Origin of the sequence: Mesorhizobium sp. M0040 (genome assembly GCF_040323505.1) — a bacterium.
Taxonomy (GTDB): Bacteria; Pseudomonadota; Alphaproteobacteria; order Rhizobiales; family Rhizobiaceae; genus Mesorhizobium.
In genome coordinates this window covers 115,343-227,712 of sequence record NZ_JAMYVA010000004.1, presented here as the reverse complement: position 1 = coordinate 227,712, position 112,370 = coordinate 115,343, and the positions used below count along the sequence as shown (strand labels likewise).

The following is a 112,370-nucleotide window of genomic DNA, read 5'->3' as shown; positions in this document are numbered from 1 at the left end:
GCCGATGCGCCGGTCGGCACCAGCTTCGCCGCCTATGCCCATCTCGATGATCCGCTGATCGAGATCAATCTGACGCCGAACCGGCCGGATGCGACCAGTGTCCATGGCATCGCCCGCGATCTGGCGGCGAGCGGGCTCGGCACGCTGAAGAGCGCGCCGATAGAGCCGATCCCCGGCAAGGGCGAGACGCCGGTCAAGGTGACGATCGAAGCGCCGGAGCTCTGTCCCGGCTTTGCGCTGCGCCTGGTGCGCGGCGTCAAGAACGGACCGTCGCCGAAATGGCTGCAGCAAAGGCTTCTCGCCATCGGCTTGAGGCCGATCAGCGCGCTCGTCGATATCACCAATTACGTCACCTTCGACCGCGGCCGGCCGCTGCATGTCTTCGACGCTGCGAAGGTCACCGGCAATCTCGCCGTGCGCCGGGCGCGTGATGGCGAAAAGGTGCTGTCGCTCGACGGCCGCGAATACACGCTGACGCCGGAGATCTGCGTCATCGCCGACCAGGACGGCATCGAATCGATTGCCGGCATCATGGGCGGCGAGCATTCCGGCTGCGACGAGAACACCACCGACGTGCTGATCGAGTCGGCGCTTTGGGACCCGATCACCACCGCCCGCACCGGCCGCACACTCGGCATCATCACCGACGCGCGCTATCGGTTTGAGCGCGGCGTCGACCCGGAAATGATGGTTCCCGGCTTGGAGCTGGCAACGAAGCTGGTGCTCGATTTCTGCGGCGGTACGCCGGCGCAAACCGAAGTCGTCGGCTATGCCGGCCATCAGCCGAAGATCGTCTCGTTCCCCCTGTCGGAAGTGAAGCGGCTGACCGGCATCGAAGTGCCGCGCGCGACAAGCCTCGACATTTTAGCCCGCCTCGGCTTCAAGCCGGAGGGCACGGGCGATGTCGTCAATGTGGCGGTCCCGTCCTGGCGGCCGGATGTCGACGGCAAGGCCGACCTGGTCGAGGAGGTCATGCGCATCCACGGCGTCGACAATATCGCGCCGCAGCCGCTTGGTTCGCACGATGCGGTCAACGCCAGGATCCTGACTGTGCTGCAGATCCGCACCCGCGCCGCCAAGCGGGCGCTTGCCGTGCGTGGCATGATGGAGGCCATCACCTGGTCGTTCGTTCCGGCAAAACACGCCGAATTGTTCGGCGGCGGCCAGCAGGCGCTGAAGCTTGCCAACCCGATCGCCGCCGATATGTCGGACATGCGGCCGTCGCTGCTGCCGGGGCTGATTGCGGCAGCACAGCGCAATGCCGACAGGGGCATCGGCGATGTCGCGCTGTTCGAAGTGTCGGGCACTTACGAGGGCGACGGCGCCGACCAGCAGCGGCGTGTTGCCGCCGGCGTGCGGCGCGGCACCGCCAAGCTCGAGGGCTCCGGCCGCCATTGGGCCGGCAATGCCGGCGCCGTCGGCGTCTTCGATGCCAAGGCCGATGCGATCGCAGCACTCGAAGCCTGCGGCGCGCCGGTCGAGCGGCTGCAGATCGAGGCTGACGGCCCGGCCTGGTATCATCCCGGCCGCTCCGGCACGATCAAGCTCGGGCCGAAGGTAATTCTTGGCACGTTTGGCGAGTTCCACCCGAAGACGCTGGAGGGGCTTGACGTCTCCGGCCCGCTTTGCGGCTTCGAAGTGTTCATCGATACCGTGCCCGAGCCGAAGGCCAAGCCGACGCGAACAAAGCCGAGGCTTGATCTGTCCGCCTTCCAGGCGGTCAAGCGCGATTTCGCCTTCGTCGTCGACAAGGCGGTCGAAGCCGGCACACTCGTTCGCGCCGCCCTTGCCGCCGACCGAAAGCTGATTTCCGGCGTCTCGGTGTTCGATGTTTTCGAGGGTGCAGCGCTCGGCGCGGCGAAAAAATCGATCGCCATTGAAGTGTCGATCCAGCCGGTCGAAAAGACGCTGACCGATGAGGATTTCGAGGCGCTGGCCAAGCGCATCGTCGAGAATGTCGGCAAGCAGACCGGCGGCGTGCTGCGCGGCTGAGCTTGCGGACATATGACGAATCGCCGTCCAAAGGGCGATGGACCATTTGCGCTATTCAGGGCTGTCCTTCGAGGAACAGCGTGCAGTCTTTCTCGATATCGTCTCAGCCGATCCGCTGGTCGGTGAGACGCTGTCGCGGGTACGGGTGCTAGGCCTGCCGGACTGGCTGGTCGTTTCCGGCGCGCTTTACAACAGCGTCTGGAATCATCTGACCGGGAAGCCCTCGGGGTACGGCATCCGCGATGTCGACCTGTTCTATTTCGATGAGAGCGATCTGTCCTATGAAGCCGAGGACACGGTCATCCGCCGGGCGGCGAAGCAGTTCGAAGGACTGACGCTGCCGGTTGAAGTGCGCAACCAGGCGCGGGTGCATCTGTGGTTTGAGGCGCGCTTTGGCGGTTCCTATCCCAGACTGTCGTCGTCCGCCGAGGCGCTGTCCTATTTCGCTTCGAAAACCCATGCGGTCGGCGTTAGATTCGGCACCGATGGGCAACTCGCGCTCGTGGCGCCGTTCGGGCTCGACGACATCTTCTCGTTTCGCGTTACCCCGAACCGTGCACTGGATAATCGGCAGACGCACGAGATGAAGGGCGCGCGTGCCAGGGAGAACTGGCCGGAGATCAGTGTCGTGCCTTGGTAGGAAATGTCGGCGCGAGGCACCCCCTCTGCCCTGCCGGGCATCTCCCCCTCAAGGGGGAAGATCGGATGTCGCCTCGGCTTTCGCCAATCACCGGCGCCGGAAGGGCGGGCAGGGCGCGGGAACAGCCAATCTCCCCCCTTGAGGGGGAGATGTCCGGCAGGACAGAGGGGGGGTATCTCGCGCCCACGTCTCGCAATTATTTTGCATGGCGCGGCGCACGAAAAAGGGGTGTGCCGAAACGCCCCGTTTCGATTACGCCGTCGCTTGCCGTTCACCCGTTGACCAGCGCCAGCAGCTCCTCGGTATAGCGCTTGCCGACCACCTTTTCCGGCGACAGGGCGTCGCCGATGGATGCCACCTCGGCCTGGCTCAGCACGATATCGGCTGCCGCCGTATTCTGCTCCAGATGGCGCATTTTTCGCGCACCAGGGATCGGGACAATGAAGTCGCCCTGATGCAGCACCCAGGCGAGCGCCAGCTGCGCCGGCGTCACGCCCTTCCCGGCGGCCATCTTTTCCAGCACGGCGACGACCGCCGCATTGGCCGCCATGGCGTCGGCCTGGAAGCGCGGCAACCCGCGGCGCCAGTCGTCGGCGCCGAGAACATCGGGCTTGGCGATCGTGCCGGTGAGCAGGCCGCGGCCGAGCGGGCTATAGGGGACAAAGCCGATGCCGAGCTCGCGGCAGACGGCAAACACTTCCCCCTCCGGATCGCGGCTCCACAGTGAATACTCGCTCTGCACGGCGGCGATCGGGTGCACGGCATGCGCCCGGCGGATGGTCGCCGCACTCGCCTCCGACAGGCCGAGCGCCCGCACCTTGCCCTCGCGCACCAGCTCGGCCATGGCGCCGACCGTATCCTCGATCGGCACGTTGGGGTCGACGCGGTGCTGGTAATAGAGATCGATCACCTCCGTATCCAACCGCTTCAATGACGCTTCGGCCACGGCCTTGACATGCTCCGGGCGGCTATCGACACCGGCCATGCGCTCCATGCCGCTGCCTTCTTCGAGGATATTGAAGCCGAATTTGGTTGCGATCGTCACCTTGTCACGCACCGGCTTCAGCGCCTTGCCGACCAGGATCTCGTTCTCGAAAGGGCCATAGACCTCGGCCGTGTCGAAGAAATTGACTCCGATCTCGACGGCATGGCGCAGCGTGGCAATCGCCTCCGCCTCCGGTTGGCCACCATAGGCAAAGCTCATCCCCATGCAGCCGAGGCCGACCGGGTAGACGTCAAGTTCATTGCCAAGCTTGCGGGTTTGCATCACGTGTCTCCTTGTTGTGATGGTTGTGATGAGGCAGAGATAGCGTCTTGCATTGAGTTCGATAATCGGCTCTCATCTGTACGGGCTGTTCCAAGAAATAGATCAATGAAGCGAACCCATCTTTCACAGCTCGCGGTACTGGCAATGGTCGCCCAATGCGGCAGTTTTCGCGGCGCCGCCAAGGAACTGGCAATCGCGCCGTCGGCGGTCAGCCACGCGGTGTCCAGCCTCGAAGCGCGCCTCGGCGTGCGCCTTCTGGCGCGCAGCACGCGCAGCGTCGCACCGACCGAGGAGGGCGCGCAACTGCTCGAGCGCCTCAGGCCGGCGCTGTCGGAAATCGACCTGGCGCTGGAATCGGCGATCGAGGCGCGCGACCGGCCGGCCGGCAATCTCCGGCTGACCGTGCCGCGCACCGCGGCCCACCTGGCGCTGACGCCGAGGCTCAGCGCCTTTGCGGCTGCCTATCCCGACATCGTGCTGGAGATCGTCATCGAGGACCGCTTCACCGACGTCGTCGAGGGCGGCTTCGATGCCGGTGTGCGACTGGGCGAGAGCCTGCAGCGCGACATGATCGCGGTGCGCATCGGACCAGACCTTCGCGGCGCCGTGGTCGGCGCGCCAGCCTACTTCGAGACCATGCCAAAACCGCAGCATCCGCGCGATCTCGCCGCTCACCGCTGCATCCGCTTCCGCTTCTCCAGCGGCATTCTCTACCGCTGGGAATTCGAGCAAAACGGCGAGGAGATCGAGATACCGGTGCAAGGGCCGCTGATCCTCGACGAGGACCATCTGATTGCCAACGCCGCAGTCGACGGCGCCGGGCTCGCCTTCGTGTTCGAGGATTATGTCCGCGACGCGCTCGCCGCCGGCAAGCTCGTTCGCGTGCTGGAGGACTGGTGCCCGCGCTTCGACGGCTTCTTCGTCTATTACCCCAGCCGCCGCCAGATGCGGCCGGCGCTCAGGGCCGTTGTCGATTTTTTCAAGGTCGGCGAATAAGCCAACCCTCCCCACAAGGGAGAGGTGGAAGAAAGCCGACCTGGCATTCGTTCACCGACCATGTCAGCACTGCCCAAAAACCAGACGGCCGGCTACGGCTGGACGGCGATCATCCTTCACTGGCTGATCGCGGCGCTCTTTATTGGCCAGTTCGTGCTCGGCCTCGTCATGGTGCGGCTGTCCAGCCAGCGCACCGCCTTCGAGCTGATCCAGCTGCATAAATCCTTCGGCTTCCTGCTGCTTGGACTGGTCATCCTGCGCATCGCCTGGCGCCTTGGCAGACCGGCCCCGCCGCTGCCGCGCTCGGTCGGCCCGTTCGAGCGCCGGATGGCGCCGCTGGTCCATCTCGCGCTTTATGCGTTTCAGCTCGCTCTGCCGTTGTCCGGCTGGGCGCTGGTCTCGGTCTCGGTGCTGGAGATCCCGAGCGTGCCGTTCAATCTGTTCGTCATGCCCAATCTGCCGCTCGGTGAATCGGACACGGCAGAAAGCTTCTGGGCAGCGACGCACTGGTATCTCGCCTATGCGGGCATCGGACTTGTCGCTTTGCATCTCGCCGCAGCGCTGCGCCATCATTTCTGGCTGAGGGATACCGTGCTGACGCGCATGATCACGGCTTCGTCACATCACGACAGGGAATAGAGCGGACGGCTCATTCGTTGATGGGGCGAGGACGCAAGAAAGCGTTGCCTGCAAAGAGGGCCATTTCCATGTACGCGCGCATCTTCGGATTTGCGGCAGCCGCCGCTTGTTTTGCCATGCCTGTTTTCGCCGCCGTTGCCCTTGGCGAGGCGGCCGGCAGCTACACGATCAGCCCGGGGAGTTCCAGCATCCATTTCTCCATCGGCAAGCTCGGCGGCGGCGGGCTCGACGGTGCTTTCTCCCGCTTCAAGGGCAGTATCCTTATCGACAACAGCGATGTCGGCCGGTCCCAGGTCAATTTCACCATCTTCCCCGAAAGCGTCGGTACCGGCCAAAGCCGCATCGATGCCTTTCTCCGCTCGGACGCTGTTTTCGACGCGGCCAACAATCCGGAGATCCAGTTCCGTTCGACCAGCGTCAAACGCACCGGCGACACGTCAGCCCTTGTCACCGGCCGGCTGACGGCGCGCGGCAAGACTTTTCAGGAAAAATTCACGGCCGAGCTCGGCGGCCTCAGGGCGGGCGCGATAAAATTCCACGTCACCGGCAAGGTGCTGCGGTCGCGCTACGGCATGGATGTCGGCACGCCGATTTACTCCAACGTCGTCGATTTCGACATGACGCTGACCGGCAAGCGGGGATAGTCTTTGCAGGACCGAGCCACCTCTCCCCACTTCGTGGGGCGAGGAACCCAGGTTCCGCAAGGGCAGCGCCGGCATCCGGACAAGCCGCAGATGATCGCCCTGTTCGCCGCCATGCTCCCGCATTGGCTTTTCTCCTGAATTAGGGCAAACCTCCAGGCCTGCAATCGAGAGGAGAAATCTGATGTTCCGATGGGGAGTTTTGTCGACGGCCAAGATCGGCCGCGAGCAGCTTTTGCCGGCAATCGTCGAAGCGGAGAACGGCGTGCTGTCCGCGATTGCCAGCCGCGATCTGTCGAAAGCGCAGGCGCTGGGCGAACGCTTCGGTGCGCGCCACGCGTTCGGCTCCTATGAGGAGCTGCTCGCCTCCAGCGACATCGACGGCGTCTACATTCCGCTGCCGACCTCGCAGCATGTCGAATGGACAGCCAAGGCGATCGAGGCCGGCAAGCATGTTCTGGTCGAAAAGCCACTGGCGCTCGACGCCAAGGACATTCCGCCATTGATCAAGCTGCGCGATGCCAGGAAGGTGCTGGTCTGCGAAGCCTTCATGGTCGTCTACCATCCGCAATGGATCAAGGTGCGCGACCTCATCGCCAACGGCGCCATCGGCCGGCTGCGCCATGTCCAGGGCGCGTTCTCCTATTACAATGTCGACCCCAACAACATGCGCAACAAGCTCGATCTCGGCGGCGGTGCGCTGCCCGACATCGGCGTCTATCCGACGGTATCGACGCGCTTTTCGACCGGCAAGGAGCCGCTGCGCGTCCAGGCGACGATCGAGCGCGACAAGACATTCGGCACCGACATCTATTCCTCGATCCGCGCCGATTTCGGCGACTTCGAGCTGTCGTTTTACCTGTCGACGCAGATGGCGGCACGCCAGGTGATGGTCTTCCACGGCGAGAAGGGCTTCATCGAGGTGTTCTCACCGTTCAACGCCGGACTCTACGACCATCACCGCGTCGAACTGCACAACCAGAACCACAGCGAGGCGCAGGTTTTCCGCTTTCCCGGCACGCAACAGTACCGGCTGGAAGTCGAGGCCTTCGCGCGGGCTGCGCAGGGCGGCAAGGATCGTGTCTTCACCCTGGAAGAATCGGTGCTCAACCAGAAGCTCATCGATGCCATCTTCCGCGCCGGCGAGAAGGAAGGCTGGGAGGCAGTCTAGGCCGGCCGTGATCCCACAACGGGACCGGTTTTTGGACGAGATCATGGCCAAATAGATGCCCGACGAGGCGGATGTGATCATTGTCGGCGCCGGCCTTGCCGGCCTTGTCGCGGCGGCCGAACTGACTGCGGCCGGCAAGAAGGCCATCATTGTCGAGCAGGAGCCGGAGCAGTCGCTTGGCGGCCAGGCATTCTGGTCGCTCGGCGGCATCTTCCTTGTCGATTCGCCCGAACAACGGCGCATGCGCATCCGCGATTCGTATGAGCTGGCGCTCGAGGACTGGCTGGGCACCGCAGCCTTCGACCGCACGGAAGATCTCTGGCCGCGCCGCTGGGCCGAGTCCTATCTCGGCTTCGCCGCCGGCGAGAAGCGCTCCTGGCTCATGCAGCGCGGCCTGAAATTCTTTCCGGTGGTCGGCTGGGCCGAGCGCGGCGGCGGCAATGCCGTCGGCCGCGGCAATTCGGTGCCGCGCTTCCACATCACCTGGGGCACCGGCCCTGGCGTGCTCGAGCCGTTCGTGCAGCGCGTGCGCGAGGCCGAGAAACGCGGGCTGATCCGCTTCAAATTCCGTCACCGGGTTAACGAACTGACGCGGACGGGCGGCGTCGTCGACGGCGTGCGCGGCGACCTGTTGGCGGCGAGCGATGCCGAGCGCGGCCGCAAGAGCTCGCGCGAGATCACCGGCGATTTCGAGCTGAAGGCGCAGGCCGTCATCGTCGCCTCGGGCGGCATAGGCGCCAATCACCGGCTGGTCCGGGAGAATTGGCCGAAGCGGATGGGCGCGCCGCCGAAACGCATGATCACTGGCGTTCCCGATCATGTCGACGGCCGAATGCTGGCGATCGCCGAAGCCGCCGGCGGCCGGCTGATCAACCGCGACCGCATGTGGCACTATGTTGAGGGCGTCAGGAACTGGGCACCGATCTGGACCGATCATGCGATCCGCATCCTGCCCGGCCCGTCATCGCTGTGGCTCGACGCGCGCGGCAAGCGCCTGCCGGTGCCGCTCTATCCCGGCTTCGACACGTTGGCCACGCTCAGCCACATCATGAGCACCGGCTTCGATCATTCCTGGTTCATCCTGACCAAAAAGATCATCCGGAAGGAGTTCGCGCTGTCGGGCTCCGAGCAGAACCCCGATCTGACGGGGAAGAGCTGGCGCCAGGTGCTCGGCCGCGCCACCAGCGGCGTGCCCGCGCCGGTCAAGGCGTTCATGGAGAAGGGCGAGGATTTCATCGTCGAGCCTGATTTGCCGGCGCTGGTCGCCCGCATGAACGCAGTGGCCGGCTGCGAGCCGCTGCTCGAACTGGCGCAGGTTGAGCGCGAAATCCGCGCCCGCGACCGGCAGCTCGACAATCCGTTCTCCAAGGACATGCAGATTACTGCGTTGCGCGGCGCGCGAGCCTATCTCGGCGACCGGCTGATCCGCACCGCAAGACCGCACAAGCTGCTCGATCCCGCCAATGGTCCACTGATTGCCGTCAGGCTCAGCGTCCTGACCCGCAAGACGCTCGGTGGGCTGGAGACTGACCTCGACAGCCGCGTGCTGGGCGCCGGCGGCCAACCAGTCGAGGGGCTGTACGCGGCGGGCGAGGCCGCCGGTTTCGGCGGCGGCGGCATGCACGGCTATGCAGCGCTCGAAGGCACGTTTCTCGGCGGCTGCATCTTTTCCGGCCGCAGTGCCGGACGGGCGGCGGCATGCGCGGTGGGGTGAAACAAGGCCCGCCGGCGGCCGTTGCGCCAAGGTGGCGGGTCGCACCGAATGGCCAACTTCCCTTAGAGCATTTTGCAGCCAAATGGAATCATTTGGCGTCCGCATAAATGCGGCAAAACAGATAGTTAGAGCGGGTTACCGGTTCCAGGAGAACCGGAACCGGCTCTAGGCGAAGGGCTGCAAATTGACGTCTTGAAGCTTGGAACCGGCAAGCAAAGCCTCGAGCACCTGCTTCTTGAGAGACAGGCACTGCGAACGGGCAAGTTTGACGATGGCGGAAACCTCGCCTGCCTCGCAGGCAAGGACCAACTCCTTTTGCTGGGCGATGATCAACTGGGTGAAGTCGCGGGACTTGAAGCCGAGGTGGAGAACCCGCGCCGATTGGTCGAGTATCTGGTCCAGGAGATGCGCCAGTCGTAAATTTCCCGAGAGCTCCGCAAGGGCCAGACGAAAGGCACGGTCGGCCGCAAGGAAGGCGACGTGGCTGCGTAGCGTCTCCGGCTTCAGCACTTTTTGCGCTGCCAGCCTGACATCCTCGAGCCCGCGCTCGGTCATGTTCGATGCCGCCACCCTGAACACTTCCGGCTCGATCAAGCTGCGGACATCAAAGATCTCGTTGACATCCCGCAGGCTGAGCGTAGCTACGACGTAGCCCCGGCGCGGCTCGCTCCTGACCAGTCCTTCCTGCATCAGTCGGGCCAAGGCCGCGCGGATGGTCGCCTTTTTGATCTGGTATCGATCGCCGATCTGCTTCTCCGTCAGCGCTTCGCCGGGGCGCAGCACGCAGGCGATGATGTCGTTCCTCAGCTGCTCATATGCCTGTTCCCTGCGAAGGACGTCGGCGGCTGACAGTGCTGTCGCCTCAACCGTAGCCGGTCTTGCCGGTTCGGCGGTCAACTTCGTCGTTTTCATATTTTGTCCGTCTGGCTGTCCGATTGACGCTGGCCTCAGCATTCGCTAGCGTGAGCATCTCAGATTGATGGTCTGAGCATCTCAGGGAGGATAACTGATATGCCTTTACCCGCCAAGTCGCCTCTCTACGCCGCTGCCGATGATATCGTCAATGCCGCGAAGGGGCCAGATCCCCTCGAAGCGGTAAGGACGGTCCTGGGCGACTACACCAACCGCTTTCACGCCTCGGGAACACTCGCTCACGAAGAAGACGACGACGAGGTGCTTCTGCATGCGAGTCCGAACCTGACGATCTATCACATCACGCTGTCGCCGGGCCTCCAGTACCCGCCTCACAACCACCTGATGGATGCCTTGATCGGCATCTACAAGGGCAGCGAGACGAACTTCATCTATCCCGTTGCCGGCAGCGAACTCGATGTTCCCGAAAGGCAGGACATCGCCGCACCTGCCGTGGTGCACATGGCGTCAAATACCGTTCATGCGGTTGCGAATACGGGCGGTGCGCGATCGGGTGCGCTGCATGTCTACCTCGGCGATCTCACACGAACCCACCGGCAGCTGTGGAGTCCGGATAGCAACCAGGCCGAGCCGTTTGACAATGACCGCTATCTGGCCGGCGCTCGGCCCATTCAGCAGTCCGGGCACGAATGAGCAGAGGCGTCGCGGGCGGCGAAATTGGCCGTGATCAGCGGACCTGTCGGAATCGCGTCACACTTGTCACTCTCGCCAATCCGCTATCGCCCCTATTTTGGCTCACGACCCAACACGTCGCACCTGCGGCGACAAACCAGCAAGGGAGATGCACAATGACGGCACATCAGAATGGCACAGGCGAGCAGACGACGCGGCTCGCGATGAAGACACCACCGGTCGTTTCGCCTGACGCGTGGGAGGCTGCGCGCCAGCAGCTGCTCGTGAAAGAGAAGACCGTGACCCGGGCTCGCGACGCCTTGGCCGCCGAGCGTCGGCGGATGCCGTGGATGGCGGTGGAGAAGACCTATACGTTCGAGGGCCCCAACGGAAAGGTGAGCCTGCTCGACCTGTTCGAGGGCCGCCGTCAGCTGATCGTCTACCGCGCCTTCTTCGAGCCCGGCGTATTCGGCTGGCCCGACCACGCTTGCCGCGGCTGTTCGTTGGGGGCGGACCAGGTCGGCAACCTCGCCCATCTGAACGCCCGCGACACCACGCTTGCCTACGCCTCACGCGCACCGCAGGCCGACATTGCGCGGCTGAAGGCGCGGATGGACTGGAAGATGCCCTGGTACACCATCACCGACAGCTTCGATGCCGACTTCGGCGTTGACGAATGGCACGGCCATAACGTGTTCATCCGCGACGGCGACCGCGTCTTCCGCACCTACTTCATCAACAACCGCGGTGACGAGGCGATGGGGACCGTATGGAGCTATCTCGACCTGTCGCCGCTCGGCCGCCAGGAGGTCTGGGAGGATTCGCCCGAGGGCTATCCGCAGACGCCGACGTACAAGTGGTGGAACTGGCACGACAATTACGGCGCCGAAGCCGTCCCCGACAAAAAATGGGTCGAGATATCGGACGCCGGAGAGGCCGCGTTCCGGAATCGCACCGAATAGAACGTCTTTGGCGTCGCGGAAATGCGGCCAGGACAATTGGAGGAGCGGGATGCACGGTTGGACCGCCTCCCGCTCGCTATGCAGGACAACGGACATGAGCGAGATTCATGCAGGCGGATCCGGCGACGATGCGAGCCCGGCCGGCCATAGTGCAGCCGACTGGCTGTCCTTAGCGGCCGCGCCGACCTTCGCAACCATGGCGCTGCTGACGCTTCTCGGCGGCGCGCCGGACATGATGTGCTCGACCGGGCAAGAGGCGTCACCGCTGGGCGGCATGGTCCCGATGTACCTGCTGATGAGCGGCTTTCATTTAGGACCTTGGCTGAAGCAGGTTTCCGGCCGGCGACGCCGCCGCAAATAGAGCTGTACCGGCCGACAAAGGCCCGTTCTGGTCGGGAAGACATCCCTCACCAGATCCACTCGCCCCTTCCCAAAACCGCTATCGCATCGACAATCCGGGTAAAGCTCGAGCGGGCGCGGCCGGCCGTGTGCCTGGCGCGCAAATAGCCATGCACCAGCCCCGGCTCCTCGAGCCACCAGGCGCGCCCGCCCGCGGCAACGATGCGGTCGCGATAGGCTTCGCCGTCCGACGACAGCGGGTCGCATTCAGCGGTGATCACGACGGTGGGCGGCAGATTGGCGAACTCGGCGTCGGCGAGCGGCCACAGAGTGAGATCGCCGGTGCGATCCTCGCCACCGGTCCTGATGTCCCTGTAGAAAAGGAGGTCGCGCGCGGTAAGCATCGGCGCTTCCGCGTGGGTGACGTAGGAACCGGCGGAGCTGTCGCCGCCAAGGCCGGGATAGACCAGAATCTGGCCGATCGGCTTGCGCGCATGGCCGCGCGTTGCGTGACTGACAGCGGCGGCGAGATTGCCGCCGGCACTGTCGCCGCAGAGCAGGACAGGACGCTCGTAAGTCGCCGCCGCCCATTCGAAGGCGCTGATGGCATCGTCGAAGGCGGCCGGATGAAGGTGTTCCGGTGCCAGCCGGTAGTCGACCGAAACCACTTCGTAGCCGGTGCGGCTGCAAAGCTCGGCGCAGAGGTCGTCATGGCTGTCGAGCCCGCCGAGGATAAAACCGCCGCCATGGAAATAAAGCACCATCGCCGCCGTTTCCGGCGCCGGAGCGCGGTAGATGCGGATCGGAATGTGCCAGGGTGTGGCAATGGCGGTGGTTTCCGCCGTGACGCCTTGGGGATAGCCGGCAAAGAACTCGCGGCACATCCGGTTATAGATCTGGCGCTGCTCGGCGACGGTGTAGTCGATCGTATCGGGCGGATAATAGGAGTTAGTCCGCTCGATGAAGGCCCAGGTCTCGGCGTCGATGAGGGTTTTGTAGTCGGTCATGGGCGCTGAATGGATCGCAATGAATTCGCCTGAACACCCCCCTCTGGCCTGCCGGCCATCTCCCCCTCAAGTGGGGAGATCGGCAGCTTCGGCGAAACCGCCTTTTCTCCGGCGTCGACAATTGGCGAAAGCGATGATGACATCCAATCTCCCCCCTTGAGGGGGAGATGGCCGGCAGGCCAGAGGGGGGTGAGCGCCATCATTCCTGCAATACCACTACTTCCCCTTCCACACCGGATCGCGCTTCTCGGCAAAGGCGCGAAAGCCCTCGAGATTGTCCTCCGAGCCGTAGAGTGCGTCAACCGTCGACAGTTGCCGGCGCGTCACCCGGTTCATCGCGTCCTGGAAAGTCAGCGATTCTGCGACCCGGGCCGTCTCCTTGATCGCGGCGAAGACCAGCGGCGGGCCGCTGGCGAGCAGCCGCGCGATCTCCCAGACGCGGTCCTCCAGTCTTTCCTTGGGCAGCACCTCGTTGACCAGGCCCCATCGATGCGCCTCGGCGACATCCATCCAGCGGCCGGTGAGCAGAAGGTCCATGGCGACATGGTAGGGGATACGCTTCGGCAGCTTGATCGTCGCCGCATCGGCAAGCGTGCCGGCGCGGATTTCGGGCAGGGCGAAGGAGGAGTGGTCCGACGCATAGATCAGGTCGCAGGATAGCGCCAGTTCGAAGCCGCCGCCGACCGCCATGCCGTTGACGCAGGCGATCACCGGCTTGTTGAGGTCGCGCAGTTCCTGCAGCCCGCCGAAGCCGCCGACGCCGTAGTCGCCGTCGACCGCGTCGCCGCCGGCCGCGGCCTTCAGGTCCCAGCCGGCGCAGAAGAACTTGTCACCGGCGGTCTTGACGATGGCGACGCGCAAGTCGGGATCGTCGCGAAACGCCTTGAAAGTCTCGCCCATCAGCCGCGACGTCTTCAGGTCGATGGCATTGGCCTTGGGCCGGTCGAGCGTGACTTCGAGGACAGTGCCCTCGCGGCGGGTGGTGATGACGTCAGACATTTTTGTTCTCTCCAAGCACCAGCAGCGCATCGGCGATCCAGGCGCCCTTGCCTTCGGTGCAGACGATCAGCGGATTGATGTCGAGTTCCTCGATCTCGCCGGCGTTTTGCTGCACGAAAGCGGCAATGCCCGATATCGCATCGATTGCCGCTGCGACATCGGCCTTCGGCCGACCGCGATAGCCGTCGAGCAGCGGGAACAGTTTCAGCCCGCGCAAAGCGGCCTCGATATCGTCGCGGGTCGCCGGCAGCATCAGCGTGACGCTGTCGCGCAACAGCTCGACCAGCACGCCGCCGGTGCCGAGCGTCATCACGGCGCCGAACATCGGGTCGCGGGTGAAGCCGACGAGCAGCTCGGCGACGCCGTCGCGCACCATGCGCTCGACATAAAGGCCGGTGCCGAGCGGGCCGAGATCATGGGCGGCGGTGCTGACCGATTCGGCATCCCTCAAATTGAGCCGGACCGCGTCGAGCTCGGACTTGTGGATGACGCCAAGGGCCTTCAGCGCCACCGGGAAGCCGAGCGCCATCGAGGAAATGACAGCTTCGACCGCGTTGCCGGCGCGCTCGCCCTTCGGCACGGGGAGCCCGGCCTCGATGAGCCGCGCCTTCGCCTCGGCCTCGTCCGGCGTGACATGGTCGCCGGCCGGCGCGCCGGACGCCGAAGTGTCGATCGGCTGCGCCTGCGGCTCGCGCCAGGCCCAGCCGATGAAGGCCGCCGCCTGGGCGGCGTCCATGGCTTCGGAGATGCCGAATAGCGGCACCATGCCCCGCGCCATCAGGCCGGCAGTGTATTCCTCCGGCAGGTTCTCCGGCAGCGAGGAGACGATCGCGCCTTGCGCGCTGTTGGTCTTCAGGGCCGATTCGAAGGCGCGCAGCGTCGCCCACCAGTCGGTGTCCGAGCAGCGGTCGGGGCGCGGGAAATCGAGCACCAGCATGTTGAGGTCGAAGCCGCCCGACACCATCGCGGTGAAGGTGGCGGTCATCGCCGGCTCGTTGTTCCAGATGAAGGTGTGGTAGTCGAGCGGGTTGGCCACCGCGACCAGCGGCCCGAGCGTCGATTTGACATGCGCGCGGTGCTCGGGGGTGAGTGGCGGAAACGTCACCCAGCGGCCTTCGGCGCTGTCGGCCATCACCGACGCCTCGCCGCCCGAACAGCTCATCGACGACAGCCGGTAGCCGGGCAGGGGGCCGGTGACGTGCAGCAGCTTGAGCGCCTCGATGAAGGCCGGGATCGAATCGATGCGGGCGATGCCGAGCCGCTTCAGGAAGGCGCCGGACGCTGCGTCCGAGCCGGCCAGCGACGCGGTATGGGAAACGGTCGCCTGCCGCGCCTGCTCGGAGCGGCCGACCTTCATGGCGATGACAGGCTTCTTCAGCTCGCGTGCCCGTGCCGCCAGCCTTTCGAAGCCGGCTACCGAATCGAAGGCCTCGATATGCAGGCCGAGCGCGGTGACGCGGTCGTCCTCGATCAGGCCGAGCGCCATTTCGGAAAGCCCGGTCTGCGCCTGGTTGCCGGCGGTCATCAGAAAGGCGATCGGCAGGCCGCGCTTCTGCATCGTCATGTTGATGGCGATGTTCGACGACTGGGTGATGATGGCAACGCCGCGACCGCCTTCAGGCAGCCTGATGCCGCCATGCTGGTCGGGCCACAAAAGCGCGCCGTCGGCGTAATTGATCAGCCCATAGCAGTTCGGCCCGATGATCGGCATTTGGCCCGCCGCCGCGACCAGCTCGGCCTGCAGCCGCTCGCCGTCCTCGTCATAGGCCTCGGTTTCGAGGAAGCCGGCGGCGAAGCAGACCGCACCGCCGGCGCCGCGCTCGGCCAGTGCCTTGACCACTTCGATGGTCAAGTGCCGGTTGACGCCGACGAAAGCGGCATCCGGCGCGCCGGGCAATTCGGCCACCGAGCGATAGGCCTTGCGGCCGGCGACCTCGGCCTTGCTCGGATGCACCGGCCAGATCTCGCCGGCAAAGCCCATCTTGATCGATTGCGCGACGACGGCGGCAGCCTGCGCACCACCGAAGACGGCGATCGTTCGTGGGCGCAGAAGGCGCTCAAGTTTGTGCATAAACACCCCCCTCTGCCCTGCCGGGCATCTCCCCCTCAAGGGGGGAGATTGGCAGCTGGGCCGCCGGCCCGAGGCATGCAACGGTAATAACTGGCGAAATCAGGAATGGCGGCCGATCTCCCCCCTTGAGGGGGAGATGTCCGATAGGACAGAGGGGGGCGCGAAGGAATGCAGACATTGCGCTGTTCAGCCCCCGAACGGGCGCAGCAGCGCCCGCGAGATGATGTGGCGCTGGATTTCCGAAGTGCCTTCCCAGATGCGCTCGACGCGGGCGTCGCGCCAGATGCGCTCGAGCGGCAAATCGTCCATCAGCCCCATGCCGCCATGGATCTGGATCGCCTCATCGGCGACGAAGGCAAGCATCTCGGTGGCCTTCAGCTTGGCCATGGCCATGTCCTGATCGGTAACGGTGCCCTGATCGTACTTCCAGCCGGCTTCGAACACCATCAGGTCGGCGGCCTTCAGCTCGGTCGCCATGTCGGCGAGCTTGAACGACACGCCCTGGAACTTGCCGATCGGCTGGCCGAATTGCTGGCGCTGCGCGGCGTATTCGATGGCATGGCCAAGCGCCCGCTCGGCACGGCCAAGGCAGGTGGCGCCGACTTGCAGGCGCGTTGCGCCGAGCCATGAATTGGCGACATCGAAGCCTTTGTGGACCTCGCCCAGAACCTGGCTCGCCGGCAGCCGGCAATCGTCGAATTCGAGGATGGCATTGGTGTAGCCGCGATGCGAGACGTTGCGGTAGCCGTCGCGCACGGTGAAGCCCTTGGTGCCCTTGTCGACGAAAAAGGCGGTGATCTTCTTGCGTTTGCCACGCGAAGCCTCTTCCTCCCCCGAGGCCATGAAGACGATGGCGAAATCGGCGAGGTCCGCATGGCTGATGAAATGCTTGGTGCCGTTCAGCACCCAGTCGTCGCCGTCTTGCACGGCGCTTGCCTTCATGCCGCGCAGATCGGAGCCGGCGCCCGGCTCGGTCATTGCCAGGCAATCCCATTTCTCGCCGCGAATGCAGGGAAACAGATATTTTTCGCGCTGCTCCGGCGTGCCGGCGAGAAGGATGTTCGAAGGCCGCGCCACGCAGGTCCAATGCAGCGCGTAATTGGCGCGGCCGAGTTCCTTCTCATAGAGCAGCCAGGTCACCGTATCGAGCCCGGCGCCGCCGACATCGGCCGGCATGTTGGCGGCATAGAGGCCGGCTTCGATCGCCTTGGCCTTGATCTCCTCGATCAGCTCGCGGCGCAGCACGCCGGTGCGTTCAACCTCGCGCTCATGCGGGTAAAGCTCGTTCTCTACGAAGGCCCGCGTCGTCTCGACGATGAGCTTCTGCTCCTCCGAAAGACCAAAATCCATGGTCTCAGCCTTTCTTCTTTTTCTTCGGCTTTTCAGCCTTGGTCTTTTCGGCCGCCTTGGAGGCGGTGGGCTTCTTCGCCGCGAGCTTGGCCAGCTGCCTGGTGTAGTCCTTGTGCAGCGCGCCCGCGCCCCAGCCTTTGCCTTTGTTCTGCTTCGACAGTGCCTCCATGATGGCGACCAGATTGTCGTCGCGGATCTTTTCGAGATCGCGGATCGACAGACCGTGCGCCTGATCGTCCGACTGGGTCGCGATCAGCTCGACCAGCTCATCGTTGAACTCCGGCACGTCCATCAGCTTGGTCCACGGCCATTTCAGGCACGGGCCGAACTGCGCCAAGAAGTGGCGCATGCCGGCCTCGCCGCCGGCGACGCGATAGACCTGGAACATGCCCATCTGCGCCCAGCGCAGGCCGAAGCCGTAGCGCATGATGTCGTCGAGCTCCTCGACCGTGCAGATGCCGTCCTTGACCAGCCACAGCGCCTCGCGCCACGCCGCTTCGAGCAGCCGGTCGCCGACGAAGGCTTCGATCTCCTTGCGGATCACCACCGGCTTCATGCCGATCGAGGCATAGATCTCCTTGGCGACCTCGATCGCCTCGGGAAAGGTCTGTTCGCCGCCGACGATCTCGACCAGCGGCAGCAGATAGACGGGGTTGAACGGATGGCCGACGACCAGCCGCTCCGGATGCTTCTTCATCGCTACCTGCATGTCGGTCGGCTTGATGCCGGAAGTGGAGGAGCCGACAATTGCGTTGGCCGGCGCATAAAGGTCGATCTCGGCCAGCACGCGGTGCTTCAGGTCGAGCCGTTCCGGCACGCTTTCCTGGATTAAATCGGCGTCGGCGACCGCCTCGGCGATGGTCTTGGCGAAGGTAAGCTTGCCCTCCTTCGGCAGGCCGCCGGGCAGCATCTGCTTGTAGGCGCGTCGTGCTCCCTTCATCACCTCGCCGACCTTGCGTGATGCCTCGGGGTCGGGATCGAAGATCGACACGTCGATGCCGTTGAGCAGCAGCCGCGCCACCCAGCCGGCGCCGATGACGCCGCCGCCGATGGCGGCCGCTTTGTTGATGATGCTCATGCGGAAGCTCCGGTTCTGGTGCTGGCTGTTGCGGGGTCGGTGAGGGCGACGCGTTCGCCGGCACGGATCACGCATGCGTCATAGGCCTTGCGCGCGAACACTTCGAGCACGAAGGGCCGGAAGAAATCGATCGGCAATGTCTCGTAATCCGGGTCGAAGCTCGACTGATCCCAGCGTTCGCAAAACTCATCGCAATCGTCGAAGTAGATGTGCTCGGCGAAACGGTCGCGGGCGTGCGGATTGCCGCCGAGGTGGTGGGCGTAATAGAGGCGCTGGAAATCGCCGTGCTTTTCCACCACCCAGGTGCATTGCTCGCGCACAAAAGGCTTCAGGATCGACGCCGCATACTCGTCGTGGTTATAGGGCGCGTAGATGTCTCCGATATCGTGCAGCAAGGCGCAGGCAATCCAGTCGGTGTCGGCGCCGTCGCGCCAGGCCCGTGTTGCCGCTTGCAGTGAATGGCCGAGCCGGGTGATCTTGTAGCCCGAGAGGCCCGCATCAAGCTGGACGAGCGCGTCGAGCAGCCGCTCGCCGGTCTTTGCCGCGTAGTCGATCTCGTGCTCGGTGAGGAAGGCGTAATCCTCGCGGTCGCCGTCCTTCATGGCGGTGAATTTCACGGTCTTCATCGGCGGCTCCTCCCAACCGGCTACCGGCTTTTCAAAGCGGTGCGCGCTTCGTCAGGTTCAGCTTCTTGCGGACTTCGTCCGGGCCGATGACCCTGGCGCCCATATTCGACACGATGCTGACCGCCCGCTCGACCAGCTGCGCATTGGTCGCCAGCACACCCTTGTCGAGCCAGAGATTATCCTCCAGTCCGACGCGGACATTGCCGCCGGCCAGCACCGCGGCCGCGACATAGGCCATCTGGTTGCGGCCAATGGCAAAGGCCGACCAGTTCCAGGTCGACGGTACATTGTTGACCATGGCCATGAAGGTGTTGAGGTCGTCCGGCGCGCCCCACGGCACGCCCATGCACAATTGCACCAAGGCGTCCGGCTTCAGCACTTCTTCCTCGACCAATTGCTTGGCGAACCACAGATGCCCGGTGTCGAAGGCCTCGATCTCGGGCTTGACGCCGAGCGCCGTCATCATGCCGCCCATGGCACGCAGCATTCCGGGCGTATTGGTCATGACATAGTCGGCCTCGGCGAAATTCATGGTGCCGCAGTCGAGCGTGCAGATTTCCGGCAGGCACTGGCGGACGTGCTCCATGCGGTTGCTGGCACCGCCCATGTCGGTGGCTTTTTCGTTCAGCGGCAGCGGCTTCTCCGGCGGGCCGAATACCATGTCACCGCCCATGCCGGCGGTCAGGTTCAGCACCACGTCGACGTCTGCCGCGCGGATGCGCTCGGTTACTTCGCGATAGAGATGCACGTCGCGCCTAGGCTTGCCGGTCTCGGGATCGCGCACATGGCAGTGCACGATTGCGGCACCTGCCTTTGCCGCCTCGATGGCCGAATCGGCGATCTCTCTGGGCGAGCGCGGCACATGCGGGCTGCGATCCTGCGAACTGCCCGACCCGGTCACGGCACAGGTAATGAAAACCTCACGGTTCATCGCTAACGGCATCGGACTCTCTCCCAATAGAACGTAGGGCAAGAATGCCTGACTTGCCGGAAACTGTTTTGCGTTTTACGAAGATCGTGTGAACAAAAACGAAAAACCGACGATCTTTCGGGCCGAGCGTTTGCCGCTCAAGGTAACGCTGCTGGTATTCTCCGGCTCGTCGATCATGTGCGTCGCGTCGGCCGTCGATCCGTTGCGCGCCGCCAACCGCATTGCCGGTGAGACGCTGTTCGATTTCAGGCTGGTCTCGGTGACAGGCGAGGCGCCGGTCACCACATGCGGCCTGCCGGTGGCGGTCAGCGGCCGCTTCGATGCGGCTGACACAACCGATATGCTGGTCGTCGTCGCCGGCTTCGGCACGCAGAACTACGCCACATCGGCCCTGCTGTCCGGACTGCGCCGGGCGGCGCGCGCGGCACGCGCCTGCGGCGGCGTCGAGGCCGGCACCTGGCTGGTTGCCCGCGCGGGTCTGCTGGAGGGGCGCAGCGCCACCACCCACTGGGAGGACATGGAGGATTTCTCGTCGGCCTTTCCCGGCGTCGACGTGCGCCCCGACCGCTACGTCATCGATGGCCCGGTGTTCACCACCGGCGGCGCCTCGCCGACCTTCGACCTGATGCTGCATCTGATCCGCACGCGGCTCGGCATGGCCGTGGCGCTAGATGTCGCGAGCGTCTTCATCTACGACCAGGCGCGCGCCGCGACGGACGCGCAACCGCTGGTCTCGCTCGGTCGTCTCGACGGCTACGATCCCAGGCTGGCGCAAGCCATTCGGCTGATGGAAGCGCATGTCGACCAGCCGCTGACTATCGCCGCCGTGGCAAAGCGCGCCGGGGTGACGGCACGGACGCTGGAAAGCATCTTTCGCAAGTCGATCGGCGAAACGCCCGGCGCTTATTACCTCAGGCTGCGCCTCGGCGCCGCGCGCCGGCTGGTGGTCGACACGCGCATCGCCATGGCGGACATTGCCGGGCGAACGGGGTTTTCGTCCGCCGCGGCATTTTCCAGAGCGTTTTCAAGAGCGTTCGGCGAAGCGCCGGTCAGGCTGCGTCGGGGATAATGCATGTCGCCCAAAAGCTTGGCCACGGGCTTGACCCGAGCGTGCGTAGCGGTTTTGGGATAACGACATGCATAGGCAAAGGTAGATCAGGCAGCGTCCTGGCGGTCGCTGCTGCCGTCGATCTGCGAGCGCATCTGTCTCGCAAGATGGGTCTCGAAGCGGCTGGCGACCGCGCGATCCCATTCGTTTGCACTCAGCGCACCTTGTTTCGGGTGCGGCAGCGCCATCAGCCGGTCGATGATCGATCCAGCCTCGCCAGATGAGAGCAGGGCGTCGATTTCGCGTTCGTGCTGCATATCGTTTCGCCTCCTTCTTTCTGAATCCCGCCACGAACCACACTATAGGAGGTTCGTGACGGCTGTTTGAAGGCAAGAGCGAGGCGATTGATGGGCGATGCCGGGCAAAGTTTTGTCCGCCGCCGCCCATCTTGGGCACGATCGTTCCGGAGGTCACGCAGTGCTTCAGCCAAGCCGCATCGACAGTTCAACATCCTCGCCGAACGGCGTGGACATGTAGCCACTCCCGGTCGAGCGCACCCGCTCGAGGTATTCGGGGCAAAGATCTGCGTTGTCGGCAACGACGAAGGCGCCCGGTCTGAGGCGGCTTTCAACCAGACTCAAGATCTCGGGATAGAGCGCTTTGGCGCCGTCGAGCAGAAGCAGGTCGACGCTTTCGGGAAGATCGACGCTTAATGTTTGCAGCGCGTCTCCTTCGCGGATTTCCACCATGTCAATGAGACCGCCTGCTGTCAGATTACTCCTCGCGCGCGCGACCTTGGATGGCTCGAACTCGCTGGTGATCAGGCGGCCACGGCCATTGTCCCGCAAGGCTGCGGCAAGGTGCAGGGTCGAGATGCCGAACGAGGTTCCAAATTCAACGATCGTCCGTGCGCTGCTGCCTCGTGCCAGCATGTAGAGCAGCGTGCCGGTCTCTCGCGAAACGGGAAGCCAGAGATCCCTTAGCCGCCCATAGAAATCGAGGTATTCGGTCTTGCTTCGAACCAGCCGCATCCGCTCCTCGGCGGAGAGTTCCGCCACTGCAGGGCTTGTTGCCGCAGCGGCTTCCTCGAACAGGCGGTCCAGCAGGGGCGCGAGCGGCGTTGTCGTCAGTGTGGTCATATCGGTCTCCAGTCGGAATTGAATGCGTTCTTGTGCGACATTCAAAATACGACTAATCATTCGCATTCACTAATCGCATTGGCGCGGCTCTCAATGAGCGACAACCGAAGTCCGCGGATTTCCTCGCGAAAACAGCCGAAGCAGGCCCGCTCGGCGGAGCTCGTCGCTGCGATTTTGCAGGCTGCTGTTCAGGTTTTGGCGAGGGAAGGCGCGCAGCGCTTCACCACGGCGCGCGTGGCCGAGAAGGCCGGCGTCAGCGTCGGATCGCTGTATCAGTATTTTCCGAACAAGGCGGCGATCCTGTTCCGGCTCCAGAGCGACGAATGGCGGCAGACGACCAGTTTGCTGCGCGATATCCTCGAGGATATCAGGAAACCGCCGCTTGACCGGCTGCGCGACCTGGTCCACGCCTTCCTCCGCTCGGAGTGTGAGGAGGCTGCGGTGCGTGTGGCGCTCGACGACGCCGCCCCGCTTTACCGCGACGCGCCCGAGGCGCAGGCGGCGAGGGCGTCCGGAGACCGCACCATCCAGCTCTTCATGCAGGAGGCGTTGCCGAGCGCCGCGCAAGCGACTCGCGAATTGGCCGGCGACCTGGTCATGACGACGCTCAGCACGGTGGGGAAGCAGTTCTCGGAGACGCCTCGAACCCCCAAGGAGATTGAAGTCTACGCCAACGCCATGGCCGACATGTTTTGCGCCTACCTGAGAGGCCTCGATCACGGCTAAGGCGCGCCAGACCCGGTCAGCGAACAGGCCACGCGAGTTTCACACGGGGCAAAACCTTCGTCGGTTCAGCCCCGCGGAAAGCCGTCTTTAGCCGGCGGCCGCTGAACAATGCGGCCATGAAAACGGTACGCCTCAGACGTACCGGTTGACGATGTTTTCGAGCAATTCCTGGCGGCCGGATCTGGGCTGCGGCTCGATCTTCTCTTTGACGACGCGCTCGGCGATTTCCTCGAGCGTGCGCTTGCCGGCAAGCATCGCCTTGGCCTCGGCCGAATCCCAGCCGGCATAGCGCTCGGCGAGCGGGGCGGACAGCGCCTTGTCCTCGACCATTCGTGCCGCTGCCTTGAGGCCGCGAGCGCAGCAATCCATGCCGCCGATATGGCCGATCAGCAGATCCTGCGGATCGAGCGACTGGCGCCTGAGCTTGGCGTCGAAATTGGTGCCGCCGGTCTTGAAGCCGCCGGCCTGCAGCACCTGATAGTAGGCCAGTGCCATCTCCGGCACATTGTTCGGGAACTGGTCGGTATCCCAGCCCGACTGGTAGTCGTTGCGGTTCATGTCGATCGAACCGAAAATGCCGAGCGCATTGGCCAGCGCCAGTTCATGTTCGAACGAATGGCCGGCCAGGATGGCGTGGCCCTGCTCGATGTTGAGCTTGACCTCGTTCTCCAGTCCGAAACGCTTGAGGAAGCCGTAGACGGTGGCGACGTCGTAATCGTACTGGTGCTTGGTCGGCTCCTGCGGCTTCGGCTCGATCAGGATGGTGCCTTCGAAGCCGATCCTGTGCTTGTAATCGACGACCAGGTTGAGGAAACGGCCGGCCTGTTCCTGCTCGCGGGCAAGGTCGGTGTTGAGCAGCGTCTCATAGCCCTCGCGGCCGCCCCACAGCACGTAGTTCTCGCCGTTCAGACGCTTGGTGACGTCGATGCAGTGTTTCACCGTCGCCGCCGAATAGGCAAAGACGTCCGGATCGGGATTGGTGGCGGCGCCTGACATGAAGCGGCGGTTGGAGAACAGGTTGGCCGTGCCCCACAACAGCTTGACGCCGGTCTGCTTCATCTTTCCCGAGAAGTAATCGGCGATCTCGTCGAGCCGCGCCGCACTTTCGGAAAAGTCCCGGCCCTCCGGCCGCACGTCGGCATCGTGGAAGCAGAAATAAGGCGCACCCAGCAACGAAAACATCTCGAAGGCGACGTCGGCCTTGAGCTTGGCCAACTCCATCGTGTCGGTGCTGCCGGCCTTCGGAAACCACGGCCGGTCGAACGTCTGGCCGCCGAACGGATCGCCGCCCGGCCAGGCAAAGGAATGCCAATAAGCGACGGCAAAGCGCAGATGGTCTTCCAGCCGCTTGCCGGCGACAATCTCGTCGGGATTGTAGAACCGGTAGGCCAGCGGATTGGTCGAATCCGGTCCCTCGTATTTGATCTGTTGGATGTCGCCGAAAAAACCGCTGCTCATGTTCTTTTCCTCTCGCATGGTCCGGCCTGATTACCTCAGGCGTAATTGGTTTCGCGCTGACGCTGGTCGAAAAGGCTCATGTCAAAGCCACCCAACGAAGGAGACAGACCATGACCGACCTCAACACCATTGCCGAAAACTACATCGCCGCCTGGAACGAGAGCGACGCCGCGCGCAGAAAAGCCTTGCTCGAGGCAACCTTCACCGAGGACGTCGGCTATCGCGATCCGATCATGCGGGGCGACGGCCATGACGGCATCGCGGCGCTGATCGACGGCGTGCAGCAGCGCTTTGCCGGCTTCAGGTTCTCGCTGAAAGGCAAGCCGGACGGCTTCGCCGATACCATCCGCTTCTCCTGGAACCTCGGGCCGGACGGCACCGAATCCGTCATCGAAGGCACCGATATCGGCGTCATCGAAAATGGCCGGCTGAAAAGCGTCACCGGCTTTCTCGACAAGGTGCCGGCACAGTGAGGCCTTCTCGGCAGGCCACGGCGAGGGCGGGAAACCGCTCACGCCGTGGCGCTCCTGATCGCCGGGTAAAGCTGGCGGTAGCGCTGATAGGCATCTGCATAGGCACCGCCGAGGGCGGCGACCGGCTCGACCGTGGCGTCCGTCGCCGGCGCCGTGCACACGGCGCGCGGATCGGCGCCTGTCGCCGCGATCAGGCCAAGCCGGGCCGCTCCGAAGGCGGCGCCGAAATCGCCGTCGGCTGGAATATCGATGGGCAGGCCAAGCGCTGTGGCGATGGCCTTCAGCCAGTAGCGCGAACGCGAGCCGCCGCCGATCGCCGTCACCCGGGTCAGCGTCGTGCCGGCTTTGGCCAGGGCTTCGAGGCTGTCGCGGAAAGCGAAGGCGACGCCTTCGAGCACGGCCTGAGTCAGCGCCGCGCGGCCGGATTCGTGGGCAAGCCCGGTAAAGGCGCCCCGAATGACGGAATCATTGTGAGGCGTCCGCTCGCCTGACAGGTACGGCAGGAAGGAGACGCCGCTCGGCGCCTGCAGCGCTTCGCCGAGTTCGGCGGTCAACTCGCCGGCGCTTTTTCCAGCGATCCCCGACAGCCAGTTGAGCGAATCGGTTGCCGACAGGATGACGCCCATCTGGTGCCAGGTGCCGGGCAGTGCGTGGCAGAAGGTATGCACGGCGCTTTCCGGATTGGGCAGATAGGACGCGTTGGCGGCAAAAAGCACGCCCGACGTGCCGAGCGAGACGAACGCCTGGCCGGCGCCGACAGTGCCCATGCCGCAGGCCGAAGCCGCATTGTCGCCGGCACCGCCGGCGATCGGGATGCCCGCCTGCATGCCCCATTTCGCGGCCAGTTCGGCGCGCAAGGCACCGGCCTTGGCCGTGCCTTCGACCAACGACGGCATCTGCCTTTCGTCGAGCGACGTGACAGCGAGCAGTTCGGCGGACCAGGCTCGTTTGCCGACATCGAGCCACGACGTGCCAGCCGAATCCGACATTTCCGAAATGTGCTCGCCGGCGAGCCAGAGCCGCAAAAAGTCCTTCGGTAGCAGGACCTTTGCCACCTTGGCGAAAACATCCGGTTCGTTGTTCCTGACCCAGGCCAGCTTTGGCGCGGTGAAACCGGGAAAGACGATGTTGCCGGTCAGCTTGCGAAAGGGCGGGTCGGCGTCGAGTGCGGCCGCCTCGGCGTGGCTGCGCGTGTCGTTCCACAGGATGCAAGGGCGCAGCACCTGGTCGGCGGCATCGAGCAGGGTGGCGCCATGCATATGGCCGGAAAGGCCGATGCCTTTGACCGCCGCGAGTTCCTTCGCATGTATGGACCGCAGCTCGCCGACCGCCGCTTCGCAGGCGCGCATCCAGTCGGCCGGGTTCTGCTCGGACCAGCCGGGATGCGGGCGCGACACGTCGAGCGGCGCATGGCCGGAACCGACGATGCTCTGCCTTGCATCGATCAGCAGCGCCTTGACGCCCGAGGTGCCGAGATCGAGGCCGAGATACATGTTTCCTCCCATGTCCGTCATGCCTGGCGGCGACGGTCTTTCTTGCTTTCCCCGCCCAGTCCTGTGACACGGGCGGCGAAGATATCCCGGCAATCGTGCCGCCGGAAACGCACCCCGGTCAACACGCGAAGATTTTTTCGACGCTCGAAAAAATCTGGTCGGGGCAGTTTTTAAGGCAAGATGTGGCCTTGGTCAATTCGCCGCGAGAGCGGTTGCACGCCGTGAAAACAGTGCCGACAACGGGCTGTCCGGCCGTGCCAGCGCGCGTTCCGCCGCAAGCGCCCTCGCCAGCGCGCCATCACCGGAACGCAATGCCGCTTCGATCAGCGTCAGGTCGATGACGTCGCGTTGTGCGTGGCTGCCGCCGAAGCGATGGGCGATTGCCCGGATCGGCCGGATCAGACGTATCGTCCCGGCATAATTGCCCTCGCCGAATGCCTTGATGGCGAGCGTCAGGGGATGGCCGACATCCCTGGTGAAAGCAGCGTTGTCGTCCTTGCCGCGCATCGCCTCGCGCTGCGCCTCGAGCAAGCCGCGGGCCGGCGCTTCGAGGCCGGCGCCGACAAACGCCATCATCGCGTGGGCGTCATTGAAGGCATAATGGCCGGCGCTGGCCTTGGGCAACCAGTTGGCGGCGAGTGCCGTCCAGCGCTCGCCGACATCGACGCCGCCGAGATGCAGCCGCCACAGGATCGCCGAGGCATCGACCATGTTGAGCGCCAGCGTCGAGCGCTCGCCATAGATCGGCCCGTCGTAGAGCGCCAGCACCTCGTCGGTTTCGCCGAGATCATAATGGAACAGCGCCAGATGCCACCAATTATGCACCTGCAGGAAGCTTTCCCGCGTCCACGCTTCGGGATTGGCGCGCATCCACAGAATGCCGTCCTTCTGCCGGCTCTGCATCTCCATGACATGGGCCACCGCATGCTGGGCCCAGCCGTCGCGCGGCTCGATATCGACCGCCGTGCGGCCAAGTTTTTCGGCGCGCGCGTAGTCGCCCATCTCTTCCAGCCCGAAGGCTTGCATGCCGAGTATGGCATGGTAGCCCGGCATGCCGCTCTGCCAGGACGGCAGCGCGCGGCCGATGCGGTCGCGCAGCATGCGCGCATTGCCGGTGAAGAAGTCGATCTGGTGGCCGGTCTGCAGCGCCAGCGCATCGAGCGGAAACTCGATGGCGATATCCTCCAGCACGCGGGCGGCTTCGTGCCAGCGTCCCTCTGCAAGGTGGCCAAGGGCGGCGACATGCGCCTGCTCGCGCGTCGTCGCGGCAAGTGGCAGCGCTGCCTCGTGACATGCCTTGGCCACCGCCGTCGCTTCGCGCTCTGTGGCAAGGCCAAAGAGATAACCCTTGAACACATGCGCCATGACGAAGCCGGGATCTTCGGCGATTGCCCGGTCAACGGAACCGACCGGATCGCCGATGAAGCACTGCAATTCGCGAACAGCCCGGCTGTAGGACGAGAGCCCGGCCTCCGTCGCGCCAGACAGCGTCAGGCCGAATGCATCGCTCACCGCCATGGTCTGTCCTCAGTTGCCCGAGCGCATCGCCACTGTCGCGATCCCCGCGCTGACCAGCAGCGTGCCGCCGGTGCGGTTGAAGATGCGGATCGCCTTTGGGTTGCGCACCACGTTGCGCGCCCTTGCCGCGATCAGCGCATAACCGAAGGCATTGGCGAAGGCGAGCGCCAGGAAGGTCGTCTCGAAGATCAGCATCTGTGTCCAGAAATCCGCATGCCGGTCGAGGAACTGCGGCAGGAAGGCGACGAAAAAGGTGATGCTTTTCGGATTGAGCGCGGTAACCAGCCAGGCGTGCGCCGTCATTTTCGCCGATGACACCGCATCGGTGCGCGGTTCGGCCCGGAGCGCGCCGCCGGCGCGAAACAGCTTGATGCCGAGATAGATCAGATAGCCGGCGCCGATCACCTTCAGCACGGTAAACACGGTGGCCGACGCCGCCAGCAGCGCGCCGATGCCCAGCATCGACAATGTCATCGCGGTGAAGTCGCCGAGCGCCACGCCGACAGCCATCGGCAGCGCGGTGCGCCAGCCCTGGCCGAGCGCATAGGAAACCACCAGCAGGATGGTCGGGCCCGGAATGACCAGAAGGACTGCCGAGGCGGCGGCAAAGGCGGCCCAGTTTTCGAAGGACATTTTCTTCTCCTTGAGCTCAAAGAAGATGATAAATCCTTGGCCTCGCGCAGATGTAAAGAGGCAAGAATCGAAAAAGCCCCTCGTTAACGCCGGGCTGCCGGCCTTCACGCTTTTTCAACCATGATTGGCGAAAATGCGTGCTATCCGGCCGGACCGTGTTTCCCGCCGACAGCGTAGGGTTGGGTAAATGCGTGAGTTGCCGCAAGGTCTGTCGCTGCCGCACGATGGTGACGCAATCGAAACCGAAATACAGCTTTCCCGCCGCACGGCGCTGTCCGGCGCCGGCGCGCTGGCACTGCTCGGCATCGCCGGCTGCAGCCAGACGCTGGATCTGCCGTCGCTCCAGCTCGACGACGTCACCACCGGCTCGATCCGGCCCATCCGTCCGAGTATCAGCGTCGACAAGAACATCACCAGCCCCGACGTGATGTACGCTTCGCTCACCGACGGTGGCTTCAATGTGCCGGAAGTGCCCTATCTCAAGGTCAAGCCGGAGTTCCGCCGCCAGATCGTCGTCGATCCGACCGGCGAGCAACCCGGCACCATCGTCGTTCACTCGCAGGAACGGCTGCTCTATCTGGTGCAGCCCGGCGGCGATGCGATCCGTTACGGCGTCGGCATCGGCAAGGACGGGTTCCGCTGGTCCGGCCGCGCCAACATCCAGTACGGCAAGGAATGGCCGGTCTGGACCCCGCCGCCCGAGATGATCGCCCGCAGGCCGGAACTGGTGAAATGGCAAAGCGGACAGCCGGGCGGCCTCGACAATCCGCTCGGCGCGCGTGCCCTCTACATCTATCAGAACGGCAGCGACACCGGCTATCGCATCCACGGCTCGCCCGAATGGTGGAGCATCGGCCAGGCGATGTCGTCGGGCTGCGTGCGCCTGATCAACCAGGACATCATCGATCTCTACAGCCGCGTCTCCAAGAAGAATCCGGTCGTCGTCGTCTGACCGGAGGCCAAGGCTCGAGCGATTACTTTGCCGGCTAGCGCTGCACACCCATGTACTACAATTTTGTGCGAATTCATGCGACGCTTCGCCTTGCCCAGCCATGTCCGCTCGCGTGACTGACAAGTTTTGGGAGATCGCGACATCGTTGCGCTGATCGAGGCGAGCGAAGCGGAGAAGCCGACCATGCGTGGTCCCTTGCAAGAAGCAAGAAAGCAATTGATGCCGCTTGTCAGGATAGCCGAACTGGAAATCGATCCTAAGCAGATCGGCAGCTACAGGGCCCTGCTTGCAGAAGAGATTGAGGCTTCTGTACGCGTCGAGCCGGGCGTGCTTTTCCTTCATGCGGTGGCAGTAAAAGGCACGCCTGAAAAGGTGCGCGTGATCGAATGCTACGCCGATCAGGCGGCCTATGAGGCCCACCTGACCACGCCGCACTTTCTCAAATACAAGGCGCAGACGGCGAGTATGGTCAGGTCATTTCGGCTCGTCGAAACGGATCCTATCGCGCTGCAGGCGAAGAGTGGCTCGATTTCAAACTGACCCACTGCCTCTGCCGTTGCGCGATGCCGCAAGACAGGCGAATGTGCCTGCGATTTTCACCGCCCGGGAGACGTGAACAATGGCCGGAACTTTTGTCATCGCGCAAGGCGGCGGCCCGACCGCCGTCATCAACCAGACCGTGGTGGGTGCTGCGCTCGAAATCCGCAAGCGGCATCCCGGAGCCAAGGTCCTTGGTTCCATCCACGGCGTGCGCGGAATTCGTGACGGCAATTACGTCGATCTTTCCGCCATCCCCGAGGACCGCCTGCGGCTGATCGCGGCGACACCGAGCGCCGCGCTTGGTTCGACGCGCGACAAGCCGGATGCCGCCTATTGCGACCTCATCCTCAACGGCTTGAAGAAAGCCGGCGCCGATGCCTTCATCTATATCGGCGGCAACGACACCTCGGGCACGCAGCAGATCCTCACCGACGCCGCCGGCGGCAAGATCGCCTTCGTCCACGCGCCGAAAACCATCGACAACGATCTCGAGGAGAACGATCACACGCCCGGCTTCATGTCGGCGGCCGAGTTCGTCGCTGGAGCATTCCTTTCGGTCGATCTCGATTTCCGCGCTCTGCCGGGCATCTATGTCGGCATCGTCATGGGCCGGCATGCCGGTTTCCTGACGGCCGCGTCCGCGGCCTGGCAGCTCGATCAGGATAGCGGCCCGCATCTCGTCTACGTGCCGGAGCGGCCGTTCTCGGCGGCCGGTTTCATCGACGACGTGCGCGCCACGCTCGACCGCCACAAGCGCTGCATCGTTGCCGTCTCCGAAGGCGTCAGCACCGCCGACGGCAAAGCGCTGGTCGAAAGCCTGGTGCCGCCGGAAAGGCTGGAGCGCGACCAGCACGGCAACGTCAAGCTGTCGGGCAGCGACCTGCCGGCAGCCTTGGAGCGCGCGCTCGCCGAAGGATTGCCGGGCAAGCGGGCGCGCGTCGATGCGCTCGGCTATATGCCGCGCGGCTATGTTGGTGCCATCAGCGCGGTGGACGCGCAGGAGGCCTTCGATGCCGGTGCCTTCGCGGTCACGGTGGCCGACGAGGGGGGCGGTTCGGTGGCGCTGCAATATGACGGCAAGAAAACCGTGCTGAAGAAGGTGCCGCTGAAGAACGTCGCCGGCAAGACGCGCCATATGCCGGATGATTTCATGCTGCCGGATGTCAACCGGCTGTCCGATGCGGGGATGGCCTATCTGAAGCGGCTGGTCCCGCAAAAGTACAAGGTCGGCAAGCCGTTCGTCTGATGCCGGCCTTGATCTGATGGACAGCTGGTTCAGCAAAACCATCGTCAACGCCAATACGACGATGCTGACCGAGCCCTTCGTGCACGAATTCGTGCGCGCCAACATCTGGCATCTGCGCGGCCGCGATGTCGACCTGCTGGTCGACACCGGCATGGGGATCTGCCCGCTGGCGCCGCAGATCGACACGCCGTCCGGCAAGCCGCTGCTCGTCGTCGCCACGCATATCCATCTCGATCATGTCGGCTCGCTGCACGAGTTTCCGCTGCGGGCAGGGCCGCGCCACAGCGCCGCGCAGTTCGACAGCATGGATGAAGCGGTGACCTACGCCTACATGTTCCATGATCTGGAAGGCGCCGTCTCCAGGCTGCCGGCAAAGGGCTGGAAGGCGGCCGATTACAGGATTCAGCCGGCGCCTCTGGCCCGGACCCTGGACGAGGGCGACAGGATCGACCTCGGCGACCGCCAATTCCGCGTCCTGCATCTGCCCGGCCACTCTCCGGATTCGATCGCGCTGTTCGACGAGGCTGACGGCCTGTTCTTCGCCGGCGACGCCATCTACGACGCCATGCTGATCGACGACCTGCCGGATTCGGATCGTGCCGCCTATCGCCGCACGATGCAGCGCCTGCTCGAGCTGCCGATCCGGATCGGCCATGGCGGCCATGGACCGAGCTTCGATGGCAGGCGGATGCGCGAGATCGCCACCACCTATCTCAGCCGGACGGACCGGAAAGGCGAATAGGAGGCCTCGGCTGAGGCGGCGCAAATCTGAAGCGATTTGTCTTGGGCAGCTATTTTGTTCTTGCTTTGTGCCGGCAGCTATGCTACTAATATCGATATGGTGCTGATTCGCCCCAACGACCCGCCGCAAGGCGGGTTTTTGTTTTCGGGTTTCGGCGCCAGCCCGGCAAGGCGGCTGCCAGCCGGAAATTAAATCTTCGTAATATTATCTGGAAACCACGATCGGCGCCCTAGATGCGGGGCTGTCGATCCGGTCGGCCGCCGTGCCAGGCGAGACAGGCAAGGCCGACACGCCGATAGAGCGTTCCGGTGACGGAACGCTGCGGCGCCCGATCAATCTCTCGCCCGGACAACGGCCATGTCACCAATCCACACCCTTCGCAGACATCGCGTCGCCGCTTTGCTGGGCGCCGCGCTGATCGTCAGCCCCTTCGCCCTGCCCCTCGCTCCCAGGCTGAATGATGTTCTGGCGGCAACAGTGACCCCACCTGTCACCGGCATGACGGCGCCCAGCGGTTCGTTCGCTCCGGTCGTGGCGGCCGACAAACCGGCAGTGGTGACCATCACGACGGTCATGAAAGTACAACAGCCGGACACCATGAGCGACGCCTCTCCCTTTGGCGGAACCTCGCCTTTCGACGATTATTTCCGCCATTTCTTCGATGACCAGGGACAGCCCGCCCCCAAGACACCGCCGGAACAGGCGCCGCGCACCGAGGCCCTCGGCTCAGGCTTCATCGTCGGCGCCGACGGCACCATCGTCACCAACAATCACGTCGTCGACGGCGCCCAGTCGATCAAGGTGACGCTCGACGACGGCACCGAGCTTCCCGCCAAATTGATCGGTCATGACGCCAAGAACGATCTTGCCGTGCTCGTGGTCAAAGCCGGCAAGCCCTTGCCGACCGTCAAATGGGGCGATTCCGACAAGCTCATGCCGGGCGACCAGGTGCTCGCCTTCGGCAATCCTTTCGGCCTTGGCACCACGGTCACGGCCGGCATCGTCTCGGCGCGCGGCCGCGACCTGCATAGCGGGCCGTTTGACGACTTCATCCAGATCGACGCACCGATCAACCGGGGCAATTCCGGCGGCCCGCTGACGGATGTGAACGGCAATGTCGTCGCCATCAACACGGCGATCTTTTCGCCGAATGGCGGCAGCGTCGGCGTCGGCTTCGCCATTCCCTCGGACCAGGCGCAAAAGGTCGTCGCCAAACTGATGAAGGGCGGCTCCATCCAGTACGGCTATCTCGGCGTCCAGATCCAGCCGGTGACGCCTGACATGGCGAGCGCCATCGGCCTCGATCACCCAGCCGGCGTGCTGGTCGCGCAGGTCAGCGACGGATCGCCGGCCGCCAAGGCCGGCATCGAGACCGGCGACGTCATTACCAATTTCGCCGGCCGCGACATAAAGGATCCAAGGGATCTGTCGCGTGCCGTCGCCGACGTTGCGCCCGGCACGAGGGAAACCCTCGATGTCCGGCGCCAGGGGCAAAGCCTGCAGATCTCCGTCGAGGTCGGGCGCAACGAAGACGACATGGCAACGGGATCGGTGACCGGCGATCGGGGTCAGCCGTCGACGGAGCCGGGCCTTCGCGCACCGGCGCTCGGTCTTGGCCTGATGGACGTCACCCCGGATGTGCGCCAGGCAATGAACCTGGCAGGCAACCAGCACGGCGCGCTGGTCGAGCGCGTCGACCCGAACAAGGCGGCATCGGCTTCCGGCATCCAGCCCGGCGACATCATCGTCGGCGTCGACCAGCATCCGGTGAGGAGCGCCAGACAGGCTAACCAGGCGATTGTGCAGGCTGCCAAATCCGGCAAGAAATCGGTGCTGCTGCTTGTCGAGCGCGGCGACGCCCAGATGTTCGTCGCCGTCCCCTTCGCCAGTGGCTGAAGCGGGCGCCGCGCTGCCATGATCGATGTAGAGCATTGCCGCCAGGCCGGAGCCAAGATTTCGGTTGCCCGCGCTCGCGTCTTCGAGAAAACTGACAAAGGTCGGTTGGACCTTGCGCAAACGGATATTCTCGATGGTTACCCGAGGCTTCTCTTCCGGACGAAAGCCGCCGACGGATACGGATGCACGTATCCCGCCGGGGCAATATCTCGAGCAAGGTTTCCCGGTCCTGTCGGCCGGCCCGACGCCGCATGTCCGCACCGAGGATTGGTCGTTCACGCTTAAGCACGGGCCGCGGCCGATCAAGAAGTGGAACTGGGCCGAGTTCAACGCGCTGCCCTTGACCAAGATGACGCGCGACATCCATTGCGTCACCGCATGGACCAAGTTCGACACGGCGTGGCAGGGCGTGCTCGTCGACGACATCCTTGCCGACGCCGGCATCGAGCCGCCCACCGCCTTCACGCTGGCGCTGGGTTTCGACGGCTATTCCACCAACGTGCCGACGAAGGATCTCACCGGCGGCAAGGCGATGGTGGCGCTGCTTTATGAAGGCAAGCCGATCACGTCTGACCATGGCGGCCCGGCCCGGCTGCTCGTTCCGCATCTCTATTTCTGGAAATCGGCCAAATGGCTGAACGGGCTGCAGTTCACCGAGCGTGACGAGCCGGGTTTCTGGGAGTTGCGAGGCTATCATATCTATGGCGATCCGTGGCGCGAGCAGCGCTACACGAACGATCCATGAGCGACGCACCGGCGGCGCAGTCGCCCTGGCAGACGGTAACCATCACCCGGATCCAAAAGCGCACGCCGCGCGTCACCAGCTTTTTCCTGCAGCCGGCGCGGCCCTTCGCTTACCGTCCCGGCCAGCATGTCGACGTCAGGCTGACGGCGCCGGACGGCTATCAGGCGCGCCGCTCCTACTCCATCGCCTCGGCGCCGGAGACCGGCGTGACCATCGAACTGGCGATTGAAAAACTCGAGGACGGCGAGGTCTCGCCGTTCTTTCACGAGATCGCGGCGGTGGGCGACGAGGTCGAATTGCGCGGGCCGCTCGGCGGCCATTTCGTCTGGTCCGACGGCGATGGCGGACCGCTCCTGCTCGTCGGCGGTGGGTCGGGCGTGGTGCCGCTGATGTCGATGCTCCGTCACCGGGCGATGCGGGGATCGCTGGTCGCCGCCGCCCTGGTGTTTTCGGCGCGGGTCTGGGACGAGGTGATCTTTCGCGACGAGCTGATCGACCTCGCCGAGCGCCGGGATGGCTTCGACCTGGTGCTGACGCTGACGCGCGAGCCGGCCCGCCGTCCGGCAGATCATGCGCGGCGGGTCGACGCCGCGATGATGGTGCAAGCCATGACGAGGCTGCCGGCGCCGCCGAAGCTCGCCTTTGTCTGCGGCTCGAACGCATTCGTGACGGCCGCCGCCGCGGCACTGATCGATGCCGGGGTGCCTGAGGCACTCATCCGCACCGAACGCTACGGGGTCTGACCGGTTCTGCTTGCCCGGTTGCTGCCTTCGCCGGCCGGCATAAGCGGGCCGAAAACCGGCAGAACGGTGAGGCCGCGTTTGGCCGAAATGGTTAACGATTCGACAAAGAACCTCGGCCGCGACTTTTATCGGTTTAAAAAATCGAACCGAACGGTTCGTTTCTGTTGACAATGCGTGCAGGACGCTGTGAACGCTGCCTCCCCAAGTCACCTTGCAGGCAGACCGATACCATGGGCTATCTACTTGATATTTAGCAATAAAATTGTGGCGAAGGGAATCTCTGGCACAATTTCAAGGTGTAGATTCTTGGTCCACACCAAACAACTTCGTGATTGGAAACTGGCCATCGCCTTTCCCACATCGGGGCTGTCCGAACGACGCGAATTCCTCCCAAGACACGCCGCTGGACGGACGGAAAAACTGAGATACTGGAGTACTAAAATGAAAAAGATCGCTCTTGCCGCCGTCGCCGTTTTGGCCATCACCGGCAGCGCCTTCTCTGGCAGCGACAACTTTGGTTCCAAGGGTGCGAACCAGCCTGCCGCTTCGGTCGACAGCTCGTATACGGCTTCCATTCAGAAGCCGGCTCATGCTGACCAGCAGCCTGTCCAGGGCGCCGACCGAAACCTCTTCGGCAACAACTAACAGCCGATCCCAGCATCAGGGCGGCGGGGATATCCGCCGTCCGGGGATCTGAAAAATTCAGGAGTATTAAGATGAAAAAGATCGTTCTTGCTGCCGCCGCCGTTTTGGCCATCACCGGCAGCGCCTTCGCGGGCAGCGACAACTTTGGTTCCAACGGAGCCTACCAGCCCGCTGTCTCGGTCGACAGCTCCTACACGGCTTCCGTCAAGACGTCGGACCAGGCTGAAAAGCAGCCGGTTGTCCAGGGCACCGACCGTAACCTCTTCGGCAACAACTAACAGCCGATCCCACCATCAAGGCGGCGGCATGCCCGCCGCTTGATTTCGAAAATCCAGGAGTACCCAAAATGAAAAAGATTGTTCTTACTGCCGCCGCTCTCTTGATTGCCGCCGGCAGCGCTTATGCCCGCAACGACAATGTTGGCGGGACCGACATCAACAAGCAGTCGACCGTCAACGTCGACAAGACGCAGACGTATTCGGTACGTGACAGCAACTCGCCGATCTACAAGCTGCTGAATTCGTCTGGCGATGTGCCCAAGTCCGCGCCTCAGGGCGCCGACCGCAACCTCTTCGGCAACAACTAGGTTTTCCCGGGAAAAGCGTGTAGCGCTTTCCCTTGGGAATTGCGTCAAAACAAAGAGATAGAGCGGTTCGGCGTTCCGTGAAACGATGAACCGCTCTAACGGCCGAACTGGAATTCCAGACAAGAGCGGCGGGCCCTGCCCGCCGCTCTTGTTTTTTGCATGGCGGAAGAACGCCTGCTTCAAGCCGCCTTTGCTTCTGCTTCATGGAGCGCGAAAGAGCGCCCGTCCGCGTCGAAAATATGCAGGTCGCCGGCGTCCGCCGTCAGCCGCAGCGTCGCTCCGCGCTTGACCTCGACATTGCCCGGCAGCTTGGTCACCAGCGGCAGGTCGGCGCGGCCGATGTCGACATAGACGAGCTGGACCTCGCCGAGCTGCTCGACGTAATCGACCGTCCCTTCGAACAAATAGTCGGCGCCGGTGGCAATCATCAGATCCTCCGGCCGCACCCCGAAGCTCACCGCTGCGCCTTTCGCCGAGGCAGGCGTTGCGATCGGCACCGTTGCCTTGCGGCCGCCGACATGGCTGACGACCGTCGGGTTGCCGGTCTTGTCGATCGTCGCCGGCAGGATGTTCATCGCCGGCGAGCCGATGAACTGGGCGACGAACAGATTGCCGGGCCGCTTGTAGAGCTCCATCGGCGTGCCGACCTGTTCGATATGGCCTTCCTTCAGCACCACGATGCGGTCGGCCAGCGTCATGGCCTCGACCTGGTCGTGGGTGACGTAGATCATGGTTGTGGCCGGCATCGATTCCTTGAGCTTGGCGATCTCGATGCGGGTGGCGACGCGCAGCGCCGCGTCGAGGTTGGACAGCGGCTCGTCGAACAGAAAAACCTTGGGATTGCGCACGATGGCGCGACCGATGGCGACGCGCTGGCGCTGGCCGCCCGACATCGCCTTGGGCAGACGGTCGAGATATTTGGTCAGCTGCAGGATCTCGGCCGCCTGGCGCACCCGCTTGTCGATCTCGGCCTTGCTTTCCTTGCCGATCTTCATCGAGAAGGCCATGTTGTCGTAGACGGTCATGTGCGGATAGAGCGCATAGGACTGGAACACCATGGCGATGCCGCGCTTTGACGGCGGCACGTCGTTGACGATCTCGCCATCGATCTTGAGCTCGCCCGAGGTGATCTCCTCCAGCCCGGCGATGCAGCGCAGCAAGGTCGACTTGCCGCAACCAGAGGGGCCGACGAAGACGATGAATTCGCCCGACTTTATGTCGAGGTCGACGCCGTGCAGAATGTTGAGATTGCCATATGATTTCCTCACTTGCCTTAGCGTGACATCGGCCATGGTACCCTCCAGTTCTTCCTTGAATTCAGTCGATACGCCCGAACCAGGCGCCGTAGCCGCCGAGGCGGATAGTGCCGGCGCCAGTCTGTCCCGAAAACCCGTGTCCCGGCAAGGGCTGCAATGAGCGGCCGCCAAGATCGACTTCGGCAGGCTTTGCTCCGAGATTGAAGGCGCAGACGATCTGCTCGTTGCCTTCACGGCGGGTGAAGGCGACGGTGTCGCCCTCGCTTTCGATGAACTCGATATCACCCTTGGCCAGTGCCGGATGGGCGCGGCGGAAAGCCAGGAAGCGCCGGTAGTGCTCGAGCAGCGAGCCGTCGTCGCCTTGCTGCACATTGACGGCTTGCGCAAGGTGCTTGCTGGGCACCGGCAGCCAGGGCTTTGCCGTCGAGAAGCCGCCATTGCGGGCAGCGCCGTCCCAAACCATCGGCGTACGGCAGCCGTCGCGGCCCTTGAATTCAGGCCAGAAGCGGATGCCGTATGGGTCCTGCAGATCCTCGAAGCTGAGCTCGGCCTCGCTGAGCCCGAGCTCCTCGCCCTGATAGATACAGACCGAGCCGCGCAACGACATCAGCAGCGCCGAGATGACCTTGAGGTAGGCGGTCGGGTCGGGCTCGCCGGCTGCCCAGCGCGAGGCGGGACGCATCACGTCATGGTTGGAGAAGGCCCAGCACGACCAGCCGTCGCTGGCCACCTTGCCGAAGGTTTCCAGCACCGAGCGTACCTTTGCCGCGCTGATCTTCTCCGGCGCCAGGAAGTCGAAGGAGTAACACATATGCACGCGCTTGCCGCCGGCCGTATAGGCCGCCACCACTTCCAGCCCACGCTGCGAATCGCCGACCTCGCCAACCGCGGCCGTCGCCGGATATTCGTCGAGCAAGGCGCGGAAGCGTTCGAGGAAGCCGAGGTTTTCAGGCCGGCTCTTGTCGTAGAGATGGTCCTGGTAGTTGTAGGGGTTGACGGCCGGCGCCGTCTGGTCGTTTCGCTGCTCGGGCGGCAGCGGCGGATTGTCTTCCAGGCCTTGGCTGTGGAAATAGAAATTGATGGTATCGAGGCGGAAGCCGTCGACGCCGCGCTCCAGCCAGAAGCGGGTGACGTCGAGCAGCGCGTCCTGGACCGCGCGGCTGTGGAAATTGAGGTCGGGCTGCTCGGCCAGGAAATTATGCAGGTAATATTGCTGGCGGCTGGTGTCCCACTGCCAGGCCGAGCCGCCGAAGATCGACAGCCAGTTGTTGGGCGGCGTGCCGTCCGGCTTGGCATCCGCCCAGACATACCAGTCGGCTTTTGGATTGCTCCGGCTCGAGCGGCTCTCCTTGAACCAGGGATGGATGTCGGCGGTGTGCGAGAGCACCTCATCGATCATCACCTTGAGGCCAAGCCGATGCGCCTCTGCGGTCAGCGCGTCGAAGTCGGCCAGCGTGCCGAACATCGGATCGACATCGCAATAATCCGACACGTCGTAGCCAAAATCCTTCATCGGCGATTTGAAGAATGGCGAGATCCAGATGGCGTCGACACCGAGCGAGGCGATGTAGGCCAGCCGGCTGATCATGCCCCTGAGGTCGCCGATGCCGTCGCCGTTCGAATCCTGATAGCTGCGCGGGTAGATCTGGTAGATCACGGCACCTCGCCACCAGTCGCGATCTATAGCGAGATCTGGCTTCGGGGTGGCCTTCAAAGCGGATTGCATGATCTCAACCTCCTTTCACCGAGCCGGCAAGCAGCCCACGGACGAAATAGCGCTGCAGCGAGAAGAACACGATCAGCGGCACGATGATGGTGACGAAGGCCGATGTCGTCAGGATCTCCCAGTCGCCGCCGCGCGAGCCGAGCAACGCATTGAGCTTGGCGGTAAGCACGATCTGGTCGCCCTCGGTACCAAGGAAAACCATCGCCACCAGCAGATCGTTCCACACCCAGAGAAACTGGAAGATGGCGAACGAGGCCAGCACCGGGAACGACAGTGGCAGCACGATCTTGACGAAGATCTCGAAATCGCTGGCGCCGTCGATGCGCGCCGACTCCATGATCTCGCGTGGCAGGCCGGCGATATAGCTCCTCAGAAGATAGATGGCGAAAGGCAGGCCGAAGCCGGTATGGGCCAGCCAGATGCCGAGATAGGTCTTCGACGGCACGCCGAAGAAGCTGCCGACGCCGTTATAGAGCTTCAACAGCGGAATCAGCGACATCTGCAGCGGCACGACCAGGAGGCCGATGATGACGGCGATGAGCAGGGCCCGGCCAGGAAAGCGCATCCAGGCCAGCGCGTAGGCGGCGAACGCGGCGATCAGGATTGGAATGACGGTCGCCGGAATGGTGACGGTCAGCGAGTTCATGAAGGAGCGGCCGATGCCTTCCGAAAACAGCACCGTGTCGTAATTGTCGGTGGTGAATTTCGGCGGCGCCGACGAGGCGTAATAGACGCGCTGGCCGCGTTCGCTCTCGAAAGCCTTCGGCGAGGTCATGACGAAACTGCCGTCGGCATTGAGTTGCAGGGTGACGCCGTCGCCGAGATCGGCTGTCGAGCCGGCGGGATATTGCGTCGGCGCGGCCGACTTGACGCCAAAGGCGCTGATGTTGCGGGCCGGGCCGTCGCCGAAGATATTGCCTTGCAGGACGAACTTGCCCTCCTTCTCGACCTGCGCCGAGGCTGGCGGCAGCCGGCCGGCTTCCGTCTGGCTGGAACTGGTGAACGAGTTCCACCAGCCCGAAGCGATGATCTGATCCTTGTCGCGCAGTGACGAGACCAGAATGCCGAGCGTCGGGATCGTCCAGATCGCAACGAAGATGAAGACGGCGATGTGGACGCCGAAACGGCTGACAAAGGACTTTCCGGTCGACGCGGCCATCTCAATGCCCTTCCGTCTCTTTGTTCGCCTGGCGGATGTTCCAGACCATGATCGGAATGACCGCGATCATGATGATAATGGCGATGGTGGCGCCGCGGCCGAAATCGCCGCCGCCGCGGAACATCCAGTCGAACATCAGATTGGCCAGCACCTGGCTGTTCCACTGGCCGTTGGTCATGGTCAGCACGATGTCGAAAACCTTCAGCACCAGGATGGTGATGGTGGTCCAGACCACGGCGATGGTGCCCCAGATCTGCGGCACCATGATCTTCCAGAAGATCTGGAAAGGGTTGGCGCCGTCGATGACGGCGGCTTCCAGCGTCTCTTCCGGAATGCCGCGCAAGGCCGACGACAGGATGACCATGGCAAAGCCGGTCTGGATCCAGATCAGGATGACCATCAGGAAGAAGTTGTTCCAGAACGGCAGCGAGATCCAGACCTGCGGCTGGCCGCCGAAATACTGGATGATGGCGTTGAGCAGGCCGATCTGCGTCTGCCCGTCGCCGTGATATTCGTAGATGAATTTCCAGATGACGCTGGCGCCGACGAACGAGATCGCCAGCGGCAGGAAGATCAGGCTCTTGGCGATGGTGCCCCACCAGATCTTGTCGGTGAGCACGGCGATGATCAGCCCGAGGAAGGTGCAGGCGGCCGGCACCACCGCCAGCCAGATGATGTTGTTGAGGATCGAGTTGCGGAACTCGCGGTCGCCGAACGCCCATTGATAGTTGGCCAAGCCGACGAAATGGGCGCCGCCGCGATCAAGGAACGACAGCCTCAGTGTCTCCACCACCGGGTAGATCAGGTAGATGGTGAGGATGATCATCGCCGGGCCGACGAACAGCCAAGGCCGGATCACCCCCTGCCGGCGCAGATTGTTAATCGCCGCCTTGCCGGAAACGCCGCGCGCCGGAAAGATCGTGTCGAGTGCCTTGTTGGCGCCCCAGAAATAGGCGACGCAGCCGCCCACGCCGATGATGATGACGAATATCGCCGAAAAAATCTGAGCCGCCATGGGTCCCTCCCCCTGCGCACGGATCCGCCAGTCGAGAATGGCTTTGGCGACGGGATCATGCGCCGATTCAGTTGTCTGGAGCGCGACCAGCCGGAAAGCAGGTCACTGGGCGCGCGTCATGCCGGAATGCGTTGTGCTCACGACAATCGACGCGACGCCAAGCACCGGATAAGGTCCGGGCCGTTTGAGGCCCGGACCACATCACATTGGGAACTCAAGCCGGCCGCTTACTTGATCGCGTCCCAGCTTTTCTGGATGTCAGTGGCGACGTCCTGGGCGGACTTGCCGCCGACCAGGTCGATCATGCCGGTCCAGAACGCACCGGCGCCGATCTTGCCCGGCATCAGGTCGGACCCGTCGAAGCGGAAGGTCGAGGCGTTGGCCAGGATCTCGCCCTGCTTCTTCAGCGCGTCGCTAGCATAGGCGTCCTTGTTGACCGACTTGAACGGCGTCACGAAGCCGCCCTGTGCCATCCAGATCTCATGAGCGAGCGGCAGCTTCAGGAATTCGATGAACGCGCGGGCACTCTTGCTATCTTTGGTGATCATGGCCAGCGTGCCGGCGCCGAGCACCGGAGTGCCGAGCTCGGGCTTGGAGGCGTAGGGCGGGTAATAGAAGAAGTCGGCATCCTCGCCGATCTTGGTGCCTTGCGGGAAGAAGGTCGGGATGAACGATGCCTGGTGGTGCAGATAGCATTTCGGCGGCACCGAGAAGAGGCCCTTCGGGCTGTCACGGAAATCGGTCGCCGCAACCGCCTTGGCGCCGCCCTCGACCATCTTGTCGTCCGTCGCGATCTTGCCGAAAATGTCGATCGCGTTGACCACTGCCGGATCGTTGAACGGAATTTCGTTCTTAACCCATTTGTCGTAGGTCTCGGGCGTCTGGGTGCGCAGCATGATGTCTTCGACCCAGTCGGTCGCCGGCCAGCCGGTGGCGCCGCCCGAACCAAGCCCGATGCACCATGGCGTGCCGCCGTCGGCGATGATCTTCTTTTCGAGCTCGGCAAGCTCTTCCTGCGTCTTCGGCACCTTGTAGCCCGCTTCCTCGAAATTGTCCGGCGAGTACCAGACCAGCGACTTCACGTCGGCCTTATACGGAAAGGCGAAGAAGCCGGGTTTGCCGTCCTTGTCCTTGAACGTGCCGAGGTCGACCCAGGATTGGCCGGCGCCGTAATTGTCCTTGACCCAGTTGGCCGTGTCGTCGCCGAGCGGCGTCAAAAGCCCCTTCGATGCCAGATCCTGGATCAGGCCCGGCTGCGGCAGCACGGCAATGTTGGGCGGGCTGCCGGCCTGCGTGTCGATGACGATCTGCTGCTCGTAATTCTCCGACGAGGAGTACTTGATCTCGGCGCCGGTGGCTTCGGAGAAGTAATCGAGGACGGTGCGGATAAGCCCTTCGTCCTCGCCGCGCCACGGCCCGAAGATCGTCAGCGTCTCGCCCTTGAGGTCGACCTTCTTGAGCTCCTCGTAGTTGGCCCAGTTGAAACGGGGATCTTCGCCCGGCTTGAACTTCAGTTCGGCTTGCGCCGGCATGGCGAGCGCAAGCGTGGCAAACGCAGCGCCCAGCAGAAGCATTTTCTTCATCGGTATTCCCTCCCAGTGGTGACAAACACCGAACGAAACCTCCATTCCGTCCGCCGGCGCTGCAGGACTGTGACTCAGTCGGAAAGGAACTGCAACCTTTCGTAGAGTCTTCCAAAGCGCTTTGGTGATTTTGATCTCGCCACTGAATTGATCCGGAGTCAAGAGAAAGCCAAATTAATCGATTTAATTTCTGCGGTCGAGTGCCAGCGAAAGTGCGCTGCAGCACAGTTTTCTGGCGGTGCAGCAGCAAATTCGGCTTCAAACCGGTCCGAACCGTGCGTAAGGTCATTGCGCTCGGCGGCGCAGTTCGTAGCGGCCGGCTCGATTCAGATTAAAAGCGCTTTGAGGTTTGGAGGCCTCCGGTGAACCTCAAGCAGCTCTCCCATGTGCTGGCGCTTTCGCAGACTACGGTCAGCCGCGCATTGAACGGCTACCCGGAGGTCAACGAGGAAACGCGCCGGCGGGTGGTCGATGCCGCCAAGCGTCACGGCTATCGCCCCAATCCGAGCGCCCGCCGGCTGGCGACCGGCAAGACCGGCATGATCGGCTATGTGCTGCCGACGGGGACGACCGTCGACATCGACCCGCATTTCGTCGAGTTCCTGTCCGGCCTCGGCGACTATGCGCGTTCGCACGAGCTCGACCTGGTGCTGTCACCGGCCGATGCCGACGACCAGGAGACGACCTACCGCCGCATTGTCGCCAACCGGCAGGTCGACGCGGTCTATATCTCCTCGCCGAGGCCGGCCGACCGGCGGGTGGCGCTGGTCAATACGCTCGGCATTCCTTTCATCGTCCATGGCCGCAGCGAAGGCTTCGATTTCGAGTATCCGTTCACCGACATCGACAATGAGGGCGCCTTCCACGAGGCGGCGCGGCTACTCGTTCAGCTCGGTCATAGGCGTCTGGCGCTGATCAATGGCGACGATCGCGAGACCTTCGCCATCCATCGCGAGCGCGGCGTGCGTCGCGCGCTTGCGGCGAGCGGCCTGATACTTCGTGATCAGCATGTCTGTTCGCTCACCATGACCGAGGAGAACGGCTACCGCGCCGCCCGGCGCTTGCTGGAACAAAGCGACGCGCCGACGGCGATCGCCTGCTCCAGCCTGATCATGGCGCTCGGCGTGGTGCGCGCGGTGCGCGATCTCGGCCTGACCATTCCGGGCGACCTGTCGCTGATCGCTCATGACGACGTCTTCCCGTGGCTGAAGCCGGAAAATTTTTCGGTGCCCTTGTCGACGACGCGTTCGTCGATCCGCCTGGCCGGCGCGCGCATCGCCGAACGGCTGGCGGCGCGGATTTCCGGTCTGGAGGAGGGCGCTCGCGGCGAAGTCTGGCCGGTCGACCTGGTGGTCAGGGGATCGGTCGCCGGCGCGCCGGCCTAGAGGCAATCACTCTGAACGGCCGAGGTCGACTCTTGGCGGCTGTTGGCCAGCACCAGCGGGTGCGTCCTGGTCTCAGGCCGCGGATTTGAGGTGATCGATGAAGGCGCGCAGCTTCGGCAGGACTTGGCGCTTGCCGGGATGATAAAGGAAGACACCCGGCGTCGTCGTGGCGACGCCGTCGAGCACCGACTGGAGTTTTCCTTCGGCTATCGGACCTTCGGCGAGTGGTCGCGGCGTCTGCGCCAACCCCACGCCCCGCATCGCGGCCCCGACCAATGTCGAATAGTCGTGCGCGATCAGCGGGCCTGAGACGATTGCCTCGATTGCACCGTTGCCGTCGATGAACGACCAGGGCGCGATGCTGCCATTCGAGCGGCGCAAGCGTAGGCAGGCGTGGTGGCGCAAGTCGTCGACACGCTCGGGACGGCCTTGGCGCTCGAGATAGTCAGGGCTGCCGACGACCACGAACGAGAACGGCGCTGTCAGCCGCACCGCGACCATGTCGGCGGCGATGAGCTGGCCGAGGCGGATACCGGCATCGAACCCACCGGTCGCGAGATCGACCATCTGGTCGCTCACGGCGATCTCCAGTTCGATCTCAGGATAGGCTTGGCAGAACGACGCGAGCAGCGGCTCCAACATCAACGGCACGATAGCGCGGGGTACAGACAGGCGCAGCAGACCGGTCGGCCGCTGGCCGATATCGCGGGCAGCCTCGCCGGCCGCGACAAGCTCTTCGAATGCCGGGCCGGCACGGTCGAGGAACCGCTGGCCAGGCTCGGTTAAACCAACGCTCCGCGTCGTGCGGACGAACAACGCCGTGCCCAGACGGGCTTCCAGCGCGCGCACCGCTTGGCTCACGGCGGATGGCGTCACGCCGAGATCGGCGGCGGCACGGCGGAAGTTACGGCGCCTGGCGACGGCCAGGAACGCCTCGACGCCCTCCAGCGCACCATGTCGGACTGTGTAGTTCTGCTTCATAGGTTGTTGTGATTACACCGGATAGTCGAATTGCGGTAGCGGGCTTAAAGCCGCGTGAATCAACTGTTGAGAGAAGGCCAAATGTCCACGGAAATGGTATTCCAAACCCATCTTGTTCTCGGCTATGTCGCGTGGCTGCTTTGCTTCGGCGCGTACGGTTTGCCGTGGCTCAGGTCGATGGACCGGGTCGCGGCGCAACGCGCCATCGCCACGCTGCACAGCTTCCGCTTCTTCGGGCTCGTCTTCATGGTTCCAGGTGTCGTAAGCCCCAATCTGCCCACCGACTTCGCCGTATTCGCCGCCTACGGCGATTTCGCGACTGGCGTGCTGGCCATGCTGGCGCTGCTCACGGTGAGGATACGCCCGCTCTTCTGGCCGTTGGTCGTCGCCTTCAATGTCGCAGGGACGGTCGACCTCATCGTCGACTATTACCACGCCATTCAGATCGGCCTTCCTGCACGCGCAGGCGAACTGGGCGCCACCTACGCGATCCCGATCATCTACGTACCGCTGCTGATGATAACGCATGTCGCCGCATTCTATTTTCTGGCACGTCCTCGGCAAAACGCGACTTGAGCGGGCTATTCCTTCGCCGCTTCGGCCGCCTTGGTGTCCAGCAGGCCAAAGCCGAAATCATTGTCGCGCCCCTTGGGGCCGAGATCCTTTGCCGTGGCGGCAAGCGCTTTCTCGACCCAGTCGGCGGAGCGGTCGGGTGCGGCATGCAACAGGTTGGCGACGGCGCCGGTCACGATCGCTGCGGCGAAGGACGTCCCGGTCACCACGTCCGAGCCGGCGCCGCTCGGCGCCACCATCTCAACGCCGGGAGCGGAGATGAAGACGTAGGCGCCGCGATTGGCCTGCGGCATCAGCCCGTCCTTGGCATCGGTGGCCGTCACCGCGATCACGCCGTCGAAGGCGGCCGGATAACCATAGGGCGCCTTCGGTCCGTTATTGCCGGCGGCCGCAACCAGCACGATGTCGAGCGCGCGCGCATTGCGGCAGGCGATGCCGAGCAGGTCGTTCTTCGGACCGACGAAGCTCATATTGATGATGCGGACATCCTGCTCCGCCGCCCAGTCGAGCGCCGAAAGGATGGCGTCCATGGTCGATTTGCCGCCCTCGAAGGCGCGGGCATGATAGATCCTGGCGCCCGGCGCCATGCCTTTGAACGCGCCGTTACCGGCGATCAATCCGTCGACCGAAGTGCCGTGGTCGCGCGCCTTGATCGGCACGTCGGGCATGGCATCGAACTGCCCGGCGATGACGCCGGAGAGCGCCGGATTGCCGTCGTCGATGCCGGTGTCGATGACGCCGACGCGCACATTCTCGCCGCTGGCTTTGTCGGCATCGAGCGCGATGCGCTCGAACGCATAATTGACGATGCTGGCCGCCTGCTGCAGCGAGTAGACATGGTTGGCCTCACGCCGCAAAGTACGGCCGTCGGCGGCAAGTTGCGCCAGCACGACGCCGACCGGGCGGCCATCGGGAATGCCGAAGCGCACCAGCGTGTTGCCGAGCAGCCGCGACTGCCGCTGCGAGCGTATCTCGAGGCCGAACGAGGCCGCGATCTGCTGGACCGCGCCGGCATCGCCATTGACCGTGACCAGCACCTCGTCGGGCACGAAATCGCCGATCACGGCGCGCGGCGGCTCGGTTGCGACAAGATCGGTGGGTGCTACGACCGGACCGCCCGGCGCGGCAGCCTGTATTGCCGGCGCGACGGCGGGCGGGGTTGCAGTATTGCCAGGAGGTATAGGCGCCTCGGTGACTACGGCAGGATTGGGGAACAGGTCGACAATCAAGTCCGGAAGAGACACCGCGCCCGTTATTCCAGGAGCCAGCGCTTTGCCGCCATCCTTCACGGCGCCGCCATCCTTGGCGCAGTCGGCGTTGGCAGCATTTCCCCGGTTCAGGCAGTCGATCTCAGCCTGGGTGAGGTTCGAGTCATTGGTCTGCGCCATTGCGGACGCGGCGAAGATTGTCATCGCCGCCGTCAATCGAATGACCGCCTTAGCCGCCATCAGCCGGTTTCCTTCCCTCCAGCGCAGCTTCGGTGAAAGGCTGGGCGGCAATAAGGCCAAGCAGCTTCTGATAGTCGGCGGCGGTCTTGGCCGGAACGCCGAGGCGGAAGACGCCGTCGGCGGTCGGCCCGCCGGCGATCTTCAACTGGTTCTGGTCGAGAAAAGCGATGATGTCGGACAGCTTCGCATCCGGTTTGAACTTCACAAGGGCAAACGGCATTTTGGCCAGATCGTCCTCCGATCCGGCAATCTCGAAATCGCCACCTCTGTTGCCAGTCTGCACAAAAGACTGCACGACGACCAGAGCCAGCAGCACCGCGGCCGCGGCCCAGGCGACGCCGGCGGGCACCGCCATGAAGCGGCTCCAGGCTTGCGCCAGCCAGGACGATGCCGCAGGCGCGCGGGACGGGCCGGCCTCGGCGTCGAGCGCCTTGGCAAAGCGGCTGAGCGCATCGGCCGGCGGGCGGATTGCCTCGTTTGCGGCAGCGGTGCCGGAGAATTCGGCCTCGGCCTCGCCTAGTGCGGCCATCGCCGCCGGATCGCTCGCCAGCCATTCCTCGATGGCTTCGAGCTCGGTGCCCTCCAGCGAGCCGTTCAGATAAAACGGCAGCAGCATTTCCATTTCGTCGCGGCGTGACATTTTTTCAGCGGCGCTCATGGCCACCCCCTGTCGTAACCGGCGGCCTTGAGGGCTTCGCCGAGTTTCTTGCGGGCGTAGAACATCCTGGTCTTGACCGTTGCGACCGGGATGCCGAGTACCTCGCCGATCTCGCTCACCGATTGCCCGTGATAATAGGCAAGGTCGATCACCGTGCGGTGCTCTTCCGGCATGGCATCGATAAAGCGTCGCAAGGCGGCGGCCTTGTCTTCCTTCATCGTCACGACTTCCGGCGTGTCGGCGCCGTCGGCGACCTGGGCCGCGTCATCGTCGTCGATCCAGTCTTCCTTCTTCTTGCGCAGCAGGGACAGCGCCTTGAAGCGGGCAATGCCGAGCAGCCATGTCGAGACCTCCGAGCGCCCCTCGAAGGCCGGTGCCTGCCGCCAGAGTTCGAGGAACACCTCGTTCGCGATATCGTCGGCCATCAGTTCCGATCCCGTCTGGCGTGCCACGAAGCGGTAGACCCGCGCGTGGTGGCGCATGAACAGGAGCCGCTCGGCGGCACGGTCGCCTTTCGCGACCCGCTCGACAAGCGCGCGATCGGTCTCCGCGGCCGTCATCGCCGGTCGAGCCGCCTGGCTCCTGCCTGCTCTGTCGCTGATCGGCCCAAAAAGGTTCACCGCATCCGCCCGTATATTTGCGGAGGCTAACTGAAGAGCGGGAGCGTTGCCAGAGGGAGAAGAGGGCGCGCGCTCAACTCAGGAACGGCTCCGCCTTCATCGTCGCCGGCACCGGCACGCCGAGGCGCGCAAGCACCGTCGGCGCGAGCTGCAGCTGATCGAGCAGCGTATTGGCTTCCGGACCCTCGCCGGATCCGAAGTAGTAAAGTGCGAAATCCTGCATCTCATCGTCGTGGCCGCCATGATGGCCGCGATCGGTCTGGCCATGATCGGCGGTGACGATCACCTCGTAGCCGGCTTCCCGCCAGCGCGGCAGAAAGCCGGCGAGCATGGCGTCCATTGCATAGACGGCATGATCCATCTCGTGGCAGTCATGGCCGAAGCGGTGGCCCATCGAGTCCAGAGTACAGCTGTGCAGGATGCCGTAGTCGATGCCGTAGCGCCTGGTCAGCATGGTCAACGTCGCGAACAGGTCGACGTCGCTCGGCGTCATCTGGTTCCTGGCATTGTAGCCGGTCATGGTGTGGAACCGGCCATGGCTGATCGGCCTGCCCGGCTGGTCGAACTCCATGTCCTCGACCAGGTCGAACGGATAGGCCCGGAAGAATTCGGACCAGTAGGAGTGGGTGACCGCACCGGTCTTGCCGCCGGCCCTGCTGACCTCGGAAAAGATGTCCGGCTGTTCGACGCGAAACCGGTTCTCGTTCGACAGGATACCGTGCACCTGGGGCGGCACGCCGGTGTGGATCGAGGCATAGCAGGATGCCGAGGTCGACGGCAGCACGGAGCGCATTTTCCATACGCGGGCTTCGCCTGATTGCACCCAGCCTTCGAGATTGCCCATCAGCCGTCGCCAGTTCCGGTAAGGCACGCCGTCGAGGATGATGAGCAATAGTTTTGTGTTGAGCGCCAAGGGCGCCTCCATGCGGCTTAATCGGAAAAGTCAGGGCGGGCCTGCCGTTCAATCCACGCCCGGACAGGATCGTCGGGCGCAAAGGGCGGCCCGCTAGTTCCCCGCGCTGGCCATGCGCCGTCCCTTGATCGCTTTCTCTAGCCAGCCGATCTCCATTTCTGGCACCGACGATAGCAAAAGATCGGTGTAGGCATCGAAGGGTGGCGTCAGCACGGTGCTCTTGGCGCCGTAGCGCACCACTTCGCCGCGATACATCACGGCGATCGAATCGGCGATCGACTTGACCGTGGCCAGGTCGTGGGTGATGAACAGATAGGCGACGTTTTCCTCTTTCTGCAGCCCGAGGAGCAGCTCCAGTATGCCGTGGGCGACCAGCGGATCGAGCGCCGAGGTCACCTCGTCGCAGATGATCAGCTTCGGCTTGGCGGCGAGCGAACGGGCGATGCAGACGCGCTGCTTCTGGCCGCCCGAAAGCTCGGCCGGATAGCGGTCGACATAGCCTTTGCCCATTTCGATCTTGTCGAGCAGCTCGGCGACGCGTTTGTCGCGCTCGCGCCCGCGCATCCCAAAATAGAATTCCAGCGGCCGGCCGATGATGGTTCCGACCGTCTGGCGCGGGTTCATCGCCACGTCGGCCATCTGGTAGATCATCTGCAGTTGGCGAAGATCCTCCTTCGGCCGGTCGGCAAGCCGGTTGGCGAGCGGCCGTCCGTCGAAGGTGACGGTGCCTTGTTCGGGCGGCAAGAGGCCGGTGATGGCGCGCGCCAGTGTCGATTTGCCGGAGCCGGACTCGCCGACCACCGCCAGCGTCTGGCCGGGGAAAATATCGACCGAGACGTTCTTCAGCACCTTGATGTGACTGCGGCCATAGGCGGCGGTGATGTTCTTGACCGACAGGAACGGGCTCGTGCCAGGCTGCTGCTCCTGGTGTTCGATCTGATGCACCGAAACCAGCGCGTTGGTGTATTCCTGGCGCGGCTCCTTGATGATCTGGCGGGTGCCGCCCCATTCGACTAGCCGGCCGTGGCGCAGCACCATGATCTCGTCCGAGACCTGGGCGACGACGGCAAGGTCGTGAGTGATGTAGAGCGCCGCGACATGCGTGTCGCGGATGGCATCCTTGATCGCCGCCAAGACGTCGATCTGCGTCGTCACGTCGAGCGCCGTGGTCGGCTCGTCGAAGACGATCAGGTCGGGCTCCGAGCACAGCGCCATTGCCGTCATCACGCGCTGCAGCTGACCGCCCGAGACCTGGTGGGGGAAGCGCTCGCCGATGCTTTCGGGGTTCGGCAGGCTGAGCTTCTTGAACAGCGCCACGGCGCGCTTTTCGGCTTCGGCCCGCGTCGCCGTGCCGTGCAGGAGTGCTGCCTCGACCACCTGGTCCATCAGCCTGTGCGCCGGATTGAAGGCGGCTGCCGCCGATTGCGCGACATAGCAGACCTCGCGGCCGCGCAATTTGCGAAACCCTTCGTTGCCGCCCTTCAAGATGTCGCGGCCATTGAGGATGACCTCGCCGCCGGTGATGCGCACGCCGCCGCGGCCGTAGCCCATCGACGACAGGCCGATGGTCGATTTGCCGGCGCCGGACTCGCCGATCAATCCGAGCACCTTGCCCTTTTCGAGCGTCAGCGAGACATCGTGCACCAGCACGATGTTCTTCGGCGCCTCACCCGGCGGATATACCGTGGCCTCGATGCGCAGATTGCGGATGTCGAGCAGCACGCCGGACTTCGGTTGCCCGGGCTTCGGTTGCCCGGGCTTCGGTTGCTTGTCAGCCATTACCCGCGTCCTCCCTTCAGGCTTGTCGTGCGGTTGAGCACCCAGTCGGCGACGAGATTGACGGAAATCGCCAGCGCTGCGATCGCCGCCGCCGGAATGAGGGCGGCGCCTATGCCGAAGACGATGCCATCCTTGTTTTCCTTGACCATGCCGCCCCAATCGGCGTCCGGCGGCTGCACGCCAAGCCCGAGGAAGGACAGCGTCGACAGGAACAGTACGGCATAGATGAAGCGCAGGCCGAGTTCCGAAACCAGCGGCGACAGCGCATTGGGCAGGATTTCCCGGAAGATGATCCAGCCGCTGCCTTCGCCGCGCAGCTTGGCCGCCTCGACATAATCCATGACGTTGATGTCGACGGCGACCGCCCTCGACAGGCGGTAGACGCGGGTCGAGTCCAGAATGCCCATGACCAGGATCAGTGTCACGAGATTGGATGGCAGCACCGACAGCACGACAAGGGCCATGATCAGTGTCGGGATCGACATCAGGAGATCGACGAGACGCGACAGAAGCGTGTCGAACCAGCCGCCGAAAACCGCTGCCGAAAAGCCGAGGATGGCGCCGAGCGAGAAGGACAGCGCGGTCGCCAGCACCGCGATGAACAGGGTGATGCGGGCGCCGTAGATCATGCGCGACAACAGATCGCGGCCGAGATTGTCGGTGCCCAGCCAATGCGCCGCGGACATCGGTTCCCAAGGGACGTCGCTGACGATCTCGGCATTGCCATGCGGCGCGATCCACGGCGCAAAAATTGCTGCCAGCACGAACAGCGCCGTCAGCACGATGCCGACCAATGCCGGGATGGGGATGCGTTTGATGACGAGCATACCCGCCCCCCTCATTTCGGATGTCTGAGGCGCGGATTGGCGATGATCGCCGCTATGTCCGCGATGATGTTCAGGCTGATGTAGACGGCGGCGAAGATCAGCCCGACCGCCTGCACCACCGGCACGTCGCGCTTGGTGACGTGGTCGACGAGGTATTGGCCCATGCCTGGATAGACAAAGATAACTTCGACCACGACGACGCCGACGATCAGGTAAGCGAGATTGAGCATCACGACGTTGATGATCGGCGCAATGGCATTGGGGAAGGCATGCCTGCGGATGACCGCGAAGGCCGAAAGCCCCTTGAGTTCGGCGGTTTCGACATAGGCCGACTGCATGACATTGAGGATCGCGGCGCGCGTCATGCGCATCATATGGGCTAGCACCACCAGGGTCAGCGCCGCCGCCGGCAGTGCGATGGCCTGAATGCGTTCGCCGAAAGGCATCCCGTCATAGACAGTGGAAATGGCGGGAAACCATTGATGTTGCACCGCGAAGAAAAAAACGAGCACATAGCCGACGAAGAATTCCGGGAAGGACGTCGAGGCCAGCGCCAGTCCCGAGATCAGCTTGTCGACCCAGCCATTGCGGTAGCGCACCGCGATCAGGCCGAGGATGATCGCCAGCGGCACCGCGACGACCGCCGCCCAGAAGGCGAGGAACAGCGTGTTCCACAGCCTTCCCTTGATAGAGGTTGCGATATCCTGACCGCTCGACATCGCCGTGCCGAGATCACCGGTCAGAATGCCGCCGAGCCAGCGAAAATAACGGATGTAAGCGGGATCATTGAGGCCGAGCTGCTCGCGCAGATTGGCGAGCGACTCCGGTGTCGCCGACTGTCCGAGGATGGCTTGCGCGACGTCGCCGGGCAGGATCTGGGTGCCGGCGAAGATCAGGACCGAAACGGCCAACAGCAGCAGAATGCCCAGCGCAATGCGCTGGGCCACCAGTTTCACGATGGGTGAGGACATATCCGCAAGGCCGGGCTCAGGCTTCGAGCCAGCACTTCGCCAGAGCATATCCGTTCATCAACTCCTGATGCGGATCATCCACCCACCCGGCAACCTTGGCGCCCGTCGCGTCGATAAACTGATTGAACATCGGCAGGATCAGGCCGCCCTCGTCGCGCACCATCACAGCCATGTCGTGGTACATGGCCTTGCGCTTGGCCTCGTCGAGCTCGGCGCGAGCCGCCAGCACCATCTTGTCGAAATCCGGACGCTTGAACCGTGTGTCGTTCCAGTCGGCCGTCGACAGATAGGCAGTCGAGTACATCTGATCCTGCGTCGACCGGCCGCCCCAGTAGGAGGCGCAGAAGGGCTGCTTGTTCCAGACTTCCGACCAATAGCCGTCGCCCGGCTCGCGCTTGATCTCCAGCGTGATGCCGGCCTTGGCAGCACTCTGCTGGAACAGCTGTGCAGCATCGACGGCACCGGGGAAGGCGACGTCCGACGTCCGGAGCAGGACGGCACCGTCATGGCCCGACTTCTTATAGTGGAACTTGGCCTTGTCGGGATCGTATTTGCGCTGCTCGATCTCGGTGAATAGCGGGTACGATGCATTGATCGGGAAGTCGTTGCCGAGCGAGCCATAGCCACGCAGCACCTTGTTCAGCATCTCCTCGCGGTCGATAGCCAGCTTCAACGCCATCCGCAAATCGTTGTTGTCGAACGGCGCGGTGTTGCAGTGCATGATGAAGACGTAGTGGCCGGGTCCCGAATGGTTGCGGATGGTGACGCCGGGCACGCGCTTGATCAGATCGACGATCTTCGGCTCGACGCGGTTGATCATGTGGACCTGGCCGCCCTGCAGGGCGGCCGTACGCGCCGTGGCGTCGTTGATGACGATGATCTCTATCTGGTCGGCATGGCCCATCTTGTCGCCCTGCCAATAATTGGCGAAGCGCTCGCCGCCATGGCGCACGCCGGGCTCGTTGGTGGTGACCTTGTAAGGACCCGCCGAGATGCCGGCATCGGCCTTGTCCTTGCCGCCATTCGGCTGAATGATCAGGTGATAGTCGCTAAGCAGGTAGGGCAGGTCGGCATTCGGCTCCTTCAGCGTCAGCACCACTTCCTTGCCGCTGGCCTTGATGCTCTCGATGCCTTTCATGTAACCGAGCGCACCGGACTTTGACTTCTCGTCCGAATGGCGTTCGAGGGTGGCGGCCACGTCCTCTGCGGTCACCTTCTTGCCGTTGTGGAACTCGACGCCATCGCGGATCTTCAGCGTCCAGGTCTTGGCGTCGTCCGACGAGCCGATCTCTTCGGCGATGCGGTTCTCGAGCTTGCCTTCGGGAGACAGTTCGACGATCAGTTCGCCCCACATCTTGCCGAAGGCGAACGGCACCTGCGTCATAAACAGCGCCGGATCGAGGCTGTTGGTGGACTCGCCACCGACCAGGCCGGCCTTGAGCGTGCCGCCCTTGACCGGACCCGCCGCGCGGGAAGCGCTGGATAGCAGCGAATTGGCGATGGTTGCGGTGACGCCAAGCGCTGCTGCCCGGCCGAGAAAATCGCGACGGCTCAGCTTGCCGGACGCAACGCGCCGGCTCAGATATTCCAGTTCGTTTGACATGTTGAGTTCCTCACTCTGTTGGTCCGACCTTATGGTCGTTTTTCTCATTTCTATCGGGAGAATAATGACCGTAAGGGAAAGCGGTAAGCAAGACCGAATGCGACATGCCGTGGCGTAAATCGTGCGTCGCAATTGGACCAATCGCTATAAGCGCTCAAAGCAGTGCGCGCGGGATTTTCTCCTCGAAGTTGCGCTCGAAGACCAGTTTTTCGCCTTCGTAGGCTTCGATTCTGGCGCTAACCACGAAGCTTTGCGCGTCGGACCGCATTTCGGCGAAGGTTTCGGTGCGCACCGACCATCCATTTCGCGACAGCGTCTGGGTCCAATGCGTCTTGCCCGAGGCTGACAGCGGATTGTCGGGATGGATCGCCAATGTCTCTCTGGCGATGCTGCCATTGGCGAAGCCATGCTCCAGGTCGCGCACCTCACCGAAATCGTCAACGATGAAAAGCGTAATCATTCCGGTCTTTTCGTCGCGATCGACATGACGCTCGGAATTGGCGGGCCGAAGCGTCTCCGTTGCCCAGGGCGCAGCACCTTCGGGAGCGGGGAAGGTGACCTCGTCGCCTGTCGCCGGCGGGCGTACCGGCAGCGTCAATGTCGCGGCCGACAATTCGAGCCGGACCGGCTCCGGCGACGGCCAGATCATCGGCCAGTAGGCGTTCGAAACGGCAACGCGCAAGCGATGGCCGGCCGGCACGCGATAGGCGCATTGGTCGAGCACCACCCGGGCGCTGACGGTTTCGCCGGGCACCAGCGCTTCGGGAAATTCGTGCGAGTTGCGATGCGTCAGGTTGAGCACGCCGTAGGAAATCAGCTCCGATGCTCCGTCCGGGTGGACGTCGCACAGCCGAACCGCGATGTTCGCCTGGCGCCGGTCCGACGAGACCCTGACCACAACGTCGGGAGCACCGACAATGTCGACCGTTTCGGTCAGCACCGGCTGGTCGAAGCACACCGACAGCGCATCGTCGGGGCGCTGGTCACCCGGCAGTTCCGGGCCGAAGGTGAAGGGGAAATATTCGCCGCCGGCGAGGCCGCAGCTTTGCGGCGAAGCGACAATAGTGTGGTTGCCTTCAGCGATAAGCTCAACCTCTTGGGTCTTGATGTTGGGTGACGGCCATTCCGATTCAGCGACCCAGCGGCCCGGCCGCTCGGGGTGCCAGCGCGCCGGACGCACGCTGTCCATGACGTAGGCGCGGTAGGCGGGGTCGGCCTCGACGCCGGTGTCGATGTCCTTCAGCCAGCGGTCCCACCAGCGCAAGGCCTCCTGCAGGAAGCCGATGCGCGGTTCGGGCGCGGCGTAATGCGGGTATTTGTGGATCCACGGGCCGACGATGCCCTTGACCGGCGCCTCGATATTGACGGCGAGATGGGAAATCGTATTGCGATAGCCATCATGCCAGCCGCCGATCGACAGCACCGCGGCATGGATGGCGGAATAGTCCTCGCAGATCGAGCCGCGCTTCCAATAGGCATCGCGATGCTGGTGCTTCAGCCACAGCGGTGCCAGGAAGGGCTGGTTCTCCAGCCTGGTCAGCCACAGGTCGCGCCATCTGTTGTCGCCGGCCAGCAACGGATCCGGCGGCCTTGACGAATAGGACAGCATGGTCGAGGCCCAGCCGAAATTCTCGATCAGCAGGCAGCCGCCCTTGTAGTGGATGTCGTTGGCATAGCGGTCGACCGTCGAACAGAGACTGATGACCGCCTTCAGCGCTGCCGGCTGCTTGGCTGCTACCTGCAGGCCGTTGAAGCCGCCCCAGGAAATGCCCATCATGCCGACATTGCCGTTGCACCAGGGCTGCGCCGCCGCCCAGGCGATGACGTCGCAGGCGTCCTGCAGTTCCTGCTCGGAATATTCATCGTCCATCAGCCCTTCGGAATCGCCATTGCCGCGCATGTCGACGCGGATCGAGGCGTAGCCGTGGCCTGCGAAATAGGGATGCGTCAGCTGATCGCGATAGATCGTGCCGTCGCGCTTGCGGTAGGGCAGGTGCTCGAGGATCGCCGGCACCGGATCGTCGGCAGCATCGGCCGGCATCCACACCCGCGCCGACAGCCTGCAGCCGTCCGGCATGATGATCCCCATATCCGGAAATTCGACGATCTTTCGTGGGAATTCAGTGACGATTTTCATGCGGGGCATAACGCCCCGCAGCGAGGCGACTTTCAATCGCTATTCGCGACTGGAGCAGCAAATTATGCGACCTGTCAGAGAGGCCGCGCGGCTACCGCAACTCGTCCACCAACTCCGGGTGTTTTTCCAACAGCGTCATCAGCTGAATGGTTGGGCCACTCGGCTCGATCAGACCCCGTTCGTATTTGTCGAAAGCGTTCTCGCCGACCTTGAACAGGGATCCTGCCTCGCGCTGCGACAGTTTGAGCTTTGTGCGCACGCGACGGATGGTGGCCGGTGCCGGAACGCCGTCGATCTTTTCTTTGAGGATGCGGCGCGCTGCATCGACGACGGTCATGTCGTCTCCGACATGCACGCCCTCACTTCCCGAAGAGGGATAATAACCCGGCAGCTCGACGATCATGCTCTCGCCCTTGTAAGTCACAGTGAACGGACGCACCCCACGCGTCAGCGTTTCTCCTGTTTCGGGGGAGGTCATGCTATTCGTTCCATTATTTTCTTTCATCGCCATAGTCACTTTCCTTGAACGACATGACTGTGAATTCGGTCACGACGTCCGCCTGAAATTTCACGTAAAGAACCAGGTCGCGTGCTGGCACGTGCCAGACACGATGGTCGGCGAACGTCGTCATCGACGTTACAAACATCTTCCGCGTGATGCCGCCGATCACCTCGACAATACCGGCGCGATCAAAGCCCAGCCCAATGGCATCCCGCAGGGCGGACGTCTTGATTGCCAGCGTGTCGACAGAACCCAACTCGGCCTTGATTGCATCAAGATCGTAAGTGGGTCTGCGTTTCTCCATAACGCAATATGCCACCATAAAGGTGGCAATTCAAGCCATTGAACTTTGCGGCATTCAATTCAGCGGAATGTCGTTTTCGTCCTTGCCGGCCTGATAGGCGCCGGACAATTCGTCATAGCGCGCCGATATTGTGTGGATGCGCGCTTCCAGCCGGCCGCGCTCGGGGTCGGGCAGCGAGCGCACCAATTTGCGGATCGAAAAGCTCTTCCAATAGGCATTCTCGGCATTGTAGCCGCCGGGATCGAGCGTGAAGACCTCTTTCAGGATCTTCAAATCGTGCGGGATGTCGAAGCTGTCGCGCGAGTCCTCGTGGCTGAACAGATAGAAGAAATTGTCGAAGCCGGTCCAGGTGATCGCCGACAGGCAGAGCGAGCAAGGTTCGTGCGTGGCAAGAAAGATCGCGTCCTTGGTATCGACGCGCTCGGCCTTCGGCATTTCGTAGAAGCGCTTCAGGCAGTGCACCTCGCCATGCCAGAGCGGGTTTTCCGTCTCGTTATTGGTTTCGGCAAGCACCAGCGAACGGTCGTCCTTGCGCAGGATCGCCGCGCCGAACAACTTGTTGCCATGCGCGACGCCCTCGGCCGTCTTCGGCACGATGTCGTGCTCTATGACATCGAGCAGGCGGTCGATCAGCGAAATGTCGGTCATCACCGGCTCCCATCGGGAAGATGTATCTCGTAGGCGTGCGAGAAGTGGCACTCTTCGAGGTTGGAGCCGTCACCGCCACGGTCGACGACCACAAAATCTTGGACATCGCCGATCGGCGTCAGCACGCCGTGCCACAAATTGCGCGGATAGTTGACGCCTTGTCCGGGCGCGGTGATGAACGCATGCAGTTCGCCCGGGCCCTCCTCGCCATCATGGCAGACGACGACCAGGAACGGCCGTGGTGACAGCGGGATGAAGGCCTGGCTGCCGAACGGATGGCGCTCCACCATGGTCAGCTTCAACGGCAGCTCATAGGGCGTGCCACGCACCATGGAGATCAGCACGCGCGCATTCGGTCCTCGTGCTTCCGCGGTGGCGAGGTCGTGGTAGCGCTCGGCCTTGCCTCCATTGATCGAATAATGGTTGTCGCCGCCCATATCGATGACGTCGCCGAATTCGGCGAAATTTTCGCGGGTCAGCGGCCGCGCGACGATGCGGGTCATGGTAAAGGTCTCGCGACGCCGGCGCTGCCAAGCTTGGCGTGGCGGTTGACGTCCTTGTAGAGGAGGTAGCGGAATTTGCCTGGCCCGCCGGCATAACAAGCCTGCGGGCAGAAGGCGCGCAGCCACATATAGTCGCCGGCTTCGACTTCGACCCAGTCCTGGTTGAGACGGTAGACCGCCTTGCCCTCCAGCACATAGAGCCCGTGCTCCATGACATGCGTCTCGGCGAACGGAATGACCGCGCCCGGCTCGAGCGTGACGATGGTGACATGCATGTCGTGGCGCATGTCGGCCGGATCGACGAAGCGCGTGGTCGCCCATCGGCCTTCGGTACCCGGCATCGGCGTCGGCGCGATGTCCTGTTCGTTGACGAAGAACGCTTGCGGCGGCTCGATGCCGTCGACTGCATCATAAGTCTTGCGGATCCAGTGGAAGCGGACGGCGGCGCCGCTTTCATTGTGCACCGTCCACCCACTCGCCGGCGGCAGGAAGGCAAAGCCGCCCGGCCTTAAGCTATGTTTCTTGCCGGCAAGCGAAACGCTTAGCTCGCCTTCGACCACGAACAGCGCACCTTCGGCGGCGGCGTCAAGCTCAGGGTGGTCGCTGCCGCCGCCAGGCGCGAGCTCGACGATATATTGCGAAAACGTCTCGGCAAAACCCGACAGCGGCCGCGACAGCACCCAGACGCGCGTCCCATCCCAGAACGGCAAGGCGCTGGTGACGATGTCCTGCATCACGCCTTTGGGGATGACGGCATAGGCCTGTGTGAACACAGCGCGGCCGGTCAGCAATTCGCTCTGGCCGGGATGTCCGCCCTGCGGCGCATAATAGGTTCGCTCGGCCATTTTCATCATATCCATAAATTCAAGCCTGTTGCGGAAGCCAGGGCCTATCGCGGCAGCCAAAGCCTATTGCGGAAGCATGTCCTTGACGCGAAGCAGCGCGATGCGCTCGACCTGTCTGCAGGCGGTTTCGAATTCGACATCGTGGCTGTTGCCAATACGCGCCTCGAACTCGGCCAGGATCTTCCCCTTGGTCTTGCCTTTCACCGCAATAATGAAGGGGAAACCGAAACTGGTGACGTAGGCGGCATTGAGTTTTGCGAACAGCTCGCGCTCCTTGTCGGTCAGCGCGTCGAGGCCGGCCGAAGCCTGTTCCCTCGACGATTCCGCCGTCAGCCGCTTGGCCTGCGCCAGTTTTCCGGCAAGGTCGGGGTGGGCATTGAGCACGGAAAGCCGCTCGGCCTCGCTTGCCGCGCGAAAGACGCGGCAGAGCGCATTGTGCAGGCCGCCGGCACTGTCATGCGCCGGGCCGAGCTCCAGCTCATAAGCGCGCTCGGCAATCCACGGGGAATGCTCGAACACGCCGCCAAATGTATGGACGAAGGCCTCGACTTCCATTTTCGACGGGCGCAGCGCCGGCAACCGGAACGGATGCGTCTCCTGCCAATGTTTTGCGATGTCGATGCGCCGTGCCAGCCAGACCTTGTCGTGTGATTTGACGTAGTCGATGAAGCGCTTCAGTGCCGCGACCCGGCCCGGCCGGCCGACGAGGCGGCAGTGCAGGCCGATGTTCATCATGCGCGGCCGTCCTGCCTTGCCCTCGGCATAGAGCGTATCGAAACTATCCCTGAGATAGGCAAAGAACTGGTCGCCCGAGTTGAAGCCTTGCGGCGTGGCAAAGCGCATGTCGTTGGCGTCGAGCGTATAGGGGATGACCAGCTGCGGCTTCGCCGACCCGTCCGGTGCCACATGCTCGAACCAGTAGGGCAGTTCGTCGTCATAGGTGTCCGACACATAGTCGAAGCCGCCCTCTTCCGCCGCCAGCCGCACCGTGTTGATCGAGGTGCGCCCGGTGTACCAGCCGGTCGGCCGCGCGCCTGTGACCTCATAATGCAGCCGGATCGCCGCTTCCATGTCGCGGCGCTCGTCTTCTGGCGCATGGTCGCGGTAGTCGATCCATTTCAGCCCGTGCGAGGCGATCTCCCAGCCGGCCTCCTGCATCGCCGCAACCTGATCGGGCGAACGCGCCAGGGCCGTGGCGACGCCGTAGCAGGTGACCGGCACTTGCGCCGCGCTGAACAGGCGCAGCAATCGCCAGAAGCCGGAACGGGCGCCGTATTCGTAGATCGATTCCATGTTCCAGTGGCGCTGGCCGGGCCAGGGCGCGGCGCCGACGATCTCCGACAGGAAAGCCTCCGAAGCCTTGTCGCCGTGGAGGACGCAATTCTCGCCGCCCTCTTCGTAATTGACGACGAACTGCACCGCGACATGCGCCCCGCCGGGCCATTTCGGATCCGGCGGATTGGCTCCATAGCCCCGCATGTCTCGTTCGTAACGCATTCTCGCTCCTGCCGGAAATTGTGATCAGGATAGTCGAAAGGAGTGCCTGCGCATTCCCCCGAAATTTTTGAAAGTGTTTTTGTCGCGCTCCGCTCGACCGGGACTTATGCATCGCCTTTAATTGGCGCACAATTCATGAATAGTGTTCGACTGTGCAGGGAATGGAGCAGCCAGTGGCGGAAACGTCGAAAGCCGAAGGCGGGCGCCTGACGACCCACGTCCTCGACACTGCGGCCGGCAAACCGGCGGCCGGTCTGTCGATCGAGCTCTATCATCTTGACGGTCAGGCCCGGACGCATCTGAAAACGGTCGTCACCAATGATGACGGCCGTTGCGATGCTCCGCTGCTTGCCGGCGCGGAATTCCGTACCGGCGAATACGAGCTGGTCTTTGCGGCTGGCGATTATCTGCGCCTGCAAGGGACAAAACTGCCGGAACCGGCCTTCCTCGACCATGTGCCGATCCGCTTCGGTATGGCCGAGCCGGTGCACTATCATGTGCCGCTGCTCCTGTCCCCGTACGGCTATTCGACTTACCGGGGAAGCTGAGATGGCCGGGATCAAGACACGCAACGAAATCCGGTTCATCCTCAATGGCGAGGACGTCGCGCTCAGCACGGTTGCACCCGATCAGATCCTGCTCGATTGGCTGCGGCTCGACCGTTCGCTGCGCGGCACCAAGGAAGGTTGCGCCGAGGGCGACTGTGGCGCCTGCACGGTGCTGGTCGGCAGGCTCTCCGGTGGAACACTGGTCTATGAAAGCGTCAATGCCTGCATCCGCTTCCTTGGCTCGCTAGACGGCACGCATGTCGTGACCGTCGAGCATCTGTGCGGCGACGCAGGAAAACTGCATCCCGTGCAGCAGGCGATGGTCGATTTCCACGGCTCGCAATGCGGCTTCTGCACACCGGGTTTCGTCATGTCGCTTTATGCTCTGTGGATGCGGGCGCCGGAGCCGTCGGACGCCGCCATCGAAAAGGCGCTGCAAGGCAATCTCTGCCGCTGCACCGGCTACGAGGCGATCATGCGCGCCGCACGTGCCATCTCCAGCTACGGCAAGGCGACAAAGGATCCGTTGGCGGCGGAGCGCAAGGCAGTCACGACCAAGCTCGAAGCGATGAAGGACGGTTCGCGCATTGAGATCGGCTCCGGCAACAAGCGGCTGATCGTGCCGGCCAATGCCGACGATCTGGCCAGCGTACTGGTCAAGGAGCCGGGCGCCACTATCGTCGCGGGTTCGACCGATGTCGGCCTTTGGGTGACCAAGCACATGCGCGATATTGCGCCGGCGGTTTTCATCGGCAATCTCGATGGTCTGTGCGGGATTTCCGAGGACAAGGGCGTCGTCTCGATCGGCGCCGGTGTCACCTATAGCGAAGCCTTCTCGACGCTGGCGAAACGCATCCCGGCGCTCGGCCCGCTGTTCGACCGCATCGGCGGCGATCAGGTGCGCAACATGGGCACCATCGGCGGCAATATCGCCAACGGTTCGCCGATCGGCGACACGCCGCCGCCGCTGATCGCACTCGGTGCCCGCCTGACGCTGCGCCGCGGCGACAAGCGTCGAACGATCCCGCTCGAGGAGTTTTTCATAGCCTATGGCAAGCAGGACCGGCAGCCCGGCGAATTCGTCGAGGCCGTGCATGTTCCGGTGCCAGGTAGCGAGACGAAATTTGCCGTCTACAAGATCACCAAGCGCCGCGACGAAGACATCACAGCAGCGCTAGGCGCGTTTTTCCTGAAGCTCGCCGAGCATGGCACGGTGGCGGATGTGCGCATCGCCTATGGCGGCATGGCGGCAACGCCGAAGCGAGCCTTTGGCGTCGAAAAGGCATTGCTTGGCAAGCCCTGGACGGAAGCGACGGTCGAGGCGGCGATGGCCGCGTATGCCGACGATTTCACGCCGCTGACCGACATGCGGGCAAGCGCCGAATACCGGGCGCTGGCGGCGCGCAACCTGCTGCTGCGCTTCTTTGCCGAAACCACCGGCACCCGGGCGCCGATCCAGGTATCACGGCACGAGGCGGCATGATGAACAAGCACGCCACCCCCAACCTGAAGGCGCAAAAAATCGCCGGCGGCGTCGCCACCGACCAGCGCCATGATTCCGCGCACAAGCATGTCAGTGGCACGGCCGTCTATATCGACGACATGCCGGAACCGGCCGGCACGCTGCACGGCTACCTTGGGCTTTCGACGGCGACGCATGCCACCATCACCAGCATGGACCTGTCGGCGGTGCGCGCGGCACCCGGCGTCATCGACGTGCTGACGGCGAGCGACGTGCCAGGCGAGAACGACATTTCGCCGACCGGCCGTCACGACGAGCCGGTGCTGGCCGACGGCAAGGTGCAATTCTTTGGCCAGCCGATCTTCTGCGTCATTGCCGAAACCCGCGAGCAGGCGCGCCGTGCAACGAGGCTGGCCAAGGTCGAATACAAGGAATTGCCGTTCGTCGCCGATGTCGGTGAGCTCGATCCCCGGAAAGATAAGCTGGTCACGCCGCCGCTGACGCTGAAGCGCGGTGATGCAGCGGCTGCGATCAATGCGGCGCCGCGCCGGCTGAAGGGAAAAATGCGCATAGGCGGCCAGGAGCATTTCTATCTCGAAGGTCATATCGCCTTGGCCATCCCCGGCGAGGACCACGACGTCACCATCTATTCCTCGACCCAGCACCCGAGCGAAATCCAGCACATGGTCAGCCATGCGCTGGGTGTGCCGAGCCATGCGGTGACGGTGGAAATCCGCCGGATGGGCGGCGCTTTCGGCGGTAAGGAAACGCAAGGCAATCAGTTTGCGGCATTGGCCGCTATCGCCGCGAAGAAACATCATCGGGCCGTGAAAATCCGGCCCGACCGCGACGACGACATGATCGCCACCGGCAAACGCCACGATTTCCTCGTCGACTACGAGGTCGGCTTCGACGACCAGGGCAATATTCTGGGCGTAGATTTCATGTTCGCGGCGCGCTGCGGCTTCTCGGCCGACCTCTCCGGCCCGGTCACTGACCGCGCGCTGTTCCATTGCGACAACACCTATTTCTGGCCGGCGGTGCACGCGCAATCGGCGCCGCTCTACACCAACACGGTATCGAACACTGCCTTTCGCGGCTTCGGCGGCCCGCAAGGCATGGTCGGCGCCGAGCGCGTCATCGACGAAGTCGCGTTTGCCGTCGGCAAGGACCCGCTCGAAATCCGCAAGAAGAATTTCTACGGCACCAGCGACCGCAACATCACGCCCTATCACCAGACGGTCGAGGACAACATCATCCACCGCATCGTCGCCGAACTGGAGGCGAGTTCCGACTATGCGAGGCGCCGCCGCACCATCGATGCTTTCAATGCCAACAGCCGCTTCATCAAGCGCGGACTGGCGCTGACGCCGGTCAAGTTCGGCATCTCGTTCACCGCCACCCACTACAACCAGGCCGGCGCGCTGGTGCATGTCTATACCGATGGTTCGGTGCATCTGAACCACGGCGGCACCGAGATGGGGCAGGGCCTCTATGTCAAGGTGGCGCAGGTCGTGGCGGAAGAGTTCCAGATCGACCTCGATCAGGTCAAGATCACCGCGACGACGACCGGCAAGGTGCCGAATACCTCGGCCACCGCCGCGTCTTCCGGCTCCGACCTCAACGGCATGGCGGCGCAGAATGCCGCCCGCCAGATCAAGGACCGGTTGATCAATTTTGCCGTCGAGAGATACCAGGTGCCGCGGGACCAGGTGCTGTTCCTGCCCAATCGCGTGCGCATCGGCAACCAGGAGATCGCCTTCGCCGATCTCGTCAGGCAGGCCTATATGGCGCGCATCCAGCTTTCGGCGGCGGGTTTCTACAAGACGCCGAAAATCCATTGGGACCGCGACAAGGGCGAGGGCCATCCCTTCTACTATTTCGCCTATGGCGCCGCGTGCTCGGAAGTTTCGGTCGATACGCTGACCGGCGAATATGTCGTCGAGCGCACCGACATCCTGCACGAAACCGGCCGCTCGCTGAACCGCGCCATCGACCTCGGCCAGATCGAGGGCGGCTTCATCCAGGGCATGGGCTGGCTGACGACGGAGGAACTGTGGTGGGACGACAAGGGGCGGCTGCGTACCCATGCGCCATCGACCTACAAGATCCCGCTCGCGTCGGACCGGCCGAAGATTTTTAATGTGACTTTGGCCGACTGGGCGCAAGCAGGCGAGCCGACGGTGCACCGCTCGAAGGCGGTCGGCGAGCCGCCCTTTCCGCTCGCAATGTCGGTGCTGCATGCGCTGTCGGACGCAGTTGCGAGCGTTGCCAGCCACAAGATCTGCCCACGCCTCGACCCGCCGGCCACGCCGGAGCGTGTGCTGATGGCGATCGAACGGCTGAAGCGGGAAGCCAGGACCGGCGCTTGAATCCCGGAAAACGTGCAATTCAGGCCGAAAAACTCTATATTTCCCGATAGGGAACGCGAATGATGAACGCGAAAGTGCAGAGCCTGAAAGCCTTTCTTGCCGGCGCCGGCCGGGTCGCCTTCGTTGAGGTGGCCGGGACAAAAGGTTCGACGCCGCGCGAGACGGGTGCCTTCATGCTCGTCTCGGGATCGGCCACTTTCGGCACGATCGGCGGCGGCCAGCTCGAATACATGGCGACCGACAAAGCGCGGCAGATGCTTGGTCGATCTGCCGCAGGCCCTGGCGAGGTTGGCGCCGCCCCTCATCCGCCTGCCGGCACCTTCTCCCCGTATAGTGACGGGGAGAAGGGGGCTGGCCGCAACGCTGTCGCCACGCTCGACATCGCGCTCGGCCCGGAGATCGGGCAGTGCTGCGGCGGCAGAGTCGAGCTGCTGATCCGGCTGGTCGACCCCGCGCTTGAAGCCAAGCTGGTTGCGGCGGCGGAAGCCGAGGAAGCGCAGCGACCGCATGTCTACATCCTCGGCGGCGGCCATGTCGGCCAAGCGCTGGCCTCGGCGATGGCCTTGCTGCCGGTGCATATCGTCGTTGTCGAGACGCGAGCCGAGGCGCTCGAAGGCATGCCGGAAGCGGTCGAAACCAAGCTGACGCCGATGCCTGAGGCAATGGTGCGCGAAGCTCCGGCTGGATCCGCCTTCGTCGTCCTTACACATGACCATGCGCTGGACTTCCTGATCGTCGCCGAGGCGCTGAAACGCCGGGATGCCGCCTATGTCGGCATGATCGGCTCCAGAACCAAGAAGGCGACGTTCCGGAACTGGTTCCTGAAATCGGCGGACGGAAGCGAGGCGGAATTTGCCCGCCTCGTCTCGCCGATCGGCGGCGATGCGGTGAAAGACAAGCGTCCGCAAGTCATTGCAGCGCTCGCCGCGGCCGAAATCATAACGGCCTTGGCGAGGTATTATTTACCCGTCGACGGGCCAAAATATTCCCAATCATCGGGTGGTGGTCGGCCGACCGCATCGTCGCAGACTTTTTGATGCTATGAACGGAAGACTGTAGCAGTTGGCGCGTAAGGCCGAGAAAAACACGAGCAGCGCAAATTGATGAAACAGCTTGTCATAGCTCTTCTGGCTGCTTTTGCAGTTTTCTTGGCGTCTACAATAGGATCGCGAACGCCCGCTGCGCGACACGCCGGCGAGCAAACACTCCGCGCCACCTGGTTTGTGCATGTGTTTGCGGTTCTGCTTGCGGGCTTTATCGCGGTCGTTGTGGTTGCCGGACACAGCGAAACACCGAGCGAGCAACTTCCCTGGATTTTTGGTCTACTGGTTGGCTTTGGTCTGAGCCTGATCGGGTGGATTTGGTTCTTTTATGTTCGCGTAGTCTTTTGGAATGTCGAGGGCATAGGAATCCGGCAGCCATTCATGCCGCTTCGATTTATTCCGTGGGAAGACATCGAATGGGCTGGTCGCAAATGGACAGGAGATTTCCAGCTTCATTCCAAGAAAACCAGCATTGGCTACACCGCGTTCCAGGGCGGACACGATGAGCTAAATCGCCGGGTGAAGCTTGAGGTGCCGAAGTTCGACAGAAATTTCTGATCGAACCCCGGCGCGCCGAGCAAATAGCGCCGTCCAAAAAGAGCTATTCCTTCTCCTGCGTGTGCGCCTCAAGGAACCACAGCAATTTGTCGAGCGAGCGTGAATAGGCGGTGAAGATGTCGGCGGTGTCGGCGTCGCCCGCGCCAGCCGCTTCGTCGATCGCCGCGCGTGCCCACTTGGCGGTTGCGGCATAGCGGTCGATCAGCGCCGCCAGATGATCTCGGGTCTTGTGGATGTCGGTCGGATAGGCCTCCAGCATACTCGCCTTCGAGACCTCTTGCGATGTGCCGAGCGCCGTGCCGCCGAGCTGTACGGCGCGCTCCGCAATGGTGTCGACATGGCCGTCGATCTCCTCGCGGAACGTGTCGAGCATCTCATGGATGGCGATGAATTGCGGTCCCTTGACGTTCCAGTGCGCCTGCTTGGTGATCAAGGCCAGATCGATGGCGTCGGCGAGGCGGGCATTGAGAAGATCGATACACTCTTTCTTGGCATTGGATTGCAGGTCGTTGCGGGTGGCGATGGCATCCATGATCGGCTCCTGTGGCGGTTGCGTCCGCTTGGTTTGAAGAGGGCGAAGTTTGTGGAAGGTCAATCGAACATGCGCGCAGACGCCCTCATCGCCGCGCGGCACAGCATCCCAAAACGGCGATCTCCGACTTTCGTTCCGCTCGTCGTTTACGCCGGCCTTTTCAAGCCCAGATGGTCGCGCAGCGTGCTGCCTTCATAATCCGTACGGAACAGCCCGCGCCGCTGTAGCTCCGGCACGACTAGTGTGGCAAAGGCATCGAGTTGGCCGGGAAAATAGGATGGCATGACGTTGAAACCGTCTGCGGCGCCGCCCTCGAAGCGTGCCTCGAGCTCGTCGGCGATCTGGGCGGGCGTTCCGACGACGCGCCAATGGCCGCGCGCGCCGGCGAAATGACGGGGCAAGCTGGCGAATGGACAGCTTGTCGCGGCGTGATTGCTCGATGACGAGCGCCTGCCGGCTCTGCATGCCTTCGCTGGCCGGCAGCTCGGGCAGCGGTCCGTCGATGGGATAGCGCGCGAGATCGGATATGCTGAGATAGCTGGAAAGCAGCGCGACACCGACATCGTCCGGTATCAGCTCCTGCAGTTCATCATGTTTTGCCCGGGCTTCCGCTTCGCTTGCCGCGACGACCGGCGCGACGCCGGGCATGATCTTGACGTCCTCCGGCTCGCGCCCATGGGGCGCCAGCCGTCCCTTGAGGTCGTCGTAGAAGGCCTTTGCCTCCTCGAATGTTTGCGCCGCAGTGAACACCACATCGGCGGTCCGGGCGGCAAGATCGCGGCCCTCATCCGACGCTCCCGCCTGAACCATGACCGGTGCACCTTGTGGCGAGCGCGGCAGATCGAGCGGGTCGCGCACCGAAAAACTTCTGCCTTCGTGTCCACCCTGGCCTTGCCAAAGGCCAGCAACCACGGCAGCGAATTCGCGCGCGCGTTCGTAGCGGTCGGCATGTGGGCGCAGTCCGGTCGAGCCGAAATTGGCGGCCTCGATCTGGCTGGCCGAAGTGACAAGGTTCCAGCCGGCACGCCCGCCGCTCAGATGGTCGAGCGACAGGAAGGTTCGCGCCAGCCCGTAAGGCTCGTTATAGCTCGTCGACGCCGTTGAGACGAGGCCGATGCGCTCCGTCTGCACCGCGAGCGCCGCAAGCAGGCTGATCGGCTCGAAGCCGATCGAGCGCGACGTTTGGCTGGCGATGTTGACATTGGCCTCACGCACGCCGGCGGCGTCCTCGCAGAAGATCATGTCGAACTTTGCCGCTTCCGCCGTCCGCGCCAGCTGGATGCAATGATCGATGTCGATGCCGGCCGTGACATGCGCCTGCGGATGACGCCAGGCGGCGATGTGGTGGCCTGTCGCCCACAGGAAGGCGCCGAGCTTCATCTGGCCTCGACCGGCGCTCATTGCCGATCCTCCCCTGCAAGCCCGAGATGGGCGCGTAGTGTCGCCGCGCTGTAGCCGGACCGGACAAGGCCGCGGCGGCGAAGCTCCGGCAGCACGAGACCGACGAAATCGTCGAGCGCCGATGTGAACGGCATGGCGATGTTGAAGCCGTCGCAGGCTTTCGAGCGAAAGCACTCTTCGAGCCTGTCCGCAAACAGGTCCGGCGCGGCGGTTATTTCGGCGCTGCCGGTAACGTTCATCAGCACTTTCAGCGCCTCCGGCCTGCGCCCGAAGGCAAGCGCACGGCGCTTCAGATCGCCAGCCTTCGCCGGCTCGATCGATGGCTCATCGAGCAGGACGACATCGGCGGTGCGGGCGGCGATATACATGACGGGCTCGGACAGGCCGGACATGACCAGCACCGGCGTGTCCTGCGGCGACCGCGCCTCGTTGAGCGGCCCGCGCACGGAAAAATATTCGCCCTTGTGGTCGAGAAGGTGCATCTTCTCGGGATCGAAGAAGCGGCCGCCAACTTTGTCGAACAGCAGCGCGTCTGCGTCCCAGCCTTTCCACAAGCCTTGCACGATGCCGATGAATTCATCGGCGCGCAGGCGGAAATCGTCGCAGGAAAACCCTTCCGGCCGGCTGAAATTGGCGGCCTCGCGCGGGTCGGGCATCATGCTCGCGTTCCAGCCGATGCGGCCATGGCTGATGATATCGAGCGAGGCGAAACGGCGTGCGAGATTATAGGGCTGGTGGGCGACCGTCGACGCGGCAGCGACGAGGCCGATCCTGCTTGTCACCGTCGCCAGGGCCGCCACCAAGGTCGTTGCTTCGAAGCGCATTTGCCGGTTCAGCCCGCCTGCAACCGTCGCGGAATCGCCGAGCAACACCATATCCAGACCGGCCGCTTCGGCTTCTTGCACGAACCGCGTCAGCAGACTGAAGTCCGGGCCGGCGTCGGGCGGATGGGAAGGAGCGGCTTCCGGAGACAGTGAAACGGCGAGACACATTGTGGCGCCGTTGGCCATCGCTTTCCCTGTTGAGCGAGATTCCTTGAGAATTATCTCGCCGGCTGGACGGAAAGCAACCGGCCAGCCAGCGATCATTTGCCGGCCAGAATATCCCTGATCAGCCGCTGGCAGCGCTCGGCCATGAAATCGAGCAGCAGCCGCACCTTCGGATCCTGCAGCTTCTTGTGCGGGTAGACGGCGGCGAACTGCACCGGCGTCGGCGGCGTGTTGCTCAGGATCACCTTCAGCCGCTGGTCGCGGATAAACGGCTCGACCTCGAAGCGCGGCTTGTTGATGATACCGCGGCCGGACAGCGCCCAGCCGGTCAGCACGTCGCCATCATCGGTATCGTAGGGGCCGTGCACCTCGAACTTTTGCGGCCCATTCGGCGTCTGCAGCGTCCAGACATATTCGCGCGCGCCGGAATAGCGCAGCATCAGGCAATCGTGTTTCTTGCCGATCAACTCCTGCGGCTCGGTCGGCTCGCCGCGCACGTCCAGATATTGCGGAGCCGCTACCAGCACGCGTTCGCAGTCCATGATGCCGCGCATCCTGAGGCTGGAATCCTCGATGATGCCCAGCCGGAACGCAACGTCGATGCCTTCCTTCATGATATCGACATTGTGGTCGGATAACCGGAGCCGCACCTCGATATCGGGGTATCTGTCGTGGAAATCCGGGATGCCGGATGCCACCAGCCGCCGCCCGAGGCCGAGCGGCGCTGTCACCTTTATGGTGCCGCGCGGCTGCCCGGATAACGCGCTGACCGCCGCTTCCGCCTCGGTGACCGCCTCCAGCACCTGCTTGGCGCCGGAGTAGAACACCGTGCCGTGCTCGGTCGGCATCAACTGCCGCGTCGTGCGGTTGAACAGCCTGACACCGAGATGCTTCTCGAGCTCCTTGATGCGATTGGAAGCGACTGCCGGCGAAATGCGCATGTCGCGTCCAGCCGCCGACAAATTGCCGAGCTCGACGACGCGGACGAAAACGGCGATGTTGTCGAGATAGGCCATGCGGCTTTCGTGGCTCTCATGTGGCAGCGTGTAACGAGCCTAGTATTTTCCAAATTTTTTTGAAAGTCATCGTGCAGCTCGGCTCTTTCCGTTTGCGCTCCAGTCCGTAAAGTCAGTGGATCGGCAGGGACGATTTTTTCATGATGGATTTCGCGATATTCTGGGATTGGCTGAGTTTCGCCGTGCGCTGGCTGCACGTCGTCACCGGTATCGCCTGGATTGGATCGTCCTTTTATTTCGTCGCGCTCGATCTCGGGCTGCGCCAGCGTCCGGGCATGCCTGCCGGAGCCTTCGGCGAGGAATGGCAGGTGCATGGCGGCGGCTTTTACCATGTGCAGAAATATCTGGTGGCGCCGGCTGAGATGCCCGAGCATCTGACCTGGTTCAAGTGGGAATCCTACGCCACCTGGCTGTCGGGCTTCGCCATGCTGTGCGTCGTCTACTATGCCGGGGCGGACCTGTTCCTGATCGATCCGAATGTCCTTGCCATGTCGGTGCCTACAGGCATCTTGCTGTCGCTGGCGACGATCGGCGTCGGCTGGGTGGTCTACGATCTCTTGTGCCGTTCGCCGCTCGGCAACAGCGACACCGGCCTGATGCTGGTGCTGTATGGGGTGCTGGTATTCATGGCCTGGGGACTGACCCACCTGTTCACCGGCCGCGCCGCCTTCCTGCATCTCGGCGCCATTACCGCGACGATCATGTCGGCCAACGTTTTCATGGTCATCATCCCCAACCAGAAGATCGTCGTCGTCGACCTGATCGCCGGCCGTAAGCCTGATCCGAAATACGGCAAGATCGCCAAGCAGCGCTCGCTGCACAACAATTACCTGACGCTGCCGGTTTTGTTCCTGATGCTGTCGAACCATTATCCGCTGGCGTTCGGGACAGAGTTCAACTGGGTCATCGCCTCGCTGGCGTTCATCATCGGCGTGCTGATCCGGCACTATTTCAACACCAGGCATGCGCGCAAAGGCAATCCTACCTGGACCTGGCTGGCGGCCGCCGTCCTGTTCGTCGTCATCATCTGGCTGTCGACGGCACCGAAGCTGCTGACCGGCGAGGTCAAAACGTCCTCGGCGGCACAGGTCTACGTTGCCTCGGCGCATTTCCCTGCCGTGCGCGATACGGTGCTTGGCCGCTGTTCGATGTGCCACGCGGCGGAGCCGTCCTACGCGGGCATTTACCACGCACCGAAGGGCGTGATGCTCGACACCGATGCCGGCATCGCCGAGCACGCCGGCGAGATCTATCTGCAGGCCGGCCGCAGCCACGCCATGCCGCCCGCCAACGTCACCCAGATCACCGACAAGGAACGGGCGCTGCTGGTGGCGTGGTTCGAAGGCGCAAGGAAATGACCAGCACGCTCCTGCGCGGCCGCACGCTGTCGTTTTTGCGCTGGCCCGAAACCATCGACGACCATTCCGCCTGGCATTACGAGCAAGATGGCGGCCTGCTGATGCGCGACGGCAGGATCGTTGCCGCGGGCGCCTATGCCGAGGTCGAGAAAAAGGCGGGCGAGGGAACAAAAAAAATCGACCACAGGCCGCATCTGCTGCTGCCCGGGTTCATCGATGCGCACGCGCATTTTCCGCAGATGCAGGTCATCGCTTCCTTCGGCGCCGAGCTGCTCGACTGGCTGAACACCTACACTTTTCCGGAAGAGACCAAATTCCAGAACGCCCAGCATGGCCGCCGTATCGCCAGGCTGTTCCTGGATGAAGTATTGCGGCATGGCACCACGACAGTCGCGGCCTATTGCTCGGTACACAAGGAATCTGCCGAAGCGTTCTTTGCCGAGTCGCACGACCGCAACATGCTCAACATCGCCGGCAAGGTGATGATGGACCGCAACGCGCCGGACGGCGTGCTCGACACGCCGCAATCGGGCTATGACGACAGCAAGGCGTTGATCGATGAGTGGCACGGCAAGGGGCGCCAGCACTATGCCATCACGCCGCGCTTCGCCATCACCTCGTCGCCCGAGCAATTGGAGATGGCGGGCGCGCTCTGCCGCGAATATCCTGATCTGCACATGCAGACGCATCTGTCGGAAAACCACGCCGAGATCGCCTTCACGCAGCAATTGTACCCGCAGACGCGGGACTACACCGACATCTACGAACACTATGGGCTGCTCGGGCGCAGAAGCCTGTTCGGCCATTGCATCCACCTGTCGGAACGCGAGGCGGATGTGCTTTCGGATAGCGGCTCGGTGGCGGTGTTCTGCCCGACCTCCAACCTGTTTCTCGGCTCGGGCCTGTTCGATTATCAGCGCTATAGCCGCCGCGAGAAGCCGCTTCGCATCGCCGCCGCCACCGATGTCGGCGGTGGCACCAACTATTCGATGCTGCGCACCATGGACGAGGGCTACAAGGTGATCGCGCTGAACGGCGAGAAGCTCAATCCGTTCCAGTCCTTCTGGCAGCTGACCCGCGGCAATGCCGAGGCGCTGTCGCTTGCGGAAAAGATCGGCACCCTGGAGGAAGGCAGCGACGCCGATATCATCGTGCTCGACGCCCGCGCCACGCCGGCGATGCGGCTGCGGGTGGAGACGGCGGACACGCTCGCCGAGGAATTGTTTCTGCTGCAGACGCTCGGCGATGACCGCGCCGTGCGCGAGGTCTATGTCGCCGGCCGGGCGGCCAAGGCGGATATAGCGGTTTAGCCGTCGTATGCGGCCGGCTTGACCGGGCGGCAGCCATCCGCCAAAGCAACAGGCGAGATCGACAGGGGAACGACATGGCCGTTGCGGACGACATCGCTCTGATCAAGAAACAGGAAGCCACGCTTGTCTTTTCGGCCTTCGATGAAGCCGTCGCTTTCGAGATCGGCTCGGCGATCCGCGACCGGGCTCTCAAGAAAAACCTGCCGATCATCGTCGATATCAGAACTTTCGACCGGCCGCTGTTCTATGCGGCAATGCCCGGCTCGAACGCCTCCAATCCGGACTGGGCGCGGCGCAAGATCAACGTCGTGCGGCGGTTCCTGAAAAGCACCTACCGCATTGTGCTGGAGCAGCAGCGCCCCGACCGCAGCTTCAAGCCCGGCGAGGGGCTGGACGTTGCCGACTATGTGCTGGCCGGTGGCGGCTTTCCCATCACTGTCAAGGGCGCTGGCGTCATCGGCGTGATCGCCGTCTCCGGTCTACCGGAGCGCGAGGACCACGGAGTTGTCGTCCATACGCTGTGTAGCTACTTGGGCGTCGATAGCCAGGAGTTGGTCCTGCCGCCGGAAGCAACATCGTGACGTTGGCGCTGCCCCTCATCCGCCTGCCGGCACCTTCTCCCCGCGTAGTGACGGGGAGAAGGGCAACGCTCCAACGCTGGCGATCCCCTCTCCCCGTCTCTATACGGGGAGAGGGTAAGGGTGAGGGGCAGCGCAAACGCCGCAGAAGCTCGCACAGCGTCCGTGGTAGCTCAGTATGACCGCGCTCGATCCCAAGTCCTTTCTCATTTCGATCTTCAACGCCGCCGTTGCCGCCGCCGATCCCCAGAGGACGATCAAGGATCATTTGCCCGCAAGGCCGAAGGGACGGACGATCGTCATCGGTGCAGGAAAAGGCTCGGCGCAGATGGCGGCGGCTTTCGAGAAAGTGTGGGACCGGCCGATCGAAGGTTTGGTCGTCACCCGCTACGGCTATGGCGCGGCCTGCCGGCGCATCGAGATCATCGAGGCGGCGCATCCGGTGCCGGATGCCGCGGGGCTGGAGGCCTCGCGACGGCTGCTCGAAAAGGTCCAGGGACTGACTGCGGACGACCTCGTCGTGGCGCTCATTTCGGGCGGCGGCTCGGCGCTGCTGCCGTCACCTGCCGAAGGTCTGACGCTGGCCGATGAGGTCGCTGTCAACGAGGCGCTGCTCGCCTCCGGCGTGCCGATCGCCGCGATGAACACCATCCGCAAACATGTTTCCACGATCAAGGGCGGCAGGCTGGCGGCCGCTGCCTATCCAGCCAAGGTGGTGTCGCTGGTGGTCTCCGACATTCCGGGCGATAACCCGGCGCTGGTCGCTTCCGGCCCGACCGTTCCCGATTCCGGCAGCCGCGAAGATGCATTAGCGTCGATCGCCGCCTATGACATGAAACTACCGGCTTCAGTGATGGCGCACATCAATTCGCCGGCCGCCGATGCACCGCGCGTCGATGATCCGCGTTTTTCGCGCAACGAGGTACATCTGATCGCCTCGGCCGGCGTATCGCTGGAAGCGGCTGCGGCCGAAGCCAGGTACCAAGGTATCGAAGCGGTCATTCTCTCCGATTCCATCGAGGGCGAGGCGCGTGAGGTCGGCGGCGTCCACGCTGCAATCGCGCGCGAAGTGGCGACGCGCAACCGGCCATTCGCAAAACCGGTGCTGATCCTGTCGGGCGGCGAGACGACCGTGACCTTGCGCGCGAAAGGCAAAGGCGGCCGCAACTCGGAATTCCTGCTCGCCTTCGCCATTGGGGTCAGCGGCATGGCGGGCGTCCACGCACTGGCCGCCGACACCGACGGCATTGACGGTTCGGAAGACAATGCCGGCGCCTTCGCCGACGGCTCGACGGTGTCGCGGATGCATAAGGCGGGCGTCGATGCCAAGGCCATGCTTGCCGGCAACAACGCCTGGACGGCATTCAATGCCGTAGATGACCTTTTCGTACTCGGTCCGACCGGCACAAACGTCAACGATCTCCGGGCGATATTGATCAAATAGCTCAGGCGGCCATCAGCTTTTTCACCGCTCTCATATCCTGCAGGAACCGGTCGCGTTCTGCCTGCTTGTCCGCCGGCTCGCGAATGCGCAGGATGAAGGACGGGTGGATGGTGACGAAGACACGCAAGCCATCGTCGCGCTCCACGACGGCCCCGCGCATCTTCATGATCGGCACCACCTTGCCAAGCAGCGCCTGCGCCGCCGTTGCGCCGAGCGCCACCGCCAGATTGGGCTTGATCAGATCGATTTCCTTGTCGAGCCACCAGCGGCAAGCCTGCACCTCGCCGGCGTTCGGCTTGGAGTGGATGCGCCGCTTGCCGCGCGGCTCGAACTTGAAATGCTTGACCGCGTTGGTGACGTAGACTTTCAGCCGATCGACGCCGGCATCGTCCAGGATCGCGTCGAACACCTTGCCCGCCGGACCGACGAAGGGCTTGCCCGCCAGGTCCTCCTGGTCGCCCGGCTGTTCGCCGACGAAGATCACCTTGGCTTTATCAGGGCCCTCACCGAACACGGTCTGCGTGGCGTCGTGCCAGAGCGGACAGCGGCGGCAGATCTTGGCCGTTTCGCGCAGTTCAGGAATCGTCCTGGCGTCGATTTCTGTCGTTTCCGGAGACTTGCTTGCAGGCAAGCGTCTTGCCTGCACTTTGGCATGGTGCGGCGTCGGGGTTGTCTGCATCCTGGCGATCATGACTAAGGCGGCCTTGCTCGCTCGCTGCAATCAGACACGCAATGAGCAAAGCCCGCCGAAAGTTCCGTTGAAATTATTCCGCATGGGCCTTCACCGGCGGATGGCCGACGATGCGATGCCCTACACCTCGTGCAGATAGAGGTGATAATCCAGTTCGCTGACCGTGCGCGCCACGCGCAGATATTCCGATTGCTTGATCGCCACGAACGTCCGGTGCAGGTCTTCGCCCAATGCGCCCTTGAGGAAACTCGACGCCCTTGCCGCCTCGATCGCGGCGCGCCAGTCGACCGGCATCGTCGTGCGCGTGACGGCCGATTCGTAGCCATTGCCGGTGGTTTCGGGACCGGGATCGAGGCCTTCGTCGAGGCCCTTGACGACACCGGCCAGCACCGTTGCCGCCACTAGGTAAGGATTCGCGTCGACGCCCGATGGCCGGTGCTCGATGCGGCGGTTCTTGGCATCGCCGGCCGGCACACGCAGTGCCACCGAACGGTTGTTGACGCCCCAGGTCGGCGCCACCGGCGCATAGGATTGCGAGACGAAGCGCCGCCATGAATTGGCATGCGGCGCGAAGACCAGCATCGATTCCGCCATCGTCTGGATCAGTCCGCCGAGGCCGCGCAGCAGCGGCAGCGACCAGCTTTCGCCGCCGGTTTCGGCAAAGACATTCTTGCCGGCATCGTCCAGCAGCGAGACATGAAAATGCATGCCCGAGCCGGCATATTTCTCGATCGGCTTGGCCATGAAGCAAGCGGTGACACCATGACGGCGCGCCTGCGCCCGCACCAGTCGCTTGAGCATCACGAGATCGTCGGCCGCCCGCATCACATCCTTGCGGTAGTTGAGCGTCAGCTCGTACTGGCCGGGCGCATATTCCGAGATGACCGTCTCGGCCGGGATGCCTTGCACCTTGGCTGCGGCGTAGATGTCGGAAAACAGCGGCTCCATGCCGTGCAGATGGTCGACGGAATAGACCTCCGTCTTGGCCGAGCGGCGTCCGTCAAGCACCGCGTGCGCCGGCTGCACCTTGCCTTCGGCGTCGCGCTCGTTGGCGAGCAGGAAGAATTCGAGCTCGAAGGCGCCGGCCGGATGCAGGCCCTTGGCCGCGAGGATGTCTACCTGGCGGGCGAGTGCCAGCCGCGGGTCGGACGACATCGGCTGGCCATCGAGATGGTACATCGCCATCAGCACCTGGCCGCGCGGCGGCTGGGTGCCGAACAGCGGCACCAGTGTGCCGGGGATCGGCCACGCCCGCAGGTCGCCGTCGCCCGTCGTCCAGATCAGCCCGGTCTCGTGAACATCCTCGCCGGTGATGTCGAGGCCGAGGATCGAGATCGGCATGTGCCGGCCCCCCTCGAAGATGCTCATCAACTCATGCCGGCGCACGATCTTGCCGCGCCCGACGCCATTGGCGTCGGTCAGCACGATGTCGAACGCTTCGATCTCGGGATGAGCGTCGAGAAAGGCCTGCGCCTCGGCGGGCGTCGAGCCCGAAGGGGATGCCGTGACCAGGTTCAAACTTTGCTTGGGCGCTTGTTTCATGCCGCAAGCTTGTCTCACGCCGTAAGCTTTGCCGCAACCGCGCCGAAGGCAGTGATCAGCCGGTTCACCTGGGCGGCGCTGGTCGCAGGAGAGATCAGCATCATGTTGTGGAAGGGTGCGATCAGCACGCCGCGATTGACCAGCGCGACATGGATTGCCGCCTCGAGCTCCGGCACGTGCGCAGCTTCCGCTTCGCCGCCGTTCCTCAGCGGGCCCGGCGCGCAGATGAACTCGACACGGGCACCGACGCGAGCAACATGCCAGGGCAGACGATAGCGATCGATGACGGCGGTCAGCCCGGCGTCGAGCCGCCGCGCCAGATGGTCCATATGGCTGTAGTTCTCGTCGGTCATGACGTATTCGAGCGTGGCGCGCATCGCTGCGAATTGCAGCGGATTGGCCGACAGCGTTGTCCCCATGCCGGAGTAGCCGGGCTCTTTCCGGCTGATATAAGCGGCATAGCGGGCCGCAACGTCTTCGCTCATGCCCCAGACGCTCGCCGGTACGCCGCCGGCAATCGGCTTGCCCAGCACGAACAGGTCCGGCTCCAGCCCGTATTTGCTTGAATAGCCGCCGGGACCGGTCGAGATTGTATGCGTCTCGTCGATTAGAAGCAGCGTGCCGGTCGCACGGGTGAGACGCCGCAAACCATCATGAAAGCCGGCTTCGGGCAGCACCATGCAGGAATTGGTCAGCACCGGCTCGGCGATGACGCAGGCGACATCGTTGCCCCGGAGTGCCGCGTCGAGCGCCGGCAGATCGTTGAACTCGACGACATCAGTCGCCCGCGTCAGGTCGCGGAACTCGCCGGCCAGTCCCGGTCGATTCACCGCTTTCCCGGCGACCAGCCGCACCATCGTCTCGTCGACCGAGCCATGATAGCAGCCGTTGAAGACCAGTATCTTCTCCCGGCCGGTAACGGCGCGGGCAACCCGCAGCGCGAAGCGGTTGGCATCGGTCGCCGTCGTCGCGATCTGCCACGACAGCAAACCGAAGCGCTGCTGCAGCAACGGCCCGATGGCGAGCGCGTTCTCGGCAGGCAGCATGTAGGTCAGGCCGCGTCCGGCCTGCCTGCGGATGGCGCGTGCGACCGGCGGCGGCGAATGGCCGAACATCGAACCGGTGTCGCCAAGGCAGAAATCGTCGAGCCGGTTGCCGTCGATATCTCTGATGATGGCGCCCCTGGCCCTATCGACGAGGATCGGGAACGGCGTCGGCCAGTCGTTCATCCAATGCATCGGCACGCCGCCGAAGAAGCCGGGCAGGCCATTGCCGATTTTCGCCATCGATTTTGGCCGCGCCCGGCGGAAGACTTCTGCTTCGGTCGCGCGCAACTCGGCGATCCGGGCCGGGCCGATGCCGCCGATGGAAGTCTTTGAATGGTTCATGACGTTCATGGCGGCCCTCTCAGTCGCACTTTAGACAATCGGCATCCGCCACCGCAATTGGCCGGGCGGCTGCCCGGTGTTGGGTCAGCGGTCGTTTGAATGAAAACAGGCGCTTGACCGCGAGCCGCCTTCGGGCGCCAATGGTATTTCGGCTGGAGGGGATAAGATGTTGCGGGCGATCGTCTGCGCAGCAACGCTGCTGTCGTCGGTTGATGCGGCTCTGGCGTCCGGCGGCATCTGGTGTTCCGCCGAGGATGCAGCCGTCAAATTTCAGGTCGGTGCCGGGGTCACCAGAGGCATGGGCGGGCCGACCTTCAATTTTAGCGGCGAGCTCGAGATTCTGGGCAGGCCGGCTGGCGACAGTCTGCGCAAGACGGTGTTCGAGGATCAGAACCTCACGCAATATTGGCTCGACAACAAGGAATTGCGGCTGCTCGTCTACCACGAACGGCAGGTCGAAAACGCCTACGGCTATGTCGAACTGGCGATCCTGACCAAGGCCAGCGAGGAAGGCGTCTATGACGGTCGCTATTTGCTCTCAATCTATGATGTAACGGCCGATGCCGAAAAGGACGGCAAGCAGGCTGAATTGACCGGCAAAGTATCTTGCGGAGCCGAGTAAATAACAGGCTACGCCGAAATATCGATGACGCCGCAGTCGCCCGCAGCGCTGCCAAAGGCGACGCGGCGCTCTTCCCTGTCCCACATCATCGAAGTGACGGCGCCCTTGCCCGGCCGGCGCAACAGCACTTCCTTGGCGTCGGCGAAGCGCACCGCCATCACCATCCCGTCATCATAGCCGATAGCAACGACGTCCTGGCTCGGGTGGCAGGCGACCGTGGTCACCATGGAGCTGCCGCGCGTGCCGAGTTCCAGCGGCGCCTTGCCCATCGGCCCGTCTTTGCCGGAAAACGGCCAGACGATCGCCGCCGGCGCGCCGGAACTCGCCAGCCATTTGCCCTTGGCGCTCCACGACAGGCTTTTCACCTTGCCGGGGTAGCCGGACATGCGCATGTGCTTGCCGTCGGCGAGCTTCCAGCCATGCAGCGCGTTTTCCTGCATGGTGGTGACGACGAAGCCGCCGTCCGGCGAGAAGGTGATGCCGGTGTGGGCGCCGGCCCATTCGAGCTCGACCGGCTTGCCGTCGGCAGCCGGGAAGTGCAGCGTCGCGCCATTGTAGCGGGCAACGCCGAAGCGCATGCCCTTGGGCGAGAAGGCAAGCCCCTCGACTGAGCGCGGATGCGAGAATTCCCTGGTTTTGCCGTCGGCAAAGCGCACATAGGCAATCTTGCCCGAAGCATAGGCAACAGCGCCTTGCGGCCCGGCGGCGACGCTGGTTATCCATTTTTTGCCTGCGGTCGCCAATTCCGTTGTATTGCCGCCTGGGGTCACGGCAAAGATCCTGCCGTCCTCACCGCCGGTGATCAGTCGGTCGGTTGCCGCATCATGGAAGGCGGCGAGCATTCCGTCATTGGCCTGCACCGTCTTGTGGCCGTGGTCGAGCCGATGGATTGTGCCGTCGGCCAGCGCAAAATGCGGCACGTCGCCGAGAAACACGGCGGCGAGGCAGTGGCCTTCGAGATCGAGCGGGGCGACTGTCGGCATGAGAGATCATTCCGTTCGAGATTTCTGCTTGTCATCTAACCCCGCCGGGCTGTCGGCGAGGCTCCGCCTTCTCCCCTTGTGGGAGAAGGTGGATTGGCGCGCAGCGCCAAGACGGATGAGGGGTGCTGGACGGAGTGCCGTCCTTGCCAAGCTGGAACACCCCTCATCCGACCGAGCTTTCGCTCGGCCACCTTCTCCCACAAGGGGAGAAGGAGAGAAGGGGCAGCGCTAGCGCTATAAAGTCCGGAAATCAAGCGGCCTGGCAGGCCTCGAAGCTTGTCTTCAGTCGCTCGGCGTCGAGTTCGCGGCCGATGAACACCAGCCGGCTCTCGTGCTTCTCGTCGTCCTTCCAGGCGCGCTGGTGGTCGCCCTCGATGATCATGTGCACACCCTGGATGACATAGCGCTCGTCATCGCCTTTCAGCGCAAGGATCCCTTTCAGCCGCAGGATGTTCGGGCCTTCCATCTGGGTCACCTTCTCGATCCACGGGAAGAACTTTTTCGGGTCCATCTCGCCGCCGCGCAGCGACACCGACTGCACAGTCACGTCATGGATGTCGGAAGGGTGCGCATGATGATGCCCGTCATGATCGTGGTGATCATGGCCGTCGTGATCATGGTGATGGTGGTCATGATCATGATCATGATGGTCGTGATCGTCATGCGCCTCGAGGAAATGCGGATCGTTCTCCAGCGCCCGGGACAGGTCGAACGCACCGCGATCGAGCACCTCGGACAGCGCCACGCTGGCGCGTGTGGTGCGATGGATTCGTGCCGCCGGGTTGATGGCGCGGATCGTCGCCTCCACCTTGCTCAGCTCTTCGGGGGTGACCAGATCGGTCTTGTTGAGTACGACGACATCGGCAAAGGCGATCTGGTCCTCGGCCTCTCGGGAATCCTTCAGACGCAGCGGCAGGTGCTTGGCGTCGACCAGCGCCACCACCGCATCGAGCCTGGTCTTGGAACGCACGTCGTCGTCCATGAAGAAGGTCTGCGCCACCGGCACGGGATCGGCGAGGCCTGTGGTCTCGACGAGGATGGCGTCGAAGCGGCCAGGCCTGCGCATCAGGCCCTCGACGACGCGGATCAGGTCGCCGCGTACCGTGCAGCAGACGCAGCCATTGTTCATCTCGTAGATCTCCTCATCGGATTCCACGATCAGCTCGTTGTCAATGCCGATCTCGCCGAATTCATTGACGATGACGGCGTAGCGCTTGCCATGGTTTTCCGAAAGGATGCGGTTGAGCAGTGTCGTCTTGCCGGCGCCGAGATAGCCGGTGAGGACGGTTACGGGGATCTGCGTCTGTGCGTCGCTCATATTGTGCCTCGAATAGGGATTGTCGGCTCCATATAGGATGTGTGCTCGGCTTTTGCACGAGGCAAACCGGTGGGCCAAAGAGGGGCTGGTATTGCCGAACTTTCCTCACATTACCGAACTTTCATTGGCGCCGCCTGACAGCGGGCCCTAGATAGGCGGGGTCATTTACGGAGCTGTTCGCGTTGAAGAGGCGCCAGATGTCCGACAAGTCCTTGCCACTAAGCCGTCGGCAGGCGCTCGGTCTCGTTGCGGTTACCGCTGGCGGCATATTCCTGCCCGCCGGTGCAAGGGCCGGGCAGGTTTCGCCCTATGCCGAGCTTGCTTTGTTCGAAGCCGGTGCCGGCGTCTGCGCCATCACGCCCGAGGTCACCGAAGGGCCGTTCTATTTCGACCCGAAGCTCGAACGCGCCGATATCACCGAGGGCAAGAAGGGCATCGGCCTCAATGTGCGGCTGCAAATCGTCGACGCCGCCTGCCGGCCGCTTCCCGGCGCACGCGTCGATATCTGGCATTGCGATGCCCAGGGCACCTATTCCGGCTATCCCGGACAGGGCGACGGGCAGGATATCGACACGTCCGGCCAGAGCTTTCTCCGCGGCTGGCAGAGAACCGATGAAAGCGGCATCGCTTCTTTCGCCACCATCTATCCCGGCTGGTATCGCGGCCGCACCACCCACATCCATTTCAAGATCTTCCCTGACGACCGCTCGATGATGACCGGCCAGATGTTCTTCCCCGACAGCCGCAGCGAGCAGATATTCGCCACCGTCGCGCCCTATAAAGATCGCCCCGGCAAACGCGATACATCGAACGCGCGGGACGGCATTGCTCGGCAGGCCGGGTCGCTGTCGCAGGCAGCGCTGCGGGAAATGGCGGACGCCTATCAGGCGTTGATGGTGGTCGCGGTGAAAGCCGGTTGAGAACGCCTCGTCACGTCCCCATCCAGCCATTGCGGAAAGTCGTTTGTCATCTAACTGAAATAAACATCTGGCATTAGCCACGGCGAACACCGCGAAGCTTGCCGGCAAAGCTATTTTCCGAGCCGGAATGTTTTCGATCGTCATTGCCAATCGGCGGCCTGCTTCTATGCTGTCCGCTCCGGTTCGGCCGAGGAGGGATGAGCATGGCCAAGGCGGACAAGACTGCAACAATGAGCCGGCTGCATTCGGCGGCGCGGCTGGCGCGCACGGCGCTCGCCGCCCGGCTTCTGGCGCATGGTTTCTATGCCGGCCAGGACCAGATCATGCTGGCGCTCGACCGCGAGGACGGGCAGACGCCCGGCAACCTTGCCGGCCGCCTCGGCGTGCGTCCGCCGACCATCACCAAGACCATCAACCGGCTGCAGGCGCAGGGTTTTCTGGAAAAGCGGGCCTCGTCCGCCGATGCCCGCCAGGCGCATATTTTCCTCACCGATACCGGCCGCGAAATCATCCACGCCATCGAGAAATCGGTGAAGAAGACCGAAAAGCAGGCATTGAAGGGTCTCGACAAGAAGGATCAGAAAGCGCTGTTCAAGCTGCTTGCCCGTGTCGAGGCGAACCTTTCGAACGGCGAAATGGTGCTCCCCGATGACGAACTGGATATCGAGGACAAGATCCTTGAATAAGGTCACGCGTTCGCCGCTGACGGCCGTCGCGTCAGTGCCGACCAGCGTCCCGGTGTGACGCCGAACGCCTTCTTGAAATGCCGATTGAAATGGCTTTGATCACTGAAGCCGGCTGCGATCGCGATTTGCGCCAGCGGCTCGTCGGCTTCGATCATCCGACGGGCTCGTTGAAGCCGGCGCATCAACAGGAACCGGTGCGGGCTGGTGGAGAAGGTGGCGCGGAAATGCCGCGACAGGGCATAGCGGTCCAATCCGGTTATCGCCTCCAATTCGTCTGAACGTACAATCCGCGCGACATTTTCCTCCAGATAGTCGCGCGCCAGGCTGGCGGCGCGCCACGCAGTTTTCGCTACCGGTTTCGTCCGCTGACCGGCGTGCCGGGCCAAGCTTTGCATAAGCTGCGTCATGAAATCGACGACAAACAGCTCGTCCAGTTCCTGATTCAACGGCCCGAGCGCGGAAAGCAGCGTCGCCCGGAGATCGCGGTCTGTCACCACGGCATTCCCGACCAATGGCAGTGATCCGCCGCCGAGACAATCGAGCATCAGGGACGGCTCCAAATAGAGCATTCTGTATCGCAAGCCGTCTTCGGTGCCGGCACCGCCATCGTGCAGTTCGTCGGGATGAAGGATAATGATCTGGCCAGGCAGGCTCTGATGCGTTTGGCCGCGATAGCGGAAGCGCTGCACGCCATAAAGCGTCACCCCGATCGCATAGGTGTCGTGGCGATGGAGATCGAAGGCATTGCCGTGGAACCGGGCCTCGATGCGTTCCATCCCGGCAGCACCGGGTGCCGGTACGATGCAGTTCTCGGCTGCATCCACGCACAAACGTCCAAGACCCTGAAAGGCTTCCCGGTCCAGATCGTGCGCCATCGCTTCACTCGCAGCCTCGGATTGGCCCCCTTTTCGGATTGGAAACTGTCGCATGTTCGATACGAAATTTGCAATCGTGCTCAAGGATGATCTTCCCGTCTGGCAAAAGCTCAATGTCACCGCCTTTCTGACCAGCGGCATCGTCGCGCAATTTCCCGACATTATCGGCGACCCCTACCGTGATCGCGCCGGCAATATCTACAACCCGCTGTCGATCCAGCCGGTCATCGTGCTTTCGGCGGACGGCCAGACGCTCGGCGCGATCCAGCGGCGGGCGCTGGAGCGTGGTGTGACGGTTTCGCTCTATGTCGAGGAAATGTTTTCGACCGGGTATGATCTGGCCAACCGCGCCGTCTTTGCCGAATTTGCGCCGGAGGATGCCAAGGTGGTCGGCATCGCGCTTCGCGCCGAAAAGAAGCTCGTCGACAAGATCACCAAGGGCGCCCGCATGCACGCCTGAGTCGTCGGCCACTAGGTCGGCCACTGGGAAACAAACTGAGCCTGTCGGCGGCTGTCGTTGTGCCAGCCTGTTTTGGCTTGCCCGCAGGCGACAATTGCCGCATTGGTGAGGGACCGCCTTGCTTCCCGTCCGGCCTGAAATTGAATGCTCCCCCAAGACAAGACGAAAGCGCGACATCGCCGGCGGCGATCCTGTGCATGCTTTCCGTCTATGTGTTTTTCACCTTCCTCGACACCAGCAGCAAGTACCTTGTGCTGGCCGGCGTCTCGGCGCTGATCGTCGCCTGGACCCGCTTCGCGGTCCATGTGCTGATCGTCGGCGTCTTTTTGCGCGGATGGCGTGAGCCGCTGCGCTTTCGTCCCGCCAACCTGCCGGCGCATCTCACGCGCGGTCTGCTCCTGTTCGGATCGACGATATGCAACATTCTCGCGCTGCGGACGCTGCAGCTGGCGGAAACCACCTCGATCTACTTCTTCGGCCCAATGGTGATCACTGCGCTTGCCGGTCCGTTGCTCGGCGAATGGGCAGGCTGGCGGCGCTGGCTGGCGATCATGAGCGGCTTTGTCGGCGTCCTCATCATCACCCGGCCGGGCATCGGGGTTTTTGGCGTCGGCCATCTCTTTGCGCTCAGCTCGATGCTATCGAATAGTTTCTACGTCATCATGACGCGCCGCATGTCGGCCACGGAAACCTCGGAAAGCCTCATCCTGTTTTCGGCGCTGGCGCCGGCCGTTCTGCTGCTGCCGACACTGCCGTTTTCGCTTTCGCTGCCGCAGGATGGCTGGCACTGGTTCATATTGCTGATGCTGGGCGTCTTCGGCGCCATCGGCCATTGGCTTCTTGTGCAGGCCTATCGCCTTGCCACCACCACAGCCCTGGCCCCCTATCCCTATTCGCAGATGATCTGGATGATCATCTCCGGCCTGATCGTCTTCAACCAGTTTCCCGACCGCTGGACGCTGGCCGGTGCGACAGTCATCGTCGCCAGCGGCCTCTACATCGTCCACCGCGAGCACCGGCTTCGTGTGCGCAACCGCGCGACGCTGGACGCGGAGGCGGAAGCGCTGGCAAAAAAACTTTGATTTGCGCGGGATCGATGGCATAAGAGCCGGCCTTTAAACAGTTTAAATTGCTTCGGGAGCGCAGGGCGCTGGCACAGAAGATCAAGCTTTCCACCATCGCGGATGCGCTCGGCGTGTCCACGGCCACGGTCTCGCTGGCCTTGCGCGACAGCCCGCTGGTCGCCGGCGGCACCCGCGATCGCATCAAGGAACATGCCCGCGCCATCGGCTATATCTACAACCGCCGCGCCGCCAGCCTGCGCACCTCGCGCTCGGGCATTGTCGGCGTCGTCGTCCATGACATCATGAACCCGTTCTTTGCCGAGATATTGCGTTCGATCGAGAGCGAACTCGACCGCAGCCGGCAAACCTTCATCCTGTCGAACCACTACGACCAACTCGAGAAACAACGCACCTTCATCGACACGCTTCTGCAACTCGGCGCCGACGGCGTCATCATGTCGCCGGCCATCGGCACGCCGCCCGAAGACATAATCATGGCCGAGGAGAACGGTCTCCCGGCAGTGCTGATTGCACGCACCGTCGAAGGTGCCGACGTGCCGGTGTTTCGCGGCGACGATGCCTATGGCACCGGGCTTGCTACCAATCATCTGATCTCGCTTGGCCACAAGCGCATCGCAATGATCGGCGGTACCGACCAGACCTCGACCGGCCGCGACCGCTATCAGGGATATGTCAACGCCATGGAGGCGGCAGGGCTTGAGGTCAGGCCGTCCTGGCGCATCGCCGGCCCGCGCACCAAGCAGGCCGGCTTCGAGGCCGCCGGGCAGTTCCTGGCGCTGAAGGACAGGCCGACCGCGGCCTGCTGCTGGAACGACCTCGTCGCCATCGGCCTGATGAACGGCATTGCGCGCGCCGGGCTGGTGCCGGGCATCGACATCTCTGTTACCGGCTATGACGACCTCGAGGAGGCGGCGATCGCGACGCCGGCGCTAACCACCGTCTGGAACGGCCAGCGCGAGGTTGGCCGCCGCGCCGCCAGCGCGCTGCTCGACAAACTCAACGGACAGACGGTGCGGCCGTCGCAGGAACTGATCAAGCCGGAACTGCATGTGCGCCAGTCGACCGGCAAACCGGTGGAACGTGCATGACAAAAACCAAACAGCAAGCTGTCGCCATTCTGGTGCCGGGCCAGTTCAACGATCATGCGGTCGGCCGCATCGACGGGGTGTTCAGCCGCGTCCGGATCGAACGCGCCGATCCGTCGCTGGTCACCGACGAGATGCGTCATACGGTGCGCGGCATCGCCGCCTTTGGCGGCATAAGCTCCGCGTTGATGGACGCGCTGCCAAAGCTCGAGATCATCGCCAATTTCGGCGTCGGCTATGATTCGGTCGATGTCCGCCACGCCGCACAGCGCGGCATCATGGTCACCAACACACCGGATGTGCTGACCGAAGAGGTCGCCGATACGGCGCTCGGCCTGTTGATCAATACCATCCGCGAACTGCCGCGCGCCGAGGCCTGGCTACGCGACGGAAGCTGGCTGCGCAACGGCAACTATCCGCTGAGCCGGCTGACCTTGCGCGGGCGCCATGTCGGTATCTTTGGCATGGGCCGCATCGGCCTCGCCATTGCCCGCCGGCTCGACGCTTTTGGGCTGCCCATTGCCTATCACAACCGGCGCCGCGTCGAAGGCCTGTCCTATGACTATCACCCGACGCTGAAAGGTCTCGCCGAGGCGGTCGACACACTGATCTCGGTGGCGCCCGGCGGGGCTTCGACGGAAAAGACCGTCAATGCCGAAATTCTCTCGGCTCTTGGGCCGAACGGCGTCTTTGTCAACATCGGCCGGGGCAGCACGGTCGACGAACCAGCCCTTGCCGCCGCACTTGCCAGCGGCGGCATCGCCGCTGCCGGGCTAGACGTCTTTGCCGACGAGCCGAATGTGCCAGCGGCGTTGCTTGCCGCGCCCAACACCTCGCTTTTGCCACATGTCGGCTCGGCCTCGCAGCACACCCGCCGCGCCATGGCGGACCTGTGCGTCGAAAATCTGGTCTCGTGGTTTTCGCAGCGCAAGGCGCTGACGCCGGTGCCGGAGACGGCAAATGTCAAGGCAAGGCCGTAAGCGGGCTGCCATATCTATTAACTTCAGCTTAACCCTTCGGAATCATTCTGGTCCCTTCGCAGTGTATGTCCGCCTGACAGGACATGACAGCAAGATGAAGCGCGCCTCCCTGATCTCTTCGAACCGGCGCGCTTGAAATGCGCGGAGAACCAGGATGAAGACGCTTCCTGCATTGATGGCAGTCGCTGTGCTGTTCGGCAGCGCCCAGCTGTTTTACGCCGGTAGCGGTGAAAGCCGTGCAGCCAGTGAGTCACCGCCTTCATCCGGCAACTACAGGCTGGTAGCCCATGGCGACGAGGGGTCTTGTGCGGTCAGCCGCGGCGCCGAGATTTCGCAAGGCCTGTCGCTGTTGACGGTCGCAGCAAATTGCCGCCGGGTGTTGCCCGGCGTCGAGCAGGCGAAGTTCTGGCGAGAGCAGGATGACGGCACGGTCACCTTCAGCGCCAACGGCACCGATCCGATCGTCATGTTCTCAGTCGCCGACGGCGATGGTTACGAATCCTACGCGCCGGCGCTGCCGCTGCTGACGCTGGCGTCGGCCGGCAACTAGCGAGCGCGGCAGGACTATTCCGCGGCTGCGCGCGCACCCGATTTCGCCGCCTGATGCAGGCGCACCGCATCGCCGAATGCGCGAAATATCTTTACCGAGATACTGTCCGATTTGACCCAGTACTCGGGGTGCCACTGGACGCCGACGGCGAAAGCCCGTGCATCGCGTACCGAAACCGCCTCGACAGTGCCGTCGGCGGCGACCGCTTCGACCTGCAGCTTCGGGCCAAGCCGGTCGATGGCTTGGCGATGCACCGAATTGACCATGATGTCGCCGGCGCCGAAGACCCCGGCCAGGCAGCTGCCGGGTTTTATCGCCACGCTCTGGCGGATGGCGAAGCGTTCGTCCTGATTGTCGCTTGCCGGCGCACGATGGTCGAGCGAACCGGCGCGTTCCTGGATTTCAGTGGCCAGCGTGCCACCCAGCGCCACATTCATCTCCTGGATGCCGCGGCAGATGGCGAGCAGCGGTACTCCGCGCTCCACCGCCCGGCGGATCAGCGGCAGCGTGGTGGCGTCGCGGGCGGGGTCGTAGGGACCATTGGCTTCACTGGCGTCACCGCCATAGAGCGAGGGATGAACGTTCGATTTGGAACCGGTGACCATGACGCCGTCGACGGCGGAAAGCAGTTCGTCGAAGTCGAGCCGGTCGCCGAAGGACGGTACCAGCAGCGGGAACACGCCTGCACCCGAAAGCGCCGCTTCAAGATATTGCTGTGGCGCGGCATGCCAAGTGTAATTGTCGAACTGGCGGACGTCGGTCGATATGGCGACGAGCGGCTGGTGCATTGGTCCGGATCCCATCGGGTGCAACGAATTATCTGCCTGCAAAATAGGCGATCCGAAGGCGCATTTCCATGGCAAGTTTCGGCGTGTCGCGTAGGCCAGTTAATCGACCTTAGACTATAGTTGCAAGATCTGCCCCAACGCCGTGAATTTCCCCGAAATGCGTCGCTCAAACCGGGCTGCCGTGCTGGACTCGACTCCTTGCCTGTGTATTGTCGGCTCGAAGCCGATCCGGGCGCCGAAGTGTCCCGAATGTCGGTCAGTGGATCCAAAAGGGAGGAACTTCATGGATCGTCGTTCGTTCATCCGCAAGGCCGGCACCGCCGGCGTTGGCGCTGCGGCCGCTGCCGCGACACTTGCCGCGCCGGCCATCGCCCAGTCCAATCCGAAAGTGACCTGGCGGCTGGCGTCGTCCTTCCCGAAGTCGCTCGATACGATCTATGGCGGTGCCGAAGTGTTTTCCAAGATGCTGTCGGAGGCGACCGACGGCAACTTCCAGGTCCAGGTCTTCGCCGCCGGCGAACTCGTTCCCGGCCTGCAGGCCGCCGATGCCACCACTGCCGGCACGGTCGAGGCCTGCCACACGGTGGCATACTATTACTGGGGCAAGGACCCGACCTGGGCGCTGGGAGCGGCGGTTCCGTTTTCGCTCAACGCGCGCGGCATAAACGCCTGGCACTATCATGGCGGCGGCATCGATCTGTTCAACGAGTTCCTGGCGACGCAGGGTCTGTTTGGGCTGCCGGGCGGCAATACCGGCGTGCAGATGGGCGGCTGGTTCCGCAAGGAGATCAAAACGGTCGCCGACCTTTCCGGCCTCAAGATGCGTATCGGTGGTTTTGCCGGCAAAGTGGTGCAAAGGCTCGGCGTGGTTCCTCAGCAGATCGCCGGTGGCGACATTTATCCGGCGCTGGAAAAAGGCACGATCGATGCCGCCGAATGGGTCGGCCCCTATGACGACGAGAAGCTCGGCTTCTACAAGGTTGCGCCCTATTACTACTATCCCGGCTGGTGGGAAGGTGGACCGACCGTCCATCTGATGTTCAACAAGGCGAAATACGACGAACTTTCGCCGGCTTACAAGTCGCTGGTGCATACTGCCGCTCAAGCGGCCGACGCCAACATGCTGCAGAAATACGACTATCTCAATCCGGCGGCGGTTAAGCGGCTGGTTGCCGGCGGTGCCAAGTTGAGCCCGTTCAGCCAGGAGATCATGGCCGCCTGTTTCGAAAAGGCCAACGAAGTCTATGCCGAGATGGAAGCCTCGAATGCGCCGTTCAAGAAGATCTGGGATTCGATCAAGGCGTTCCGCAAGGAGCATTATCTCTGGGCGCAGGTGGCCGAGTACAACTATGACACCTTCATGATGGTCCAGCAGCGCAATGCCAAGCTCTGATCCTGTTGCTTCGCGGCGCCAGTGTTCCTTTCGGAACACTGGCGCCGTAGCGCATTCATTTGCGATCAGCCGGGCACCACCACGACCTTGACCTCGCCTGGCGCCGGCGGGTTGGCAATGATCGCCACCGCCTCGTCGAGGCTGACTTGTCGTGATATCAGCCGATCTACTTCGATCGTCCCCGAGGCGATAAGATTGGCGGCCCGGCGATGGGTAAAGGGGTTGAGGAAGGAACCCAGGACCTTCAACTCACGGAACAGCAGATCGAACGGTTCGAACGCCACTTTCATGCCTTGCGGCATCACGCCGACGACGACGACGGTGCCGCCCGCTTTGGCCAGCCGCATCGCCTGCTCAACAGTGTCTTTCACGCCGGCGCATTCGAACACCACGTCGACGCCGCCCGGCATCAAACCCGACCGGCCGACGATCGCATCGATGACATCGAAGGCGCTGGGATCGAGCGTCGCCGTTGCGCCAAATTGCTCGGCAAGAGCCCGCCGCGAGGCCTGACGGGTCGACAAGATAATGGTCGTCGCACCGGCGAGCTTTGCCAGTTGAACGGTGAGCAGGCCGATCACGCCGCCGCCGAGCACCGCGACCGACGAGCCTGGTTTGATCGCGGCAAGGTCCACGCCATGCAGGCAGCAGCCGAGCGGCTCGCAGAAAGCACCATGCGTAGGCTTCAGATCGCCTGGCAAGACGAAGGCCTGTTTCTGTGGCAGGACAAGATATTCGGCAAAGCCGCCATCGCGATGGATACCGATGGCGCGTAGATTGCCGCAGAGATTGACCCGGCCGGCCTGACAATGCTCGCATCGGCCACAGGCAATGTTGGGATCGCCGGTGACGCGGTCGCCGACGGAAAAGCCGGATACGGCAGGTCCGACCGCCTCGACGATGCCGGAGAATTCATGCCCGAGCGTCACCGGCGGCGTGCACGGGAATTCACCATGGAAAAGATGCCTGTCGGTGCCGCAGACGCCGCACGCCTCGATGCGCACCAGCAGATCGTTCGGCCCGGCGGTCGGTTTCTCGACCTCGCACACGGCGAGGCTGCCCACTCGCTCCAACCGAACCGCCTTCATGGCTGCCGGGCCCTCCTCAGTTGAAACTCGGTGGTTGCGACAGATCGATTGCCGGCGCCGCCGGTTTCGCGGGCGGCTTTTCGTCGAAGCTCGGCGGCTGCGACAAATCCGGTGTGGAAGGTGAGGCCGGGGCAGTGCCGCCGTTGGCCGGCGGCGTGCCAAGCGGCGACAAGCCGATGCCAGGCGTTTCCGGCACCTGGTAGTTGATGGTGCCAGGATCGACGACAGTGCCTTTGTAGTGCATCACCATCTGCGGGAAGGCGATGGTCAGGCCGATCATGATCACCTGGATGCAGACGAAGGGCACTGCGCCCCAATAGATCTGCCCTGTGGTGACCGGCGCGATCTGCTTGCCGGTGAGTCGGTCGAGATAGGGCACGCGCGCGGCGACCGAGCGCAGATAAAACAGCGCGAAGCCGAAGGGCGGATGCATGAAGGAGGTCTGCATGTTGACGCCCAAAAGCACGCCAAACCAGATCAGGTCGATGCCGAGTTTGTCAGCCGCTGGCGCCAAAAGCGGCACGATGATGAAGGCAAGCTCGAAAAAGTCGAGGAAGAAGGCGAGCACGAAGACGAGGATGTTGACGCCAATCAGGAAACCGACTTCACCGCCCGGCAGCGACGTCAACAGGTGCTCGACCCAGATGTGGCCATTGACGCCGTAGAAGGTCAGCGAGAACACCCGCGCGCCGATCAGGATGAACAGAACGAAGGACGACAGCCTGGTCGTCGAGGCCAGCGCCTGCTTGACCACGTCGAGCGACAGCCGCCCCTTCATCGCCGCCATTGCCAGCGCGCCGACGGCGCCCATGGCGCCGCCTTCCGTCGGCGTGGCGATGCCAAGGAAGATGGTGCCCAGCACCAGGAAGATCAGCGCCAGCGGCGGGATCAGCACGATGATCACCTGCTGTGCCAGTCTGGACATCAGGTTGATCTTCAGGCGCTGGTCGACGATCGCCACGACATAGATGAAGATGACGCCCATGGTGGCGCCGAGGATATCGGCGTTGCCGCCATGGTTCGGCGCAAGGTAGCGATACGCCGCATAGGAAACCACCACCGCCGCCAGCAGCGCCGCCAGCAGCGACAGCACGCCGTGGCCGAGCGTGCGGGCCTCCAGCGGCAGGGCCGGCATCGACTTCGGCCGGAAGATCGACATCAGCAGGATGTAGAGCATGTAGATGCCGGTCAAAATGAGCCCGGGGATCAGCGCTCCCTTATACATATCGCCGACCGAGCGGCCGAGCTGGTCGGCCAGGACGATCAGCACCAGTGACGGCGGGATGATCTGGGCGAGCGTCCCGGACGCGGCAATGACGCCGGATGCCAGCCGCCGGTCGTAGCCGTAGCGCAGCATGATCGGCAGCGAAATCAGACCCATGGCAATGACGGAGGCCGCCACCACGCCGGTCGTCGCGGCGAGCAGCGCGCCGACGAAAATCACGGCATAGGCGAGGCCACCACGGACCGGTCCGAACAACTGGCCGATCGTGTCGAGCAGGTCTTCGGCCATGCCGGATCGTTCGAGCACGATGCCCATGAAGGTGAAGAACGGGATCGCCAGCAGCGTATCGTTCGACATCACCCGGCTGCCATAGAAATTATCCGGCAACGCGTGCAGCAACGGCCAGGCGAGATTGATCGAGCCGCCCGAATAGGGCGACAGAAGCACGCCGATGAAGAAGAACATCAGGCCGTTGGCGGCGAGCGAGAAGGCGACGGGGTAGCCGATCAGCAGGAAGACGACCAGCGAGGCGAACATGATCGGCGCCATGTTCTGGGCGATGAACTCGATCACGAGCGCACCTCTTCGGCGAGCGCCTTGGCTTCGAGTTCGGCCTGCTCATGCGCCGATATGAACGGAGTGGGATCGTCCATCTGACCGCGCATGATGGCGATTTTCTTGATGATTTCGGAAATGCCCTGCAGCGCGAGCAGAAAAAAGCCGACCAGCAGGATCGCCTTCGCCGGCCAGATGATCAGCCCGCCGGAATTGTTCGACATCTCCCCGCTGCGATACGACAGCGACACATAGGGAACGAAATAGACCACCATCAACGTCACGAACGGCATCAGGAAGAAGACGTGACCGAAAAGGTCGATCCAGTGCTGCACGCGGCGCGAGAACATGCCGTAGACGATATCGATGCGGATATGGTCGTTCTGCTTCAGCGTGTAGGCGGCGGCCAGCATGAAGGCGGCGCCGAACAGATACCATTGCAATTCCAGCCAGGCGTTCGAGGACATGTCGAACACCTTGCGGATGACGGCGTTGGCGGCGCTTACCAGGATCGCCAGCAGGATCAGCCACGAAACCCATTTGCCGATGAATTCGTTCAAACGGTCAATGGTTCTGGAAAGAGCGAGAAGCCCTGCCATGCATTCCTCCCTTGTGTCAGAGCGCGGCGGTTCACTGTCCGTCGCGTCGCTGTGGACCAACGGTATGCAGTGCGTGGTCCGGCGGGTCAACACGGGACAGCCCGCATAAACACAGTTGTGAGATGACGGGCGGCAAAATGCTGCCGCGTCCTTTGCATGTCCAAGGACATGCGGCGCTTTCACCCAAGCAAAGTCGGGTGCGGCTCAGGCGATCTTCTGTTGGTCGCGGCCGGCGCCGATCAGCACAAGCATGGCGACGAGGAACAGGTACATCCAGCCGTCCCGCCATTCGAGCGGAAAATAGCCGGCCCATAGCGATTCGGCCATGCCGAAAGCGGCGGCGCCCAGTGCCGCCCGCAAAGGCGAAAGATAGCCGCCCACTGCGGTCACGAACAGGATTTTCAACCCGTAGACCAACCCTGTGCCGAAGCTGATGTTGCCGTAGTAGAAGGCGGCGAGCACGCCGGCCAGTGCCGCGCAAAGGCCGCCGAAAAGCACCGCACGCCGAAACACCGCACGGACATCGACGCCGCACATCGCAGCCGCCTTGGGATCGTCGGATACGGCGCGCCAGCTCCGGCCGAAGCTCGAATATGCGAAGCCCCAGGCAGCCAGCGCTATGGCCGCCAGTACGGCGGCGCAATCGAGCAATTGGATCAGCGTCAACGTCGCCTTGAAGCTGGCATTCTGCGCGAAGACGATGGTCTGGGCCAGCATTGGCGGCAACCATAGGTCATGGGTATCGGCGGCGATGCGGCTGGCTTCCGACAAGACCAGCAATATGCCGAGCGTCGTCACCACGATGGCGTTGGGCGAGCGGTCGGCCAGCGGTTCGAAGATACTTCGGGACAGGACATGGCTGAGCAGCGCCGCATAAAGGAATGCCGCAGCTACGCCGAGCGCGACCGACGCAAACAGCGTCAGCCACAGCGCCTGATAGCCGAACGCCGCGGTGAGGATCATCGTATGCCCGCAAAAGGCGAACAGCGCGCCATAGGCAAGATTGGTACGGTGCAGGATGCCGTTGGTCAGCACGTAGCCGAAGGCAAGCAATGCGTAGAGCGCGCCCGAATGCAGCCCGTTCAGAACCTGCTGGAAGAAATAGAGCATGCAAGACCCTCTATGCATGCCCCGCAATCGGGGCAGAGGTTTGGGACGAACGATATTCTCAGTACGGCGATCGCCTCAGTGAGCGTTGCACCCGGAATCTAACTTGTCAAACGCGAGTTATCAGTTAGATTCGCCATATGACGGTATCCTGGACTCCGCACCGCTTTACCGGTGGCATGCTGGCGCTCGATACGGCGAACACCGTCGTTTTGCGGAACGATCCGAAGAAAACTTTCGACCGTTTCGACGATCCGGCCGAGATCGCCCGCTTTGCCGAAGCCGCGAGTGCCTTTCGCGCCGCCGAGCTCGGCGGCAGGCGGCTCGTAGCGCCGGCGCCTGAAAAGATCGCACCGGTGGTGCTGTCGATCCGGGAGACGACCGATCGGCTGTTTCGCGGCGCGGTATCGAAAGGTGCGATCGCGACCGGCGATATGCCGAAATTCTTGGAGGCCTGCGCCGATGGCCTCGCTCATAGCCGCACCGAAATCGGCACGCCTGGAAAACCGTTCGGTGATCCGGCGACGCCGATTGCCTTTGAGGCCGCGCTTGCGGTCTCGGCGTTGTCGCTGCTGCGTAGCGACACCATCGCCAGGCTGCGGATATGTCCGAACTGCAGCTGGCTGTTTGTCGACAAAAGCCGCAATTCCAGCCGCCTCTGGTGCGACATGGCGGTGTGCGGCAACCGCCAGAAGGCAAACCGACATTATCGCCGCCGGACCGCGGCCAGAGAGGTCACCAATGTCTAGAAGATTCTCACGCGCGATGATTGTCGTCGCGGCGTTGTTCGCGGCGGCCGCGCTCGGCGCCTGCCGTGATTCCGGCAAGGACCAGCTGTTCGCCATTTCCGGGAAGCTGTTCGAGTTCAACTACCGGCTGGGTATCGCCACCTATGTCATCACCCTCAATCCGCTGCGGCCGGTGGGTGAGGGGCAGGTCGCTGTGGTCTCCTTCCAGAACCCGGCCGGTGGTGATCCGATCATCGTCACCCAGAAAATATGGCCGAAGCTGCCGCATGTGACGCTTACCAGCCCGCCGCTTACCTGCGTTGTCAAGGACAAGCCCTATGCGGTGTCGATCCGCATCGAGGATTCCAGCGGCAAGTTGCTGCAGAGTTTCGCGACCACTCTGACGTCCTCGCTCGACCAGTCGGTCCTGCCCGACCGGCCTCTGGTGGTCGGGCCAGTCTACGAGCTCAACAAGGACTTGGCCGGCCATGTCGACGGCAAGCTGCCCGGTGAACCGAAGCCCAGTTGCCCAAAGGCTGCATGATGCATCACCAGCGGCACTGAGCGCCGCCGGAATTTTTCATGCTCGGCCATCCTCCCCGACAGGCGTTTCGTGGCGCCACACGGCCGCGCACGGATCGTTTGTTGCGGACCGCCTGGCACCTTCGATTTTGTTTGACCTCCCCGGCAAGGGAAGAAAGACTGTGGGCACTCGACTCCGACGTTGGCCGCGCACCTCCAGGCGCGGCCTCCGCACAGGAAATGCCTGATGACGCTGCACAATGTCGCGCTCGACGACAAGTTCGACCTGGCAAAGGAGCGGATCTTCCTGTCGGGTGCCCAGGCAGTCATCCGCATGCTTCTGATGCAGCGCGAGCGCGACCGCCGGGCTGGCCTGAACACCGCCGGTTTCGTCTCCGGCTATCGCGGCTCGCCGCTCGGCGGCCTCGACATGCAGCTGTGGAAGGCCAGGAACCAGCTCGCGCAGTCGGACATCGTCTTCCAGCCCGGTCTCAACGAGGAGCTTGCCGCCACCGCCTGCTGGGGCTCGCAGCAGGCCGAATTGCTGGGCGAGGGTACCCATGACGGCGTTTTTTCGGTCTGGTATGGCAAGGGTCCGGGCGTCGACCGCTCCGGCGACGTGTTCCGCCACGCCAATCTCGCCGGGTCGTCAAAACATGGCGGCGTGCTGGCTCTGATGGGTGACGACCACATGGCCGAATCCTCGACCAACGCGCATGCCACCGAGTTCCTGTTCGTCGACACCATGGTGCCGATCCTTAATCCGGCCGGCGTCCAGGAGATCATCGACTACGGCCTCTACGGCTTTGCCATGTCGCGTTTTGCCGGCACCTGGGCGGCGATCAAATGCGTCAAGGACAACATCGAATCGACAGCCTCTGTCGATGCCGCGCTCGACCGGCTAGATATCGTCATCCCGGACTTCGACATGCCGCCCGGCGGCCTCAACATCCGTAACGAGATCGACATGCTCGGCCAGGAGGAGCGGTTGCATGAATACAAGCGCGCCGCCGCTTCAGCGTTCATCCACGCCAATGGGCTGAATCGGATCGTCTATTCGGGCGGCACCAGCGCCAGGCTTGGCATCGTCACCATCGGCAAGAGTTATCTCGATGTTCGCCAGGCGCTGGAGGATATCGGCGTCGACGAAGCGGCCGCCAGTCGTATCGGTATCAGGCTGTTCAAGGTCGGTTGCCCGTGGCCGCTCGACCTGCAACACATCGCCGACTTTGCTCGCGGCCTCGATACCATCGTCGTCGTCGAGGAGAAACGCTCGCTGATCGAGGTGCAACTGCGCGAGAACCTTTACGGCACCGCGACGCAGCCGGTCATCGTCGGCAAGAAGGACGAGCGCGGCGACTGGCTGTTCCCGGCCAAGGGCGCGCTCGACCCCAACGATATTGCCATCGCGCTCGGCGAGAGGATTTTGCGAACGATCGGCCCGTCGGAAGAAATCGCCGCGCGGGTGGCGAAGTTGCGCCAGTTCCAGGCGATGCTGGCCGACACGTCAGACATCGCCTCGCGCACGCCCTTCTTCTGCTCCGGCTGCCCACACAATTCCTCGACCAAGGTGCCGGACGGCTCGCTCGCCGCCGCCGGAATCGGCTGTCATTTCATGGCGCTGTGGATGGACCGCAACACCGTCGGCTTCACCGCCATGGGCGGCGAGGGCGCGCAGTGGGTCGGCCAGGCGCCGTTCTCGAAGCGCGAGCACATCTTCCAGAATCTGGGCGATGGCACTTACAACCACTCGGGTGTGCTGGCGATCCGCTTCGCGCTGTCGACCGACGCCAACATCACCTACAAGATCCTCTACAATGACGCCGTCGCGATGACCGGCGGGCAGCCGCACGAGGGCGGCCTGACGGTGGACATGATCGCAAGACAGGTGCGCGCCGAGGGCGTGGAGCGCATCGCCATCGTCACTGACGAGCCGGACAAATATACCGGCAAGGTGGAATTTCCCGCCGGCGCCACCATCCATCACCGCGACGACCTCGATCTCGTCCAGCGCGAGTTGCGTTCGGTCAAAGGCGTCTCGGTGCTGCTCTACGACCAGACCTGCGCCGCCGAGAAGCGTCGCCGCCGCAAGCGTGGCACCTTCCCCGATCCCGACAAGCGTATCTTCATCAACGAGCTGGTCTGCGAAGGCTGCGGCGATTGCGGCGTGCAGTCGAATTGCGTCTCGATCCAGCCGGTCGAGACCGAATTCGGCCGCAAGCGCAAGATCGACCAGTCGAGTTGCAACAAGGACTTCTCTTGCGTCAACGGTTTCTGCCCCTCCTTCGTCACCGTTCACGGCGCCAAAATCAGGAAAGCCGAAGGCATAGCCGGCGCGGCCGACCCGCTCGCGGGGGTGCCGGCGCCGGCGCAATTTACGCTCGGTGAACAAGGCTGGGCGGCGATCATCGACGGTGTCGGCGGCACCGGCGTCGTCACAATAGGCGCGGTGCTCGGCATGGCCGCGCACTTGGAAGGCAAGGGCTGCGGCATGATCGACATGGCCGGCCTCGCCCAGAAGGGCGGCTCGGTGTTCACCCATGTCCGCATCGCCCGCACGCCGGACGACATCCACGCCATTCGGGTATCGGCCGGCAAGGCCGATCTCGTGCTCGGCTGCGATCTCGTCGTTTCGGGTGCCAAGAAGGTGTTGGCCGCGGTGCGCGAAGGCCATACCATCTTCCTCGCCAACACTGCCGAGATCATGCCGGGCGAGTTCGCCCGTTCGGCCGATTTCTCGCTGCCCGTCGAGCGGCTGAAGAAAGCGATAAAAACGGCCGCGGGCGACGACAGGACGCATTTCTTCGACGCTACCCGCACCGCCACCGCGCTGTTCGGCAGCTCGCTTGGCGCCAACATGTTCATGCTCGGCTTCGCCTTCCAGCACGGCGGCTTGCCGCTGTCGGCGGAGGCGGTCGAGAAGGCAATCGAGCTCAACGGCGAGGCGATAGCGATGAATATCGCGGCATTTCGCTGGGGCCGCCGCGCCGCCCACCAGCCGGATTTCGTGCGCAGCCTTCTTGCCCAGCCGGGCAAGGCCACGCAGCATGCCGCCATTGCCGAGACGCTGGACGATATCATTGCTCGCCGCGTCGCCTTCCTGACCGCCTATCAGAACGCCGCCTATGGCAAGCGCTATGCCGACAGACTGGCGGCGCTGCGCAAGGCCGAAACCAATGCTGTGCCCGGGTCGACCGTGGTGACCGAGGCTGCCGCAAAGAACCTGTTCAAGCTGATGGCGATCAAGGACGAATACGAGGTGGCGCGGCTTTATACGGACGGCTCCTTTGCCGCAGAGATCGCAAAGCAGTTCCAGAGCTACGGCAAGCTTGAATTCCATCTCGCACCGCCGATCATGGGCAGGCGCGGCAGTGACGGCAAGCCGAAGAAATCGCGCTTTGGCCCGTGGACGATGAACGGGTTCCGCCTGCTGGCGGCGATGAAGGGCCTGCGCGGCACCGCTTTCGACCTGTTCGGCTACAGCGCCGAGAGGCGTATGGAGCGGCAGCTTCTTGCCCTCTATGAAGCCGACCTGGAACTTGTCGCCGGCGCGCTGGCGCCGGGCAAGATCGAGGTTGCTGCCGCGCTTGTTTCGGTACCGGCGCTCATCCGCGGCTTTGGCTACGTCAAGCAGGCCAGTGCCGAAAAAGCCGCCGGCGAACGCCAGCGACTGCTCGACCGCCTCTCAACGGCGCCGCTGCGGCCGCAACTTCAAGCCGCCGAATAATTCAGCGCTGTGATACGCCTTGTTTACCTGAACTGTAGTTTCCCTGCTTCCGCTGCGTCACCGATGAATGCCAATAGAGCCCGAACCGCTGCTCTAAACCTTTCTTAAGGCCAATGTGACACTGCTGGGTTCCCCAGGGTTGGGATCCAGGCGTGAATCTGAGACGAAAAAACGAGATTCCGGTCGACGTTTACATTCCGTTCGTGGAAACGCTGTTTCGCGACGGGTTCACGCTGTCGATCGGCCTTGTTGCGCAGACACTCCTCGTCATTCTGGTCTATTGGAAGACCATGGACTTGGCGTATCTTCTAGTTGCCGCTGGGCTCATCATTGTCGGTACCCTGCGCCTTCGCAACATCCGAAAATACGGGCGACTTCCTTCCCCGACGACGTGGGAAGAAGCCCATGATCGCGAAAACGATTACATAATTTTCGGTTCGATGCATGGTTTCATGCTTGGCGCGTTCTGTTTCGTCAGTATCTATCTGGCAAATGACAGCCACGACAACTATGCCGAAATAGCCTCTGTCTGCGTCACTCTGGCATCGGTCACGTCGATTGCCGGCCGCAATTATGGGTCGCCGCGCATGGTCATGATTTTTATCATAACCACCACATGGCCCATATCGCTTGGCTTTATCCTGCGCGGCGATATCTACCACATCATCCTCGGTCTGATGTCGGCCCCTTTTCTGTTTGCGATCAAGCGGTTCGCCGACATCGTCCGCGAAGTCCTGTTTACCGCCCTGTCGGAGGAAAAGAAGGCGAACCGCATCGCGCAGCGTTTCAACCGCGCGCTCAACACCATGTCGCATGGCCTTGTCATGCTTGGTCCCGACGGCCGGGTGGCGGTGGCCAATGCCGAAGCCGCGCACCTGATGTCGCTCAAATCGGCCGATGCGCTGCTAGGCCGCTCGATCCACGGTCTGCTGATGCGCGGCGCTGCAGGCGGCATGCTGGCGCCGAAAGATTGCCGTTACATCGAAGCCCAGCTGACGCGTGCGTTGCGCGAGGGCCGCGACCGCAAGGTCCTGGTCTCGCTCACCAACGGCCAGCACTATGAATTTTCGGCGCGCGAAGGCAGCCAGGAACTGGGCGTCGTCACTTTCGAGGATGTGACCGCCCGGGTCGAGGCGGAAGACAAGATCCGCTTCATGGCGCGCTACGACAGTCTCACCGGCCTGCCCAACCGCGCCTACTTCCACGAGTTGGTGGTGGAAGCCATGGCCTCAGGGGATCCCGAGCGTCTCTGCGGGCTGGTGGTGCTCGATCTCGACGATTTCAAGAGCGTCAACGACACGCTCGGCCATCCGGTCGGCGACGGATTGATCTACGCCGTTGCCGAGCGGCTGGCGGCAGTCGCTGGGCCAGGCATCACCGTCAGCCGCTTCGGCGGCGACGAGTTCATGATCTTCTTCGAGCGCATCGAGGATGAAAGCCACTTGACCGGCCAGGTTGATGAGATCTTTGTCAATCTACAGGGCGAGGTCGATGTCGCCGGCCACGGATTACGCATCCAGGCCAGCGGCGGCGCGGTGCTGTCGCGGGTCAAGGATACCGACGTTGACGCCATGATCGTCAAAGCCGACCTTGCACTCTACAAGGCCAAGGAGCTTGGCAAGAACGGTTGGCGGCTGTTCGAGGCCTCCATGGATGCTGCCTTCCGCAGCCGTCAGCTGATGAAGGCGGACCTGCGCAGCGCCGTGGAAAACAACGAATTGCGGGTGGTCTATCAGCCGATCGTGGCGATGAGCACGATGCGTATCGCCAGTTGCGAAGCGCTGTGCCGCTGGGATCATCCCGATCTCGGGCCGATTTCCCCCGGTATCTTTATTCCGCTGGCGGAGGAAATGGGGATTATTTCCGACATCAGCACCTTCGTCCTGCATGCGGCCTGCACGGAATGCGCCAAATGGCCGGCCCAGACCAGCGTGTCGGTCAATCTCTCGGCCAAGGATTTCCGCAACCGTGATGTCATCCAGAAGGTTCGCGACGCGCTGGCTGAATCCGGTCTCTCCGCCGGACGTCTGGAGATCGAAGTCACCGAGACGGCGCTGCTCGACGACAAGTCGCTGACACGCCAATATATCGAGGAGTTGAAGCGGCTCGGCGTGCGCATTGCGCTCGACGATTTCGGTACCGGGTATTCGAGCCTCAGCTATCTCCACAAACTGCCGCTCGACAAAATCAAGATCGACCGCTCGTTCCTGATGGATGTCACTCAGAACAGCCGGTCGCTCGAATTGCTCAAGGGCATCGTCAACCTGTCACGGCCGCTGGGACTTTCGGTTACCGTCGAAGGTGTCGAGACCTTCGAACAGCTCAAGATCCTGGCATTGCAGGTCAAGCCGGACCTGGTCCAGGGCTTTCTGTTCGGGTCGGCACTCAGCGCGTCCGGCATCGAGACGATGTCGAGCACCGTCTGGCCCTTCGCCAAGGACATCCAGACGGCAAGGAAGGCGCCGCGGCGCTGACTTCGCGCTGAAAAACCGCGTATTTTAGTATAATTTTATTAATTATTAACCTTAACGAGCGGTAAACGAGCTCCTACTTATTTTCATCTTTACATCTCATGACCCGTCCGTAGTGTCGGCTGGTGGCGGTAATCGCGGGGAATAGAGTTCATGTGTGCCCAGTTGAGTTCGCTCGGCCATGCGGCGGGCGCTGGTGGGAAAGATGCGTCCGAGACCATGTCCAGCTTCGCGCAACATGTTTATGCGTTGCTTGACCGGACGGAGTACCGACGCTGTGAAAGCGGCGAGGACTTCGAAAGCATTTACAGGCTGCGCTACAATTCCTATCGGATGAACGATCTGGTGCCCGAGAATGCGTCCCGTCAGGTCCATGACGAGTTTGACGAACTGCCCAATTGCCATACGTTCGGAATCTACATCGAGGGGCGGCTGGTCAGCACAATGCGCCTGCATAACGTGTCTGCTGATAACGCCACATCACCAGCGCTCAGCGTCTACAAGGACTTGTTGATGCCGCGTCTGGCGGCCGGCGAAGTCTTTATCGACCCGAGCCGTTTTGCCGTGGACGCCGAATGGTCACGGCTTTACCCGCAGATCCCGTATGTGACGCTGCGCCTTGCGGGCATGGCTTGCTTCCATTTCGGCGCGCCTTATTGCATATCCATGATCCGCGAGGACCATGCGGCTTTCTACAAGCGCATCTATCGGGCGCGACCGATTGGCGATGCGCGGCCCTATGCCGGCGTGATCAACTGTTTCGCGCTGCTTTATCAAGCCGATGTCCTGGCGATCAAGAATGAAACCTACGCTCGATTTCCGTTCTTCCGTTCGACGCCAATGGAGCAGCGCATGTTGTTCGATACGCCCGGTGCCGGCGAACTCGCCCCGCTGACCATCCTGCCCACCGCCAAGTATTTTCGCGAAGCCGCCTGAACGAGCCCATGGAGCCTTCCGGTCGCTTCGGCGTTCTGGGCAAGGGTGCTGGTAGTAGGTCGGCATGGCCGGCATCCGCCAAGCATCGCTTCGATAGCGATCCGATCAAAGGAACCGATATGACCATTTCCACGCTCGCCCTTACCCCGCTTATCTCGCTGATTGCAGGCGTGCTGATCCTGGTGATGCCGCGGCTGCTCAATTATATCGTCGCCCTTTATCTGATCGTTGTCGGCCTGCTCGGTCTGTTCCCGCATCTCGCCGGCTAACGACATCGGCAATAGCGGACCTGCCATCCATTGTGATTGGTATCGCCGCGCTTCGCGCAGCGATTTCAAGTTTTGCTTGAGATTGTTGGCTGCGGCGATGCGGCAATAGCGCCATTGCCCTTAACGCGGCTTTTCGCTATGTGCCTGAAAGATGTCTTCGAAGGGGTATTCCAATGGCTGAACACACGCCGACCGGTCCTGTCGAACTAGGCGCGAAGATGGACTATGCCGAGCACGACCGCACCTATGCCGGCTTTGTGATGCTGGCCAAATATGGGTCGCTATTTTGCGCCGCCGTGCTTCTTGCCATGGCGTTCGGCTTCTTTGTGGGCGGCTTCTTCTCGGGGACTATCCTGTTCGTGCTGATCCTAGCCATCGGCGCCTTTATTCTCCGATAACTCCTCCAACCTTTGTCGAAGGCGCCGCCGGGGTCGGTCGGTGTCTTGCGGTAACAGGGTTCCGGCCGAAAGGATCATGCGGTGGGACAGACGGTTTTCATCCCTCGTGAGCTCGACGCAAACGAGCCGCGCGTCGGGGCCTCCCCCGACACGGTGAAGCGGCTGGCGGCACTGGATTTCGACGTGATTGTCGAAACCGGCGCCGGCACAGCGTCGCGCATTCCCGACGAGGAGTTCGCCCGGGTGGGCGCCGCGATCGGCAAGGCCGGCGATGCAGCCAGGGCCGATGTGGTGCTGAAGGTGCGCCGCCCCACGGACGCCGAGCTGAAGGGCTATAAGTCCGGCGCCGCTGTCATCGCGATCATGGATCCCTACGGCAACGACGCTGCCGTCGCAGCCCTTGCCAGGGCCGGTGTTACTGCCTTCTCCATGGAGTTCATGCCACGCATCACCCGCGCCCAGTCGATGGACGTTCTATCCAGCCAGGCCAACCTCGCCGGCTATCAGGCGGTGATCGACGCGGCTGCCGAATATGACCGGGCGTTACCGATGATGATGACGGCGGCTGGCACCGTACCGGCAGCGAAGGCGTTCGTCATGGGCGTCGGCGTCGCCGGTCTGCAGGCCATCGCCACCGCGCGCCGCCTCGGCGCCGTGGTCACCGCCACCGACGTGCGCCCGGCCGCCAAGGAGCAGGTCGCCTCGCTCGGCGCAAAATTCCTGGCGGTCGAGGACGAGGAGTTCAAGGCGGCCGAGACGGCCGGCGGCTACGCCAAGGAAATGTCGAAGGAGTATCAGGCCAAGCAGGCGGCGTTGACTGCCGAGCACATCGCCAAGCAGGATATCGTCATCACCACGGCGCTGATCCCCGGCCGTCCGGCGCCGAAGCTGGTCTCGGCGGCAATGGTCGCCTCGATGAAGCCGGGCTCGGTGATCGTCGACCTTGCGGTCGAGCGCGGCGGCAATGTCGAGGGCGCCGAAGCCGGCAAGGTGGTGACCACGGCCAACGGGGTAAAGATCGTCGGCCATCTCAACGTTCCCGGTCGCGTCGCCGCCTCCGCTTCGCTTCTCTATGCCAGGAACCTCTATGCCTTCCTCGAGACGCTGGTCGACAAGGCGGCGAAGACGCTTGCCATCAACCACGACGACGAACTGGTCAAGGCGACGATGCTGACCGATGCTGGCAAGATCGTGCATCCGGCTTTCGCAAAGGCTGAGCAGGAGCCGTCAAAGGGCCACTATGTCGAACCACCGGCCATTCCGGCCAGGACGATGGTTGCCGAGGCTTCGGCGAAGCCGGCTGCGAAGAAAACGGCCGCTTCGAGGAAGCCCAAGACCACCGGAGGGATCGCGTGATGGATCAGACTCTGCAGAAAGCCCTCGACCAGCTCGACCAGGCGACAGCTGCCGTGCGGCTCGCGGTGCAGAACCTGGCGGCCGCGCCCGGCACCGAGGCGGCGGGTGACGCCGCTCACGCGCTGTCCGGCGGTGCCATCGATCCCTTCGTCTTTCGCTTCGCCATCTTTGTGCTGGCGATCTTCGTCGGCTACTACGTCGTGTGGTCCGTCACGCCGGCACTGCACACGCCGCTGATGGCGGTCACCAACGCCATTTCCTCCGTCATCGTCGTCGGCGCGCTGCTGGCCGTCGGCATCTCGGCTTCAGGGCTTGCCACCGGCTTCGGCTTCGTTGCGCTGATGCTGGTATCGGTCAACATCTTCGGCGGCTTCCTCGTCACCCAGCGCATGCTGGCCATGTACAAGAAGAAGGAAAAGTAGGCCGCTATGAACGCCAACTTCGCCTCCTTTCTCTATCTGGTCTCCGGCATCCTGTTCATCCTGGCATTGCGCGGCCTGTCGCACCCGACCACCAGCCGCCAGGGCAACATGTACGGCATGATCGGCATGGGCATCGCCATCGCCACGACGCTGGCGCTGGCGACCCCTTCGGCCGGGCGCTTCGGCCTCATAGTGCTCGGGCTGCTGATAGGCGGCTCGGCCGGTGCGGTCACGGCACGGCGCATTGCCATGACCTCGATGCCGCAGCTGGTCGCCGCCTTCCACTCGCTGGTCGGTCTTGCCGCGGTCATGGTGGCGGCGGCCGCCATCTATGCACCGGAAAGCTTCGGCATCGGCACCGTCGCCGATATTCATGCCCAGGCACTGATCGAGATGAGCCTCGGCGTTGCCATAGGTGCCATCACCTTCACCGGCTCGGTCATCGCCTTTTTGAAGCTCGACGGCCGCATGTCGGGCAAGCCGATCATGATCGGTGGCCGCCACTTCATCAACGCGGCCCTGGGCATTGCGCTGATCGTGCTGATCGTGCTGCTCGTCACCGCCGAGTCCAAGGTGGTGTTCTGGCTGATCGTTGCCGCCTCGCTGGTGCTGGGTGTGCTTCTCATTATCCCGATCGGTGGCGCCGATATGCCGGTGGTCGTGTCGATGCTGAATTCCTATTCGGGCTGGGCCGCGGCCGCCCTGGGCTTCACGCTCGGCAATCTGGCGCTGATCATCACCGGCGCGCTGGTCGGCTCGTCGGGCGCCATCCTGTCTTACATCATGTGCAAAGGCATGAACCGGAGCTTCATCTCGGTCATCCTCGGCGGCTTCGGCGGCGAGACATCAGCCATTGCCAACGACGGCATCGAGCGCACGGTCAAGCAGGGCTCGGCCGAGGATGCCGCCTATCTGATGATGAATGCGCAAAAGGTCATCATCGTGCCGGGCTACGGCATGGCCGTCGCCCAGGCGCAGCACGCGCTGCGCGAGATGGCCGACAAGCTCAAGGCCAACGGCGTCGACGTCAAATACGCCATCCACCCGGTTGCCGGCCGCATGCCCGGCCACATGAACGTGCTCTTGGCCGAAGCCAACGTGCCTTATGACGAAGTGTTCGAGCTGGAGGACATCAACTCTGAGTTCGCGCAGGCCGACGTCGCCTATGTCATCGGGGCCAATGACGTCACCAATCCCTCGGCTCGTGACGACAAGTCCTCACCTATCTACGGCATGCCAATCCTCGACGTCGACAAGGCGCGCACTTGCTTGTTCGTCAAGCGCTCGCTCGGCTCCGGCTATGCCGGCATCGACAACACGCTGTTCTACAAGGACGGCACCATGATGCTGCTCGGCGACGCCAAGAAGATGACCGAGGAGATCGTCAAAGCGATGGATCACTGAAACGGCGTCGCTGCCAACTCACTGCCGATCGTCGAATACAGCCCGGCTCCGCGCCGGGCTTTTTCTTGGCTGTTACCGGTTCTGAAGCTACGATGCCGACCCGTCGTCTTGCTAACGGCGTCATCGTGGAGGTGCTGGTGCCCGACCCTGGTTCTGCTGCATCGCCGGCCGCCGATCTGACCGCAGCAGAGAAGGCGCCACGCAAGCGCAGCCAGGCGGTAGTGGTCGTGCACGGCATGGGCGAGCAGCGGCCCATGGACACGTTGAGGGAGTTTGTCCAGGCCGTATGGAGCCACGATCCGGCCCGTGCACCGTTCTATGCCCATGTCCCCGATCCGGCCGACCCGATGGGTGCGAAGATCAACCAGAGCTGGATCACGCCCGACAGCCGGACCAATTCGCACGAACTCCGCCGGATCACCACGCCCTATGATATCGATGGCCGCCGCACCGATTTCTACGAGCTTTACTGGGCCGACATCACCCAGGGCACGACCCGAAGCCGCCTTGCTGCCTGGGTGACGACGCTGCTCTGGCGCAAGCCGGCCGATATTCCGCGCGATGTGCTCAAACTCTATGTCGTCACGCTTTTGGTCACCATCGTCGTCCTCGGCGCGGCGCTGGCGCTCGCAACGTCGACCTGGCAAGGCTATATCTCCTGGACGACCGGCGCGCTTGTCACCGTCGTGGCGTCGTTCGTCATCTGGTTGGTGGACCAGTTTGGCTTGCCTTATTTCGGTGATGTCGCCGCCTATGTGCGGGCCGAAGCGGCAACGGTCGAGAAGCGGGCGCTGGTCCGCGAGCGTGGCCTCAAGCTGCTGAAGCGTCTCATGATGGACGACGCCTATGACCGCATCGTGCTGGTCTCGCACAGCCTCGGGTCGATCATCGCCTATGATCTGTTGCAGATATTGTGGGCCGATTTCAGGCCTAGAAAGTTGGAAGCCATTCGCGACAAAGCGAGGCTGAAGGCGATCCACGCCGTCGACAAGGCGACGCTGGCCGCCGCTGCCTCCGCTTGGCCCGACAGCCTCGATGACCTCCCCGCATTCCGGCGCAGCCAATGGGAGCTCTACCGGCAGCTTCGCGTCGGCGACGCCGATCATCCGCTGCCGTGGAAAATCAGCGATTTCGTCACGCTCGGCAGTCCGCTGACCCACAGCGAGTTTCTGGTGACCTACAACCTCGCCGAATTCAGGCGCGGCATCGCCGAGCGCCTGTTTTCGGCATGCCCGCCGATCGCCGACAGGGCGGCGGGCGGGACCATGCTCTACCAGGAAGGGCGCAGCCATTCCGGCAAGCCGCAGCGGGCGGTGCATCATGGCGCGGTGTTTGCCGCGACGCGCTGGACCAATATTTTCGACAGGGGCAATGGCTGGCTGACCGGCGACCCGATTTCAGGGCGGATGACGGAAAATTTTGGTCCCGGCGTGGAAAACATCCAGGTCGAGCTGCGCGGCTCGGGCGGCCGCGTCTTCACGCACAGGCTCTACTGGTCGCTGACGGCGAGCGGCGTCGAGGTCGACGCGCCGGCCGGCGTACAGCCGCGCTCGCACCTTGCCGTGCTGCGCGATGCGGTCGATCTCGGCCGCAAACTGGAAGCTGAGCTGTAGGCGGCAAGCAATGCGCGGCGGCAGTTCAAAGCAAGGTCCCCTTCGGGCGTAATCTTCCCGAAGCGGACCGAGTTCGCTTAGTCACCGATCAACGATTGGTCAGGAAAATCGCTTCCTCGTCGTCGCGCTGCCTGCCGCCAAGTGCTGCAGCCGCGCTGGCAATGAAGGCCCCGACGACCAGCGACAGCGCGCCAATCAGCGAGAAGGTGGCGCCTGCCTTTCTGGCGGTGTCGGCCGCCTGCTGGGCCTTGACCTTGGCGTCCTGCGCTCTGGCGATTACCGTATCGACGCGAGCGGTGGCATCCGCTTCGGACAGGCCTGTGCGGGCGGCCACCAGCCGCGACAGATAAGTCTTGTCGTCGGCCGATATTTCGCCTGCTGCGGCACTCGCGACTAGAATGCGCGATGCCTGCGCCGTTGCCGCGGCGTCGCTCTCCGGGTTGGCGGCAGCGAGCCTTGCCGGATCGGCCGGGCGGAACAGCGTATCGACGAAATACCATGTGGCGTTGTCGGTCGAGGCGCTACCCGCGTTTGCAGCAGCACCTGCCGAAGCGCCCATTGCCGCGCCCGATGCCACAGTCGAAGCAGCCTGGACACCGGTACCTATCGCGGCCGAAAGCGCCGTGCCGAGCACGCCGGCGACGAGCAGCGTCGCCAGCGCCCAGGCTAGAAAGCCGTGAGCGGTATCGCGGAAGAAGACTTCATCGGTGTGGATGCCGACCCATTTGGTGCGCAGGCGTCCGGCGAGGTAGCCGCCCAGGGCCGACGACAGCCACTGCACGACGATCAGCCAGACGGCGGTGGAAACGGCGAAAGTGGTGACTGACGCACCCGAGCCGGACCATGGCGACACCATGCTCAGCCCAAGCCCGGAGCCGAGCAGCATCAAGATGAAGGTAAGCGTTGACGCAGCAAAGGCGCCGGCGACGATTGGCCCCCAGCTGACAGCAGTGGAAGCGGATTCCGTCGGGGCGGAAACGTCGACAGCTGTTACGGTGGACTGCATCGAAGCCTCCCTACCGTGCGAACAGCATGATCAGAATAATGATCGGAATTGGGACTCCGAGAAGCCAGAGCAAAATGCCACGTCCCATGGATGCCTCCTGCGGCGATTGTGATCAACTACAATGCCTTGAAAGCCTTTCCGTTCCGGCGGTCCTGGTGATCTTTGTATACACTTCATGCCTGCTGGCTGGGTATCTGGATGGCGGCTCAGATGTCCAGATTGGCAACCGACAGCGCGTTTTCCTGGATGAATTCGCGCCTTGGCTCGACCTCGTCGCCCATCAGCCGTGAAAACAAGCTGTCCGCATCAGTCGCGTCATTGACCTTGACCTGTAACAGCGAGCGCACATTCGGGTCGAGCGTCGTTTCCCAGAGCTGCTCGGCGTTCATTTCGCCAAGGCCCTTGTAGCGCTGCATGGTCAGGCCCTTGCGGCCGGTGGCAAACACGGCATTGAGCAGTGCCAGCGGCCCCGAAATGGTTTCCGAGACATCCTTGCGGCGCAGCACCGGCGGCTCGCCGTAGATTTCCGCCAGGCGCGGCGCATAGCGGTCGAGCTGGCGTGCGTCGGCGGAATTGATCAGCGCCAGGTCGAGATGCGCGAACTCCTTGACGCTGCGCACCGTTCGCTCGAAGACATAGCCGCCAATGCCCTCGTTCGAGGTCGACATGCGACCGATCCAGCCGCGCTCGGTGTCCTCGGCGATAATGTCGAGACGACGGGCAACACGCTCGGCCGTCTCGTTGGCGCGGCGGAGGTCGGTGAATATCTCCGGGTTGAGCGCGCCGGCAATCGCTGCCTGCTCGACCACGCCTCTGTTATAGCGCGTGTGCAATCCGTTGATGAGCTGGCGGACAGCCAAGGCGTCGTCGATGGCGCTGCGCAGGTCCTGTCCAGCCCGCACCTCGCCTGTGCTGAGCGCAAGCGACGCTTCTTCCAGCCCGGAGCCGATCAGGAATTCCTCGAAGGCGGCTTCGTCCTTGATATATTGCGAGCTCTTGCCTCGCGTCACCTTGTAGAGCGGCGGCTGCGCGATGTAGAGATGCCCGCGTTCGATCAGTTCCGGCATCTGCCGGAAGAAGAAGGTCAGCAGCAAGGTGCGGATGTGGGCGCCGTCGACATCGGCGTCGGTCATCAGGATGATCTTGTGGTAGCGCAGCTTGTCGGCATTGAACTCGTCCTTGCCGATCGAGGTGCCGAGCGCGGTGATCAGCGTACCGATCATGTCGGAGCCGAGCATGCGGTCGAAGCGGGCTCGCTCGACATTGAGGATCTTGCCGCGCAGCGGAAGAATGGCCTGGTTCTGGCGCGAACGGCCGCCCTTGGCCGAGCCGCCGGCGCTGTCGCCCTCGACGATAAAGATCTCGGATTTCGCCGGATCGCGCTCCTGGCAATCGGCCAGCTTGCCGGGCAGCGAGGTGACGCCGAGCGAACTCTTGCGGGTGATGTCGCGTGCCTTGCGCGCGGCTTCGCGCGCGGCAGCGG

The 112,370-nt window shown here is 63.3% G+C and carries 106 protein-coding genes and 1 pseudogene (2 of these 107 running past the window's edge); 54 read left to right on the top strand and 53 right to left on the bottom strand.

Going from position 1 to position 112,370, the window contains the following annotated elements; genetic code table 11:
* A protein-coding gene (pheT, locus tag NKJ91_RS05805) for a phenylalanine--tRNA ligase subunit beta (protein ID WP_352454790.1) crosses the window boundary here: on the top strand, window positions 1-1,992 show its 3' portion. Its footprint begins 417 nt before the window's first position; the window shows 1,992 of its 2,409 coding nt (coding positions 418-2,409); its start codon lies beyond the left edge, outside the window; the stop codon is at window positions 1,990-1,992.
* 37 nt (window positions 1,993-2,029) lie between these two features.
* Window positions 2,030-2,632, top strand: coding sequence for a nucleotidyltransferase family protein (locus NKJ91_RS05800; RefSeq protein ID WP_352454789.1), 603 nt, complete (start codon window positions 2,030-2,032; stop codon window positions 2,630-2,632).
* 271 nt (window positions 2,633-2,903) lie between these two features.
* Here NKJ91_RS05800 and NKJ91_RS05795 read toward each other — a convergent pair whose 3' ends face one another.
* Window positions 2,904-3,899 carry an aldo/keto reductase gene (locus NKJ91_RS05795; protein ID WP_352451630.1) on the bottom strand — a complete coding sequence of 332 codons (996 nt, stop codon included), beginning with the start codon at window positions 3,897-3,899 and terminating at the stop codon, window positions 2,904-2,906.
* 105 nt (window positions 3,900-4,004) lie between these two features.
* Between NKJ91_RS05795 and NKJ91_RS05790 the strand changes: the two genes are divergently transcribed.
* From NKJ91_RS05790 to NKJ91_RS05770, 5 genes are all read left to right on the top strand, one after another.
* Entirely contained in the window at window positions 4,005-4,895 is an 891-nt protein-coding gene (locus NKJ91_RS05790) for a LysR family transcriptional regulator (protein WP_352454788.1), read from the top strand.
* Between the two features lie 60 nt (window positions 4,896-4,955).
* Window positions 4,956-5,534 (top strand): cytochrome b, encoded by a 579-nt coding sequence (locus NKJ91_RS05785; protein WP_352451628.1) that lies wholly within the window; start codon window positions 4,956-4,958, stop codon window positions 5,532-5,534.
* Between the two features lie 68 nt (window positions 5,535-5,602).
* Window positions 5,603-6,178, top strand: coding sequence for a YceI family protein (locus NKJ91_RS05780; RefSeq protein ID WP_352451627.1), 576 nt, complete (start codon window positions 5,603-5,605; stop codon window positions 6,176-6,178).
* A gap of 181 nt (window positions 6,179-6,359) precedes the next feature.
* Entirely contained in the window at window positions 6,360-7,346 is a 987-nt protein-coding gene (locus NKJ91_RS05775; RefSeq protein WP_352454787.1) for a Gfo/Idh/MocA family protein, read from the top strand.
* Window positions 7,347-7,401: 55 nt separating this feature from the next.
* A complete protein-coding gene (locus NKJ91_RS05770) occupies window positions 7,402-9,060 on the top strand; it encodes an FAD-binding dehydrogenase (RefSeq protein ID WP_352454786.1) in 1,659 nt (552 codons plus the stop codon).
* Window positions 9,061-9,225: 165 nt separating this feature from the next.
* On the opposite strand, the gene NKJ91_RS05765 is transcribed toward NKJ91_RS05770, so the two are convergent.
* On the bottom strand, window positions 9,226-9,972 hold the full coding sequence (locus NKJ91_RS05765) for a GntR family transcriptional regulator (protein WP_023677587.1): 747 nt from the start codon (window positions 9,970-9,972) through the stop codon (window positions 9,226-9,228).
* Window positions 9,973-10,071: 99 nt separating this feature from the next.
* Between NKJ91_RS05765 and NKJ91_RS05760 the strand changes: the two genes are divergently transcribed.
* The 3 genes from NKJ91_RS05760 (at window position 10,072) to NKJ91_RS05750 (ending at window position 11,928) form a co-directional block, all read left to right on the top strand.
* Window positions 10,072-10,626: an autotransporter gene (locus tag NKJ91_RS05760; RefSeq protein ID WP_352454785.1), complete on the top strand. Its 555-nt coding sequence runs from the start codon at window positions 10,072-10,074 to the stop codon at window positions 10,624-10,626.
* 155 nt (window positions 10,627-10,781) lie between these two features.
* Window positions 10,782-11,567, top strand: coding sequence for a DUF899 domain-containing protein (locus NKJ91_RS05755; protein ID WP_352454784.1), 786 nt, complete (start codon window positions 10,782-10,784; stop codon window positions 11,565-11,567).
* Window positions 11,568-11,661: 94 nt separating this feature from the next.
* Window positions 11,662-11,928, top strand: coding sequence for a hypothetical protein (locus tag NKJ91_RS05750; RefSeq protein ID WP_352454783.1), 267 nt, complete (start codon window positions 11,662-11,664; stop codon window positions 11,926-11,928).
* 46 nt (window positions 11,929-11,974) lie between these two features.
* Here NKJ91_RS05750 and NKJ91_RS05745 read toward each other — a convergent pair whose 3' ends face one another.
* The 7 genes from NKJ91_RS05745 to bcoG all read right to left on the bottom strand — a co-directional run bounded on the left by NKJ91_RS05745 (window position 11,975) and on the right by bcoG (window position 19,980).
* Window positions 11,975-12,913 carry an alpha/beta hydrolase gene (locus tag NKJ91_RS05745; RefSeq protein WP_352454782.1) on the bottom strand — a complete coding sequence of 313 codons (939 nt, stop codon included), beginning with the start codon at window positions 12,911-12,913 and terminating at the stop codon, window positions 11,975-11,977.
* A gap of 216 nt (window positions 12,914-13,129) precedes the next feature.
* Complete coding sequence (locus NKJ91_RS05740) at window positions 13,130-13,912, bottom strand: carnitinyl-CoA dehydratase (RefSeq protein WP_352454781.1); 783 nt, start codon at window positions 13,910-13,912, stop codon at window positions 13,130-13,132.
* Entirely contained in the window at window positions 13,905-15,983 is a 2,079-nt protein-coding gene (locus NKJ91_RS05735) for an acetate--CoA ligase family protein (protein WP_352454780.1), read from the bottom strand. Before NKJ91_RS05735 ends, NKJ91_RS05740 begins: the two co-directional genes overlap by 8 nt.
* Before the next feature lie 186 nt (window positions 15,984-16,169).
* On the bottom strand, window positions 16,170-17,333 hold the full coding sequence (locus tag NKJ91_RS05730) for an acyl-CoA dehydrogenase family protein (protein ID WP_352454779.1): 1,164 nt from the start codon (window positions 17,331-17,333) through the stop codon (window positions 16,170-16,172).
* A gap of 4 nt (window positions 17,334-17,337) precedes the next feature.
* Complete coding sequence (locus NKJ91_RS05725) at window positions 17,338-18,411, bottom strand: 3-hydroxyacyl-CoA dehydrogenase NAD-binding domain-containing protein (RefSeq protein ID WP_352454778.1); 1,074 nt, start codon at window positions 18,409-18,411, stop codon at window positions 17,338-17,340.
* Complete coding sequence (locus NKJ91_RS05720) at window positions 18,408-19,037, bottom strand: HD domain-containing protein (protein ID WP_352454777.1); 630 nt, start codon at window positions 19,035-19,037, stop codon at window positions 18,408-18,410. Before NKJ91_RS05720 ends, NKJ91_RS05725 begins: the two co-directional genes overlap by 4 nt.
* Before the next feature lie 31 nt (window positions 19,038-19,068).
* The gene (gene bcoG / locus NKJ91_RS05715) at window positions 19,069-19,980 is read right to left on the bottom strand and encodes a 3-dehydrocarnitine:acetyl-CoA trimethylamine transferase BcoG (protein ID WP_352454776.1); all 912 of its coding nucleotides are present in this window, start codon (window positions 19,978-19,980) and stop codon (window positions 19,069-19,071) included.
* A gap of 76 nt (window positions 19,981-20,056) precedes the next feature.
* Between bcoG and NKJ91_RS05710 the strand changes: the two genes are divergently transcribed.
* Window positions 20,057-21,037: a GlxA family transcriptional regulator gene (locus NKJ91_RS05710; protein WP_352454775.1), complete on the top strand. Its 981-nt coding sequence runs from the start codon at window positions 20,057-20,059 to the stop codon at window positions 21,035-21,037.
* A gap of 86 nt (window positions 21,038-21,123) precedes the next feature.
* Here NKJ91_RS05710 and NKJ91_RS05705 read toward each other — a convergent pair whose 3' ends face one another.
* Both NKJ91_RS05705 and NKJ91_RS05700 read right to left on the bottom strand, forming a co-directional pair.
* Window positions 21,124-21,333, bottom strand: a complete 210-nt coding sequence (locus NKJ91_RS05705) for a hypothetical protein (RefSeq protein WP_023680243.1) — start codon at window positions 21,331-21,333, stop codon at window positions 21,124-21,126.
* Window positions 21,334-21,498: 165 nt separating this feature from the next.
* Window positions 21,499-22,155 (bottom strand): O-methyltransferase, encoded by a 657-nt coding sequence (locus NKJ91_RS05700; RefSeq protein ID WP_352454774.1) that lies wholly within the window; start codon window positions 22,153-22,155, stop codon window positions 21,499-21,501.
* A gap of 93 nt (window positions 22,156-22,248) precedes the next feature.
* On the opposite strand from NKJ91_RS05700, the gene NKJ91_RS05695 reads away from it, so the two are divergent.
* Window positions 22,249-22,881, top strand: coding sequence for a TetR/AcrR family transcriptional regulator (locus NKJ91_RS05695; protein WP_352454840.1), 633 nt, complete (start codon window positions 22,249-22,251; stop codon window positions 22,879-22,881).
* A 132-nt stretch (window positions 22,882-23,013) separates the two neighbouring features.
* Here NKJ91_RS05695 and xylA read toward each other — a convergent pair whose 3' ends face one another.
* The gene (gene xylA, locus NKJ91_RS05690) at window positions 23,014-24,339 is read right to left on the bottom strand and encodes a xylose isomerase (RefSeq protein ID WP_352451611.1); all 1,326 of its coding nucleotides are present in this window, start codon (window positions 24,337-24,339) and stop codon (window positions 23,014-23,016) included.
* A gap of 110 nt (window positions 24,340-24,449) precedes the next feature.
* Here xylA and NKJ91_RS05685 point away from each other — a divergent pair, with 110 nt between their 5' ends.
* Window positions 24,450-24,812 (top strand): nuclear transport factor 2 family protein, encoded by a 363-nt coding sequence (locus NKJ91_RS05685; protein WP_352451610.1) that lies wholly within the window; start codon window positions 24,450-24,452, stop codon window positions 24,810-24,812.
* Window positions 24,813-24,850: 38 nt separating this feature from the next.
* On the opposite strand, the gene xylB is transcribed toward NKJ91_RS05685, so the two are convergent.
* From xylB to NKJ91_RS05670, 3 genes are all read right to left on the bottom strand, one after another.
* Complete coding sequence (xylB, locus tag NKJ91_RS05680; RefSeq protein WP_352451677.1) at window positions 24,851-26,305, bottom strand: xylulokinase; 1,455 nt, start codon at window positions 26,303-26,305, stop codon at window positions 24,851-24,853.
* A gap of 192 nt (window positions 26,306-26,497) precedes the next feature.
* Window positions 26,498-27,823, bottom strand: a complete 1,326-nt coding sequence (locus NKJ91_RS05675; protein WP_352454773.1) for a tetratricopeptide repeat protein — start codon at window positions 27,821-27,823, stop codon at window positions 26,498-26,500.
* A 9-nt stretch (window positions 27,824-27,832) separates the two neighbouring features.
* Complete coding sequence (locus NKJ91_RS05670; protein WP_352454772.1) at window positions 27,833-28,456, bottom strand: LysE family translocator; 624 nt, start codon at window positions 28,454-28,456, stop codon at window positions 27,833-27,835.
* Between the two features lie 187 nt (window positions 28,457-28,643).
* Between NKJ91_RS05670 and NKJ91_RS05665 the strand changes: the two genes are divergently transcribed.
* From NKJ91_RS05665 to NKJ91_RS05620, 10 genes are all read left to right on the top strand, one after another.
* Complete coding sequence (locus NKJ91_RS05665; RefSeq protein ID WP_352454771.1) at window positions 28,644-29,408, top strand: L,D-transpeptidase; 765 nt, start codon at window positions 28,644-28,646, stop codon at window positions 29,406-29,408.
* A gap of 219 nt (window positions 29,409-29,627) precedes the next feature.
* Window positions 29,628-29,948, top strand: a complete 321-nt coding sequence (locus tag NKJ91_RS05660; protein WP_352454839.1) for a putative quinol monooxygenase — start codon at window positions 29,628-29,630, stop codon at window positions 29,946-29,948.
* A 79-nt stretch (window positions 29,949-30,027) separates the two neighbouring features.
* Entirely contained in the window at window positions 30,028-31,194 is a 1,167-nt protein-coding gene (locus NKJ91_RS05655; protein WP_352451606.1) for a diphosphate--fructose-6-phosphate 1-phosphotransferase, read from the top strand.
* A 16-nt stretch (window positions 31,195-31,210) separates the two neighbouring features.
* The gene (locus tag NKJ91_RS05650) at window positions 31,211-31,936 is read left to right on the top strand and encodes an MBL fold metallo-hydrolase (protein ID WP_352454770.1); all 726 of its coding nucleotides are present in this window, start codon (window positions 31,211-31,213) and stop codon (window positions 31,934-31,936) included.
* A 357-nt stretch (window positions 31,937-32,293) separates the two neighbouring features.
* On the top strand, window positions 32,294-33,832 hold the full coding sequence (locus NKJ91_RS05645; protein ID WP_352454769.1) for a DegQ family serine endoprotease: 1,539 nt from the start codon (window positions 32,294-32,296) through the stop codon (window positions 33,830-33,832).
* A 133-nt stretch (window positions 33,833-33,965) separates the two neighbouring features.
* Window positions 33,966-34,577 carry a molybdopterin-dependent oxidoreductase gene (locus tag NKJ91_RS05640; RefSeq protein WP_352451603.1) on the top strand — a complete coding sequence of 204 codons (612 nt, stop codon included), beginning with the start codon at window positions 33,966-33,968 and terminating at the stop codon, window positions 34,575-34,577.
* Window positions 34,574-35,320, top strand: a complete 747-nt coding sequence (locus NKJ91_RS05635; RefSeq protein ID WP_352454768.1) for an FAD-binding oxidoreductase — start codon at window positions 34,574-34,576, stop codon at window positions 35,318-35,320. Before NKJ91_RS05640 ends, NKJ91_RS05635 begins: the two co-directional genes overlap by 4 nt.
* A gap of 441 nt (window positions 35,321-35,761) precedes the next feature.
* Window positions 35,762-35,965, top strand: coding sequence for a DUF680 domain-containing protein (locus NKJ91_RS05630; protein ID WP_023680227.1), 204 nt, complete (start codon window positions 35,762-35,764; stop codon window positions 35,963-35,965).
* A gap of 71 nt (window positions 35,966-36,036) precedes the next feature.
* Window positions 36,037-36,243 (top strand): DUF680 domain-containing protein, encoded by a 207-nt coding sequence (locus NKJ91_RS05625; RefSeq protein WP_352454767.1) that lies wholly within the window; start codon window positions 36,037-36,039, stop codon window positions 36,241-36,243.
* A 68-nt stretch (window positions 36,244-36,311) separates the two neighbouring features.
* Window positions 36,312-36,551: a DUF680 domain-containing protein gene (locus NKJ91_RS05620; protein WP_352454766.1), complete on the top strand. Its 240-nt coding sequence runs from the start codon at window positions 36,312-36,314 to the stop codon at window positions 36,549-36,551.
* A gap of 179 nt (window positions 36,552-36,730) precedes the next feature.
* Here NKJ91_RS05620 and NKJ91_RS05615 read toward each other — a convergent pair whose 3' ends face one another.
* The 5 genes from NKJ91_RS05615 to NKJ91_RS05595 form a co-directional block, all read right to left on the bottom strand.
* Entirely contained in the window at window positions 36,731-37,843 is a 1,113-nt protein-coding gene (locus NKJ91_RS05615; RefSeq protein ID WP_023680224.1) for an ABC transporter ATP-binding protein, read from the bottom strand.
* 25 nt (window positions 37,844-37,868) lie between these two features.
* A complete protein-coding gene (gene bglA, locus NKJ91_RS05610) occupies window positions 37,869-39,533 on the bottom strand; it encodes a beta-galactosidase BglA (RefSeq protein WP_352454765.1) in 1,665 nt (554 codons plus the stop codon).
* A 4-nt stretch (window positions 39,534-39,537) separates the two neighbouring features.
* Window positions 39,538-40,692 (bottom strand): carbohydrate ABC transporter permease, encoded by a 1,155-nt coding sequence (locus tag NKJ91_RS05605; protein ID WP_352452251.1) that lies wholly within the window; start codon window positions 40,690-40,692, stop codon window positions 39,538-39,540.
* Between the two features lies 1 nt (window position 40,693).
* Window positions 40,694-41,707: a carbohydrate ABC transporter permease gene (locus NKJ91_RS05600; RefSeq protein ID WP_352454764.1), complete on the bottom strand. Its 1,014-nt coding sequence runs from the start codon at window positions 41,705-41,707 to the stop codon at window positions 40,694-40,696.
* Between the two features lie 227 nt (window positions 41,708-41,934).
* Entirely contained in the window at window positions 41,935-43,290 is a 1,356-nt protein-coding gene (locus NKJ91_RS05595) for an ABC transporter substrate-binding protein (RefSeq protein ID WP_352452249.1), read from the bottom strand.
* 362 nt (window positions 43,291-43,652) lie between these two features.
* Between NKJ91_RS05595 and NKJ91_RS05590 the strand changes: the two genes are divergently transcribed.
* On the top strand, window positions 43,653-44,675 hold the full coding sequence (locus NKJ91_RS05590) for a substrate-binding domain-containing protein (RefSeq protein WP_352454763.1): 1,023 nt from the start codon (window positions 43,653-43,655) through the stop codon (window positions 44,673-44,675).
* Between the two features lie 72 nt (window positions 44,676-44,747).
* Here NKJ91_RS05590 and NKJ91_RS05585 read toward each other — a convergent pair whose 3' ends face one another.
* A complete protein-coding gene (locus NKJ91_RS05585; RefSeq protein WP_352454762.1) occupies window positions 44,748-45,656 on the bottom strand; it encodes a LysR family transcriptional regulator in 909 nt (302 codons plus the stop codon).
* A gap of 81 nt (window positions 45,657-45,737) precedes the next feature.
* Here NKJ91_RS05585 and NKJ91_RS05580 point away from each other — a divergent pair, with 81 nt between their 5' ends.
* Window positions 45,738-46,232, top strand: coding sequence for a DUF8737 domain-containing protein (locus tag NKJ91_RS05580; protein WP_352454761.1), 495 nt, complete (start codon window positions 45,738-45,740; stop codon window positions 46,230-46,232).
* Window positions 46,233-46,237: 5 nt separating this feature from the next.
* Here NKJ91_RS05580 and NKJ91_RS05575 read toward each other — a convergent pair whose 3' ends face one another.
* The 15 genes from NKJ91_RS05575 to puuE form a co-directional block, all read right to left on the bottom strand.
* A complete protein-coding gene (locus tag NKJ91_RS05575; RefSeq protein WP_352454760.1) occupies window positions 46,238-47,677 on the bottom strand; it encodes a S8 family serine peptidase in 1,440 nt (479 codons plus the stop codon).
* The gene (locus tag NKJ91_RS05570; RefSeq protein WP_352452244.1) at window positions 47,667-48,335 is read right to left on the bottom strand and encodes an anti-sigma factor; all 669 of its coding nucleotides are present in this window, start codon (window positions 48,333-48,335) and stop codon (window positions 47,667-47,669) included. Before NKJ91_RS05570 ends, NKJ91_RS05575 begins: the two co-directional genes overlap by 11 nt.
* The gene (locus NKJ91_RS05565; protein ID WP_352454759.1) at window positions 48,332-48,895 is read right to left on the bottom strand and encodes a sigma-70 family RNA polymerase sigma factor; all 564 of its coding nucleotides are present in this window, start codon (window positions 48,893-48,895) and stop codon (window positions 48,332-48,334) included. The genes NKJ91_RS05570 and NKJ91_RS05565 overlap by 4 nt, the downstream gene beginning before the upstream one ends.
* 133 nt (window positions 48,896-49,028) lie before the next feature.
* Window positions 49,029-49,868, bottom strand: coding sequence for an alkaline phosphatase family protein (locus NKJ91_RS05560; protein ID WP_352452242.1), 840 nt, complete (start codon window positions 49,866-49,868; stop codon window positions 49,029-49,031).
* 93 nt (window positions 49,869-49,961) lie between these two features.
* Window positions 49,962-51,647 (bottom strand): ABC transporter ATP-binding protein, encoded by a 1,686-nt coding sequence (locus NKJ91_RS05555; RefSeq protein ID WP_352454758.1) that lies wholly within the window; start codon window positions 51,645-51,647, stop codon window positions 49,962-49,964.
* Window positions 51,647-52,474, bottom strand: a complete 828-nt coding sequence (locus NKJ91_RS05550; protein WP_352452240.1) for an ABC transporter permease — start codon at window positions 52,472-52,474, stop codon at window positions 51,647-51,649. Before NKJ91_RS05550 ends, NKJ91_RS05555 begins: the two co-directional genes overlap by 1 nt.
* An 11-nt stretch (window positions 52,475-52,485) precedes the next feature.
* Entirely contained in the window at window positions 52,486-53,445 is a 960-nt protein-coding gene (locus NKJ91_RS05545) for an ABC transporter permease (RefSeq protein WP_023676218.1), read from the bottom strand.
* A gap of 16 nt (window positions 53,446-53,461) precedes the next feature.
* The gene (locus NKJ91_RS05540; RefSeq protein WP_023676219.1) at window positions 53,462-55,048 is read right to left on the bottom strand and encodes an ABC transporter substrate-binding protein; all 1,587 of its coding nucleotides are present in this window, start codon (window positions 55,046-55,048) and stop codon (window positions 53,462-53,464) included.
* A 154-nt stretch (window positions 55,049-55,202) separates the two neighbouring features.
* Window positions 55,203-57,185, bottom strand: a complete 1,983-nt coding sequence (locus tag NKJ91_RS05535; protein WP_352454757.1) for a CocE/NonD family hydrolase — start codon at window positions 57,183-57,185, stop codon at window positions 55,203-55,205.
* A 91-nt stretch (window positions 57,186-57,276) separates the two neighbouring features.
* On the bottom strand, window positions 57,277-57,696 hold the full coding sequence (locus tag NKJ91_RS05530; RefSeq protein ID WP_352454756.1) for a type II toxin-antitoxin system MqsA family antitoxin: 420 nt from the start codon (window positions 57,694-57,696) through the stop codon (window positions 57,277-57,279).
* Complete coding sequence (locus NKJ91_RS05525; protein ID WP_352454755.1) at window positions 57,677-57,991, bottom strand: type II toxin-antitoxin system MqsR family toxin; 315 nt, start codon at window positions 57,989-57,991, stop codon at window positions 57,677-57,679. The genes NKJ91_RS05530 and NKJ91_RS05525 overlap by 20 nt, the downstream gene beginning before the upstream one ends.
* Window positions 57,992-58,045: 54 nt before the next feature.
* On the bottom strand, window positions 58,046-58,639 hold the full coding sequence (locus NKJ91_RS05520) for a nucleoside deaminase (protein WP_352454754.1): 594 nt from the start codon (window positions 58,637-58,639) through the stop codon (window positions 58,046-58,048).
* Entirely contained in the window at window positions 58,639-59,142 is a 504-nt protein-coding gene (locus tag NKJ91_RS05515) for an ureidoglycolate lyase (protein WP_352454753.1), read from the bottom strand. The genes NKJ91_RS05520 and NKJ91_RS05515 overlap by 1 nt, the downstream gene beginning before the upstream one ends.
* Entirely contained in the window at window positions 59,139-59,987 is an 849-nt protein-coding gene (locus NKJ91_RS05510) for a bifunctional allantoicase/(S)-ureidoglycine aminohydrolase (RefSeq protein WP_502903558.1), read from the bottom strand. Before NKJ91_RS05510 ends, NKJ91_RS05515 begins: the two co-directional genes overlap by 4 nt.
* A 63-nt stretch (window positions 59,988-60,050) precedes the next feature.
* Window positions 60,051-61,484 carry an allantoinase PuuE gene (gene puuE, locus NKJ91_RS05505; protein ID WP_352454751.1) on the bottom strand — a complete coding sequence of 478 codons (1,434 nt, stop codon included), beginning with the start codon at window positions 61,482-61,484 and terminating at the stop codon, window positions 60,051-60,053.
* Window positions 61,485-61,657: 173 nt separating this feature from the next.
* Here puuE and uraH point away from each other — a divergent pair, with 173 nt between their 5' ends.
* From uraH to NKJ91_RS05480, 5 genes are all read left to right on the top strand, one after another.
* Complete coding sequence (uraH, locus tag NKJ91_RS05500; protein WP_352454750.1) at window positions 61,658-62,032, top strand: hydroxyisourate hydrolase; 375 nt, start codon at window positions 61,658-61,660, stop codon at window positions 62,030-62,032.
* Between the two features lies 1 nt (window position 62,033).
* A complete protein-coding gene (gene xdhA, locus NKJ91_RS05495) occupies window positions 62,034-63,515 on the top strand; it encodes a xanthine dehydrogenase small subunit (RefSeq protein WP_352454749.1) in 1,482 nt (493 codons plus the stop codon).
* Window positions 63,515-65,866, top strand: coding sequence for a xanthine dehydrogenase molybdopterin binding subunit (xdhB, locus tag NKJ91_RS05490; protein ID WP_352454748.1), 2,352 nt, complete (start codon window positions 63,515-63,517; stop codon window positions 65,864-65,866). Before xdhA ends, xdhB begins: the two co-directional genes overlap by 1 nt.
* Before the next feature lie 62 nt (window positions 65,867-65,928).
* Window positions 65,929-66,903: a xanthine dehydrogenase accessory protein XdhC gene (gene xdhC, locus NKJ91_RS05485; RefSeq protein WP_352454838.1), complete on the top strand. Its 975-nt coding sequence runs from the start codon at window positions 65,929-65,931 to the stop codon at window positions 66,901-66,903.
* 66 nt (window positions 66,904-66,969) lie between these two features.
* Window positions 66,970-67,467 (top strand): hypothetical protein, encoded by a 498-nt coding sequence (locus NKJ91_RS05480; protein ID WP_352454747.1) that lies wholly within the window; start codon window positions 66,970-66,972, stop codon window positions 67,465-67,467.
* A gap of 43 nt (window positions 67,468-67,510) precedes the next feature.
* Here NKJ91_RS05480 and dps read toward each other — a convergent pair whose 3' ends face one another.
* The 4 genes and pseudogenes from dps to NKJ91_RS05460 all read right to left on the bottom strand — a co-directional run bounded on the left by dps (window position 67,511) and on the right by NKJ91_RS05460 (window position 71,405).
* A complete protein-coding gene (gene dps / locus NKJ91_RS05475) occupies window positions 67,511-67,999 on the bottom strand; it encodes a DNA starvation/stationary phase protection protein Dps (protein ID WP_352454746.1) in 489 nt (162 codons plus the stop codon).
* A 146-nt stretch (window positions 68,000-68,145) separates the two neighbouring features.
* A pseudogene (locus NKJ91_RS05470) lies at window positions 68,146-69,400 on the bottom strand (LLM class flavin-dependent oxidoreductase).
* Window positions 69,397-70,410, bottom strand: coding sequence for an LLM class flavin-dependent oxidoreductase (locus NKJ91_RS05465; protein ID WP_352454745.1), 1,014 nt, complete (start codon window positions 70,408-70,410; stop codon window positions 69,397-69,399). The pseudogene NKJ91_RS05470 and the gene NKJ91_RS05465 overlap by 4 nt, the downstream one beginning before the upstream one ends.
* A 74-nt stretch (window positions 70,411-70,484) precedes the next feature.
* On the bottom strand, window positions 70,485-71,405 hold the full coding sequence (locus NKJ91_RS05460; RefSeq protein ID WP_352452229.1) for a LysR family transcriptional regulator: 921 nt from the start codon (window positions 71,403-71,405) through the stop codon (window positions 70,485-70,487).
* A gap of 140 nt (window positions 71,406-71,545) precedes the next feature.
* On the opposite strand from NKJ91_RS05460, the gene NKJ91_RS05455 reads away from it, so the two are divergent.
* The 4 genes from NKJ91_RS05455 (at window position 71,546) to NKJ91_RS05440 (ending at window position 76,095) form a co-directional block, all read left to right on the top strand.
* Window positions 71,546-72,763 (top strand): urate hydroxylase PuuD, encoded by a 1,218-nt coding sequence (locus tag NKJ91_RS05455; RefSeq protein ID WP_352454744.1) that lies wholly within the window; start codon window positions 71,546-71,548, stop codon window positions 72,761-72,763.
* Window positions 72,760-74,073 (top strand): guanine deaminase, encoded by a 1,314-nt coding sequence (gene guaD / locus NKJ91_RS05450; protein WP_352454743.1) that lies wholly within the window; start codon window positions 72,760-72,762, stop codon window positions 74,071-74,073. The genes NKJ91_RS05455 and guaD overlap by 4 nt, the downstream gene beginning before the upstream one ends.
* 74 nt (window positions 74,074-74,147) lie before the next feature.
* Complete coding sequence (locus NKJ91_RS05445) at window positions 74,148-74,654, top strand: heme-degrading domain-containing protein (RefSeq protein WP_352454742.1); 507 nt, start codon at window positions 74,148-74,150, stop codon at window positions 74,652-74,654.
* Window positions 74,655-74,829: 175 nt separating this feature from the next.
* A complete protein-coding gene (locus NKJ91_RS05440; RefSeq protein ID WP_352454741.1) occupies window positions 74,830-76,095 on the top strand; it encodes a glycerate kinase type-2 family protein in 1,266 nt (421 codons plus the stop codon).
* A gap of 1 nt (window position 76,096) precedes the next feature.
* Here the strand turns inward: NKJ91_RS05440 and NKJ91_RS05435 are convergent, their stop codons facing one another.
* The 3 genes from NKJ91_RS05435 to NKJ91_RS05425 all read right to left on the bottom strand — a co-directional run bounded on the left by NKJ91_RS05435 (window position 76,097) and on the right by NKJ91_RS05425 (window position 79,725).
* Window positions 76,097-76,774 (bottom strand): UdgX family uracil-DNA binding protein, encoded by a 678-nt coding sequence (locus NKJ91_RS05435; RefSeq protein ID WP_023676234.1) that lies wholly within the window; start codon window positions 76,772-76,774, stop codon window positions 76,097-76,099.
* 132 nt (window positions 76,775-76,906) lie between these two features.
* Window positions 76,907-78,328 carry a glutamine synthetase family protein gene (locus NKJ91_RS05430; protein WP_352454740.1) on the bottom strand — a complete coding sequence of 474 codons (1,422 nt, stop codon included), beginning with the start codon at window positions 78,326-78,328 and terminating at the stop codon, window positions 76,907-76,909.
* Between the two features lie 14 nt (window positions 78,329-78,342).
* Window positions 78,343-79,725, bottom strand: a complete 1,383-nt coding sequence (locus tag NKJ91_RS05425) for an aspartate aminotransferase family protein (RefSeq protein WP_352452223.1) — start codon at window positions 79,723-79,725, stop codon at window positions 78,343-78,345.
* Between the two features lie 157 nt (window positions 79,726-79,882).
* Between NKJ91_RS05425 and NKJ91_RS05420 the strand changes: the two genes are divergently transcribed.
* The gene (locus NKJ91_RS05420) at window positions 79,883-80,338 is read left to right on the top strand and encodes a hypothetical protein (protein ID WP_352454739.1); all 456 of its coding nucleotides are present in this window, start codon (window positions 79,883-79,885) and stop codon (window positions 80,336-80,338) included.
* An 8-nt stretch (window positions 80,339-80,346) separates the two neighbouring features.
* Here the strand turns inward: NKJ91_RS05420 and NKJ91_RS05415 are convergent, their stop codons facing one another.
* Window positions 80,347-81,321, bottom strand: coding sequence for a WD40 repeat domain-containing protein (locus NKJ91_RS05415; RefSeq protein ID WP_352454738.1), 975 nt, complete (start codon window positions 81,319-81,321; stop codon window positions 80,347-80,349).
* 250 nt (window positions 81,322-81,571) lie between these two features.
* Window positions 81,572-82,639: a CobW family GTP-binding protein gene (locus NKJ91_RS05410; protein WP_352452220.1), complete on the bottom strand. Its 1,068-nt coding sequence runs from the start codon at window positions 82,637-82,639 to the stop codon at window positions 81,572-81,574.
* 197 nt (window positions 82,640-82,836) lie between these two features.
* Between NKJ91_RS05410 and NKJ91_RS05405 the strand changes: the two genes are divergently transcribed.
* Both NKJ91_RS05405 and NKJ91_RS05400 read left to right on the top strand, forming a co-directional pair.
* The gene (locus NKJ91_RS05405; protein ID WP_352454737.1) at window positions 82,837-83,559 is read left to right on the top strand and encodes an intradiol ring-cleavage dioxygenase; all 723 of its coding nucleotides are present in this window, start codon (window positions 82,837-82,839) and stop codon (window positions 83,557-83,559) included.
* A 203-nt stretch (window positions 83,560-83,762) separates the two neighbouring features.
* Complete coding sequence (locus tag NKJ91_RS05400; protein ID WP_352454736.1) at window positions 83,763-84,245, top strand: MarR family winged helix-turn-helix transcriptional regulator; 483 nt, start codon at window positions 83,763-83,765, stop codon at window positions 84,243-84,245.
* Between the two features lie 2 nt (window positions 84,246-84,247).
* Here NKJ91_RS05400 and NKJ91_RS05395 read toward each other — a convergent pair whose 3' ends face one another.
* On the bottom strand, window positions 84,248-85,120 hold the full coding sequence (locus NKJ91_RS05395) for an AraC family transcriptional regulator (protein WP_352454735.1): 873 nt from the start codon (window positions 85,118-85,120) through the stop codon (window positions 84,248-84,250).
* Window positions 85,121-85,172: 52 nt separating this feature from the next.
* Here NKJ91_RS05395 and NKJ91_RS05390 point away from each other — a divergent pair, with 52 nt between their 5' ends.
* The 5 genes from NKJ91_RS05390 to NKJ91_RS05370 all read left to right on the top strand — a co-directional run bounded on the left by NKJ91_RS05390 (window position 85,173) and on the right by NKJ91_RS05370 (window position 89,280).
* Window positions 85,173-85,580 carry a DUF2000 family protein gene (locus NKJ91_RS05390; RefSeq protein ID WP_254816031.1) on the top strand — a complete coding sequence of 136 codons (408 nt, stop codon included), beginning with the start codon at window positions 85,173-85,175 and terminating at the stop codon, window positions 85,578-85,580.
* 197 nt (window positions 85,581-85,777) lie between these two features.
* Complete coding sequence (locus tag NKJ91_RS05385; protein WP_352454734.1) at window positions 85,778-86,662, top strand: DMT family transporter; 885 nt, start codon at window positions 85,778-85,780, stop codon at window positions 86,660-86,662.
* Between the two features lie 68 nt (window positions 86,663-86,730).
* Complete coding sequence (locus NKJ91_RS05380) at window positions 86,731-87,753, top strand: LacI family DNA-binding transcriptional regulator (RefSeq protein WP_023676245.1); 1,023 nt, start codon at window positions 86,731-86,733, stop codon at window positions 87,751-87,753.
* On the top strand, window positions 87,750-88,730 hold the full coding sequence (locus NKJ91_RS05375) for a 2-hydroxyacid dehydrogenase (protein WP_352454733.1): 981 nt from the start codon (window positions 87,750-87,752) through the stop codon (window positions 88,728-88,730). Before NKJ91_RS05380 ends, NKJ91_RS05375 begins: the two co-directional genes overlap by 4 nt.
* 154 nt (window positions 88,731-88,884) lie before the next feature.
* On the top strand, window positions 88,885-89,280 hold the full coding sequence (locus NKJ91_RS05370; RefSeq protein WP_352454732.1) for a hypothetical protein: 396 nt from the start codon (window positions 88,885-88,887) through the stop codon (window positions 89,278-89,280).
* 14 nt (window positions 89,281-89,294) lie between these two features.
* Here NKJ91_RS05370 and NKJ91_RS05365 read toward each other — a convergent pair whose 3' ends face one another.
* Window positions 89,295-90,068, bottom strand: coding sequence for a gamma-glutamyl-gamma-aminobutyrate hydrolase family protein (locus NKJ91_RS05365; protein WP_352454731.1), 774 nt, complete (start codon window positions 90,066-90,068; stop codon window positions 89,295-89,297).
* Window positions 90,069-90,351: 283 nt separating this feature from the next.
* Between NKJ91_RS05365 and NKJ91_RS05360 the strand changes: the two genes are divergently transcribed.
* The gene (locus tag NKJ91_RS05360) at window positions 90,352-91,461 is read left to right on the top strand and encodes a TRAP transporter substrate-binding protein (protein ID WP_023676249.1); all 1,110 of its coding nucleotides are present in this window, start codon (window positions 90,352-90,354) and stop codon (window positions 91,459-91,461) included.
* A gap of 65 nt (window positions 91,462-91,526) precedes the next feature.
* Here NKJ91_RS05360 and NKJ91_RS05355 read toward each other — a convergent pair whose 3' ends face one another.
* The 4 genes from NKJ91_RS05355 to NKJ91_RS05340 all read right to left on the bottom strand — a co-directional run bounded on the left by NKJ91_RS05355 (window position 91,527) and on the right by NKJ91_RS05340 (window position 96,038).
* On the bottom strand, window positions 91,527-92,549 hold the full coding sequence (locus NKJ91_RS05355) for a zinc-dependent alcohol dehydrogenase family protein (RefSeq protein WP_352452212.1): 1,023 nt from the start codon (window positions 92,547-92,549) through the stop codon (window positions 91,527-91,529).
* 16 nt (window positions 92,550-92,565) lie between these two features.
* Window positions 92,566-94,344 carry a TRAP transporter large permease gene (locus NKJ91_RS05350; RefSeq protein WP_352454837.1) on the bottom strand — a complete coding sequence of 593 codons (1,779 nt, stop codon included), beginning with the start codon at window positions 94,342-94,344 and terminating at the stop codon, window positions 92,566-92,568.
* Window positions 94,344-94,928 carry a TRAP transporter small permease subunit gene (locus NKJ91_RS05345; RefSeq protein ID WP_352452211.1) on the bottom strand — a complete coding sequence of 195 codons (585 nt, stop codon included), beginning with the start codon at window positions 94,926-94,928 and terminating at the stop codon, window positions 94,344-94,346. Before NKJ91_RS05345 ends, NKJ91_RS05350 begins: the two co-directional genes overlap by 1 nt.
* Window positions 94,929-95,132: 204 nt before the next feature.
* Window positions 95,133-96,038, bottom strand: a complete 906-nt coding sequence (locus tag NKJ91_RS05340; RefSeq protein ID WP_023676253.1) for a branched-chain amino acid ABC transporter permease — start codon at window positions 96,036-96,038, stop codon at window positions 95,133-95,135.
* Window positions 96,039-96,175: 137 nt separating this feature from the next.
* Here NKJ91_RS05340 and NKJ91_RS05335 point away from each other — a divergent pair, with 137 nt between their 5' ends.
* The 11 genes from NKJ91_RS05335 (at window position 96,176) to NKJ91_RS05285 (ending at window position 109,881) form a co-directional block, all read left to right on the top strand.
* Window positions 96,176-96,784 (top strand): CGNR zinc finger domain-containing protein, encoded by a 609-nt coding sequence (locus NKJ91_RS05335; RefSeq protein ID WP_352454730.1) that lies wholly within the window; start codon window positions 96,176-96,178, stop codon window positions 96,782-96,784.
* The gene (locus tag NKJ91_RS05330; protein WP_352452209.1) at window positions 96,777-97,307 is read left to right on the top strand and encodes a hypothetical protein; all 531 of its coding nucleotides are present in this window, start codon (window positions 96,777-96,779) and stop codon (window positions 97,305-97,307) included. The genes NKJ91_RS05335 and NKJ91_RS05330 overlap by 8 nt, the downstream gene beginning before the upstream one ends.
* 225 nt (window positions 97,308-97,532) lie before the next feature.
* Window positions 97,533-101,012 (top strand): indolepyruvate ferredoxin oxidoreductase family protein, encoded by a 3,480-nt coding sequence (locus NKJ91_RS05325; RefSeq protein ID WP_352454729.1) that lies wholly within the window; start codon window positions 97,533-97,535, stop codon window positions 101,010-101,012.
* A 152-nt stretch (window positions 101,013-101,164) separates the two neighbouring features.
* Window positions 101,165-103,486, top strand: a complete 2,322-nt coding sequence (locus NKJ91_RS05320) for a putative bifunctional diguanylate cyclase/phosphodiesterase (protein WP_352452207.1) — start codon at window positions 101,165-101,167, stop codon at window positions 103,484-103,486.
* A gap of 150 nt (window positions 103,487-103,636) precedes the next feature.
* Window positions 103,637-104,419 (top strand): N-acyl amino acid synthase FeeM domain-containing protein, encoded by a 783-nt coding sequence (locus NKJ91_RS05315; RefSeq protein WP_023676258.1) that lies wholly within the window; start codon window positions 103,637-103,639, stop codon window positions 104,417-104,419.
* Window positions 104,420-104,538: 119 nt separating this feature from the next.
* A complete protein-coding gene (locus tag NKJ91_RS05310) occupies window positions 104,539-104,688 on the top strand; it encodes a DUF3096 domain-containing protein (RefSeq protein ID WP_013528205.1) in 150 nt (49 codons plus the stop codon).
* A 173-nt stretch (window positions 104,689-104,861) separates the two neighbouring features.
* Window positions 104,862-105,086 carry an aa3-type cytochrome c oxidase subunit IV gene (locus NKJ91_RS05305; RefSeq protein ID WP_023676259.1) on the top strand — a complete coding sequence of 75 codons (225 nt, stop codon included), beginning with the start codon at window positions 104,862-104,864 and terminating at the stop codon, window positions 105,084-105,086.
* Window positions 105,087-105,167: 81 nt separating this feature from the next.
* Window positions 105,168-106,442 (top strand): Re/Si-specific NAD(P)(+) transhydrogenase subunit alpha, encoded by a 1,275-nt coding sequence (locus NKJ91_RS05300; RefSeq protein ID WP_352454728.1) that lies wholly within the window; start codon window positions 105,168-105,170, stop codon window positions 106,440-106,442.
* On the top strand, window positions 106,442-106,864 hold the full coding sequence (locus NKJ91_RS05295; RefSeq protein WP_036238371.1) for an NAD(P) transhydrogenase subunit alpha part 2: 423 nt from the start codon (window positions 106,442-106,444) through the stop codon (window positions 106,862-106,864). Before NKJ91_RS05300 ends, NKJ91_RS05295 begins: the two co-directional genes overlap by 1 nt.
* Window positions 106,865-106,870: 6 nt before the next feature.
* Complete coding sequence (locus NKJ91_RS05290; protein WP_352454727.1) at window positions 106,871-108,268, top strand: NAD(P)(+) transhydrogenase (Re/Si-specific) subunit beta; 1,398 nt, start codon at window positions 106,871-106,873, stop codon at window positions 108,266-108,268.
* Window positions 108,269-108,360: 92 nt separating this feature from the next.
* Window positions 108,361-109,881, top strand: coding sequence for a hypothetical protein (locus NKJ91_RS05285; protein ID WP_352454726.1), 1,521 nt, complete (start codon window positions 108,361-108,363; stop codon window positions 109,879-109,881).
* 88 nt (window positions 109,882-109,969) lie between these two features.
* Here NKJ91_RS05285 and NKJ91_RS05280 read toward each other — a convergent pair whose 3' ends face one another.
* Complete coding sequence (locus NKJ91_RS05280) at window positions 109,970-110,887, bottom strand: hypothetical protein (RefSeq protein ID WP_352454725.1); 918 nt, start codon at window positions 110,885-110,887, stop codon at window positions 109,970-109,972.
* 206 nt (window positions 110,888-111,093) lie between these two features.
* Window positions 111,094-112,370, bottom strand: the 3' portion of a protein-coding gene (gene gyrB, locus NKJ91_RS05275; protein WP_352453677.1) for a DNA topoisomerase (ATP-hydrolyzing) subunit B. 1,195 nt of this gene lie beyond the right edge of the window; only the last 1,277 of its 2,472 coding nucleotides appear in the window; its start codon lies off the right edge, out of view; it ends in the stop codon at window positions 111,094-111,096.

Excerpts from the sequence above, each read along its gene's own strand:
- NKJ91_RS05295 (WP_036238371.1), top strand. The coding sequence starts at position 106,442 with ATGGATCAGACTCTGCAGAAAGCCCTCGACCAGCTCGACCAGGCGACA.
- NKJ91_RS05705 (WP_023680243.1), bottom strand. The coding sequence starts at position 21,333 with ATGCAGCACGAACGCGAAATCGACGCCCTGCTCTCATCTGGCGAGGCT.
- NKJ91_RS05740 (WP_352454781.1), bottom strand. The coding sequence starts at position 13,912 with ATGTCTGACGTCATCACCACCCGCCGCGAGGGCACTGTCCTCGAAGTC.
- xdhB (WP_352454748.1), top strand. The coding sequence starts at position 63,515 with ATGAACAAGCACGCCACCCCCAACCTGAAGGCGCAAAAAATCGCCGGC.
- NKJ91_RS05545 (WP_023676218.1), bottom strand. The coding sequence starts at position 53,445 with ATGTCCTCACCCATCGTGAAACTGGTGGCCCAGCGCATTGCGCTGGGC.
- NKJ91_RS05670 (WP_352454772.1), bottom strand. The coding sequence starts at position 28,456 with ATGTCCTTCGAAAACTGGGCCGCCTTTGCCGCCGCCTCGGCAGTCCTT.
- NKJ91_RS05400 (WP_352454736.1), top strand. The coding sequence starts at position 83,763 with ATGGCCAAGGCGGACAAGACTGCAACAATGAGCCGGCTGCATTCGGCG.
- NKJ91_RS05665 (WP_352454771.1), top strand. The coding sequence starts at position 28,644 with ATGCGTGAGTTGCCGCAAGGTCTGTCGCTGCCGCACGATGGTGACGCA.
- xylB (WP_352451677.1), bottom strand. The coding sequence starts at position 26,305 with ATGTATCTCGGCCTCGATCTCGGCACCTCGGGCGTCAAGGCGCTGCTG.
- NKJ91_RS05310 (WP_013528205.1), top strand. The coding sequence starts at position 104,539 with ATGACCATTTCCACGCTCGCCCTTACCCCGCTTATCTCGCTGATTGCA.
- xdhC (WP_352454838.1), top strand. The coding sequence starts at position 65,929 with ATGAACGCGAAAGTGCAGAGCCTGAAAGCCTTTCTTGCCGGCGCCGGC.
- xylA (WP_352451611.1), bottom strand. The coding sequence starts at position 24,339 with ATGAGCAGCGGTTTTTTCGGCGACATCCAACAGATCAAATACGAGGGA.
- NKJ91_RS05685 (WP_352451610.1), top strand. The coding sequence starts at position 24,450 with ATGACCGACCTCAACACCATTGCCGAAAACTACATCGCCGCCTGGAAC.
- NKJ91_RS05395 (WP_352454735.1), bottom strand. The coding sequence starts at position 85,120 with ATGGCGCACGATCTGGACCGGGAAGCCTTTCAGGGTCTTGGACGTTTG.
- NKJ91_RS05630 (WP_023680227.1), top strand. The coding sequence starts at position 35,762 with ATGAAAAAGATCGCTCTTGCCGCCGTCGCCGTTTTGGCCATCACCGGC.
- xdhA (WP_352454749.1), top strand. The coding sequence starts at position 62,034 with ATGGCCGGGATCAAGACACGCAACGAAATCCGGTTCATCCTCAATGGC.
- NKJ91_RS05530 (WP_352454756.1), bottom strand. The coding sequence starts at position 57,696 with ATGGCGATGAAAGAAAATAATGGAACGAATAGCATGACCTCCCCCGAA.
- NKJ91_RS05335 (WP_352454730.1), top strand. The coding sequence starts at position 96,176 with ATGACGGTATCCTGGACTCCGCACCGCTTTACCGGTGGCATGCTGGCG.
- NKJ91_RS05725 (WP_352454778.1), bottom strand. The coding sequence starts at position 18,411 with ATGAGCATCATCAACAAAGCGGCCGCCATCGGCGGCGGCGTCATCGGC.
- NKJ91_RS05755 (WP_352454784.1), top strand. The coding sequence starts at position 10,782 with ATGACGGCACATCAGAATGGCACAGGCGAGCAGACGACGCGGCTCGCG.
- NKJ91_RS05510 (WP_502903558.1), bottom strand. The coding sequence starts at position 59,987 with ATGGCCGAGCGAACCTATTATGCGCCGCAGGGCGGACATCCCGGCCAG.
- NKJ91_RS05570 (WP_352452244.1), bottom strand. The coding sequence starts at position 48,335 with ATGAGCGCCGCTGAAAAAATGTCACGCCGCGACGAAATGGAAATGCTG.
- NKJ91_RS05305 (WP_023676259.1), top strand. The coding sequence starts at position 104,862 with ATGGCTGAACACACGCCGACCGGTCCTGTCGAACTAGGCGCGAAGATG.
- NKJ91_RS05625 (WP_352454767.1), top strand. The coding sequence starts at position 36,037 with ATGAAAAAGATCGTTCTTGCTGCCGCCGCCGTTTTGGCCATCACCGGC.
- NKJ91_RS05655 (WP_352451606.1), top strand. The coding sequence starts at position 30,028 with ATGGCCGGAACTTTTGTCATCGCGCAAGGCGGCGGCCCGACCGCCGTC.
- NKJ91_RS05280 (WP_352454725.1), bottom strand. The coding sequence starts at position 110,887 with ATGCAGTCCACCGTAACAGCTGTCGACGTTTCCGCCCCGACGGAATCC.
- NKJ91_RS05780 (WP_352451627.1), top strand. The coding sequence starts at position 5,603 with ATGTACGCGCGCATCTTCGGATTTGCGGCAGCCGCCGCTTGTTTTGCC.
- bcoG (WP_352454776.1), bottom strand. The coding sequence starts at position 19,980 with ATGCCGTTAGCGATGAACCGTGAGGTTTTCATTACCTGTGCCGTGACC.
- NKJ91_RS05330 (WP_352452209.1), top strand. The coding sequence starts at position 96,777 with ATGTCTAGAAGATTCTCACGCGCGATGATTGTCGTCGCGGCGTTGTTC.
- NKJ91_RS05770 (WP_352454786.1), top strand. The coding sequence starts at position 7,402 with ATGCCCGACGAGGCGGATGTGATCATTGTCGGCGCCGGCCTTGCCGGC.
- guaD (WP_352454743.1), top strand. The coding sequence starts at position 72,760 with ATGACCAGCACGCTCCTGCGCGGCCGCACGCTGTCGTTTTTGCGCTGG.
- NKJ91_RS05345 (WP_352452211.1), bottom strand. The coding sequence starts at position 94,928 with ATGGCAGGGCTTCTCGCTCTTTCCAGAACCATTGACCGTTTGAACGAA.
- NKJ91_RS05635 (WP_352454768.1), top strand. The coding sequence starts at position 34,574 with ATGAGCGACGCACCGGCGGCGCAGTCGCCCTGGCAGACGGTAACCATC.
- NKJ91_RS05440 (WP_352454741.1), top strand. The coding sequence starts at position 74,830 with ATGACCGCGCTCGATCCCAAGTCCTTTCTCATTTCGATCTTCAACGCC.
- NKJ91_RS05790 (WP_352454788.1), top strand. The coding sequence starts at position 4,005 with ATGAAGCGAACCCATCTTTCACAGCTCGCGGTACTGGCAATGGTCGCC.
- NKJ91_RS05360 (WP_023676249.1), top strand. The coding sequence starts at position 90,352 with ATGGATCGTCGTTCGTTCATCCGCAAGGCCGGCACCGCCGGCGTTGGC.
- NKJ91_RS05660 (WP_352454839.1), top strand. The coding sequence starts at position 29,628 with ATGCCGCTTGTCAGGATAGCCGAACTGGAAATCGATCCTAAGCAGATC.
- NKJ91_RS05535 (WP_352454757.1), bottom strand. The coding sequence starts at position 57,185 with ATGAAAATCGTCACTGAATTCCCACGAAAGATCGTCGAATTTCCGGAT.
- NKJ91_RS05425 (WP_352452223.1), bottom strand. The coding sequence starts at position 79,725 with ATGAACGTCATGAACCATTCAAAGACTTCCATCGGCGGCATCGGCCCG.
- NKJ91_RS05745 (WP_352454782.1), bottom strand. The coding sequence starts at position 12,913 with ATGACCGACTACAAAACCCTCATCGACGCCGAGACCTGGGCCTTCATC.
- NKJ91_RS05355 (WP_352452212.1), bottom strand. The coding sequence starts at position 92,549 with ATGAAGGCGGTTCGGTTGGAGCGAGTGGGCAGCCTCGCCGTGTGCGAG.
- NKJ91_RS05460 (WP_352452229.1), bottom strand. The coding sequence starts at position 71,405 with ATGGCCTATCTCGACAACATCGCCGTTTTCGTCCGCGTCGTCGAGCTC.
- NKJ91_RS05385 (WP_352454734.1), top strand. The coding sequence starts at position 85,778 with ATGCTTTCCGTCTATGTGTTTTTCACCTTCCTCGACACCAGCAGCAAG.
- NKJ91_RS05585 (WP_352454762.1), bottom strand. The coding sequence starts at position 45,656 with ATGAAGCAGAACTACACAGTCCGACATGGTGCGCTGGAGGGCGTCGAG.
- bglA (WP_352454765.1), bottom strand. The coding sequence starts at position 39,533 with ATGCAATCCGCTTTGAAGGCCACCCCGAAGCCAGATCTCGCTATAGAT.
- NKJ91_RS05645 (WP_352454769.1), top strand. The coding sequence starts at position 32,294 with ATGTCACCAATCCACACCCTTCGCAGACATCGCGTCGCCGCTTTGCTG.
- NKJ91_RS05605 (WP_352452251.1), bottom strand. The coding sequence starts at position 40,692 with ATGGCCGCGTCGACCGGAAAGTCCTTTGTCAGCCGTTTCGGCGTCCAC.
- NKJ91_RS05600 (WP_352454764.1), bottom strand. The coding sequence starts at position 41,707 with ATGGCGGCTCAGATTTTTTCGGCGATATTCGTCATCATCATCGGCGTG.
- NKJ91_RS05795 (WP_352451630.1), bottom strand. The coding sequence starts at position 3,899 with ATGCAAACCCGCAAGCTTGGCAATGAACTTGACGTCTACCCGGTCGGC.
- NKJ91_RS05405 (WP_352454737.1), top strand. The coding sequence starts at position 82,837 with ATGTCCGACAAGTCCTTGCCACTAAGCCGTCGGCAGGCGCTCGGTCTC.
- NKJ91_RS05615 (WP_023680224.1), bottom strand. The coding sequence starts at position 37,843 with ATGGCCGATGTCACGCTAAGGCAAGTGAGGAAATCATATGGCAATCTC.
- NKJ91_RS05575 (WP_352454760.1), bottom strand. The coding sequence starts at position 47,677 with ATGGCGGCTAAGGCGGTCATTCGATTGACGGCGGCGATGACAATCTTC.
- NKJ91_RS05390 (WP_254816031.1), top strand. The coding sequence starts at position 85,173 with ATGTTCGATACGAAATTTGCAATCGTGCTCAAGGATGATCTTCCCGTC.
- NKJ91_RS05540 (WP_023676219.1), bottom strand. The coding sequence starts at position 55,048 with ATGTCAAACGAACTGGAATATCTGAGCCGGCGCGTTGCGTCCGGCAAG.
- NKJ91_RS05800 (WP_352454789.1), top strand. The coding sequence starts at position 2,030 with ATGGACCATTTGCGCTATTCAGGGCTGTCCTTCGAGGAACAGCGTGCA.
- NKJ91_RS05285 (WP_352454726.1), top strand. The coding sequence starts at position 108,361 with ATGCCGACCCGTCGTCTTGCTAACGGCGTCATCGTGGAGGTGCTGGTG.
- NKJ91_RS05555 (WP_352454758.1), bottom strand. The coding sequence starts at position 51,647 with ATGGCTGACAAGCAACCGAAGCCCGGGCAACCGAAGCCCGGGCAACCG.
- NKJ91_RS05650 (WP_352454770.1), top strand. The coding sequence starts at position 31,211 with ATGGACAGCTGGTTCAGCAAAACCATCGTCAACGCCAATACGACGATG.
- NKJ91_RS05435 (WP_023676234.1), bottom strand. The coding sequence starts at position 76,774 with ATGCAGACAACCCCGACGCCGCACCATGCCAAAGTGCAGGCAAGACGC.
- NKJ91_RS05520 (WP_352454754.1), bottom strand. The coding sequence starts at position 58,639 with ATGACCGACATTTCGCTGATCGACCGCCTGCTCGATGTCATAGAGCAC.
- NKJ91_RS05785 (WP_352451628.1), top strand. The coding sequence starts at position 4,956 with ATGTCAGCACTGCCCAAAAACCAGACGGCCGGCTACGGCTGGACGGCG.
- NKJ91_RS05415 (WP_352454738.1), bottom strand. The coding sequence starts at position 81,321 with ATGCCGACAGTCGCCCCGCTCGATCTCGAAGGCCACTGCCTCGCCGCC.
- NKJ91_RS05480 (WP_352454747.1), top strand. The coding sequence starts at position 66,970 with ATGAAACAGCTTGTCATAGCTCTTCTGGCTGCTTTTGCAGTTTTCTTG.
- NKJ91_RS05465 (WP_352454745.1), bottom strand. The coding sequence starts at position 70,410 with ATGGCCAACGGCGCCACAATGTGTCTCGCCGTTTCACTGTCTCCGGAA.
- NKJ91_RS05750 (WP_352454783.1), top strand. The coding sequence starts at position 11,662 with ATGAGCGAGATTCATGCAGGCGGATCCGGCGACGATGCGAGCCCGGCC.
- NKJ91_RS05430 (WP_352454740.1), bottom strand. The coding sequence starts at position 78,328 with ATGAAACAAGCGCCCAAGCAAAGTTTGAACCTGGTCACGGCATCCCCT.
- NKJ91_RS05640 (WP_352451603.1), top strand. The coding sequence starts at position 33,966 with ATGGTTACCCGAGGCTTCTCTTCCGGACGAAAGCCGCCGACGGATACG.
- NKJ91_RS05420 (WP_352454739.1), top strand. The coding sequence starts at position 79,883 with ATGTTGCGGGCGATCGTCTGCGCAGCAACGCTGCTGTCGTCGGTTGAT.
- NKJ91_RS05675 (WP_352454773.1), bottom strand. The coding sequence starts at position 27,823 with ATGGCGGTGAGCGATGCATTCGGCCTGACGCTGTCTGGCGCGACGGAG.
- NKJ91_RS05525 (WP_352454755.1), bottom strand. The coding sequence starts at position 57,991 with ATGGAGAAACGCAGACCCACTTACGATCTTGATGCAATCAAGGCCGAG.
- NKJ91_RS05580 (WP_352454761.1), top strand. The coding sequence starts at position 45,738 with ATGTCCACGGAAATGGTATTCCAAACCCATCTTGTTCTCGGCTATGTC.
- NKJ91_RS05340 (WP_023676253.1), bottom strand. The coding sequence starts at position 96,038 with ATGCTCTATTTCTTCCAGCAGGTTCTGAACGGGCTGCATTCGGGCGCG.
- NKJ91_RS05365 (WP_352454731.1), bottom strand. The coding sequence starts at position 90,068 with ATGCACCAGCCGCTCGTCGCCATATCGACCGACGTCCGCCAGTTCGAC.
- NKJ91_RS05315 (WP_023676258.1), top strand. The coding sequence starts at position 103,637 with ATGTGTGCCCAGTTGAGTTCGCTCGGCCATGCGGCGGGCGCTGGTGGG.
- NKJ91_RS05620 (WP_352454766.1), top strand. The coding sequence starts at position 36,312 with ATGAAAAAGATTGTTCTTACTGCCGCCGCTCTCTTGATTGCCGCCGGC.
- NKJ91_RS05695 (WP_352454840.1), top strand. The coding sequence starts at position 22,249 with ATGAGCGACAACCGAAGTCCGCGGATTTCCTCGCGAAAACAGCCGAAG.
- NKJ91_RS05775 (WP_352454787.1), top strand. The coding sequence starts at position 6,360 with ATGTTCCGATGGGGAGTTTTGTCGACGGCCAAGATCGGCCGCGAGCAG.
- NKJ91_RS05735 (WP_352454780.1), bottom strand. The coding sequence starts at position 15,983 with ATGCACAAACTTGAGCGCCTTCTGCGCCCACGAACGATCGCCGTCTTC.
- NKJ91_RS05550 (WP_352452240.1), bottom strand. The coding sequence starts at position 52,474 with ATGCTCGTCATCAAACGCATCCCCATCCCGGCATTGGTCGGCATCGTG.
- dps (WP_352454746.1), bottom strand. The coding sequence starts at position 67,999 with ATGGATGCCATCGCCACCCGCAACGACCTGCAATCCAATGCCAAGAAA.
- NKJ91_RS05565 (WP_352454759.1), bottom strand. The coding sequence starts at position 48,895 with ATGACGGCCGCGGAGACCGATCGCGCGCTTGTCGAGCGGGTCGCGAAA.
- NKJ91_RS05410 (WP_352452220.1), bottom strand. The coding sequence starts at position 82,639 with ATGAGCGACGCACAGACGCAGATCCCCGTAACCGTCCTCACCGGCTAT.
- NKJ91_RS05290 (WP_352454727.1), top strand. The coding sequence starts at position 106,871 with ATGAACGCCAACTTCGCCTCCTTTCTCTATCTGGTCTCCGGCATCCTG.
- NKJ91_RS05760 (WP_352454785.1), top strand. The coding sequence starts at position 10,072 with ATGCCTTTACCCGCCAAGTCGCCTCTCTACGCCGCTGCCGATGATATC.
- NKJ91_RS05515 (WP_352454753.1), bottom strand. The coding sequence starts at position 59,142 with ATGACCCGCATCGTCGCGCGGCCGCTGACCCGCGAAAATTTCGCCGAA.
- NKJ91_RS05375 (WP_352454733.1), top strand. The coding sequence starts at position 87,750 with ATGACAAAAACCAAACAGCAAGCTGTCGCCATTCTGGTGCCGGGCCAG.
- NKJ91_RS05325 (WP_352454729.1), top strand. The coding sequence starts at position 97,533 with ATGACGCTGCACAATGTCGCGCTCGACGACAAGTTCGACCTGGCAAAG.
- puuE (WP_352454751.1), bottom strand. The coding sequence starts at position 61,484 with ATGCGTTACGAACGAGACATGCGGGGCTATGGAGCCAATCCGCCGGAT.
- NKJ91_RS05765 (WP_023677587.1), bottom strand. The coding sequence starts at position 9,972 with ATGAAAACGACGAAGTTGACCGCCGAACCGGCAAGACCGGCTACGGTT.
- NKJ91_RS05720 (WP_352454777.1), bottom strand. The coding sequence starts at position 19,037 with ATGAAGACCGTGAAATTCACCGCCATGAAGGACGGCGACCGCGAGGAT.
- NKJ91_RS05700 (WP_352454774.1), bottom strand. The coding sequence starts at position 22,155 with ATGACCACACTGACGACAACGCCGCTCGCGCCCCTGCTGGACCGCCTG.
- NKJ91_RS05730 (WP_352454779.1), bottom strand. The coding sequence starts at position 17,333 with ATGGATTTTGGTCTTTCGGAGGAGCAGAAGCTCATCGTCGAGACGACG.
- NKJ91_RS05455 (WP_352454744.1), top strand. The coding sequence starts at position 71,546 with ATGATGGATTTCGCGATATTCTGGGATTGGCTGAGTTTCGCCGTGCGC.
- NKJ91_RS05370 (WP_352454732.1), top strand. The coding sequence starts at position 88,885 with ATGAAGACGCTTCCTGCATTGATGGCAGTCGCTGTGCTGTTCGGCAGC.
- NKJ91_RS05445 (WP_352454742.1), top strand. The coding sequence starts at position 74,148 with ATGGCCGTTGCGGACGACATCGCTCTGATCAAGAAACAGGAAGCCACG.
- NKJ91_RS05595 (WP_352452249.1), bottom strand. The coding sequence starts at position 43,290 with ATGAAGAAAATGCTTCTGCTGGGCGCTGCGTTTGCCACGCTTGCGCTC.